Here is a 115,343-nt window from a genome sequence, read left to right on the forward strand (position 1 = left end):
CGGTAACCTTTGGCTCCATCCAAACTATAACTTCTGCCAGGCATTTGCCCACCATAGGCGTAATAATCGTTGGCCTGAATCACTGTTGGGGAGTTCCAGTCATTGGCATCCCTGACATCGTTAATCACCGCCATGGTGTTGCCGAGGTGATTATTTAACTCAAAGAACTTTTTACCGTACACTCCAAAAACTTCTTCGCCTTTGGTGAGTGGTTCCGAAGCGAATTTAATATTCGGTTTCCACATTCCCAAACGGCTGCTGCCATAAAGATGTTGCTCGCGCCACCTAATGCCCGCATCCTCACCCGCTTCAGCCGTACTGTACTCTGCCAGTATGTTACCCTGTGCATCGCGTACATACCAGTCGGTTTTGGAAGTATTAGCTTCACCATTTACATAGGTTTTGCTTACACGGTTTCCGGAAGCATCATAAGTATAGCTGATATTGCCCGATATGGGTAGAGTTGCTCCCCCAAAATCATTCTTTATCACACTTTTGATCTTTCCATATACATTCCAGGTGATCCCATCCTGTTGGTTAGGCCCTTCAATGCCTTCAGTAGAATCTGAAACAAGGTTTCCAATAGCATCGTACCTGTAAGAAGTGGTAGCAGGATCTTTGTAACTTCCGGCACCTTCATTATCTGTTATTCCTGCCAGCCTGTTATTGATTAACCTTCCACTCACATCTTTATTGTAGTTGTAAATTATTTCATCCATCGGATACCCATCCTGGTCTCGCCGGGTCAGAAATTTAATATTACCATTTGCATCAAAACTGAAGGTTTCTTTAAACTTGTTGCTGCTGCCATCATAACTCCAGCCATTGGTGCCAATATTTTCCTGCTGGCGTACCAGTTTGATGCGGTTAAGCTGATCGTAAGCATAGGTATAACCAGTTGGTGCGTTACTGGCAATTTTTGCTATGGCATAAGTGCTGTTGGAGATATTCCCGTTATACAGGCTTTTACCCGATTCATCATTGCTACCAACAGAAGCGTAGGCCGAAAATGCATTCCCGCCGCCTACCGGTTGGTAGTCGCCCTGATAATATCCCAGGCTGTAGCCCAGCACGTCTTTTGCAAATGTACTGTTAAGGCCACCATTGTTGTCGCCTCCAATATCGCTTGCGGGGTTCAGGGCCGATCCATTAACCCCTTTCAACCAGCCCTGCAGGGTATAGGCGTAGTCCAGCCCCTGTACCTGGGCGGTTTGCCGTCCCAGCTCCAAGCGGGCCAGCGGCCCGTGCAGATAATATTCATAGCGGGCATCAAGGCTTTTATCGGGTTCGCTCAGTTGGCTGTCGAAGCCATAACTTTTCAAGATAGCTTTGGTAGCTGTCCAGGCACTGATCAGCCTGTTCTCCGCATCGTACTTATATTCGTAAAAGAATTTATCGCTGCTGCCTTTCTGATAGGACACAAAGTTCACCTTACCGCTCACCAAATCGTACTCATAATCGATACGTTTAAGTCCAAGCCCGTTAATTTGCTGATACAGGGTTTTTACGTTGCCCGATACATCGTAACTATAGTAAGTACCGTTCAAAATATTCGCCGACTGGCTTTCACGGTAAACACTTCCTGTTACCCGTTTCGCCGAATTATCAAGTGCCGGGGAGAGGATTCCTGAACCCGATGGTGTGCTGTCATAATAGGTCTGTGTAATTTCGGTATTGTTGCCTAAGGCGAGCATGCTCTGGTATTTGGCCATCGTGATCATACCTTGATCGGCCAGGTTATCACCACTGCCTACGGTTTTCAGGCCGACCTCGGTAATGCGGTTCAGACTATCGTATTTGGTATAGCTGTAACTGTTATTAGGCTGTTGTCTGGCATTTTGCGAAAATACCAGCCTGCCCAGCGGATCATACCAGAAACGGCTGATCCCTGCATCGGGTGTAACTTGTTTAACCACCTGGTTGTTGCTGTTGTAAACATAAGAAGTAGCCATGCGATGCGTAGGATAATAGCCAACATAAGGGGTTTCTTCGCTCCCGTGGTCGGCAATGGTAGTGGGACCTCCGGCTTGTGGCTTATTGAACCTGAAGGGCATTACATTGGAAGTATTGCTTATTGCAAAACATCCGCTTAATGCGTTGCTAAGTATTTCTGCATCAGTCATTAATCTACCTTTGTAGGTTCGGAGGTATTTAATCGCCGACATATTTTTTGGCATACTGGCGGGCCCCGACATGCTCCAGCCGCACCCTGCAGTTGGGGCACCTGATACAGGCGTAAATGCCCTTCCGTTAACATAAATGGCCAAAGCACCATTAGCCAGGTTTGCGCCCTGTACAACGAGGTGTGCCCAGGGCGCCAGCGGACCATAACTGCCCAAATCGGCTGTAACATGGTTGCTCAAAATGATACTCACGCTCGAGGCGCTGTTTTGCGTAATGGTATAAATATCTACATTAACCCGGTTATCGGCCATACAGGCTTGCAACATGTATTTCATATCGGGTGTAGTAGCCATAAACTGCCTGTTGCCCGAATCAGGTGAGTACATCCAGAATTCGATTGCCGAGCCACCAGGTGCAGCAATGGCATCAGAAATAGCCTGAAAGGCTTCGCTTTCGCTGCTGTTATCATCGGGGCCTACATAGGCACAGTAATCAGATTCCTTTTGATCGCGGCTTTTGGCCACAATTTTCATTTCCGCTTCGCCCAACACCGAAACACCGGCAGGCGGAACTGTCCTGATCAGGTTACCCGCCTGATCGTAATAGTATAACGTATAATGATATATTTCGTCTGTTCCGGTACATTCTACCAGGGTTTTGGCTGCTGCACAGGTATTGATATAGGCTGTTCTGAAATCCTTTTTCAACCCTTCAATATAGCTATTGTAATAGTTTTCGGCTGTACCAAAAGCAGTTTCAATTTTTCCCCTCAAACAGTCCATAGCATCAATCTTCGCTTCGGTAAACGGAACCTCGTTACATAACGTACCTGATGTAAATGCGGCATATTTGCTGTAAGGCAAGGCAAACCCAAAGGTAAAATTCATGTAGTTGGTCACAATTTTTTCGTAATTGCTATAGTTGGCAGCATTAAATGGCTGGCCAAATTTGGCCGACAAATTATTCTTTGCCGTTTCGTACTGCGCATAGCTGATGCATCCTGTGGACGAAACATCTAAAAATACGGGGAGAACAATATTTTCTTTCAGTAGATATTTACATTGGTAGCATCCATCCATCAATATCTGCAGCTCAGCAGCCGTAAGGTTCATGGCATTACCGAACTGGGCTTTTAATACAGGATACAGCGCCTGCGCATTGAGGATGCCCGGGTTAAGCGAGCTGAGTTTATTGCATATATCCTCGCTGGTGGCACTAATTACCTTTTCGGTAAGCTGCGCTTTTGGTTCATGTGGATAAGGCGAATCAATTACCCATGGATTAATCTGGTTGGTAAAGCTAAACTGGCTGCCAAATACCGCTTTAAGAATTGCTTCATAACTCCAGCATGGAATATTGTTTACAAATACGGTGTTGGTTTCGTTGTAATTACCCGATGCAGGCACCGGAATGGTACTGGCACCAAAAAGCCTGTCTTGACTGCCTCCTTTGGTACATAATTCAGCAAGTTTGGCTTTCAAATAGGCATTTGAGGCATCATCTTCCAAACCAAGCTGCCTTAACGCTTCTGTGGCATTGGCGGTACAGGCATCGGCAATCAATGTGGTTAGTTCAGCCTCGTTAGTATTTCCGGCAGTTCCTGCATCAACAGGTACATTGCTTAAATCGCCCGAAGTATTGATAAACCTTGATACTTTACCCTGATAAGCCGGTGCACAGTTAGCTGTATTGGTACAAAGGCTTTGATTGCAGAGTTCGGCCCCGGTGATAGATACCACACACTCAAAGGTACGTTGTTGCAGGTAACATCCGCCAATACCCTGTTTTGGTACATAACTGCTCGAAAGATATTCGAAAGCTACATAAGACTGACCTGCTGGTAAAATAATATTTTCGTAAAGCGTTACCGGAGTACCGCCCTCACCTACTGCAGGGTTAAAGCTATAACGTACCCTTACCGTTACATCATTTGGTGCGGGTGCTCCAACATAGTTTCCATCAGTCATGATCAGATACGATGTATTGGTATGATCAGTACCATTGGCATTGCAGTATGAAGGTGAATTAGATGTTTCGGTATCCGAAAAGATCACACACGATCCACTGTTCATGTTATTAGTAGTCATTGCAGCAGATGAGCGGGCAGCTACTTTTGACTTTTGTGCGGTGGCTGCCCCCATTATTTCACTGAAATACTGGTTTCTCTTGCCATTTACGGTATTGGTATCGGGAATAAATTCAGCAACCCAAACGTTTCTATAAGTGGCAAAAGCTGTACGTTGTACTTCTACCACAAAGCGATCTTTCCATTCGGCAGGTGTAAAACGGTCGGCTGGTAGTTTCGGATTGTTGTCATCAGTTTGTTCAGTTTGCGAAATCCTGTAAATATTTTTGGTATTCACGTCTGCCACATATTTTGCCGGTGTTACAGTAGTTTCGGTACTGGCAGATGCGGTACTGCGGCTCATCCGTGAAATGGTAGACGTGCAGGGCTGTTCGAGATTGGCTTCCATAGCACGGTAGGCCACCGGGGTGTCGCAGGGATCGCCACCACCACCCGGGTTGCCGCCGCCGCCGGTACTGCCATAATAAAAACAGCTGCTTACCCAAACCTGTGAAAACTGCTGCGTGTACCCATTGGAAAGGTTAACATTCACACATTCGTAGTACGTCGTAGGGGCCTGATCCTGGTTTCCGGCACAACTGAATGATGGTTCAGATTCAATAGTATAACCTTCATGAATGGTATAGGTAACTGTAGTTGTACCCGAGTTACGGATAAATACATTGTTGCTCTGCTGGTAGTCGACAATCAGATCAAGAGAAGATGACTGACAGGAACTTTGTATCACTTCAATACATTTCATCAACCACACATTGTTAAATGTATTTGTTGAACCGTTGAGACTGACCGACAGACATGGATAAAATACCGGAGTGTAAGATGCATTTGTACAATAGCTGTAAATATTTGGTACACTCGACGCATTCCCTGCCACGAGGGTATAAGTAGTTTGCTGATTTAATGCATAGTTAAATTCCCTGTACTGGCCAGGGCCTGCGTTAGTGGCAGTATAGTTCAGGTTGAGGCTTTCGCAGTTGCTCGAAACTACACTCAGGGTAGTTGCAGCAACGCAATCTGCCCCACAATTATCTTTACGCAACAGCTCAACATAGATATTTTTCAGGTCGAGATACATATCCCTGTAGGTTTGCCACTCCCTGTCAGCGAGGCGGCAATCCGTTTTAGGGCTACAGGCATCCCAGTTATTATACACATTCCCGGTATTGGTGGTAGCCCCCTCGGTTGAACAGTATAACTGGTAGTCAACCATTTGAGAGATGTTCTTGAGGCTATAACTATAATTTTTAAGAATATTGTGGCTATAGGCATTCAATGAAGCCTGCATATTTGGAAAATAATCTTTTCCCTTGCCATTCGGGGCAAAAAACGGATCACCGGCAAGTAGCCAGATTGGATTAGAATCGCTGTAAGTCTGCCCCGAAACTGCTGCCTGATCAACCGCACTCTGGATATTCCGCAATCTTTCATCCCAGGTTCCTGATATACTGTTTTGCTCGCAGAAAAGGAGTTTACAATATTCGGGATGGTATTCAAGAAATTTTTCTGCCCATTCGGCCTTCCAGTATTTCACCAGATCTGCAGAACTGAAATCGCTGGCATTTACCGAGGTTACCGTACCATCTTCTCGGGTGATTTGATTGGCCTGGTAGGTGGAATGGGTTGAAGCTAAAACCGGAAAAACAGTGCGGTAATACAGGGTAAGCACGTTGATGGAGGGCTCAGTGAGATTTCCTGATTGATCTATCGTGGCATATTGTCCGCCTGGGGTAACATCGGCAAGCATCAGCTGCCGGTAGGCGGCGCAAGGCTGTGCGGTTACCGCCACGCAGGCCCTGTCAAGGCTATCGGCTTTAGTAAATAACCGCTGATAATATTGTTCGATAGCTCCGGTGTAATATCCTAAATTTTCATTTTTTTCTCCCAATTGCAAAAGCTTAGCATTAAATATGGCAATAAAATCGGGTGCCGTGCCTAAGCGGGTTCTCGCCAGTCCACATTCTGTAAAACAATCTTCAAAATTGGTCAAAGCAAATTGTTTTAATGCATACTGGTATAACTTGTCGATCTTATTAACCTGCTGCCCCTGGCTGATGTATTGATCAGCAAAAAAATCGATCACACCTTTATCCATTGAGAGTTCGAAGGTGATGTAATATTCACCTATGTGTTGCAGATTGAGCGAAATCTGAGAACCAGTGTGGGTTCCTGCCCCATTAGGATCGGCTGTTTTCGGACCTACATCTACAAAAGTATCGGGAATTACCGGTGTGGTTAAACACTCATCCTTCACGCTTATTTTAAGTTTATAATGGCAGTTACTGCAAGGAGTAAAATCGCCACCTGGATAGTAACTGATTAGTTTCTCTACATTATAATCAAGTTTGAAGGTACCTGGCACCGCAACTGTTTTTACTGCAGTTGCAGTAAGTGTAAGCGCGGTACTGTTAAAAACAAATTCTTCGGGCTTAATCAGGATCGATTTTTCACTACGCGGGTTGGTTCCCTCTTCAAGTGCCGATAAATTGGCGGGTTTAGCTCCTGTCAATGCAGTGGCAATTGTTTTACCATCGCCGTTTAGGTAACTTACACTTACCTGCCCGTTAGGATCAACCACCATATTTTTAAAATACTGAGCGGCATAACCTACATCGTTACCAAAAATCCTGTCAACCTCCCACTGTTCTGGCTTTGAATAAAAATATTTTGTAGTATGCCCTGATGTTGTGGTTTGGAAAGTTGGCCCTACACCACCCTGCTCACGTATCCTGCCGGTTTGATCGGGGGTGTACCGTGTAACAGATATAGGTTGCGATTGTGCATCAGGAATATAATTATTGTAAGATTTTAACACTCTGAATGGGTTATTAGGCGAATAATATCTTGATGCACCAAATGCATTGTTAAGCGGGGCTGCCACAACTTCGCAAACGCTTGAACTAAGATCGGCAAAACTGTAGGGGGCACCGGCCGTGTTTCGGTTAAATGCGGGAAAGTAGTGCAGGTAATTGGTGGTGGTATCGCGTTTCTCAGGCGCAGGAAGAATACTGGCTGCCGGGCGCCCAAATTCATCGTAAACATTTTCCTGAACTACGGCAACAACATGATCAGCATTATCCGAATTGGCCACCGTTACCGTTTGCCTGGCCCGCAGTGCTCCATCCGAATAGCTTACCACCTCTTTCTTTTTGCCCTGTTCGGCAAAAGCTGCCGAATACTGCCAGTTTAATCCTGCCTGATGGCGGGCAATTGACCAGATAGAAAAATCGTATTGGTTTTGTTGCTGGTAATTCCACGCACCTTCAATCCGTAAGCCATCAGCCTGATAATATACCGGCCTGATCCTCACCATCAGATAGGGAGAATCATAAATCAGTGAAATGGTGTATTCACGCTCCCTGGTAGTTATCCTTGTGGCGTTATTTCTAAAAACACTGTCTTTCTCAATGGTGGAGTAGGTGTCATTATGCGCCAAAAGACTGGCTACCATTGTTTCCCACTCAGACCCGGCATCAACCGGTGTCCACTCCAGGTCGTACTCATCAGGATTATCTTCATTTCCCCAGGTTAGCCTCAATTGTGTCCCGTTGTTCTGAGGCGTCCCGCTGGTAATCCTTCGTGCTAGAGCGCCCGTTGCAGGCAATGTTCCAAGTGTTCCGTTTAATCCCAGAAAAAGTTGTGGTTTAGGTTGGTAAGTCCTTTCTATATTGATGAGATTTGTTAATAAAAGGTAGGGCGGCATATTGCTCCCAAACTCGGGGCTGTTTACACGTAGCACGTATAACTTAACCTCATAACCATTCTGAAAATTAAAAATATCGATTCCTTTATAACTGGCACCTGAAGTTTTATCATAGTTAACATTTAGCGTAGCCGAATCTATTTTTGTGGCGATCTGCTGACCTGGACTGCTAAAATATTCTAAACGGAACTTAACGGCACATGAAAACGATTGACTAATGGGTTGCTCATCAAGAATCTGCAGGCTAATGGCATTGTTTACCGAAATATTGGTAATTTCCGACCAGTTGAATGCAGTATTCCTGAACTTTTCATCCTTAACCAGAATAGAATCGCCGGCCTTAACAGTTCCTTTGATAAAATTCTTATAAGGCTCAATACCTGCATAAGCATTAAGCTGCAACAGCAGCATAATAGGAAACATAATTTTGAGCAGCAGTTTAGACATCGTCATATTTGTCAGTTTAATAAATTACCGATAGTGATACCGGTCTGTTATTTTTGTTTATAAATGAGGGCTTTCAATATGGATAGTTCGGTTTCGAGCTGGGCCATCTTTTGTACAGCACTCTCGAGTTTTCTAACCTGCTTGTCTTTCTCAATGAGGTGCAAGGTCAACTCTTCAATTTTTTTTAGAAGGAGTTTGCTCATTTCACCTATTTCAAGGCCGTTCTTTTCAGCCTCAGCTGCTGTAGGCATTTCGGGCAGGTGTTGATTTAAACGAATGTAGTTTTCAAGCTGGTCGAGTGGCATATTGGGATAATCCGTTTCAAACACGTAATCACCAAGGCCCGATCCATTAACCCTGATTTCACTGGCCTTGATTTTGCCATTTACAGTTAGCTTTTCAACAGCTTCTTTTGTTCCTATTCCCACGTTGGCATTCGTACCGCTTATGAAAAAACCGTCGGAACTAACCGGAGATCCATCTCCACGGTACACCTGTATATGAAAATGTCCATCAGGTCCATTGTTAATTTGAAAGGCATTTCCCTGGGCATTGAATATGCCTCCGGTTGCAGCCTCCCGATTAAAAGAAATAGATCCAAAGTACGGTGCCGTTCCTGGGTCGAGGCTCATTCCCGAATAAGCATTTACTAGCGCAAGTCTGGTATTCGGATTGGCAGTTCCAAGCCCAACATTTCCATTGGCCAGTACAGTAAGCCGGGGCGTTTCAGAAACATCGTTCCCGGTAACTACTTTAAAACTATCGTAGCTTTTCATCAGCAATGAATTACCCGAACGTTTCATTCCGGCAATCATACCACCGGATAAATCGGTATGCTTAAAGAAATAATCATCACCGCTGCTTGCGTACTTCAGGTTTAGGGCTCCCGCAACTTCCAGTTTTGATCCCGGGCTCTCCGATCCGATACCAACATTCCCGTCACTCCTGATGTTCATGGCCAGGAGCTTATCTGATGGAACATCGCTGTTACCGTGCACATAAAAACGCATGCCAACCTTTTTTATTCCCGGATATCCAGTCCCCGGGAAATTGCAACACAACCACTCGGGTACTGCTTCCATCGAAGCCCCAAAATAATTGGGCTGCACATCCCTGAAACCTGTGAAATGTATTCCTCTGATTCCGCTCCCCGACTCGTAATTCCCCATGGTAATCATTTGGTCGCCTGCAATATGCAGTGCAGTCTGGGGTTCGTAAATGCCAATGCCTAAACCTGTATACAGGTAGCCCGTACCATCGGCCCTTACCGAAAATTTCCGGTTCCCGGCCGTGATACCATCAAAAAAAGTATTTTGAGAACCGTCGGGGTTATCCGTTTCGGCCCTGAAAATTCCTGCGCCGAAAGTATAGCCTGCGCCGGCTTGCTTTCCGTAAAAAAAAGATTGCCCGGCACCCGAAGAGATCCATAACCGACCACTGGTTAGATAACCGTCGCGTTCTGAAAGAAAGCGGGACCATTGCGTTTGACCATAATTATTCGTTTTGCGGTAGAATAAATCCTGGTCATAAAAACTACCGGCAATTTGCATGGAAAAGTTATTGGCCGTATTGGAATGCCTTACATCCAGTAAATGCCACCACGACTCGGCCCCGGCAGGATAGTTAACAGGCGCACTGGTCTCAAAAAAGCCTGAATTTTCCCCGTTCCCAAAGCTGCTAGCATCATTTCTCGTGCCTGTTTGTGCACTCAAAAGGTTACCCCAAAAGCCTAAAAGCAGAACAATAGATATACTTCTCATATTAAATCATATTTAAAAAAAACAGCTGACCTTTCTACCGTAAATCCATTAGTTCATACCCCGTATAGGCTGGCATCAGTGAGAATGTTTCCTTTCCTTCCTTTCGAATAATTTTCGAAACCATCAGCAGGCTATCAGGCAGCTTGCCCGAATAATCCATTCTGAAGCTGATCCTTTTATCGAGCAACATGTTATCAGGATCAGCAGGATTGCTTAACCGGCTAAAGAATAAGAGTGGCAAATGTTTATTATTCAAAAACCGGATGTAAAACTCCTTGCAGCGGACGTGATCAGGATTTGACACCACAATTCTGGATTCGGTGTTGGAGAGCTCTTCCAGTTTAACACGATATCCTTCTGTTGAAAGATATTGTGCCAGACTATCTGTTTTTATCGGAAATACTCCGAAACCCGGGGCAATTGCTTTGTAAATCGCGATCTTCTTCAGATTGTGGTCCACACAAACATTCAATCCCTTTTGCTGGATTGTTTCTGTTTGCCCAAGTCTGTAATAGAAGTCATCTCCTCTTCTTATTGAAATACATGGCATAGACTCGTTCGCAGTGCCTTCCTTCCCCTCGCTGTAGCTTACCTCACCAGAGAGCTGGTAGTTTACAGTAGATGGATTGATCTTTTCCGCCAGCTCAAGTAATAATGAAAGTGTTGGAGCATCGACCTGGCCTGTCTTAATTACTTTTGATACAGTTACTCGCTTTATTAATCTGCTGGTAGTTTTTTTTACACTGGCAAAAGCAATTATTCCACCCATCGCAAGTGAAGCAAACAGGATGATATTTTTAATGCGTTTTAACTTCATATTTTTGTATTTAAAGTTGTCTTCTAAGTGCTGAACGGGTTTCCTTCAGCGTAACAATACCCCGTTCGGTTTCTTTTTTTACCCGGATCAACGATCCCTCGTCATCATATTCATAAAGCGTAGAAAAGCCGTTTTCATCCATCTCTGCCATTAGTTTAAATGTTCCCGGATGATATATATAGCTTTTCATCTGCGACTGTTTTGGTTTGATCCGGATGTCATCTATATGTGTTATATTGCCTCCATTACTACCTATTGTTATTTCGAGAGTCTCATTGAGTGTATTATATATTGGTAGTTCAGCTTCAACAAGTTTCCAGCCTTCCACAGTTGCCCTGTAGTTGAAACTTAATGATGAAGCGCCGGAATTCTGCGTTTTTCTGGTACCAAAAAGTTGCAGAGTCTTTAAATCAGGTCGTCCATCTTTGATCCAGAAGCTGATGATATAGGTCTTATTAGGAACCGGTTCGAAGCCATTATTGAACATTCCAATTCCTTTGTTTAAGGTGTACTGACCATTATTATAATTTAGATAGAAATTTGTTTTTGGCTGTACATTGTGTATTGAAGTGGTTAACTTAATGCCGTTTCCGGTTAACAATACACTATTAATACCCGAATGCGCCACTCTTGAGGTGAGTACGCTATTCAGTGAGCTTTTCCCTTGCATAATATCGAATCCAACAGGCATACAAGCTCCAGAATATTTTAACCTGTATTGGGTATCTTCAAAGCTATTAAAATAAATCTCGCGGTTCATGGCATTAGAGGCAACCGCCGATGGGAGCAGACCATTAAAGTCGAAAAGGGCAGCACTACTTTTATCCATAGCATCGCGGGTTTCAAGTTCTTGACCATACCTATCGTAGGCTGTTACCCGACTCGTATTGGTCCACTTGGCACCAGCATCTGCCAGGTTCCATCTTTCATTACTATAACTGAAAAAAGAGGCAAAGTTTTCAAAGGTACCGGCATTTTTAAGGTCTGCTCCTTTTGCCTGACCAAAAATATCGCTGTATCTGCGACTTACCTGATAGGTAAACTGTTGTTGAGGTCTCCAGTTGCCCAATAAGCCCTGAACAAAAGGATTATAGTAACTATCATTGGTAAAATGCCATACCCTGTTGCCATAAACATCTGACCGGAAGCTCTGAAGATCATTACGTCCTACAAGGTCGTGGGTCGTAAAGATAATATTGAGGTTTGCGGCCGAATTCGCAGCCACCAGTTCATTTGCTGTATTATTGTAAATTTCCACGCCAAAACTGCCGGGATTTTCGGCATCAGAATTATTCGCCCTGTTAGTATTATAGCCTTCTATCTCGATGGTATGTTGGCCTGCCGGAATGTTCAACGGTCGCATGGTCCAATATTCAAGCGATTGCCTGTCTGTAGAAATAACCGATCCATCTATAGTTATCCTGATGTCATCATCACCAGAAAACCCGATGTAATAGGTCTTATTGTATTCGGTTTTGAAGGCTGTACGGACACCTACCCACCTGTTGATATTTGTATAGATGTCATTGTTTTCAGCGAGCCATATACCAGCAGTCCAAAGCCTGCGGTTCATAAAAGTATTATTAGGAATGACAAAAGGGTTTCCACAATTAGGAATATACACCTCGTCATCACATGCATTAAATATTCTGGCAGGAGCTTGTCCATGAAGGCTATGATTTGTTGCATCTTTAAAACGAAATATCATGGATTGATTTTCAATTGGTACATCAGATTGCCCGCAGCTATCGCCAGGCCAAAGCTGATCGTATGTTTTTGCTGAAGCACTAAGAACTTTATAGCTTCCCAGTTCCTGTTCAGTAGCCAGTATAATCCGGTTATTATAAACAGGGTACTTGAGTGACACCACGCTTGCTGCAACCTCTTCCAACTGGTTGCGGTAAACAGAACGCACCACCTTAAAGGTATTTTGGCTTTGAGTAATGCCAGCCAATTTTTTACCGCTGCGATCGATAAGACCTTTGGTATATCCCGTATGTTCATTTAACCCGTTCTCAAATACCTGGACGGGGTTTAACTCGAGGGGCCGGCAATTGATCACCCAATAGCGATCACCCGATGACGTATTAATTAGCTCATCTCCCTCTGAAAGAATATCCCAGTATTGTTGATTAATTTCCTTAAAATTATTTAAGGCAACATCTTTAAGTACCATACCTACAGTTTTATATGCTCCGCCCATTTTAGAATAAGGCCAGTAGGCCGGGAGGTTTAGCGTATAGAAATCCTGCTTAAATTCACTTTGGGTTTTAGTAATAACAGCATCACCCGTTAGCCCGTCGTAGGCCATATTTTCAACCGTCGAGCTAGCCCCATCCTGCTTTTTAATTACCTTATAGAGAATACCCGTTGTACTCACAACCTTTACCGCACAGGCGGATCTGAAAATTTTCAGTTCAGTATTTACATTAATAGGAATATGTGGGATTGGTATTTGAAACACCGGGAGAAAGTCAATGCCAATAGTTGCACTTACACCTGCATTTGAAGATTTTTGTTCCCTTAAATCGGTAAAAAGCTCTATATCTCTACCTATAATTTTATCAGAATGGAGGGTACCACTCTGATCGACAATAGTCACCTGATTATTAAGTTCCTTCACCCGATCATTAGCGTTTTTAACCCTATACTGATATTCGGTAGAAGATATTTCAGCACCCGATGCGTTGAATACCCTAGTGGCTTTGGGTCTTCCATGCATGTCGTTCACTTCGATGCAATAGCCCTGGCTCATTGTTAGGGTTTCAAAATAGTTGGTTGTTACAACTGCATAAATTTGTGCCGGGATTGGATTTTCACTTTTAATCGGGGTAACGGTTACCTTGGTTGGAAAGTCGCGGGCGGTATAAAATTCATGAATCGTTAAACCCGTTTTAGGCCATTCCTGCGCTATTCCGTTTGCATCAAGATCTCTTACTGTTACTTTGCTATATCCAACTGAAGGTGCCGGAAAAAACGATTCTCCAAATGGCTCTTCGAGTTCAAAATAGTTATTGATCGCCCCTTTAATTTTCTGCATATAGGGTACTGGCTGCCTGAAAGGGTTTTCATCACTTCCAATTCCAGGTTCATACGCAGCTACCCCACTACTTATTCTTTTTCCACCTTCAAGCATGGTATAATCGTAAGCTTGGCCAAATACACCATTGGCAATCCCTGTCCCTGAAAACCCACCCCAGTTATCATTAATAAACAGGCGTTTCACACGGACTCCACCACCAATTTTAAAACCGCTTCGCTGGGCAATTTTTGCAAAACTCTGTCCGGTCCGGATCTGGGTAGCCAATCCCTTACGTTTAGCTTTCTGATAAAAATTCTCTTTTAATTCAGCTAGATTACCAACTGCATTTCCAATGGCTGCAAATACTGCTTTGGCTCCTGATGAAACATTGTCACCTACCCGGTTCTGAAAACCAGGATAAGCATACCTTGGATATTCATTTTTCAACCTTTGCCATGCCGCGTGCCGGATGGGGTTAATTGATAATCCAGCCTCCTGAATTTGCTCAAACGTAACATTTGCGGTATTCCCATTAATTGATACATTCTGGATTTTACAATACACCGGTACTAAGTCGTAATCATCGGCTTCAGTACCTACCTTTACAAAGGTTTTAGTATAAATGTAAGATGACCCATTTAAATAATTTTCTTTAAACCACTGCAAATCGGTTCCCTGACTTCCACTCTCCCTGCCTGAAGGTAAGTTAATATTTATACCAGTGGCTTCATCATTGAGGGAGCCATCGGCTGAGCCTGCCATACTAAACGGAGCCATCACCATCGCCTGCCGGTTCTGCACATAAGCGTAATCATCAGCTTCGTAATCAACCTTTATTTCTCCACCTGAAGGAAGTATAATAGAAGAAAGATTCCACAGCGCTGCAGCATCGTCGGCTAAAGCTTTATTTTGATCGCTATACGGGAATTCTTCATTACTTAATCCTCCAATATTGCCCAACCCGTCCTTAAAAGTGCCCCAACGGTCCATGCTCATGGCAACATATCCTTTTTCTTGATTATTAATTTTCGCATTATAACCAAATTTGTATTTATGATTAGCCCCTTTGGTAGTTTTGCCATATTCAAACCATACAGCTTTTAACGTAAGTTTACCCTGAACAGCTCCATCGCTTGCCGTAGCATCCGAATTAGGTGTATTAGGACACAAGCCATAATCGTAATCAAACTTAATTACCTTGATCGGTTTTGACATATCCATCCTCGAATACAGCCTGATTTCACGTAATCTTTTTTGACGTACTGTTCCGCGTTCGCCATTTAATCCATTAACGCCAAGGCCATCTTTTCGATCTTCAGTGATAAAATAGGCTACTTTTGTACGGGACACAATGCTGTTGACATAAGCGATTTCTTTTTCTCCGTAAACAATACTTCCTTTATCATCATCAGGATCGGCCAGAAGTCCCCGATTTAAATTCGCCAGATTTTTGACATCAGAAGCATTCGAAAAATGATTATTATAAGGCGTACGCCATTTAAAGTTATTGATTTTAGAATAATTAAACTTTAGTGCACTCCCATTGTCATCTGGAGTGATCCCATCTCCTGTCTTGTCTTGATAATCGGGCGATAGAATTCCCGATAACATGTAAGCATAAGCATAAGCAGGCTGTTTTTCCTTATGGTAATAGTGATCAATTCCTTTTCCTGTTTCGACCCCCGAAGCGGATACCGCAACCAAGCCACGATCGGACAAATATCCTCCAGCCTGTCTGCCTACGTTTTTTCCAACAGCAAAACTGTATTCCTCGTGTGAGATATTATATACCGGAAAACCGTAAACAGCTCGTTGCCCGCCACTTTCATTGACCGTAATTTCCGATATATGATGGTTTTTGCGGGTACCTCCTGTACCTGATACCCTTGGTAGTTTTTCAATAGGTTGTATTAAATCCGGCTCCTCGGGCGGTACGAAACTACCATAGTTGTAAAAAGGATAAACATCAATTGTTTTATTAAGTCCCCCTATCGAGGCTTCTTTAGCTGTAAGATAAGATATGGCTGTTTTTTGAACCTGTCTTTGTGTTTTTAGGATTGGATCGTTTACCGATTGATTTAGATTATTGTAAAAGCCATTCTGAACTACGAATTCATTTGCCGCACCTGATCCACCAATTTTAATTGATACCGGGTTACTTTGTTTAAGTCGACCAGCCAGAGTTTCATCTTCCTGGCTTAACTCGCCAAAGGCTTTGAAAAATACATGTTGATATCTTGGATCCGTACGTGGTTCATCCTGAAAATCACCTTTTTTGATATAAGCATTTTGATCTGTCCACTTTTGAGTGGTGTTATTGCCGAACTGATTGTAGGCGTTAACACCTATGTGTTTACCTAGGCCAAACCCCAGATCAACTCCATAACTTTCTGCCTTGCTTTGTTCATTTACCCGGTTATCAAAATAAGCACCTGTCCCTCCCCGGTAAAGCCTGAACTGGCCAGACCCGGCCTGGCTGTTGTAAGTCCACACATCGGGCGTTGTAACCGGCAATGCCAGGTTGGGCATATCTTTTATCACAGGGTTGTCCTTCTCCCGGATAAAGTCCATTAGAGCATCCGGATTATCTTTTCCACGTTCGGCATAAAGGAAGCCATAGGCAGGATTACTCATATTTTCATTAGCTACCTCCCGGGTATTTATATACCCTGTTGCCCCTGCTCCCCAGTATAAAACTGTAGCCGAAAGTCCGGCGTCAAATGTAACAGAGGTAAACGTTGACCGGTATGGAATCTGAACTTTTGGCATAATTGGTTCGGTATTGAAGGAGTGTGAAGCTTCAGCTCCGCTATACCCCTTGTAAGTTTGACCAAAACTTAATGCTTTCATTCCCGATCGGCTGTTATAACCCAATGAGCTACTTAAATTGGAAAGCGTATTACTGTCGCCGTAAGCGCCCTCCCTAACAGCGAGGCTGATGTTAGGAGAAATATCGGCACCATTGGCAGTACTTGATGTTACCCCTAGACCTAATCCGCCAGTGTAACGCCCACTGTTAACGAAAGAAAATGAAATACCTGCATTTGCCGAAATTTCCGCGCCGTAGCCGGTGTAATTATCATTAAAAACGCCCAGGCTCAGATTACCAGTAATTCCCAATTTACTTTTTGAGTTTGTTTCCTGAAACCGCCCCCTTATTTCCATCTTCGTATGCAGCCTTCCTCCAATGGTAATTTTCTTTTTAATATGGTGGGAGGTTTCCACTTTATCTTCTCCTCCAAAATCATCAGCAACACCTCTTACCTGTCGGTTAATAGCCCCCACATTTAGGTTCCAACCTAGTCCAACCCAACTGGCTTCATCTTCCATACCGGTACCCGATTGATAAATCAGATTAACCGGATAGCCATCAATATCAAGCAGAGGGATGTTGTATTTAAAGTCCCCACTGTTCAAATCTACCATATCACTGAGTCCCACAGGCTGAAATTGCTGTACCTCTGGTTGAGACGGCCCCGTTGTTAAAGCATGGCCTGCAATAGGTAACAACACGTTAACTAACCAGATCATCAACAGCAGCCTTCCTATAGCAACTGTCCTTTGCGTTAATATATTGATCATATTTGTTTTATCCTCAATGTATAAGTCTTTCCGTTAATATATTTGTCGTGATAAATCAGCAAGGGTTCACTTTCCCCTATTGCTTCGTGAGGGCTGAAAAGCAATACATATTCGTAGCAGTTTGCAACTGACGTCGATACAGGTATCACCATGTCAGGATATGTTTCTGATCCATGGTGGGTTAGGTAGAACAAGCTATCTGCATAAAACTGCATTTGTTTGTTTAGAGCTAAGGCAAGTGATTTCTCCTGCTCCTTTTTTGTGAAAATCCTTACCCTATATTCACTTATTGAATCGGGATGGCTAACCTGTTTCATCACCTGAATGTGCAGATCGTTATCGACTTGTTCAGCAGAAGGATTTTTTAATTTACATGAGCCCAAACTCAGCAAAATGATCAGAATGGTAATATTTCTCATTGAATCGCTTTATAGGTAAACCTGATACTTCTTGTTGTTCCATCCGGTAACGTAACCCTCATTACGTAGTGTTCGCCGTCTTTGAAAGCCGCGTTCCCGGTAAAATCTAATTTGATTTTATTTACGCCCTTAGTTAGCTGAATTTTCTTCAATCGTCTGGGCAATAACGCCTTGTTACTAATGCAAATGATAGAGTATCTTAATTGTTGCTCCTGATTGGAATTAATGAGTGAAAAACGTAGAATACCATTAGCTACGTAAAAATTCCCCTTGGCCAGGTCTTCAATGTCCCGATATCCCAGATCACTATCTGGCGCATTTGCCATCGTATCCGGGCAATTCACCTCAAACGACCATACGTCCGAACGGTTGATAATCGTTTGGTCTTTATAGGCACTTACCTGCCAGGCATATTTTTTTCCGGCAACCAGCTCTTTTGCGTTAGGTGGGTAAACCAGCAGGTTCGCCGGAATACCCTTTTGGTTTACGACAGGCAGGTTGTAGTTGAGTGCCTCAACGGCATTTTGCTTATCTTTAATTTCAACCAGCAGGAGCTGATACAGCTGTCCGTCAACTGCAGGTAATGAGGGCTGCCAGGTAAGCAGCGGCCGTTTCTCGCAGATCTCATCCTGATCATAAGGTTCAATTAAATCAAGTGGCGCTGGCGGAGTCACTTCATGGTTAAACGTCTGATCGACGATAACCTCCTCACTAGAGGAAGCCGAGATGATGTTGAAAGCATACTCATAATCACCCTGCGGAAAATATTGATTCCGCCTGATGAAATTGGCTGTGGTGTTCTGTGCGATTGCAATACTGGCCGAACGGGCTACACCAGATGGAATTACATTGCTCCCTGGTCCGATTTGAAACGGTACTGTTTGGATCGTAGCAATTCTGCCCGCACGGGTTTCGCTAACCACAATATTCATCCTCACCGATTTTATGCCGGTGGGATTATAAATGGCTGCCCTGAACAACCCGTTCAATGTAGTGCCCTGTACTTCTGGTACGAAAACAATTGTGGCCTGTCCCCATGCAAAATTTGCGTAGAAAAAAAGGCACATTAAAAATATGTGTTTTAGCTTGATCATTTTCTGTCCAGATAATAGTGAATAGATAACTCGCCCCTGTTGGTGGCAAAAAGGTCGGGGTAGGTCGGACTAATTAGATTCTTTCTCATATCCACGTAAGCAGACACGTCGAAATGTTTAAGCAAAATGAGCTGGATGCTTTGCTTAACCCCTGCCTGGCGGGCAAGATTCTGGTTATCGAGGTAACTTAGGCCGGTAGACATCGATATCGACCGGAATATTTGATATTGAATAGATGCATCTGAATTGAGCATATTACCCAGGATGGTATTGGTATTCAGCTCGCGGTTGTAAAAGAGGTTGCCTGAAAGCGAAAAGTTGTTGAAGTTTACACTTTGTACCATGTTAACCTGCATCAGGCTGGAGTTACCCAGTGATAAAGGATTGGCAATTTCCTGCTGACCGAGACTGAAATGGGTGAAGCTGCGCTGCCCCAACAATTTATAGCTGCTGTTGAGGTCGAGCTGCAGTTTCCGAGCGCCATATACTGGTGTGCTGCCCTGGGTTACCTTATCCACACCATTACTGATGTATTTTACACCCAGTGTAGAGCTCCTGGAAATTTTCATTCTCGAATCGAATTGAATATTCCGGTTGCTCCAATGAGCATTGTCGGAAGCACTGATTGGCATATTTTTGAAGTCGCTTCGCAAGGCAAGCGTAAGTTTATTATGGAAAAGCGTTTTACGGATATTACCTCCAAAACGAAGATTGAGGTTACCGATTGCCTGCTGACCGGGATTTTGGAAGCCTGATCCTGAATAGCTTACAAATACCGAACTTTTGAGTCCGATTTTTTTCGCATCAATTGCATGATTAGCACCCAAAGACATAGTTTGTAATAAATCGTCACGGAAGTAGTTACCATTGGTGTACCGATCAATCATGAGCTGATCGGGGCCAAAGCTGGCCAATTCTTTATATTGGGTAGAAGATTTAGACACATCAAGCGTAACGGTACCTGCAGATTTAAATTTAAAAGCCTGGCTCAGGGTAAATACCATATTATTTCTGGGAAGGGTATTTTGTAAAGGGGCAAAGCCACCAGAAAACTGCCTGTCATAAGTACCCACCCACGAGAGTTTTCCCGAGCCGAATGAAAAATTAGTTGTGGGTACACTCAGGTAGCTGTAAAGCTTTGGGATAGAAAAGCTGGAAGCATCGAAGCCTGCATCTTTTGCACTGTTTAGGTCTTTGGTGGTACTGATTCCCACTTTAACTGGTCCCCTGGCGGTGCGTAGCGAGAGGTTAAATCCATTCAGAAAAAGATCCCGGTTCAGGAAACTACCCGGAAGCTGTGCACCAAAGTTACCGGCCTGCATTTCCCGTAGTTGCGAATAGCTTTTTTGCAGAAAACTACCCTGTTTCGACTTGGAAAGTTCTGCAACAAAAAAATCTTCCATTTCTTTTTGGGAAATTTTACCACTGGCTACTTTTTCCATCAACGCCAGTTTTTCGGCATCAAGTCCACTTTCGTTCACAGCAGCTTGTAGTTCATGGATTTCTTTATATAAAATATCTTTCTTTTCCATATAGAGGTTAGTCAACGAATCTTTTCCTTTATCACTAAGCGCTTTGCCCTGACTTATAATCTGTTGTTTCGCCTCATCTGTAAATTCGTTAAGTTTGGTTTTAAGCTCCAATTCATTCATCTGTAATAAACTGCGCATGCGTTCAGGACTATTGAGGTAGGTTTGTAATTTTGGTACCATGCTCAGGTCAATACTTCTCGCCAGCCGGTCCTGAATTTTTTTTCGCAATACAGATTCAACAGCCTGCCCGCTAAGTACATTTTTCTTTAACTGCCTATACTTATTGATATCAGCACTGAAGAATTCTCCAAAGCTTGGTCGCGGAATATCGAACTTGAATAAATTGCCTTGATCCAGCCTGAAATCCCGCATGCCCGTAAAATTGTTTACAAGGGTTAAATCAATCGGGATTTGTTTCACCTTAAGTTCTCCATTAAAACTCAGGCTATTAAAAAGATTCTTGCTACTATTCGGTGTTTTTACCGGAACGTATTGCGTAGCGTTTTCTACCGAGAAATCCTTAAGTTGAATTGTAGAGCCTTTTTTAACAGAATCTTTTTTGAGCAGCTTAGCAATGTTTGACTGTTTCACACGCTCATTTACCTGACTGGCAATATTTTTTTTAGCTGACTGAAATTTCTGGGCTGCTATCGAATCGACCCCGGCAAATTTCTTTTTGGCGGACTGGAGACTATCTGCAACAGCCTGCTTACTTACAGGCAGCTGTGCAAAAAGCCTGGCCGGGCACAGACAGCAGAAAAACAGTACAATTACTATTTTTAAGACATTGTTCATACAATTCATTTTTAGCATAGCACACTATTGCTCAACTCTTCAAGCGGTCGATAATGGACGTTAAAAGGGGTAAGTTAATGGTGTTTGTTTGGTTTTCCGGAGGAGTTAACTCCACTTCGAATATCATTAAAAAAGTACCGGCGTGAAAGAGCTGAAGGGGTTGTTTGGACGGAACACTCGTGAATGCAGACGAACGCTGGGAAATGTTTGATGAAACCCAAAATTTTGGAAGGACTATTTGCGGCGAAACTGCATAAGTTTCTTTTTATTCTGTCCTTTATGCTCCAACTTATCCACTTTCTTTCCCATTTCAACAAGTTGCAAGGTGAGCTCTTCGATCTTTCTGAGCAGTATTCGGTTCATTTGCCCAAGTTCAATCCCCTTTTCACTTGCCGTTTTCGCAGAAGGCACCTCAGGTAAATGTTTGTGCATTCTAATATAGTTTTCTGTATCATGAAGCGAGCGAAGCGGATAATCCGGCTCAAAAACATAATCTGGCATTCCACTCCCATCTACTTTGATTTCTTTGGCGTGGATCTTCCCGTTTACCGTCAATCTCTCCGCAGTAGCATCAGTGCCAATGCCAACATTTCCATCCAGTACATGGAGGTTACCAATATAGGTGTGACCATTATCTCTGATTTGGTTATAGGTCGTCACAATGGCACCATTATCGGCCAGGTTGGTATCATTTTGCGAGCCTAGTTCCAGGGTTCCGGTCAATATCTTATTGACCCTGAACGTACCGACATCAGCACCCGTAGCGGCCTTCACCCAGATTTGAGATTCAGCTCCAAAATTTAGGAGTGCAAAAGCTGGTTGGAGCCATTGGGCATACCCCATGCTATGATGCTCCTGAATGGCAAAGTTTTGTGCATTGATAAACTGCATCTTGCCCGAAAGCAAGGAGGGTGTATGTGCAGTAGTGTGGAAATAGGTGTAATCTATCTCGCTGTGACGGCCACCAATTCTGGCCACCAGATACCATTTTCCATCTGCAGGCAAATTAAAGTCCTGGGCAGCAACTTTGAAAACAGGTAGCAGCAGAATCAGGAAAAAAAGTTTATTTTTCATTTTCTTTTTTTAATTCTTTTTAGCTCATTGAGCGCCTTGGTTAGTTGTATTTCCTGTAATTCCAGCTGATGTTCATGATTTATCAGGTGGAGTGTCAGTTCTTCAATCTTTTTTAAAAGCAACCTGTTCATTTCACCAAGTTCGATACCGTTCTGATCAGCCTCTACTGCGCTGGGTACTTCAGGCAAATGCTTGTTGAGGTTGATGTATTGCTCAATTTCCCGCAGCGACAAATTTCTATATCCTGTTTTGAATACATAATCAGGCATATTCTGTCCGCTTACTTTAATTTCCTGTGCACCAATCCTACCAGCTACAGTGAGCCTGTTCTCCGAACTGAATGTTCCGATTCCAACATGTCCACCAGACCCAACTACCATTCGTGGCTGTAAGCCATCATGATCGCGCGTATAAATTTTTAGGCCTCCACGATCTACAAACTGCCCACTACCATAAAAACCCTCCAGCCTCACATTCTCGATCCCAAAATCTGAATTGAAAAAACCCAGACGACCGTAGTCTGCATCTGCACCACTGGTATTGGGATTAGGCGTGCTGACATTGCTGAGAGAAATATTAGCATGGGTGTGGTTATCCCTATTAGTGACGCTGGCGAGCGTTTCACCCTGATCCTGAATTCCTAAAAACGTTCGGGGACTTTGCACATCCACATCATGCACCATTCCGTTACCATTCACCCTGGCTACCGACTTATCTACATGATGAAGGTTTTTCGTAAGGCCCTTGATCACGGTATCCCGGGTTCGGACAGGTATGCTTCTACTTGCATACATTGGTAAATATTCCTGCTGGGCCGTAACTGTAAAACCAACGATGCATAGAAATAAGCCAATCCAAATTTTCTTCATAAAAATATATTTAGCGTTTGTTCTTCTTCAACCGATTAATTTCCTTTCCCTGCAGCCTGATTTGTTTGTCTTGTTCGATAACGTGTAGGGTTAGTTCCTCAATCTTCTTAAGGAGCAGTTTACTCATCTCGCCCAATTCTAGTCCATTTTGCTGAAACTCCTGAGCAGATGGTATTCCGGGAAGGTGTTTATTAATTTGCAGGTATTTTTCAAGTTTGGGAAGTGGCATGTTCCAATATTTTTGTTCAAAAACATAATCCGGCATATTGCTGGCATCCACCCTGATTTCGCGTGCTTTAACTTTGCCATTCACCGTGAGGCGTTCGCTTGGGTTGGCGAGGCCAATCCCAACGTTACCATCCCGATCAATACGCATTCGTTCGATGTTGTGGTAAGTACTGAATGTCAAATATCCACCCGTTACACTCCCACCACGATAAAAATTAATCGCACTATTAGTTACTCCATAAAAGTTATGTTCCAGTGCAAAACTCTTATTCTGAAAAGCCTGGTTTTGTGTTTCGAAACCTCTTACACCCAGAAAGGTTCCTTCACCTGCATAATCACCTTCCTGTAAACGAGCCATAACTGTTGCTAAACCGCCGGCGCTGACAAACTTAGCGTTATCAAATGTAGCACGGGGGGTGCTGGTCGCAACTCCAACATTTCCTGCTGGCGAAATAGCTATGCCATTATTCAGGTACTCACTGCCGAAATAACTTATACCTCCTGATGCGCCTAAAACAGCTGTTCCATTATAATCGTCGCCTGTCACAGATAATTTCCCTCCCCATAGGTCCAATTTGTTACGGGGATTTACGGTATTAATTCCAAGGTTACCTTGTCCCCCAATAAATACCCGTGATGAACCTTGAGTAAAAAAATTTATACCAGAAAATGAAGATAAATATGCGTAAGGTGGCCAATTAATATCTTCGTTATACCAACCTAACCCATAAAAGGCAACATCCTTTCCACTATATACAAAGTGGTCAGCTGGATTAATCGCAACTGCAGCAGCATTGGCGCTGGTAAGATGTGTTTGTGCTAATAGCGTGATGCTAAAAGGCATTAATAGTAATGTAAGTCTAATTCTTGATCTCATTTTTCTTTTGGTATCCCTCTAATTCATTCAGCCTTTCTTCGAATCGATTCAACTGCTTATCTTTTTCAATAAGGTGTAAAGTGAGCTCCTCAATCTTTTTCAGGAGTAACTTATTCATTTCTCCCAGCTCCAGGCCATTTTGTTCAGCCTCTGTTGCACTCGGGACTTCAGGAAGATGTTGATGTTTTTTGATATAGGCCTCCGTTTCTGAGAGCGACATGTTCTGATAACCTGCTTTAAAAACGTAATCTGGCATACCCTGTACATCTACCCTGATTTCACGGGCTTTAACTTTGCCATTCACTGTAAGACGTTCGGTAGGATTTTCTAAACCAATGCCAACATTCCCTGAAGCATCCCATATGCCATTTGGAAGTTTAATGTGAGGCCTTCCCCAGCCGCCATCGTAGCCAAGCTCCATAATGCCATTGCCAACACGGATAAAGTCGACGCGTAAACCCGAATCGTGGAATCCGATAGTCGAAAAGTCTTGAGCATTCAATAAAAGTGTACTGGATGAATGCCAATTCTGAGCATGAGGTGATGAATTTTCTAATATGTTACCGATACTCATATAACCATCGGTATTGTTATTATTGACGCTGTTCGTTCCAACCATCATCGATCCGCCTTTTAAATGCAGCTTCACATCCGGGGAAGATGTACCGATGCCAATATTAGCATTGTTTACAGTAAGCCAGTCATTCATCACCGACATTTCTGGTCTGCCAGAAAACGAGGGCGATAATTTCAATACCTGTTCTTCCCGATCAGCATTATCAGTGCATATAATGTCAAGATCAATGGCATTACCCCGATCAGTGGTTCTGAATTTCCATCGGTAAGCATTTTCGTAGTTTGCAGATAATATTAGATTAGTAGAGGATGAATAACCGCCAAAGATGTGCATTTGGTTACCATTGACGGAAATCGTATTTATTCCTAACCCTGGGAATACACCTAAACCGGAGCTATATAATTTGCCGTCAGAAACTTCCATTCTTAACGAATAATCTGAGGTACCATCATTCGTATCATGAAAATCGAAGAATCTACCTACTTCCATTACTCCACTCGGCTCGATGAAAGGCGTTCTGTTAAAATGCTGTGCACTTGCCGGATTGTTACCGGAAAGAATCAACAACGTTAACAACAGCATATTTAAAAGTAAACCTGGTACTTCTGTGGATTTAAAAGGATGCTTACGGAAAACAAAAATAACGGCCAGCCGAAGTAGAAATGTTGCTTGACTGAATCTCATATTGCTTATATCCATCTTAATTCTTTTTTAATTTTTGTATTTCTTTAGCTTGCTGATCCAGGCGCTCGGATTGCACATCCAATTTTTTTGACTGTTGGATCAAATGCAACGTTAGCTCCTCAATCTTCTTCAAAAGTAGCTTATTCATTTCTCCAAGCTCAAGGCCATTTTGTTCGGCATCTTTAGCACTCGGGACTTCAGGAAGATGTTGATGTTTTTTGATATAGGCCTCCGTTTCTGAGAGCGACATGTTCTGATAACCTGCTTTAAAAACGTAATCTGGCATGCCCTGTACATCAACCCTGATTTCGCGCGCTTTAACTTTGCCATTCACTGTAAGGCGTTCGCTTGGGTTGGTAAGGGCGATGCCTACATTCCCCACAACCACATTCAGGTAACTATCACTGTTTCCCGTTAGATTCGAATTGGTAGCACCATTGGCATAAAACAGCTTTACACTTGATCCGAGTCCTGTGCCTCCGGTAAGCACCGTACGGTCTACGCCTCCCTGTGCACCGACTGCGATGTAGTTCGTGACATCCAAATCGTAGGCACGGTTTTCGGTACCCACTCCCACGTGGCCGTTGGATCGGATAATCATAGCTGTCTTTTTATCATTGGCCAGGTCGCCGTTAGGTCCGTGAAGCAGAAAACGCATGCCCATTTGCATAATACCTGGGTACCCAGCGTCAGGATAACCGTTACAGCAATACCAATCAGGATAAGAGTCGATAGATGCTCCAAAATAATTAGGAATAATATCACGAAAGCCAGTGAACTGAATTCCTTTCGGCGCGCCGTTTGCTTCATAATTTCCTATAGTAATAAAACTTGCCTCCGGAAGCTGCAATTGCGTTTTTGGATTGAGTATGCCCAATCCCAACTTACCTTTAATGAAGCTATTTCCTGTACCTCCATCCACCGAAAGAAGCGGGACAAAGCCTGAAGACCAGAATGAAAATTGCTTGTCTTCATTCATGTGTATTCCAAAACCCGGGCGTGCGATACCATTAGTACCAAATCCTGTCTTGATCAAACCTTCATCCCATCCCAAACTAGTGTTGCGGTACCAAACTACATTTGGCCACTCCATCTGATCATTACTATTGAATGTACCAATTACCTGTTGCGCCTTTGATGAAAGATAACTAAAAAGGCTAATCATAATAAGGCTTGTGAAACCCTTGAATGCTATGTTCATAAATATTCTAATGTCTATTCGTTAATTTTCTTGCAAGTGCCTCAATTTTTTGATTCTGCTCCTGTATAACCTTATCACGGTCGTCGTTGCGTTTATGCTCGCTGATCAGGTGCAAGGTCAGTTCTTCGATCTTCTTCAAGAGCAACTTATTCATTTCACCCAGTTCAAGACCGTTCTTTTCAGCTTCTACAGCGCTCGGTATTTCCGGAAGGTGCTTGTTGTCTTGTATAAACTTCTCAAGATCTTTCAAAGGCATATTTTTGTAACCGTTGTCAAAAACGTAATCACCCAACCCGGATCCATTCACCCTTATTTCCAGCGCCTTAATTTTACCATTAACGGTGAGTTTTTCGCTGGGGGTATTGGTTCCGATGCCTACCATACCTGCATGGTACACATTGCCTGATGCATCAAAAGAATGATATAAGTTGCCACTGTAGACACCGCAACCATAACCTCCCTGACAAGAATTTCCGTAAATCCTAAAAGATTCATTCGCATCATCGTTCAACTGAAGTTCAAGCCAGTTTTCGTTAGAGCTGGATTGCACCTTACGCAATCGGTATGGATCACTGTCGTCTCCGCCATCGGCATTTCTGAAAGCAATTTCTGGTACGCTGATGGTGCCCCGTACATCCAGCCGCGTGGTCGGATTATCTGTACCGATGCCAATGTTTCCGTCTCCACGCATAAACATCAGCTGCGTATCAGTTCCGGCATTACTAAAATGATGGAAGCCAAACCCTCCAATAACACCTGCGCCCTGATTGGTAATAAAACTGGTCTCCCCTTTCCCCGCCGAGCGGTTGAGGCCAATCAGCAATTTACCTGTATTTGCCATATAGCCGAGTTGACCGGGGGCTCCTGCCGGATCAAGATTAGCCCCCCCAAATAGTGCAGTCCCTGAAACCTCAAAATTTGCCTGCGGTGTTTGAGTACCCACGCCAAAGCCATTGGACCCGAAAAAAGTGGGGTGATGGCTACCGTTGGATAGTTGTATAGTAGTAGAGCCACTGGCGTTCCCATTGGTCAAATGAAGGCCATAACTGAATCTGTGGGTCGCCCAGCCATCGTTCATGTCTACAATATCGCCATCGTCAGATAATGTAATACCACCTCCGGTTGCATTACTCATTGATACGTATAAATTACCTGTTGCCCGCATCCCACCATTCAGATCGAGTTTAAAGACTGGATTTGGATTTCCAATACCAACCGATCCAGACGGCGACATAAACAGTCCTTCAACGGTATCATTACCTCCACCCGGCTGCAAACCAAAAGTGCTCGAATTGTTTAGCAAACCTAAACCATACACCATTTGTCCGCTTCGAATGAATGACAGGTGGAACTGGTTACCCTGCTCGGGAGGCCGGACTATCTGCAAATAACCATAGCGATGTCCATCATACGAATCTCCCACATCAATAGATGGGATTCGAAGCCCTATGTTCGTGCTATTGCCTCGTTCAGTGACCGTTTGGAATGTTTCTACCTGCGCTTGCGCTTGAAAAGTGCTAAATAAAAATACAACTGCGTAAAGCCACTTGAGCCGGGTCGAGGCTAATCCAGATGTTATATATGTTGCCATACTAAAAAATGTTAATTAGTTTGTTTGTTGACTCTTTTTACTATAACTTAATCAATACCTTTCATCATTGCGCCGTAGTTCTAAACCATAAAAAAACAACCCGTTTTAAACAAAACTAATTTTTGCATAGTACGCCACATACACCCGGTTGCGACAAGGTTTAAAAAAATAATAAAACAGGAGGTTCAGCTTGTTTGGTAGAAAAGAACTTCAGTCCGAAGTTCATCAAAATAATTCTGGTTCAGGCCCCTGCAGAATATGAAATCCACAGAACTTCCTTCCAGGTTGACGAAAGCTAAAAATTGCTTGACGAAACAGGTAATTTGCGCCGATGGAAAAAGTTTTCCACAAAAGTCCGCACTTTCAAACCAGATTATCTTTTTAAGTATTATTTTTTTGACAATATTGTTACAAAATATATCTTTGTAACATAGTCGTTAACCCTCTCTAAAAATGAAGTTAAATTGTATTGCTGTCGATGATGATGCAGCGAACCTCGAAATATTATCTGATTACATTGAGACATTAGGTAATTACACCCTTCTTAAAAGCTTTACAGACCCAATTTCAGCAATGCATTACATCAGAAAAATGGATAATCTGGATATCGTATTTATGGATATCGAAATGCCAAAAATGTCAGGCATAGAGCTTTCAAGAATCATTAGATCGAAAACAAAACACTTAATCCTTACTACAGCACACCCTAAATATGCATTAGATGCGTTTGAAATTGATGCTGATGATTTTCTCCTGAAACCCTTTTCGTTAGGCAAATTTGCTGGTGTTTTAAATAAACTAAACAGCGCTTCAGCTCCTGTAGAACCACCGGCAAAGGCTGAAGATGATGAATTTTTCTTTATTAAAAGTAAAAATGATAAGTCGAGATTGGTGCGAATTCGCTTCGCGGAGATTGTAGCTATTGAAAGTATACAAAATTATGTTTCTATCTACACCACAAATAAAACGATTGTTGCCCACATCACATTAATTAAAATAAAAGAGATTTTAGCAAAGAAAAATTATTTTATACAGATCCACCGTTCATTTGTTATTTCCAAGAACTATCTGGAAGAGATAGAAAACAACATTATTAAAATGGCCAACGATCTTCGGATTTCCGTGGGTGACAGCTATCGTGATGAACTGACAGATTTTGTTAAGGAAAAGACTGTAAAAACCGGGAGAAGTTAAGCTTTTGTAACAAAAATTATAGCGATAATAAAAATTATTGCCCTAAACATATGCGGATGCTATTGAAACCGAAATATCGGTTTAATTTCTTTTTTGTTCCTTTTCGACCATTATGTCCAATTAACTGATTATAATTCTTTTTATTCTTTCTCATTGATGCCTTAAATTTAGGAATAGATAAAATAAATTCAACTCTTTGTTTTAGAGTTATGATTGTTGGATCGTTATATTGATCAGCATCCATCTCAATCTTATAAACCTTAATGTAAAATCGGCCTATTTGCCGATTATTTGTGCACTCATCACCACCAAAGAACCCAAGCTATTCAGAAAAAATCACAAAGAATCATCGCTTGAGATGATGAGTTGATTAACTGCGCTTAACGTAAAATAGATCTTCTAAAATCCTAAGATGATAACCAGAATAGTTCCTTTTTGGTTACGCTAAAGGCATTTACCACCCGAAAAGGGCCTTCAAAGCTATCTGCAAGCGGTTTTCTAGTCATTTATGGCTACTAAACCACTAGCAAACCACTAGCAGACCACTAAGATACCACTAGCTGCATTCCGTTGATGTGCCTTAAAAGGTCAACAGTTGAGGCGTTAAACGTTGGAAAACTTACGCTGGATATCACCCCCAACCTTTGTTTTTCGACATTATCTTTTTTACCTTGCGCACTATCCAGTGTCCAGCGAAAAGAAACGATGAATAAGAATGCGCCCTTCGATTACAACCTTTGCATTGCGGCACTCCTGATCACTGCCAATGATATACAGACCCAGTTTTACAATTTCTGTTTATACCTCACTTTTAAAAAAAGCTTAAAAAACTACGGCTACGACTTAAACAACCTTGATGAAGATAACCTGATTCGGGATGCAGACTTTTTCGAAACGGTCGATGATCCCTTTGTGGTACGCTCCTATGAAACCATGGGCATTTCCTTTCCGATAGCTGATGATATAGAACTGCGGCACGGGTTATTAATTATGGAATGCTATGCCGACCGGGAAGTTCAGCGGGAAGCCACCCGCTATCAGCCCATTATGCGCAACGACCTCATCACCAAAAGTTATGCAAGGGTGCTTTTCTATTACATCAACTTTTACGATTCTGTTTTACTAAGCCTTTATTACTATGCCTGCGCATTGTCGGTAGGTAGTTATAAAATTCCGAAGTTTATGCGAACCCATTTGGATTACTCTCTGGCCGGCAGTTTCAAATATCTTAATCTGGATAATCAGGACGTAGTAACCATATTAGAGGCGATGGAAAGTTTCCTTGAGGAACAGCAAAAGGTAACAGAGTTGGTAAAGCAGTTAAAGCCATATGTAAGCTGCCCTAAAGTTTGAAAGAACAATATATTCTAGATACCTCACAAACCTCATCCATTATTCTATGATGAAAAGAAGTTAGGATTAAATTATTTCTTGACGAATGTCAAATCCAATCTGCCTCTATGTACTGTAAAGGCGGATATTCCTGTAGTGTGAAGATTTTAATTTTTCAAATTCACAATAAATCCGATATTTGTATGATTAGGCATACGTTTTGTACTATGATACAACTATCCCTATGAAAATATTAACTGAAAATAAAGATTTAAACAAGAGTCTGTTAAAACGTTTTAACCGACTCCTAAGTACACTCGATATCAACAGTGACTTCCTGGAAATTTCGACATTCTACAATGGCGCGCAGATTCAGGTGCGGATATGTGGAAGACCGGATGAAGCTAACAATCTCAGTTGGGATGTAGTGAGGGTGATAAATAACAGTATGGTGATACCATCAGAACTACAAACCTCAGCGCTGAACAAATAGTTTTCTGAAGATGACGCTGATAGATAAAAACATTTACGAATGAGAAAAGGAACAATAATATCCCTTGACGAGCTAGATCAGACGGGAATGATCGTAGACGAGAATGAACAGGAAATTCCTTTTCATGCCAACCCAAAAGGCCATAACCTTAAACTGAATGACAATGTAATTTTTGAAATTGCATTAACCATTTCCGGGTTATCTGCAATAATTACTGGCTTATAAACCGTTTATGTGGCGGAAAAATTGGTCCTGATCTGAATTTTTGGTAAATCTGTTTTTTTGCAATAGCATCATTCCTTTGGAACCAGTCTAACCCTGATCAGATTTAAGGGAATAATTTTCCAGCTCCAGTTTCATTTCCATTCCCTTCCTGGTTTGCTGGGTTACATCTGTTGCAATGATCATAATGGCGGAAGTATTACCCCGTGCATTGATCAGCGGCTCATATATAAAATTAAAAAAAACTTCTTCCATTCCGTTTTTAAGCTCAAGCATTACACTGGCCTCCTTCCCTACATATCGGGTGCCGGATGTATAAACCTCATCCAGTATGTCCAGATAAGGCTGTCCGATCAATTCAGGCAATGCAATCGACATGGGTTTGCCGATAACGGATTTATCTTTTCCCCAAAGGTTAAGGATCAGTTTGTTGGCAATTTCAATTTTAAGTTGCCGGTGACGCACAATCCCAAAGGCAATCGGGGCCTGATCCAGAAAGGCCTTTAATTCAACCCGTAACCGGGAAAGATTTCGGTTGAGCAACAAACCAAGATTGTACGACTCACTAAGCTCTTGTTGAGCAACATTCAGATCATCATAAGCCACATCAAGCTCAACCTGAAAAAGGTCAAATTCCTCTTTAATCAGGTCGTAATCATCAGTCATTGATGATGATAGCGCCATTGCACTCAACTGAACGCCCAGCATTCTGGCCATGCCATCCAGCATAAGCTGATCCTGATGTATACGATCGCCGGTATAATGAATAATGATTACACCAAGAACTTCTTGCTGATCTCCGGGGATTTCACTATAAATACAGGAGGCTTTCTGGTTTGAAATACCATCAGGAAGCGCGCCAAGCCTGATTTCCACCTCATCAGTTGAGAATTGCTTTTTGATTAACAGGCTAATCTCGTCGAGAATGGCTTCCCTGGCCTGAGTAAGCCTAACGCGAAAATGTTTAACATCTAAAGTCTCTCTGGACAATAACATACTGGTAGTGTATTTAATACTTAATAGATAGCTGCTCGAACCAATATTGCCAACGTTAACATTTCATTAACAAACGACTGATCATCAAAACTTTGCACGCATTGAAAATACCTATAAATACCCGGCTATTTGCATAAAACCAAAAAATGTGATGAATTTAAGGGGTAAATTCACAAAATCACGTATTTACCACGCGTCAACATGACTATACTTAACGCTTTTCGAAAGATTGCAGGAAGACATCCAGACTTTGTTCCTTTTCCAATCCAAGTTTTTGTTTTAACCTGTACTTGGCCATTCGTATGCTTTTGATTTCTATCCCCAACCTGCTGGCAATTTCCCGGTTATCAAAACCCATTGAAATGTAGGCGCAATATTTCAGATCAAGCCGTGTCAAACCCTCACCTGCCCTTTTTTGCAGCGCACTAAAAAACGCAGGATGAATATCACCTATAGAATGGTATTCTTCATCCTTATCTTTCTCCATCCGTAAACTTTGAGTAATAATGCGTCCCATCGTTTTCGCTGCAGCTTCTGTGTTTGAATCTTTCGATTTATCCTTTAATAATTCCAGTATGGTATTCTTCTCTTCTATTTTCAGGGTTCCTGCAAGTAATTCCCGCTCTAACCATTCCGTTCGGTCCTGAAGCAGGGCCTGCTCTGCGGCAATTCTCTCCCGTTCCTGTTCACCAAGTGACGCCCTGAGTTCGGCCTCTTGTTTTTCCTGAAGCGATAAAAGTATTTTTTGCTGGGAAGCTTTCAGTTTGTAATGATAAAACCCCAGGAGCAGCGCCAGTACCAGAATACTTGCCGCAGCAACACCCACATACAGCCAGTTGATCTGCCTGTTAAGTTTCGCCCGCTCCCGTAATCCGGATATTTCCATATCGCGCTGTTCAGCATGATATTGTTCTTCCAGTTGCTGAACAGTAGCCAGCTTCTGGGCATCAAAAACTTTTTTATAATAATCTGTATACTGCTTATAATAAGCAAGGGCCTTAACTTTGTCGCCACTTTTTTCTGCAAGGTTGGCTAAGCCCATCATCATCCGGGAACGGGTGATGTCTACCCCAGGCGAAGCACGGTTGAGTTCTGATATGCCCGTGAGCAGGTAGTTTTCCGCACCTTTATAATCGTTTCGCCGCATGGCATATTCACTTAATATGCCATAACAATTGGCAATTACTTCCTGTATGTTTGTTTTCCTGGCAATATTTAACGCATCGTTCACATATTTTCTGGCTTGACCTTCAAATCCCGGCGGAAAATATTTAAAATAGATATTGGCCATATTGAGTGCCGTGAGAGATGCATTACTTTGAAGTAAGATTTTTTCCCGGTTGAGCTGATATACCCGCGAAGCCTTGTTATAATGATACATAGCAGAATCAAGAAGATTGCGTTTCGAAGTATTGGCCTCAAAGGCCGAAAAAAAACTATGTGCCACCGTCATATAGGCAATTTGAAAATCATCGGGGTATTTGCTTTGCTGCGCCATCTGCAGTGCTGAAACCGCATACTTATGTTGTTTCAAGGTATCGCTCCCGTAGGCATAAATACTCGAAGCATAGTGATCAATCAACACCCGGTAACTGTAGGATTTGCGATCGCTGCTGGCACCAAGTAACTTGTCTGCCGTAATGAAAGCAGACATGGCTTGCTCATTATCTCCTTTATTCAGCTCAAACCAACCCTTGCGTAGCCATGCGAAACCTTTATAAAGTTTATCGTTAGATTTTTCAGTACTTTTTAAAGCACTGTCAATATAAGCCCCTGCCCGTTTCTGTTGTTCTCTTCTCATCAGCAGATGTCCGGCTGTGGCATAACAAAAAGCAAGGATACCTTGATCTCCGTCCTTCTTTGCCTGCAAAACGGCATTTAAGGAAAGTTGGACTGCCTTTTTAGGATTGGTCTCGTAGGTGGCTCTTGCCAGTTCTGCCATAGCGACTGGTTTTTGTTCGGCTGATGCGTCTTTTATTACGCTTTCCAATGAATCTAACAAAAGTTGCTGTGCCTTAGACTGGAAGGCGAAAGTCATCAGAAAAATAAACAGCAAAGGGGCAATTTTATTCAACATCTGTAAAGCATATATCTGTTTAACAATGGGTAGCTGGATTAAACGAATATACAATAACAAGCTATTCGGAATATTGTTGTAGACATTTTGTAGACGCCTGGATTTTTAAAGGTAGACGCAATGTAGATGCCATTTACTTGGTCATCAGCACAGTTACCAATAATTTTGTTTCAATCAATTTATATCTATCATTTAAAAAAACAAAGTTATGTCGAACAAAACAATGGCCATTTTGGCTTATGTTACCATCATCGGATGGGTGGTAGCTTATCTTCAGTACAAAAAAAGTGCAGACAGAAATCCATTAGTGAATTACCATTTAGGGCAATCTTTAGGTTTAATTATTTTAAGCTTTATCCTGGGAATTGCGTTGTCTGTAGTGGTTAGCATGGTACCTTCCTTATACTTCCTGTCACTTATCGTAAGTGTGGCCACCCTCGTATTTCTGCTTTTAGGCATTGTTGCCGCAAATAATGAGGTGAGGAAACCCCTTCCACTTATCGGAAAATTATTTGAGGGCAAATTCAATTTTGCCAGCTAGTTTACGGAATTAACGTTTCTCCGGTCGCCAGGATGCCTTGATTAAACAAGGTGCATCCTGGCCTGACTGTTAAGCTTAAAAAAAGCGCTTAATAGGCCGCCTTCAGAAAGGCAATAAACAGAAATTGCCCATGATGGCTGATGGAGGCGAGGTGACGGGTCTTTATATCCCCGATAAATATTTCCGGGAGTCCGCTGTTGTCTTTTTGCAATTGCATGCCCTCATTCCCCCGGTTAAAACATAAAGCATAGTCATCCGAATTGTGGCGCTGCAGTACGCAGCACTGGTCAATGCTCAGGTCGGCTTCAACACTCAGTGTATGAACATAATCTGAAGTTATAACACTATGAGTCATGAATTTATCACCACCATAATCAACAGATCCTGTAGCTTGTAAATCATCAAGTTGAACAGCACATCGAAAACTCGTTGGATTGTAAAACCGATGTCTGGTATTTCTGTTGACGATTTTATATGCTGCTTCTTTCATACTCCAGATGAGCCAAACCATCAGGTCAGCACAATCCGAATCGTAAACCAGCTGCTGCTCCTCAGGACTGAATATTTTATTAAGGTAATTTGCCCTTCTAAAGTTATTCTGCTTTGCGGCCAGGTTCAAATCTACCACATCATTTCCCAGCATTTTCAGCAAGTTTGTTTTGGATCACTTCAATGGTGGCTTTCACATTCAGCATTTTCGCCATCGAATCGTTATCTATTGTGATATTGAATTTTTCTTCGATGTCTAAAACAATATCAACAAGATTTGCTGAATTGACTTTTAAATCGGCAATAAAATCTGTTTGCTCACTGATATTATTTAATGCTCCTTTTTCTTCAGTATAAAGTGATATGATATCCGTTAAACCGCTAATTATCTCTTGTTTATCCATTTTTGTATTTTTTAAAAATCAAACAGGCATTCACATCGCCGAAGCCAAAACTTGCTTTTGCTAATATATTAAAGCTTTTTTTCAATCGCTTTTGGGGAATCCGGTCTTCAGCGATCAGTGCTGCAATTTCCGGATGCAAATCTTCGCAGTTCACATTCGGAAAAATGAAACCATGGTGTAACTGGAGAACGGGAGCAACACTTTCAATACTTCCTGAAGCGCTGATGCAATGCCCAATCATCCCTTTAAGCGAATTGATATACGGAAAGTCCGCTTTCGAACAGCCTAGGGCCTCTTTCCAGTTCGCAATTTCAAATGCGTCTTTGCTGGTTGCAGTTAAGTGGCCATTAATCACTTCAATATCTCCAGGCTTAATACACGCATCACTAATGGCTTCGTTGATACATCGTTGCACTGCCGCAGCATTGGGGGCCGTCATGGTGCCACCCCCCCGCTGGCCGCCTGAATTGATATGGCCACCGATGATTTCCCCATAAATTCTGGCCTTCCGGGCGAGGGCACTCTCCAGTGATTCCAGAACCAGTGCGCCTGCCCCGCTCCCCGGAACAAAGCCGCTGGCCGTTGCACTCATGGGCCTGCTTCCCGTTTCCGGAGCCTCATTATGTTTAAATGTACACACCTTCATTGCATCAAAACCGCCCCAGATATAGGGACCGCTATCACTGGTGCTCCCTGCCAGCATCCTTTTCGCTTTACCAGACTTAATGTGCTCATACGCCATCAGGATACTTTCAGTGCCTGTTGCGCAGGCCGCCGAATTCGTACTGACACGGTTTCCTAAACCAAGTTTACCACTAATAAATGCACTGACGCCGCTGGCCATGGTTTGCACCACTACACTGCTTCCCAGCTTTCTGATTTCCAGGGCATCGATTTTGTTGATGGCCCACCTGAACTTATCTATTCCTGAAGTTCCGGTACCGAAAAATGTGCCGGTGTCCCAATCGGGTTCGTTGGCAGCTGCAGTATCAAGACCTGCATCCTGCCAGGCATCAAGTCCGGCAATAACGCCGTAAACGATGCCCGTACTGTCCATGTTTCTCATTTCAAGCGGGCTAAAGTATTGTGCAATGCGCTCGGGACTAAGCTCAGGCATGCCGGCAATCTGACAGGAAAAGCCCAGCCGTTCGAGTTCGGGCTGATGCCGGATCCCGGATACCCCCTTTTCTATGGCCTGCTGAAACTCGGCAAGCGTTGTACCATTGGGTGCACAAACCCCAAGCCCTGTAATCACTACCCTGTTTTCATTCATTTGAACTTCCCGTTAACATACCTGATATTGTACCTTTGCACACCGTCTCTCCGGCCGCATTCTCCATCCTTACTTTACAGGATAATTTATTGAACCTGAAGTAAACTTTCTCGCTGATCACAGTAACCTGCTCTCCCGGATAAACAGGTTTTATAAAATCAATACAGCTCGAGCTCATCGCCAGCCCCGTGCCTTGGCCCATAGTACTTTCCCTGAGCAGATATATCCCTAAACAAACTAATCCAATCTGGGCCATTGTTTCAGTGAGTATAACGGCCGGGGTTACCGGGAAATGCCTGAAGTGAGACTGGTAGAAGGGAAGCGTCTGATCAAAGGTGTAGGTGCCCTTAATACCGTTTTCATCAATATGCAAAAGCTCGCCGACAAACAAAAAGCCGGGACCATAAGGAAGTTTACTTAAAATTTCTGCACTGGTCATATTACCACTTTAAAAGGATTCTCTGTGCCGAAAAACCCGGACCGAAACTCAGCATTAAACCGGTATCACCCGGAGCGGGATGGCTTTCCATATATTGCTCAAGTACATAAAGCACAGTTGCGCTGCTCATGTTGCCATATTGCCTTAATACGGATTTGGTCCGGTCGATATTTTTGCCCAGCTCACCAAAAAGTTCTTCCACCACCTGAATAATCTTCTTTCCTCCCGGGTGAAAAATAAGATGGTTAATATCAGAAATTTCTAATCCGTTTTTTGCGAGAAAAGGATGAATAATCTCAGGAAAATGGCTGGCAATGGTTTCAGGCACTTCCACATCTAGCACCATTTGAAGTCCGCTATCTGTGAGCTTAAAGCCCATCATATCCTCGGCCTCGTAAAAGTGGTACATTTCCTCGTCTACCACCTCCGGTCCCTGCTCTGATTCAGCTGAACTTAACAACACGCATGCCGCCCCATCTCCAAAAATTGCGGCACTCACAATGTTCGCCATCGAGAAATCATTGAGTTGAAATGTTGCCGTTGGTGATTCTACAGCCACTACAGCTGCTCTTTTACCGGGATTAGCCTTCAAAAAGTTTTTAGCATAAATCATTCCCGACACGCCCGCGGCGCAGCCCATTTCCGTTACCGGCAGCCGCACAATATCTTTCTTGAGGCCAAGGGAATTAATCAGGTAGGCATCCAGCGAGGGAATCATGATTCCGGTACAGCTTACCGTGATGATAAAGTCCAGGTCAGTAGCCTTCCAATCTGCCTTTTCGAGCGCGGCAGACAAACATTGTTTGCCGAGCTTAATGGATTCCCTGACATAGATGTCATTCCGCTTTTCAAAACTTAAATCAGAGAACACTTCTTCGGGTGCCATAATTGAGTACCGTTTATCAACGGCAGCACCCTCAAATATCTTTTTTACCTTTCTGATGAAACGCTCATCCTGCCCCGCTAACCACACATCCAGAAAAGGAAGGATTTCGGCAGTTGTTCTCGAGAATTGGGGTAAGGCTTTGCTTACTGTTTTTATTTTTACGCTCATCGTGTTTTTATTACCCATAAATATCTGAATGCCCATCGCCAGCCAATACTCGAATTAAAGTTCAAAGCCGCTGTATAACGCTGTAAATCTGCTCTTTTGAATCCCCTTAGAATGGAAACCAAACCATCCTCCCTCGACATGTGATTCAGCCCGAATACAAAACTCAATGCCGTAAAAAGCCGGTAGGCAATAGCACTCCGCTCCAGGTCATTCACCACAATACCTACGCATACACGCTTGCTTAGGTTTTTCAAAAGTGATAGGATCTCGCGATCAGAAAAGTGATGCAGGGTAAGTGTAAAAAGCAGGATATCGCATTCTTCATCGTTTGCCCTTTCATCAAAAATATCACTGCATTGGTAGTGGATATCCGGGTAATTTAAAGAACAGCTGATGGCATGTTCGATGGTGCATTTATTCGCATCAATCCCTTTCAATTCAAAATTAAGTTGATGTTTCCGGGCATAATCAGCCAGCATCCTGAGCATCGCCCCATTGCCGCAGCCAACATCCGTAATGCGTATTACCGCTGATTTATTCTTCCCCATCAGCATCCTGATCCCTTCCAGCGTGACTTTATTGCCCCCAAGTAGTTTATTGATGGCGGCGATTTTATCAAGCGCATCTGTCAGGATTTCACCTTCCATGGCAAAATCATCCATTATCTCTGGTGCAGTACTCCTGTATTTTGTATCTATTGGCATTTAGTTCGCTATTGATATTGGTTTTCCATGGGTCATTCTGATGGTGCCGGATAGCAAGGCAGGCATTTTAGTTAAAGCTGCTATCGCCAGCCTTTGCGTGGTGGTGTTATTGAAAACAGCAGACAACATTTTACCGGCAAGGAGTCTTCCATGAAAAAGTTTTGTCCATTGCTGGGTATATACTTTTTCAAAACACGCGCGTGAAATCATTTTATCTTGTAAAAATGCCGTGGTAAGCTCAGCGGCAATTTTGGCACCATGCATAGCCATGGCCATACCATTGCCGCATAGCGGGTGGATCAATGCCGCGCTATCACCAATCATAATGATATGCTCAAAAACAGGCTCCTTTTCATCAAAGCAAATCTGACTGATGGTAAGAGGTGCATCAAAGAGCAGTATGGAAGCTTTCAGAATATTTCTAAGCTGCCTGTTTTGATACATCACTTCCTCCTGATAGTCACCAATGTTTTTATAACGCTTACAGGTTTGATAGCTGGCCAGATAACAGATATTCAGTTTATCCTCTTCCACTTTCGACACGCCACAGTAGCCTCCGTTAAAATTATGCAAAGCAACCAGATCGGATGGAAATGTACCTTCGTAATGTGCTTTTACCGCCATATAAGGAGATTTATTCTGAATGAAATCCCGGTTTAAGGTTTTGTCAAGCGAAGATCGTTTACCAAAAGCGCCAAGAACTTGTTTTGCAGTGATATGCTTTCCCTGATTGGTTTCGACAGCAAAATGACTCTCCTGATAGCTTACACGGGTTACGGTATCTGCCAGTACGGAGCCCCCCCGTTTTAACAGTGTCTGATAGAGGAAATGATCCATCGCATAACGGCTTAAACCAAATCCCCCGAGTGGCAGTTTAGCGTTGATACACTTTCCTGTGACCGAAGTCACCTGTAAATTATGGATTGATGTTGGCTGCAGACTCTCAAAGGAAATGCCCAGCCAGGCTAGATATGGCAGTACTTCATTGGAAACATATTCTCCACAAACTTTATGATGGGGATAGCTTTTTTTTTCGATGAGGGTAACCTGGAATCCGTTTTTTTGCAGATGAAGCGCAGCAGTTAAGCCGGCCAGTCCGCCACCGATGACAAGGATTTCTGTTTCAATCTGCATTTGATGAAGTTAACAATTTCTCCCGCTTATTGTTCAATATATAAACTTAAAATCAATGAGGATAAAACTTCCGCATATCGTCCAGATATTTGTTCTGCAGGAGTAAGTTAGGTCGGGAAATCCTGTAAATGTAGAGCCCGTCGAGATGCGAATTTTCATGATGTAGCTGATCTAAACATACCACGTTAATACCGAAATTGCTGACCTTCTGTGGCGACATTCTGGTGAGGTAGAGGACGGTATGCGCCTGAAGGGTTTCGGGCGAATAGAGCAAAAAGCTATTATGTGCAGAAATTACCGGAGGCATAGCTGCTTTACCATAATATTTCAGTGCACCAGCGATAGCATAGTCTTCAGTAAGAATGCTTAGCTCTCCTTTTGCACACGGAAAGCTGTTCGAAATCTCCAGCACCGCTCCGGCGAACTGTTTCCAGCCAGTCATGTCTGCAAAGAATTGAGGGATATCGCCCGTCTTCCCATCTTCATAGCGCAGGGGGCGCGAAAACCTGGTATATTTAACCATATGCTGAATGTAGATTTTGCAAACCTCAACCGGAAACACCGGAATTACAACCGGTAAACTTAACACTGCAAAAAGGTAAAGCATCCCGACAAAAACGATGCCTAAGGGCTTTTTTAAGCGGTTAAGCAGAATTTCCCAGCACTGGCCTCCTGCCGCAAAGAAAATCGGAAATATCCCTAACCCATAGTACAGTTTGCCTTTTAGCAGGGCTAGTAAAACCATCAGCAGCAAAAAGGAAGCGCACCAGATTCTGCCTCTCTCTTCAGTTTTTTTGTTGAACAGTAGCAAAAGAAATCCTGCCGACCATACCGCGACCCCTGCCCCATGGAAAAAGAAAAGCTGAAACAGGTAATCTGGAATATCAAATGAAAGCATGGACGACCCCACGGAATAAACATAGTGGAAAGCCGGAAACCCGTGAATCAGTTGCCAGATCAGGTTTGGCGTAATGAGCAGCATCAACAACAGCAATGGCCGGATCAGTTTTGCAAACACCGCACGGAATTGCCTGAAGGAAATGGTAAAAAAAGTAAAGCTCAGCAATCCCGAATAAAGAAGGATACTGTATTTATTGAGTAGCCCTAGTCCCAGTGCAAAGGCAGCCAGGTACAGGTATTTTTGAAGCTTTGTTTTTTCGTATGCAACAATACTAAATGTTAACAGTGTCCAGAAGAACACATCAAACACCACGGGTTGAAGCAGATAGGATGTAGCCAGATAGGCCGGTGAACAGATAATGGTTGAACAGGCAATAATGATGGCCAGTTTACCACCACCGAGATAATACGTAATGTATCCTGTCAACATTACTGTAAGTGCAGAAATAAAGCAAGGCAGGATCCGAAAGCCATATGTGGATGATCCAAAACAATATTCAGATATTCGCGCCACCCAGGTTACAAAAGGTGATATATCCGGGTAGCCCCACTCAAAGTGTTTCCCAAGTTCGATATAGTAAAGCTCATCAGCATGGAAACCATACTCACCTAACCCTATTATATGGATAAACAACTTTAAAAAACCGAAGATGAGAATGAGGAAAAAAATATTTTCTGCCTTTGTTTGCTTGCCAGTGAATAACATTACCTATGGTAACAGGCTTAAGGCGAAATAGATTTGGGTATTTTTAAATGAGCAGTTAAAATCCTCTGGGACGCATTATCATATTTTCACTGCTAAATTAAAATTTTCCAAAACAAAATGAATCACGCTGCGTTTATAATCTGAACCCGGGGTGGTTTCCGGAATTCATTAGTTTGGTTGGTTAAAATGGGGAACATCTTTGATGGTCCCCATTTCTTTTTTCCCAGCCGTTGCCGGTCAACATGATGATTCCCACCAGCTAAACCTGCGGCAATCTGCCTGCCCTGATATCTTCAGTGGCTACTTTGGCTTTCTCAATATATTCCGGAACCTGCTCTTTGATTTTCTCAAAATTGGAAGTTCCTAATACATCCTTTTTAGTCAGGTACTTAATACCTTCAAATATCGCAATACCGATAATGGCGTTTCTAATAAATCCCATAGCTTTATGTTTTCTAATGTAACCCCTCTTATTCGCGAATGTTTTAGCAATTGTATATTTTTAACGCACCAGCACTATTTTTCCGGTATGCATACTGCTTTCCAGCGTCCGATGTGCTTCAGCAGCATCGTTAAACAAAAAGGTCTCAAAGATGACAGGTTTAAACTTCCCGGCTTCGATTAGTGGCCAGATATGTCGTTTAATCTGTGCGGTAAGTTCTTGTTTGAACGCATATTCCCTGCTCCTGAGTGTACTGCCGGTAATGGTTAAACGCTTTATCATTACTTTCCAGATATCCAGTTCAACATGTCTGCCATTAACGGCATTAATGTGCACCAGTCTGCCTTCCGGTTTCAGGATATTGACATTTTTACTCAGATAATCTCCGCCAACCATATCCAGGATAACATCAACACCCTCCTCTTTCAGTTCAGTTTCAAAATCCTGTGTTTTGTAATTAATATATGAATCAGCGCCTAACTCAATACAATTCTGGCCTTTCTCATCCGAACCTACCGTAACCACCACCGGCGAACCAAGCGCTTTAGCCAGCTGAATAGCTGTGATGCCAATGCCACTACTTCCGCCATGAACCAACAAACGTTCACCAGGCTGTAGTGCAGCTCTTTGAAATACGTTCGACCATACGGTGTAGATGGTTTCTGGCAAACTCGCAGCTTCTGCGAAGCTCAGGCCTGCTGGTATAGGCAAACATTGTCCCTCACCTACGGCTACATATTCTGCATATCCGCCACCGGCCAGAAGCGCACAAACCTCATCGCCTACCTTAAAGTCTTTCACCTCAGGCCCACATGCGGTCACTACACCCGAAACTTCCAGCCCGGGAATTTCAGCAGAAACTCCTGCCGGAGGAGGATAATTTCCTTCCCGCTGGGCTACATCAGAACGGTTTAACCCTGCAGCTTTAACCGCAATCAGCACCTGATCTCCCTGAATAGCCGGTGTGGGTTGTTCCTGTTCCTGCAGCACTTCAGGCCCGCCGTATGCTGTAATCACTATTGCTTTCATTTCTATTTCTTTAATAATGGATGCCTCAGTTCCTTTAATATTCTGCCATTTCATCATCGATATAGCAATACAACCACCTTTCTCCGGGTTCCGATGAAACCACCACAGGATGTTTCACATTCCTGCAATGGTGCGACATGTGTTGCATTGGCGATGAATCGCAACACAAAGTAGTGCCACAGGTTTGGCAGGTGCGCAGGTGCACCCAATCGGTTCCATCTTTCACACACTGTTCGCACACCCTTTCTTTGGCTGTTTTTAATTCTTTGATAGCCAAAATATGGCTGCATACCTGATAATTCTCCATGCTTATAATTTTGATAAATACTGGTGAACCTGAGTAACCGCCATTGCCCCTTCACCAACAGCAGAGGCCACTCTTTTTACGGAATTAAACCGCACATCCCCGGCAGCAAACGAGCCCGGAACACTGGTCTCCAGATGGTAAGGTGGCCGGTCGGCATCCCAGCACATTTTATACTGGTCCAGATTAACAAGATCGTTTCCAGTATAAAGATAGCCATTCTTATCCCTGCAAATCGCCGTCTCCGAAGCCCAATCCGTATTTGGCTTTCCACCTATACAAATAAAAAGCTTTGAAGTGTCGTGCCAGGTTTCAGTTCCATCCTGCCTGTTTACAATTTTGATACGTTGTAAATAATCATCACCTTCCAGTTCAGCTACCTCCGCATGGTACAAAACAAAGATATTACTAATGGCATCGATTCTTTGAATCAAATATTCGGAAATGGTATCTGCCAGGTTGCCTTTTCTGATCACCATAAAAACCCGTTTGGCAAAACCCGAAAAATAAGTAGCAGCCTGCCCGGCAGAGTTTCCGCCACCAACAATATACAGGTCCTTATCCTGACAAAAGAAAGCTTCGCTCGCACCTGCCCCGTAATAAACACCCTTATGAAAAAATCTTTCCTCATCCGGGAGATTCAGCCGTGCATATTCTACCCCTGTAGCGCAAATATTTGCCTTCGCCACCAGTTTCTCCCCCGTGGCAAAGTCAACATGTATCCTGTTGTTATAAAAAGTACCTTTAACACCTTCTTTTAACAGTAAAATCTCCACTCCGAATTTCAATGCCTGCTGCCTGGCCCTCTCGGCTAAGTTTGCTCCGGAAATTCCTTCAGGAAAACCTAAATAATTTTCTATCAGGGAACTGGTACCCGCCTGTCCGCCTATGGCCTCACGCTCAATAAGGATGGTTTTTAATCCTTCAGATGCCGCGTAAACCGCAGCACTTAATCCCGCCGGACCAGCACCATAAATTGATAAATCGTATTCTGTATATTTAGGTTCGGTGATCCAGCCCAGATTACAGGCAATTTCTTCAAGGCTTGGGTTTACAATTATTCTGCCATCCGGAAATTCTATCACCGGATGTTTATCAGGATTATTGAAAGAGGTTATGCCTTGTCCCCAGCCTAAATCATCGTGAGAAATATCGAACCATTCAAAATCTACAACGCTCCTTTTTAAAAAATCCCTGATCGGATAAATTTCAGGAGATTCTGGTGTACCGTAAAGCTTTAATTTATTCATACCAGTTAATTACTTATTTTAAACTTTTAAGATATCCTTCTGCCTCTTTAACTGCCCCCTTACAAATCATTTCAAGTGCTGAAATTAGGGGTTCAAAATGCCTTTTATCATTCTCCGGAAATTCCAGCTGATCTAAAACATGAACGGTCCGTTCCAACAATCCCATAATGGCAAGAGTAGTACGCAAACTGTGGGCTATTTGTTTGATTTTTTCATAATCTTCTGCCTTAAGTGCCTGCTGCAAACTGATCATATCTTGCGGAATCCTGCTTACGAAATGTCCGGTAACTTTCCTCTCATAGAATACGTTTCCTTTACCGATGTCTTTCAGGTAATCCAAATCCAGATAAACAAACTCTTGTTCAATGCCTTCATCAGCATTAGCTTTCACCGTTACTTTTTCAATCAGCGCCAGTAGCTCCTGCTCATTAACAGGCTTCGAAATATAATCATTCATACCCAGATTGATACACTTTTCACGCTCACCCGACATGGCATGAGCGGTCATCGCAATAATAGGTATCTCAGATTTCAGTTCCGTACGCAGGTGTATCGTTGCCGAATATCCATCCATTTCCGGCATTTGAATATCCATCAATATCAGGTCGAAGGTACCAGCCTTTACCTGTTCTATCGCCTCGATACCGTTAGAAGCAATGGCAAACGAAAAACCCCAGTAGCCCAGTATGTTGACCATCAGGTCCTGATTCATTACATTATCGTCAACAATCAGAATATGTACGGTGCTCCCGATCCATTCAGGTTCAACCACTTTATATCTCACTACATCCACGCCTGATGTATCATCAGCGATGAGATAAGGAATTTCAAAAGTAAAGGTCGTCCCTTTACCCAGGCTGCTATCCACTTCAATGGTACCCTTTTGAATATCCAGTAAATCTTTAACAATAGATAAACCCAATCCCGTTCCCCCGTAGTTCCTGGTGATGGAATCATCTGCCTGATTAAACCGCTCGAAAATCCGCTCCAGTTTTTCCGACTCAATGCCAATACCCTCATCTGAAACCCTGAATTTAAGGGTAATGGAGTTATGGGCAGCCGATGAAATGGAAACAGCAGTATTCAATGCCCCTTTTTCGCTGAACTTGAGTGCATTTCCCAGCAAATTAACCATAATCTGTGTCAAACGGGTAGCATCGCCGGTTAAAATATCCGGAACGTTTTCATCTATCTGTGTGGAGTAACGAAGTCCTTTTGATTTTACACGCTCAGAAAAAAGCACCTCAACTGAATGCAAAAGGCCGCGAATGCTGAATGATTTGTTTACAATACGCATCATTCCGGCCTCAATTTTGGAAATATCCAGAATATCATTAATAATAGCCAACAGGTTTTCTCCAGCCTGTTGTATAGAGGTAATGTAGTGCTGAGATGGTTGACTAACATTTTGCCGCCGCAACAACGTAGTAAAACCAAGGATGGAATTGAGCGGTGTTCGGATTTCATGGCTCATATTAGCCAGAAAGTTCTCCTTAATGCTTAAAGCCTGCCGGGATGTTCTTTCCGATTCGTTAAGCTGATTGATGAGCAAAGTTCTGTTTCTAAACTGACGGGTAATAAACCAGCAAAGGGTGGCTCCGCTCAAAAGCAGCAGCACAATTAAGGCAGTACCATAGGCCTTTGCTTTTTGTCCGCTTTCGTTAATTTTCCTGGTCAGCGCCTGCATGCGCTCTTGCCGGCTGTTGTAAATCTTGTGGGTGGTTCCGGTAATCTCATCAGAAGTGATGCGGGCTTGCGGATTTCCGATGGAGGTGGTGTCATTCATTCTCCCCGTCCTCCGGTAAAGATCCATTAAATGATGTTTGGTATTTACCTTTTCCTGGGCAAGAAAAGCCAAACGCTCCAGATATCGTTTAATTGCGGGCTCTTCACTCCCATTATCAAGAGAATCCAGATACATACTCACCGCCTGAATTTTACTTTCCACCCCTTCCAGGTGTGTCGTGTCATCCGTAGCAATGGCAGCCCTGATCCTGCTTTCTACACCTAAAATATCCCGGTCAATTTCCCGTAAATGATTACTCGTGCGCAATTCATCTAAAAGCTCCTTGTTGCCCTCAATTAATGTATTCATATTTCTGGAGGAACTGTACTGCACCAGCACCAGCAAGCCCATAGCAACCAAAAAAGCAGAGAAAATCAAGTAGTTGAAACTGCTGTCCGGCATCAGTGATTTATTCTTTTCCATATCGCTAAATAATGTTCATCGTCCGGTTCAGGTTTTTTCTGTAGCGCTCCGCAATTGGCAAAAAGCGACCTTTAATAACCAGTCCTCCCTCCTGCAAGGTGTCAATATGCTGAAGTGATACAATGTACGACCGGTGAATGCGAATGAATTTGTTTTTGGAAAGCCGTTCTTCAACAGATTTCAACCGCGTATGAATAGCGTAGAGTTTATCAGTGGTGTGAAATTTTACATAATCACCCATCGCCTCTGCATACAGAATATCGTCAACACCCACACGGCGCACAACGTTACTGTCGCGGACAAAAATGAATTCGTCGTTGGCCAGCTCTACATGTTCCGATCTGCTGCTCAATATAGCTCTGGCCTTATCAATGGCTTGTAAAAAGCGTTGCGAAGAAAATGGCTTTACCAGGTAATCGGCAATATTAAGATCAAAAGCCTCAAGGGCATAATCTCTGTTCGAAGTGGTAAAAATAATCAGGTTTCCCTTATTGCTGAGGTTTTTGGTGAGCTCAATGCCGGTCATTCCGGGCATTTCGATGTCGAGCAGAATCAGGTCAACCGGATTGTTTTGAAGGTAGTTGTAAGCCTGAAGGGCGTCTTCACAGTCATTGAGGACTGCTAAATCGTCCACCTGACTGGCGAGCATGATCAGGATTTCCCGTGCAATGGGATTATCATCAACAATGATGCATGTTATTTTCTGTCCGTTTGATATCATTGAGGTGGCGGTAAATTTGATTGGTTACGATCTGAGCGAAGCATAAAGCAAGAATAATACCCCGCAACAACCACCTAATAAACAGTATCTTAAACTTTTACGCCAACAAAATCAATTACGCTATTTCGTTAATTTACGCTCGCAGAATCCGGATATCGTGATCAATCAGATCACGTGCTTTTTCGACAAACCCAGTCGCTTGATTTTAGAATTCAGCGTAGTGGCAGGTACCCCCAGCAGCTTCGCTGCTCCGTTCTGTCCGGATATTTTTCCACCACACAATTCCAGAACGGCAAAAATATGGTCACGTTCATTCTCGAAGATCGTTTTTACGCCGGCAACAGCGGGCACAGATTGATCTGTAACACCCGGTATCGTTACTTTCCGGATCATCGCACCCTGAGCCATCACCGCTTCCCGTTCTATTACATGCTCCAACTCCCGTACATTTCCGGGCCAGCTGTATGCCATCAGCGTAGACATGGCTTTCTTTGAAAAACCAGCAAAGGGACGGTGTGATTTTTCGCTAAATCTTTCCAGAAAAAAGTTCGCAAGTAGAGCAATATCCTCTTTTCTGCTTCGCAATGGTGGCAATGAAAGCGGAAAAACATTCAGTCTGTAATATAAATCTCTTCTGAAATTCCCGGCTTCTACCTCTGCTAACAGATTTCGGTTGGTAGCAGAAATGATCCGCACATCAACGGGAATCGTGGCTTTGCCGCCAACCCGCTCTATTTCTCTTTCCTGTAGTACCCGAAGCAGTTTCACTTGTAGATCAAGCGGTAGCTCACCCACCTCATCCAAAAAAATAGTCCCCTTATCCGCCTGTTCGAATTTGCCGATCCGCCGCTCAGTAGCGCCGGTAAAACTGCCCTTTTCGTGCCCGAAAAGTTCCGATTCAATTAAATTTGGCGGAATGGCAGCACAATTTACCTTAATTAAAGGTTTTTGGCTCCTGCCAGATTCATCATGTATCGCTTTCGCGAACAGCTCTTTGCCTGTACCTGTTTCACCTAAAATCAAAACGGTGGTTTCTGATCCGGATATGCGATGGAGCAATCGGTAAACTACCTGCATCTCAGCGCTTACGCCCACTATTTTAGGATGCTTGTAAACTTCAGTCTCTTCACTCAGGGAATACAACAGATAGCCAGCAAGCGTTTCGTTTAATTGCTCAACTTTCCGCTCCAGATGCCTGATTTTTTCTTCATACTGTAGGCTTGCCCGGTGCTGATCAGCTTCATTAGAAATGCTTGTGGCGGTACCCGCTAACTGCTGACCTGTTCTACCGGTCACAGCAAGTAATCCGGCAATGAAATCGGCAATATTGCAACAAAAAGTCAACCCCTCCCTGCTCAATTCCCGGTTATGGTTATGTAGCTCGAAAGTCCCCAGCATTTTTCCTTCATGTTCTAAAGGAATGTAACAGTGAAAATGGTATTCGGTATGATGATTGCTTAAACAATGATTCTCTCCGAAATCATCTATCCAGTCCTGACGGGATTTAAGAACCGGAAAGTCGAAACCGGCAATCTCCCGGGTGATTAAAGATAAGCTAACCGGGTTGGAAATACTTTCTATACAGGATATTTCACCCGAAACTGCTTCTGTAAGGTATGCACGCGTGATGTGATCGGTTTCCTCATTGTAAAGGATTAATGCCCCGCAATCGATAGAAAATAATGGATGTAATTTTGAAAAAATGCCCAGAAGTAAATCCTGTAAACGGAAATGCTTCTCCGGCGCCGCCAGCGAACCCGCCAGTGCCTCAAAATAAGCCGAAGAGCGGTTCGGAACCTCGTTTTCACTTAGCTGTGTGGAATTAAAATCTGTCTCTCTTTTCATCATCCTGGTTTGTTTGTGCAAACGCCGGAATTCAAAGAACATGCCAGAGCTTATAAACTGGCCTCAGGCCATCGCAAGGCAAACATTATCCAAAAATCAATCACGATATTTCGCCAAAAGACGATTTTTAAAACGAAATATGGTAGGTAAAAACCCTGGTCACAGAAATTATACTGGATCGGAAAAAGCAGTAAAGTTAATTTTCTTTGAGGAAGCTGCCCAGAAAATCCACAATAAAACACAGATGGCTAAAGCCAGGTCCGGATAAAAGAAGGAAACGATAAAAGCAAACAGATACGTTGGGAAACCATACCGGTAATTGTTGCGGAGTTTGGCTATGGCTGCATCACTGATTCCCGGACGCAGAAGCGAATGATCGCTGCTGGCCTGCTGCCATAATAAGTTAAAAGCAATATTAATGGCCACAAACAATCCCGTGTAAATGGTTACCGAAAGCTGTTTGGAATCAGTTAAGTAAAATTTTGCCAGCAATGCACTGGGATAAGACACAAGCGAAACCAGGAACAAAATCAGCCCGTTGGCAAACATAAGCCCTGTGTTTCGCTTGTAAATCTGTTTAAAAATTTTGTGATGATTCACCCAGATGATGAAAATACTGAAAAAGGAAATGATAAACGCAATATAGCCCGGCCACTGCAGTTTTAGGGCTTCCAGCAGTTGTACAGCATGGTTCCCTCCCTGCAAATCCGGGATATGTAAATCCAGGACCAGCAGCGTAACGGCTATTGAAAACACCCCGTCACTAAACGCCTCTATCCTGCCAGTTTCCTTTTCCATATCAATCACTGTTTGAAAATCAATTTATTCACCTGTGCAATTTCTGCCTTGCTGATGGTATGGCCCATGTTTTCATAAATAATCTCTGTTACATGTGCACCCATATCCTCTAATACGATGGTCGTTTCTTTAACCCTTGATACCGGAACGTGCATATCCGGATCACTGCTTCCAATGAAAACCGGCGTGCCGTCGAAATTGCCATGATAATTGCGATGATCTACCTGCGCTCCAATCAAGCCTCCTGTAAACGCAGCAACACCGCCATAACGGGCAGCATTGGATGCTACAAAATCAAGGGTTAAACAAGCACCCTGAGAAAAACCAAGGAAATATAACTGATCTTTGGAAAAACCCTCGCCTTCCAGATACGTTACAGTATCTTTTATTGTCTTCAATGCCAGAGATAGCGCAGGTTCATTAGCTCCCCTGTTGGCTAAAAATGATTGCGGATACCAGCTGTTGCCATCCGCCTGAGGAGCAATCAATGCATAACCAGATACATTTAAATGCGCTGCAACCGTTAGGATGTCCTCCGCCCTTCCGCCACGGCCGTGAATCATAATTAATACTTTATCTGCCTCAGCCAGGCTTTTTCCTGCTTTTATCATATTTTTCATGAGCTATTCTTCGTTTACTTTGTTCCAGATATCCCTGTATAAATCTTCATGCCTTTTGAATTGCATATGAACATAAGGACACATCGGGATGACCATTAACTGATTATTGCGGACATATTCAACCATTGCATCAAGCAACAGTTTGGCATAGCCCTTGCCTTCTTTAGAAACATCTACTTCGGTGTGATATACGGTAAGGTTGGTGCCCTCGATGTCGAAAATCATTTCACCAACTTTTCCATCTTCATCGTAAACGTCAAATGAACTCGGTTCACCTTCCTGAATATTTAATTTGATCTCTGCCATTGTTTCTTAGATTAATTTTGGAAGTAATTTATCTAAATCTTCGCGTAAATGCTCATGCTGATGCGGAAGTTTTAAATGCGTGCCCAGTTCATTCAACGGCTCATCTACAGTAAAACCCGGATTTTCGGTCGCAATTTCAAATAGGACGCCGCCTGGCTCACGGAAATACAAGGAGTAGAAGTAATCGCGGTCTATCTTTGGCGTAATCTGCAGGTTTTTACTTAAAATCTGCTCCCGAAGCTCCATTTGGATGTCTTCATTTTTAACACGAAAAGCAACATGGTGATTGGTACCGGCGGCATTTCTGCCACGAACACCAGACGGAACCTCCAGCAAATCGACAATCGCGGCGTTCTCTACCGTATCCGTAATAAAACGATAGCGGTTTCCTTCCTGCGCAAGCAACCGGTAACCAAATAAATCTGTCAGCAATTTAGCTGTTTCATCAATACTTTGTAAAGTAAGGGTGGTACTGTGAAATCCCCTCGTGGCGGTATCCTGTTTAATATCGTTCGTTTCCCATGGCATTCTGCTGTCTGCTTTGGTTGGTACAATCAAACTTAGCGACAGTCCGTCCGGATCTTTAAAGGCCAGTACCTGTTCTCCAAAACGCTCTGTAATTTCTTTGGTTTTAACATTTGCATTACCAAACCTCGATAACCAAAAGTCGTGGCTTCCCGTTGGAACTGAATAACCAATTTCCGTGGCCATACCAACGCCTTCAGTACCCGCACCAATACCATCCCACGGAAAAAAAGTAAGAATGGTTCCTGCCGATCCTGTTTCATCACCATAATACAGGTGATAAGTTCCCGGATCATCGAAGTTGACCGTTTTTTTAACCAGCCTCAAGCCCATTGTTTTAGTGTAAAAATCGAAGTTCTGCTGTGCATTCCCTGCAATCGCAGTAATGTGGTGCAATCCTAAAATATTATTGTTCATCTATTCAAAAATTTATTGTTAACTATTTTCGTTGTCTATTTTTCCAAAGCACTGTCAACCGCCTCAAATGCCATTTCATTTTGCCTGGTGAAACTGATCTCCAGCCTAAGCCCGTCATCACGCTTCATTTCAAATGATCCATTGAGCTGAAGGCTCAGTCCGTTCATTAAACTCATGCCCAGTGATTCTGTATCTTCAGGATCAAAGTCAACCGGCAGGCCTATTCCGTTATCTGCAATGATGAGTTTACAACATTTGTTTTCCATGGCCACAAACTGAATCATCACTTTTCCTGTTCTTCCATCCGGAAAAGCATATTTAATGGCGTTAGTGATGGCCTCATTAAGGATCAATCCAAGGGGCACCGCTTGTGCAACATCCAGCTTCAGCTCATCAGTAACCAGCTCAAACCTGATTTTCTTTTCCGTACCAAAACATTCAATCATGTATTCCACCAGTTCTTTGATATACCACTTCATATCAATTTCAGCCAAATTATCCGATTGATAAAGCTTCTGGTGAATGAGCGACATGGCATGCATCCGGTTCTGACTGTTTCTGATGGCCACCAGCGCATCTTCATTGTCTAAATAGGCCGACTGGGTGTTCAGCAGGCTGATTACAATTTGAAGATTGTTCTTCACCCGGTGGTGTATTTCCCGGAGCAGCCATTCTTTTTCGCCGAGTATTTTTCTGAGTAGCTCATTCTGTGCGTTTATTTCCCTTTGTTTTTGTTCTAAAACCTGATTGCTGCGCTTCTTTAAACGGTAACGATTGTAAAGTAAACCCACAAATAAGGCGGCAATAAATAAACCGGCGGTAAAAAGATAACGCACCCGCTCGTCGTTCACTATTCTCACCCGCTGCAATTGATTTTTTTGATGCAGCAAAGCGATATCTTTATCCTTTTTCTCGGTTTGATATTCGATTTCCAGACCAGAAATCTGCTTGTTCTTTTCGTTGTTCCAGATCGAATCCGTAAGTCGCTTGTAGGTTTTATAATGTGCAATGGCACTCCAGGGTTTGTTTAAAGCCGAATCCACATTGAACCACAGCCGGTGTAACTGCGCCAGCGCCAGTAAATTTTTCTGTTCCAGGCTCTGTTTTTCATGTGCTTTTAAATATTTTTCTGCATCTGCAAAATTCTTATCATGAATCAGCTTCCGGATAATACTACGGTAAAGAAAAATCTGGTTAGGGTCATTCGCAGCTAAATCGTGATGAAAATGAAGCAGGGTATTGAAATAAGGGGCGGCCTCATCATACTTCTCAACATCATAATAGGTGTTAAACAACAGATAAGGAATTCTCACCTTCATCTGTATATCTGTTGGAGGGTATTTCCGCTCCATTTCCTTTAATGCACTAATCCCCTCTTCAAAACGCTTCATTCTTACCAGCAGGCTCGCCAGATTAGCGATTACAGTTTGCATATATCCGGCATCCTGGTAGCTCGCTGCTATCGCCCGGGCTTTAGTCCAGTATTCAAGCGTCTTCTCATCGTTGCGCAAATAGTAATAGGTTAAGCCCAGATGATTGGCAATCGAACTTCTTTGTAAACTGGTGTCCGCCACCTGGTCAGCAGTCTTTTCGGCCAGCAAGCCGTATTTAAGCGCGCTGGAGTAATTACCCAAACCGACATTGATGATACACATATTGTTATAAACACCCTGCAACTCGGCATAACCGAATGATTTATACACCACCAGTGCCGAATCCATCAGCTTAATGGCATGATCGGGCTGTCCTTTAATATTGTAATAATCACCAAGGTTTTTAAGAGAATTGCCTACCTCAAGTTGGTTTCCTGTCTCACGGTACAGGGCCAGGGCTTTTTCGTTATAGGCAATTTTAGTTTCCAGGCCCTGCCCTTCATTACTGTACAAATCCCCTATGGCGCCATATATCCCGGCCAGTTGATCATTCAAATGCTCAGCCTTGGCCAAAACAATAGCTAATTCAAATTCCTTCCTGCTGGCAGCCCTATTCCCCATTTCCCGAAGAATATTCCCCCTCAAAATCATACTTTTTGCTACACCTTTCGGGTACTCAATCTTGGCTGCCAGATGATTTGCCTGTTGCTGCAGCTCCATAGCATGAAACAAATCAGCTTTGATCTCTCCCGGAAGATTAAGATAATAACTACCCAGATCTATCGATAGGTCAACCTTCTTTTCAGTCTGCCCCAGCCGCCGGAGCTGAATTTCCGCAGCATCAGCGGCTGTTTTTGTCCTGATGCCCTGTCCGCTCACCAGAACAGGGCTGATCAGGATAAAATGTACAAACAGCAGACTGACCTTCATCGTGAACATTACTTTTCTGATTTTCCGCATATCAGGACTTAATATCTTCAGCAGAAGATCGGGTACTGTAATAGCAAATGATCATGGCAATACCAGGTACCAATATACCTGGCAGTCCGAAAAGCTGTCCTGTCCACGCACCCAGTAAACAACCCAGTAAAAAACCACCAAGTGTAATCAGCCCTTTGTTGATGCCCGAAAGAAAAGCAGCATCTTTAAATCCTGAATTGCAAAATGACCTGATGTCCAGTGCAAACTGGGTCACGTTTCCGGTCATCATGGTAGTCGGGCCAAAAGTTTCCTTTGCGTAAAGCTTTCCAAATGCATTTTGCAGCCCCATGGCAAATACCACAATCATCGTAACCAGATACATCGGCCAGGTGATATCGCCATTGTCGATATAACCAAGGAAATAGGCAATAATCCCAGCAAGCAATAAGATCGTACCTTCACATAGCAGGAGAAAATGCCGGTTTGCAAACCTCGCCGATATCCACCCACCAGCCATTACCGAAAGCATGTAAACAGGAAAAGTAAGCAGCTTGATCCAGGCATCGCCATCCGTGGTTTTGATCATCTGATAAGCAAATACAATAAAGTTTCCTGTAACATGCGCAGAGAAAATTTTATCTGCCGCAACAAATGTTAACGCATCGCAATAGCCAGCTATAATCGTTAATACAAAGGTTACAAACCAGATATTATGCTGTTTTTCTTCCATTTTCTTTTTTGTTTATGATAAATGTGCCCTTAACATCCACGCCATGGTTTCATGCGTTTCCATTAGGCCGGTAATGTAATCGCTTGTTCCGGCATCTTTCAATGCACCAGCGTAATTATTGATGTTATCTCTCAGATGAATGAGAATACTTTCGTGATCAGCAAGTAAGATTTTGATGTAGGTTGCTGAATCATTTTTACCGCGATCATCTTCAGTTAAGTGTGTTAACTCCAGAAATTGTTTAAGCGATGCAGGAGCATAGTGGCCCAGCTTGCGGATACGTTCCGCTACCTCGTCAACAATCTGTCCAAGCTGTGTGTACTGCGCTTCAAAGAATTTGTGTTTGTTGTAAAAGTCCGGTCCTTCTACATTCCAGTGTGCTTTTCTTGTTTTAGTATATAAAACGTATTCGTCCGCAAGGATTTTGCTTAATGAATGGGCAACCTCAGCAAGGTGGGCTGCACTGATACCAATTTTAGCTTCCATAATTTTTGTGATTTAATATTAAAGTGTTAATTAAAAAATGTGTTGAATAAATAATGATCTATAGCGTGTGTACCGGGACCAATAGCCCATAAAAAGAGCATAGCCAGGGTGTACATATAAGGCACGTCCCTTACCTCAACTGAATCTTTCCGGTGCACCACGAAATAACCTATTGCGGTTACGCCAATTGAAGGCAACAAAAACAGCCTGGTTCCGAAGCCTAAAATAACCAGGAACGGCACCACAGTATCAGAAAAGGTAGCCACTAAACCATTCAGCTTATCGGGTAAACCCAAAGGGTTCGGAACATGCTCCTTTTCGCCGTTTTGAACACGAAACTTCTTCATTCCATGCACCCTGAACAGTTCGAGCATCAGCAGCACCCTGAAACAAAGTACGGCCCAGTTATTAATATCTGATCCTAAATCAGAAAAAAGCAGGTATTTGATGATATTTTCCATAATCTAAAAAGCAAAACATGAACATCCCAGTGCACCCCAGAAAGCGGTGTAATTATTTACCGGCAGGTTGCTCGTTCTAACGGCATCGTGACGGTGCTGGTGAACATTGCAGCTACCCACACACGAATGTACCTTGGCTAAAACCGATGCACCGCTTGCACCTGTGGCTTTGCCCTGCAGATTGCCTTTATGCGTTGCAGGGGAATAGTATCCGTTATAGTTGTTGGTAGGCGACCAGTCTGGAAGGATTGGGATTTTTGGCGGCGAAAATGAAGAAAAATCTCCCTTGGCATAAACGATCTTCCCATCAACAATGGTCAAATCAGATTCTATACTTTTAATCTCCTCTTCGGCAACTTCAAAATAGTCTTGATTTAAAACCGCAAGGTCAGCCAGCATTCCTGCTTCAATATCGCCCTTCTTTTGTTGCTCGTTAGAAAACCAGGCACTACCTCTGGTGTAAAGTTCCAGGGCAGTTGCCCTGCTCAGCACGGTTTCTTCATTGTAGATTTTTAATCCGCCAACAGTCTTACCCGCCGTTAACCAGAATATCGAAACCCATGGATTGTAGCTGCTTACCCTGGTGGCATCAGAACCACCACCCACAGGTACTTCCATTTCCAGCATCTTTTTAACCGGTGGGGTTTCCAGCGCCGCTTTAGCTCCGTAACGATCTGTAAAGTACTCACCCTGATAGGCCATTCTGCTTTGAATAGCGATACCGCCTCCCAGCGCTTTCACACGCTCAATATTGCGTTCATCAATCGTTTCTGCATGGTCAAAAATCCAGGGTAGTCCTGCAAAAGGAATATCCTGATTTACTTTTTCAAAAACATTTAAAAACCGGCTAATACTTTCATTGTAAGTGGCATGCAGTCTGAAAGGCCATCTTTTTTCCACCAGCAAACGCACCACGCGCTCCAGTTCGGGCTCCATGTTGTCTCCAAGATCTGGCCGGGGCTGAAGAAAATCTTCGAAATCAGCAGCCGAAAATACCAGCATTTCGCCTGCCCCGTTGTGGCGGTACATATCATCGCCCTGATAAAGCTGCACGGTATTGGTCCAGTGATCAAAATCTTCAAACTCCTGTTTTGGCCTTTGCGTAAACAAATTGTAGGCAATGCGGACTGTAAGCTGTTTTTGCGCATTTAACTCATCAACAACTTTATAGTCATCCGGAAAGTTCTGGAAACCTCCACCCGCATCAATCACGCTGGTAATTCCAAAACGGTTTAATTCTGTCATGAAATGACGGGTAGAATTCACCTGGTGTTCATGCGAAAGTTTTGGTCCTTTAGCCAGCGTTGAGTATAAAATCATCGCATTCGGACTCGCAATAATCAATCCTGTAGGTTCGCCCTTCGAATCCCGCTGAATTTCCCCACCCGGAGGCGCCGGCGTATCTTTGGTATAACCAACTGCTTTTAGTGCAGCACGGTTCATAAATGCACGATCATATAAATGGAGAATGAAAACAGGGGTATCTGGTGCAATCGCATTGATTTCTTCCAGTGTAGGCATCCGCCTTTCAGCAAACTGAAATTCCGACCAGCCCCCTACCACACGTACCCATTGTGGCGATGGGGTAATATCAACCTGCTCCTTCAACATCCGCAACGCATCAGCCAGTGAAGGCACGCCATCCCAGCGCAACTCCAGGTTAAAGTTCAATCCCCCGCGAATCAGGTGGATATGCGAGTCATTAATCCCCGGAACCACCCTCCTTTTATTCAGGTCTACCAGTTTCGTATTGGAGTCTGAAAAAGCCATTACATCCGCATCATTGCCAATAGCAAGGAATTTTCCGTCCTTTATCGCAACAGCGGTTATTTCTTCTTTGTGTTTAGCAATGGTATGTATTTTACCATTGAACAAAATCATATCTGCACCCATCGTATATTGGTTTTGATTCATTAATTTTTTAGGGCCGAGATAGCCTCTTGTATGCCTTCGCCTGCTGTAGTGAAAAAGGCAGGACCTGCCAGAAGAATCACCTTCGAAACGGGCGTTACCTTTACCAATTGTTTTTCTTTAAGCCAAAGTTGTGCGCGGTAAGCTTCGAAAATTCCTTTTACCACGTTTCCGGCAACGAGGGCCGTTGGGGAGTCAATTCCCGCATCTTTAAGGTCGCTGGCGAAAGAAAAATTGCTTATGCCAAGTTTCAATGCTTCCCTCATCGCCACACTCCCGATGCCCGTCATCAGTTCAGGAGTAAATTTATTTCTGTCGCCCAGGCCAATTAACAGCAGGTGTTTACTGCCAATGCTACCTTTTGGTGGGGTAATCAACAGGGTTTCGTTGGGATGCCCGGCAAACTTACCGCCCTTGCGGATAGCCGTCAGCAAACCCTTCATATCCTGATCCAGGTGGAGCAGCCCGTTTAATGCCGGCGGAAGTGCTGGCGGGGAATTGAAGATATCCCCTTCCGTATATTCAAACACGCAGGCAACCTGCAAATCGCTTACCTGTGCCGATGGTCCCTGAACCACACCTTCAATGGCAACCCCGTCAACCGTGCCCCAAACTTTTGCGGTTCCTATAGCGGTTGTTGCCTGTGCAAATGCCGATAATCCCGAAACGGAAATAAAAAATATAATTACCGAAATCCTGAGCTGTTGAATAAGCGATGCTGACGGTAAAGTGAACTTGTTTTTCATATTCTTAATGATTAAAATTTGTATGATACCTGAGCGTTGAAAAATTTAGAGTTGTCCCACATGGGAACAGTATCTTTGATGAAATCACCAACCCTGAAATATTGTCCTCCAATACTAAAAGAAAGGTGATCATTGTACTTATAATCTGCACTGAGCAGATAGGTGTTACCGATAAAACGATGACCCGAAGGTGAGCCAGCAGTATTAAAATTTCCACCCGGGCGGTAAATGCCGTCGTTTAACGAATATCTCCAGTTGAAAACCACGTCTGCCTGAACGGTTAATCTTTCCGTTGGATTGAGGGTAACGTAAGGATGTAAGTCAATCAGATTAGACGGTCCGATCAGCGGATTGAAGCCAAAATAACCGCCTTTTGGATAGAGTGGATTAAAGGTTTGCAACTTGCCGTCCCCTGCTTTTCTATCGCCCGAGATATAGTCGTTCCGCAGGTTAATTGTTGGTTTAAGCCTGCTTTTGTCAAAAATATAGCCGAGTTCTATGGCCATTGTCCAGGCATTGATCGGCCCATTCCCGAAACGCCCGAGCTGATAAGCCGCCTCCAGGTTATAGATAAATCCACTACCACTTTTCCAGTAACGTGTGGCAAAGGTATGCCTCAGCTCTTTTTCAATACCCTCTTCAAACTCGCTATCATCACGCCTGATACCTAAATAATAGAAGTCGAAGTTTCCACCTTTCTGGATATTGAGGTTGGAATAAGCACCCCAGAGATTGGCCTGATGGCTTGGGCGATTGTCAAATACACCAAAATTAACTTCATCAGCTTCCAGCACGAAGGCATCTACTGTAAAGCGCGGCCGTGCGTACATCAGTTTCGCCCCGGTAAAATACTGCCTCACTGTTGTTCCCTCCCTAACAGATATCAACCTGCCTGATCCATAGTTAATCTCCTGTCTCCCGATTTTTACGGATAACTGATTCAGCGAATCCCTGATCAGCCTGTACTCAGCAAAAAGGTTTTGCACAGCCAGCTGGTCTTCATCTACCGGAGATGGCCCATACTTGCTTCCATGCTCAAGCGCACTGTTAACCTGGGCGAAAAACCGAAGCCGTTCTCCGATATTCAGATCTGCATAAAGCGAATAGCGTTGTAAGAAAGAATAATTAAAGCCCTGATCCTTAATCCAGTCTTCGTTGATCCTGCCGCCAATCTCCTCCCGGATCTCTCCACCAAAAGTGAAATAAACTTTTTTGCTGGCTGAAAGTGGCAGAAACTTTAGTGTGTTGTATAAGTTTCTGCCTGAATCTTTCAGATTGCTATAATCCTCATCGTAGCGCATCAGCCTGATACCCTGGCCAGATGCTGTTGCTACAAAAAAGCAACAACACACAGCCACAACTATTGCCAAATAAGGATTCCTCTTGCTCATCTTTATACCGCCTGAGGATTAGTGTTTGATCATTTGGTGTGCGTACTGAATTCCAATTCCATAACCGGCACCATATTTTTTCATCAGATTGGTTACCGGAACATAAGTTTCAGTTCTCGCCCAGTCTCTTTGTAGCTCAAGTATATACTGAACTGAAGTAACTGGTTTTACACCCGCATGCACCATACGTTGTACTGCTCTTTCATGAGCTTCGTTACTCACGTCGCCGCACGCATCAGTGATTACAAATACATCATAACCTTCAGCCATCGCAGATAAAGCCGGACCAACGATGCATACACCTGTCCACAAACCTGCCAGCACTAACTTTTTCTTGCCTGTACCGGTTATTGCTTTGTAAGCAGGTCCGTCTTCCCAGGTATTCATTGAAGTTCTGTCGATATAACCTGAAGTAGCCTTAGGATAAAATTCTTCAATTTCAGGAAATACAGGGCCTGCAAACGACTCTTCAGCTACCGTTGTCACAATAGTAGGCACATTGAAAATTTTAGATGCCCCACAAATAATAGCCACATTGGTACGTAATTCCGTAATAGAAATACTTTTTGTAGCAAAAGCCATTTGACCTTCAAAATCGATTAATACTAATGCGTGATTTTCTGGGGATAATAAATCTGGTGATGGTTTCATAATTAAATTATTTTTTGTTTATCTCCAGTTTCCAAGAAACATACCAGCACGTAAATCACTATACAACAATTACTTGCAAAAATATTTTAGAATTTTATCTGACTATATATCGTTGATTTACGAATCCGATGTTTTTTGTTATCCTGCCGGATAGCAGGAAAAGGCCACTTACATCACTGTTGATAAAAAGCGGATTAACGAAATGAAAAGAACAGAAACATCAACCTGAAAAACACAACAAAACACTTATAGTCAGCACATAACATAAATACCTGGCGAAATTTCGTTAGCATTTTTTTACGAATCACAAACCAATATCCGGCTGATAAAGCTTACTTTAGCCGGATGGAAAGAATTAGCAATTTAACTGAGCTTGAAAATCTGGAGAATGCTAACATCCCCAACCACGCAGAACAAAACCTCCGGCCTGCACTGCTCCTTAAAAAACTTCAGCAAAAAGAACGGGAAAATGAAGTGCTATTGTCATTAAGCAATTCAATTGCATCCATCAGAAATAAACTTGACCTCTTCGAGGTCATCGACAAAAAGCTCAAAAAGCTGTTTGACTTTGATGATTTTGTCATCTGTTTAATCAACGATGATCTGGAAACACACAGTGCCTTTGTGTATAATCAGAAAGAAGATTTCCTTAAAACTGCCGGCATTCCGCCCGAATCATCAAAAAAATATACACTGGATGATGGTATGTGCAGGGCTATGATTGCAGCAGAACAACCCATTGTTTTCGACGTTGAAGAAGCACTTACCTGGAAGGATGCACCTGCCTGGCTTCCTTTCTGGCATAATAAAGGGATCCGGGAAATGATCGGACTTAAAATGATTGATGCCAATGGCTGCATTGGTTTCTTTTATTTATACTCCAGAAACGTTAATTCCATCTCCAATATATATTTCGATCTGCTCTACGGAATTTCGCTGCAAATTTCAATCGCCATATCCAATATCATCGCTAATGAAAAAATTGAACGGCAGCTTTCTGAAATCAATGAATACAAACAAAAACTGGAAGATGAAAAAAGCTTCCTGCAGGAAGAAATAAAGCATAAATATCATTACGATGAAATCATCGGTCAAAGCCAGTCGCTAAAGGGAATCTTCCACCTGATTGAACATGTGGCGCCATCCGACAGTACTGTACTGATTTCCGGTGAAACCGGCACAGGAAAGGAACTGATTGCCCGGGCCATTCACCAGTCCTCTCCTCGCCAGCAAGAATTAATGGTAAAAATCAACTGCGCCGCACTCCCCCCCAGCCTTGCAGAAAGCGAGCTTTTTGGTCATGAGAAAGGAAGTTTTACAGGCGCTACCGAGCGCCGCGTTGGTAAATTTGAACTGGCACACAACGGAACACTCTTTCTAGATGAAATTGGCGAATTCCCACTCGAACTTCAGGTAAAACTGCTCAGGGCATTACAGGAAAAGGAAATAGAACGAATCGGTGGCAAAGGGGTAATTAAAACCAATGTACGGATTGTTGCGGCAACCAACAGAAATCTGCTGAAAGAAGTAGAAAAAGGCAACTTCAGGGCCGACTTATACTACCGGCTCAACGTATTTCCAATTTCCCTCCCGCCCTTGAGAGAAAGGCCGGATGATATTCCATATCTGGCTACACACTTTATTGAGCGCATTGCCAGGAAAACCGGAAGGCAGGTCAACGCGATTTCGAAAAGTGCATTGAATAAATTAATGATCTATCCCTGGCCAGGTAATATCCGCGAACTGGAACACCTGCTCGAACGCAGCATCCTCTTGTCGTCAGGTAATATTCTAAAAGAAATCCATCTCCCAAAAGTAGACAGGAATGAAACAGCCGCTAATGGAGCTGAACAAAAAATCAAAACCATTCACGAGAATGAGCGCGACCACATACTATCAATATTGAAACACTGCAAGGGTAAGATTTCTGGCATGGGTGGGGCTGCAGAAGTACTAAACATCCCGGCCACAACCCTTAATTCCAAGATCAAGAAATTCAAAATAAAAAGGGAACATATCCTGAACAAGTAATCGCCGATGCTAAAATTCAACCTTTTTTCAGGAAAAATCCGGATCATACAGGCCCTCAGGATCAAAACTTTCTGCCTTTTACTGTGCAATTTGATTCTGCTGAACAGCCATGCGCTTGCTGTCCAAACCCGATTCACTAATCCTAACCCGGAAGACTCCCTGCAGAAATTAAATTCACGACTTAAAGCATCACAACCAGATTCCAATCGGGTGAAATGCTTACTCAGGCTGGCCGGTTACTTTATTAAGCAAGAATCCAACAGGCCTGAAAATCTGGCTAGCGCATCAAAACACCTGAAAGATGCAATGCACTTAAGCAAACAGATTAACTCCGCCGAAAGTGAATACCATACCTTAATGGCTTATGCACGCTTTTATAACGCACAGCACCTGAGAAAACAACAAGCCATTATTTATGAGCAGGCCATAAAACTGGCAAAAAAAATAGGCAACAAACACTACGAGGCAAATAGCTGGTACGCTTATTATGTAAATATTCCCGATACCGTATCAGATTACAGAAACAAATCTTTCTATAACCGGGCAGTTATGGCCTACCAGTTATACAAAGCAGTTGGATCTGGTTTTAAAGAAAAATACCTGGAAGCAACACTACTGCGTGCAATGGCCGATTTCCATCTCGAGGAAGAAAAATTCGACCTGGCAATCACCGAACTTTTTGAAGTGATTAACCTTGATAAGAAACATAAACTGCCCGACCTGCCAATGGCCTATGATTTAATGTCGGCCGTTTACGAAAGAAAAGGCGAACTGAGCAAAGCACTGAACTATGCCCTCTTGAGCGTAAAAACCGCTCAGGCTAATCACGAGGAAGTACTGGGTACCTACCTCAACAGAGTAGGCTCTGCCTACGAATCCATGGGCAAAGCGAAAGAAAGTATTTGGTGGTATAGCAAAACGCTTAATATACCCGATAAAAAGGATCCATTTCGTTTCGTTACTGCATGGGCAATTTCCAACCAGATGATTAAACTGGGCCAGGCAAAACAGGCACTATCCCTGCTTCAAAAAACCTGGAATGAGGTGAATAACGCCACAACAGGACATGAATCTTTTATGTATCTGGGTTTTGGAGAATGTTATACCGCATTAAAAAAGTACGATTTAGCTAAACAATACTTCGATAAACTGCTTGCAAAAAGCGAACAAAATGACTACTTCAATACCTTTCAAACTTCTTTGTTTTTCTCCTTAAGCGAATTTTACTTCGCCCAGAAAAAGTACCACCTTGCCCTGAAATTTGCCGGAATGGCAAAAGAAAATCAGATCAGCATGGCCCTGCCACGCCAGATCCGTTTGAATGAGCTTCTTTATAAAATCAACATCTCCATCAATAACCCGGCAGAAGCAATCCTCCGCCTGCAAACTTTCCACAAACTAAGGGATTCTATGCTGAGCCAGGAGAACCTGAATACCATCGAAAGATTGCAGATCGAGTTTCAGGCTTCGCAAAAGGAAAATGAAAACGAAATCCTCAGGAAAAAATCGCAGTTACAAAGTCAGGAACTGAATCGCATCCAACTGATAAAAAATGTAACCATTGCCGGGCTCGCTTTTTTAACCCTTGTATTGATATTGATATATGGCCGGTTCAGGTTAAAAAAGAAACTTCATGATACCCTTGTAAAGAAAAAAGACGAGATAGACCTTGCCTACGGGCAACTGGAAATGCTCGTGCAACAAAAAAATAAACTGATAGAGGAGAAAGAAGGCCTGCTAAAAGAGGTGCATCACCGCGTGAAGAATAACCTGCAACTCACCATGAGCCTCCTGAACAGCCAGAGTTATTACCTGGAGGATCTGGCAGCAATCGAAGCCATAAAAGAAAGTCAGCACCGATTAAAAAGTATTGCGTTGATCCATCAGAAACTTTATCAGACAGATACGGTAGCAACGATAAATATAAGGCCTTACGTGGTTGAACTGGTCGAATATTTGCAAGAAAGCCTAACCGGTAATAAAAAAATAAATTTCGAAATAGAGATGGTCAACCTTGAACTGGATATCTCTAAAGCTGTACCATTAGGTTTGATTATTAATGAGGCCATCACTAATATTTTCAAATACGCCTTCCCCTTTGTGCAGTTCGGCAAAATTGAAATCAGCCTGAAGGAGATCGAACCCAACCGCTATCACCTGCTGATAAAAGATAACGGCATTGGCTTGCCGCCGGATTTCGATCCTGAACGAAGCCATACCCTCGGACTGACCTTAATGATGGGCCTGGCCACGCAAATTGACGGCCTGTTCAGGATGGAAAATGAAAATGGTGTTTTAATCAGTTTAACTTTCGAACATACTTCCAAAGATTTAAGCGCATTGAATGATGAATAAATTGAAAGAAAAGATCCTAATCGTTGAAGATGAGTTCATTGTAGCGCACGATTTGCAGATGATTTTGCAACACGCAGGTTACGAGGTGGCGGGGGTAGCCAATGCGGTGAAGCATGCACGGGAGATACTGGATAAACAGGAAGTTGATATGGTATTGCTGGACATTTACCTGAAAGGCCGACTCACTGGAATTGACCTGGCGCACGATCTGATGGAAAGGGAAATTCCTTTTATCTACATCTCTGCAAATTCCAATGAAAAAGTGATGGAAGCAGCAAAATCCACCAGTCCTTATGGCTTTATCGTTAAGCCCTACCGCGAGCGCGATGTTTTACTAAGCATCGACATTGCCAGATATCGTAAACAACACAGCACTCAAATGAAGCAGAGTGCCAGCGAACTTCAGCAACCTGATCACCACAAACAAAATGACAAGCCCCCTGTTGCCACCCGGGAGTTCGAAAATATCATTGGAAAAAGCCCTGCGCTGCTGAATGTATTAAATAAAATAAAGATTGTGGCGCCAACGGACACTTCGGTATTGATTACCGGAGAAAGCGGAACAGGAAAAGAAGAAGTAGCCAGAAGTCTGCACCGCTTATCCACCAGAAACAGGAAACCTATGGTGGCCGTCAATTGTGCCGCATTACCGGGGGACCTGATTGAATCCATTCTGTTCGGGCATGAAAAAGGTGCATTTACGGGAGCCATCAGCACCCGGATCGGGAAATTCGAGGAGGCAAATGGTGGAACTATTTTTCTGGATGAAGTTGGAGAGATGCCCTTCGACCTTCAGGCAAAATTACTTAGGGTACTGCAGGAGAAAGAAATTGAGCGGATCGGTGGCAAAGCACCTGTTGCTGTCGATTTAAGAATAATTGCAGCTACCAACCTCCATCTGGAGAAGGAAATTGCAAAAGGCAGGTTCAGACTGGACCTCTTCTACCGCCTGAATGTTTTCCCCATTCATATTCCTTCTCTGGCCGAACGAAAATCAGATATCCCCCTACTCACTGCATATTTCGTGCAAAAGCATGCAAAAGCAACCGGCAGAAACATCACCGAAATTCCTGCCGGTTTTATCAGTCATCTCCTGCAATACAACTGGCCGGGAAACATCAGGGAGCTGGAACACCTCATCCTCAGGTGTATGCTCCTGTCTACAGATGGTAAACTGGATTCGATGCACCTGGAACCGGGTTTAATAACTGAGCTGCCTCCGGTTTCCAACACCATAAAATCCATTAGCGAAAACGAAAGAGACCACATCATCAGGGTGCTGGAATTATGTAAAGGAAAAGTGGCAGGCACCGGAGGCGCAGCCGAACTCCTGGGAATTCCCGCCACGACATTAAATTCAAAAATTAAAAAACTGGAGATTAAACGGTCCTGACATTTAGTAAATTGACGATATATCATGAATGACATAAACAAACAAAAACAATAAAATACTCAACAACAACAACTTAACGATTGGTATTTTTATTGTACTTACCCTGATACATCATAGCGCTCAACCAGTTTTGATTTTTACTGGTTTAAATTACGCTCGCCTAAAATAAAAAATGGAACAGAAGATTTTAATTGTAGAGGATGAATTTATTGTAGCAAACGATCTTCGGATTATGCTCGAAAAAGCCGGTTACAAAGTTTGTGGAATCGCCCCTTCAGTGGTTAAAGCCTTGGAATTAATTGCCTCCAAGCAACCAGACTGGATTTTACTCGACATTTTCCTGCAAGGCGATAAAACAGGGATCGATCTGGCAGGACAACTCACAGAAATGGGCGTTCCCTTCATTTATATTTCTGCAAATACCAATCAGGGAATTCTCGAAGCAGCAAAAGCAACCCTTCCCTACGGGTTTTTAGTCAAACCCTTTCGTGAAAAAGACCTGATGGTAATGCTCGACATTGCCCGTTACCGGCACGAACAAAACCTGAAGTACGATCAGCATAATGAGCCGTCGCTTCACAAGCAAATCGAACACATCGCCGAAAAACAGGAATCAATTGCCGAACGACTGAAACAGGTTAGCACCGCAATATATCCCGTTGTACCTTTCGATTTTCTTTGGATAACGAAAGTAACGCCAAGAACATCAGCCAAAGACGTGAATATTGCCCGACTGAGTGATGGAAAATTCAATGTACTCAACAATGAATCCTTGCTCAAAGAAACCAGTGTTTCAACGCGCGACTTTAAACTATGGAACGCATCCGCCGTAATACACAACGGGAAAGCCATTTACAATGGATATGATTTCCGCAAACTCAGAATGGAAAGCCCATGGACGCAAGCCCTTTCCAATCATTTCAGACTCGAATCTGCCCTGATTACCGAAGTAGAAAGAGCAGGTGAAACATTTCAGTTTATTTTTTTTAACCACCTGTCAGACCTGTACACTAAAGTTCATACCGGAATTTTAAATCAGTTCAAAAAAAGCCTTGAGCTGGTAGTTGATAAAATTATATACAGCAGGGAGATCCCGGGAGCATCTCCAGCTCCGAAAATAGTGAACATGGAAAAGGCGGTGGTCAGGAAAACGCAGAGCGAAGCAACACAAAATTTTAATGGCATCATCGGGAACAGCCCATTGTTGCACTCGGCATTTAGAAAACTGGAACTGGTAGCACCCGACGATACCTCCGTGCTGATTTTGGGTGAGAGCGGAACAGGGAAAGAAAAGATTGCGCACACTATCCATCAGTTATCTCCCCGGAAAAATAAACCCTTAGTCACAGTCAACTGCGCGGCGCTGCCATTAACATTGATAGAATCCGAACTTTTCGGACATGAAAAGGGTTCATTTACTGGTGCAAACGAAAAACGGATCGGCAAATTCGAGCAGGCCGACGGAGGATCAATATTTCTGGATGAGATCGGTGAACTGCCCCTGGAAGCACAGGTGAAATTATTAAGAGTGCTTCAGGAAAAGGAAATTGAACGTTTGGGTGGTAACTACACGAAAAAAATAAATGTCAGAATCATTACAGCCACCAACCGTAACCTGGAAAAGGAAGTTGCTGAAGGCCGGTTCCGTCTTGACTTATATTACCGGTTAAACGTTTTCCCAATAGAACTTCCGGCTTTAAGGCAAAGAAAAGAAGACATTCCGGCATTGGTGGCCTATTTTATTAACAAGTTCAGCAAAAGTGGTTCATCCACTGTCAATAAAGTTTCGGAAGAGGTTTTACAGGAATTACAGGACTACGACTGGCCGGGAAATATCCGCGAACTGGAACACTTAATCGAAAGGACCATGCTTTTAACCGAAGGAGAAACCATCACTAAAATTGATCTTCCCGATGCTGCATCCGGTATCGGATTTTCTGGCGAAGAGCTCTCCAAAATCCGAACAATGGAAGAAGTGGAAAGGGCGCATATATTAGCCATTCTAAAAATGTGCAAAGGTAAAATCTTTGGCCCCGGCGGTGCTGCTGAAATCCTGAACATTCCGTCGACTACCTTAAACTCGAAAATAAAAAAACTGGGTATCAAGTATGAGTTTGTAAAGTAAGCAGGTTATTAAAAGCGTAAATTAACGATATTTAGCTACAAAGCCAACAACACAAAATACTCAAAGCATTAATTTTAAGCAACTTACATAAGTGGCTCACAAATTGAATTAAACCTGACGTTAAAATATACGAAGCTCAGGTCTGGGGTAAATAAAATAAACCCTGATGAACAGCATTCTATAAATATTTATTATTTAATCTAACAACAAAAGCTATGAGTATTATTAAAGTAAAAGACGGAACCGAAATTTATTACAAAGACTGGGGAACAGGACAACCAATTGTTTTTCATCACGGATGGCCCTTGTCGGGAGATGACTGGGACACACAAATGATGTTTTTCCTTCAGCAGGGATACCGGGTTATCGCGCACGATCGTCGCGGACATGGCCGCTCGGGACAGAGTGCTAATGGCAATGACATGGATACTTATGTAGCCGATATTGCAGAATTAACAGCTGCACTTGATTTAAAGGATGCCATTCACATCGGTCACTCTACTGGTGGTGGTGAAGTGATTCGTTATGTTGCAAAGCATGGTAAAGGCCGTGTGGCAAAAGCAGTGTTAATCAGTGCCGTAACTCCGATCATGGTACAAAATGAAAGCAATCCGGAAGGTGTTCCAATGTCAATTTTCGATGAGATTCGCCAGGGAACCGGTTTCACCAGAGCACAATATTTTTATGATTTCCCCGTAGCCTTTTACGGATGGAACCGTGAAGGAAAAACAGTGCAGGAAGGTATAAAACACAACTGGTGGCGTCAGGGCATGATGGGCTCTGTATTGGCACATTATGCCGGAATTAAAGCCTTTTCAGAGTCTGACTTTACTGAAGATTTAAAAAGTGTAGAGATTCCGGTTCTGGTATTGCATGGAGAGGACGACCAGATCGTTCCATTTAACCAGGCACCACGCGCAGCTAAACTATTGCCAAACGGTAAGCTGATCTCTTACCCTGGCTTCCCACATGGAATGCCAACAACTGAAGCAGAAACGATTAATAAAGATATTCTTGAATTTATTAAATCGTAATCAGCCATATTAAACAAAACAGGCCCGGCTCCGCTCCGGGCCTGTTTTGTTTTACGAATTTTACAGCAAACTAAACTTATCCTGTCTTTTAATCCCCTGATAAAACTTATCGCTGATTTTTAATGTTAGCAATATAACAAGGCACAACTAACAAGCCATTTTATGCTAACAGAAACGCAGGACCTACAGCAAAAGTCAGCCGACAGCCATACCATTGGCTTAACAATAAACGGCAAAAACACCACCCTATCCATCCAGCCATGGGTAAGCCTTTTGGATTGCCTCCGCGATCACCTCAACTTAACCGGAACTAAAAAAGGATGCGACCACGGCCAGTGCGGCGCGTGCACAGTATTATGCGACGGTAAAAGGATCCTGAGCTGCCTTACCCTGGCGGTAATGAAAGACGGTGCCGACATTACCAGCGTGGAAGGCATTGCGGATGGGGATGAACTCCATCCCATTCAACAGGCCTTTATCGATCATGATGCCTTTCAATGCGGCTACTGTACACCGGGACAGATTTGTAGCGCAATAGGTTTATTGAAAGAAGGAAAGGCAAACTCCAGAGCAGAAGTAAAAGAACTGATGAGCGGAAACCTTTGCCGGTGTGGCGCAAACGTGGGAATCATTGATGCCATTATGCAGGTTAAAGATGGGGGCAGCTATGAATAACTTCGAATATAAACAAGCTTCAAACATTAAAGATGCCGTTAGCCAGGTAGCCGCCAGTGAGCACACCACTTTTATTGCTGGTGGAACGAACCTGATCGACTTGTGGAAATACAACATTACCCACCCTGCCGAACTGATAGACATTAATCACCTCATTGAACTTTCCGGAATTCTGGAAATGGAGGGTGGCGGACTTCGTCTTGGTGCCGCAGTGAAAAATGCAGACACCGCCTATCACCCCGTTGTTGAGCAGAAATACCCTCTGCTCTCAAAAGCAATTCTTGCGGGTGCATCCGCCCAGATCAGAAATATGGCTACCAATGGGGGGAACCTCTTGCAGCGCACGCGCTGTTATTATTTTTACGATCCTGAAGTGCCATGCAACAAACGAAACCCGGGTTCCGGCTGTCCGGCAAAAGACGGATATAACCGCATGCATGCCATCCTTGGAACCAGTGAGCAATGCATCGCCGTGTTCCCTTCCGATATGTGTGTGGCACTCGCTGCACTCAATGCAATGGTAAATGTTAGCGGACCAGAAGGTACCCGCGCCATACCGTTTAAGGAATTTCACCGCCTGCCGGGAGACAGACCCGATCTGGATAATAACCTGAAAGAAAATGAGCTAATTACTTCGGTCGACCTGCCCGAAAAAGGTTTCAATAAAAATTACTCCTACTTAAAACTCCGCGACCGCCACTCCTATGCGTTTGCATTGGTTTCGGTAGCCACCGCACTGGAACTGGATGGAACAATCATCCGTGAAGCCAGAATTGCACTGGGTGGCGTAGCACATCAACCCTGGAGATCAGTTGAAGCCGAAAAATTTCTGGAAGGTAAAACAGCTACCGCTGAAAATTTCTCTATGGCTGCAGATTTAATCCTGCAGGGGGCAAAAGGCTTCGGTGATAATGACTTTAAAATACAACTCGCTAAAAAAGCGATTATACGAAACTGCCTGATGGCGCTTCGTCCTGAAACACAACTTCCGGGTGCACAACCCGCTGCATAATTAAAAAAATATAAAACACTGGAATGGACTCGAATAAAACTGTTGGTAAACCAATAAGCCGCCTGGAAGGAAAGTTAAAAGTAACGGGAGCAGCAAAGTATGCAGCAGAATATCAGGTTGATCAGCTGCTGCACGGCTATGTAGTGAGCAGCCCCATTACCAAGGGGAAAATTGTTAGTATCGACATATCCCGGGCTATGGCCATTCCGGGGGTTATTCAGGTACTTTCACACAAAAACCGCCCTAAACTCGCCTGGTTTGATTTACAGTATACCGACATGGACGCCCCTCCCGGCACCGTTTTCAAACCGCTACATGATGAAAATATCCTTTACAACGGTCAGCCGATTGCACTGGTGGTAGCCGAAGATTTCGAAACCGCAAGATATGCATCTACCCAGATCCGGTTTGAGTTTGAAAGGCAGGACTTTCAAACCAGTCTCGACCAAAATGTTAATCAGGCCAGGGCTCCAAAAAAAGGCTTTGCAACTGCGTTGAAACCACCGCCGCCGCCGCCAACAGGTGATTTTGAGAAGGCTTTCACTAACGCTGCAGTTAAAGTAGAGGCCGAATTTCACCATGGTACCGAACATCATAACCCCATCGAACTCTTCGCTACGACAACCGTGTTCGAAGGCCCCGGAAAACTTACCATATACGATAAAACCCAAGGCACCATAAACAATCAGCTTTATGTAGCCAACATATTCGGACTCCGTTACAAAAACGTAAGGGTATTGGCACCATTTGTTGGGGGCGCCTTTGGCTCCGGCCTTCGCCCGCAATATCAGTTATTTCTTTGCGTAATGGCTGCATTGCATCTGGAACGTAATGTACGCGTGGTGCTGGATAGGAAGCAGATGTTTTCTTTTAGCCACCGTCCACCTGCTATACAAAAGCTCCGCTTTGGCAGCGATATCAATGGCCGCCTAACCGCACTTGGTCACCGGGTATTCGCTGAAACATCTAATTTTGAAGATTATACAGAACCTACAGCTTCGTGGAGCCACCGGTTATATCCGGCTCCAAATACCTCATTTGAACAAAAAGTCGTGCCGCTGGATGTTTACACGCCAATGGATATGCGCGCACCCGGCGGCAGCACTGCGCTCCACGCCATAGAGTGCACCATGGATGAACTATCCTATAAGCTGAAAATCGATCCGCTGGACCTTCGGCTGATCAACTATTCGGACATAGACCCATCCAGTAAAAAGCCATATACCAGTAAGGCTTTAAGGACATGTTACCTCGAAGCAGCCGAAAGATTTGGATGGGACAACCGGTCTCCTGAACCGGGAAGCATGTCCCGTGGCAATAAATTAATAGGCTACGGGATGGCTACCGGAATCTGGGATGCCTTCCAGTTTCCGGCACGCGTGGAAGCGATGATCACGGGCGATGGTAAACTCGTGCTAAATAACGCGACCACAGATATTGGAACAGGAACGCTTACCGTAATGACACAGATTGCCGCCGATGAACTCGGACTATCTATCGAAGAAGTGGATTTTCAGTATGGCGACAGCAAAAAGCCTTTCTCCATGTTTCAGGGTGGTTCAGCCATCACCTCATCCACCGGAGTTGCCATCGTTATTGCGGCAAAAGCACTGCGCAAAAAACTCCTGAAAAAAGCGGGGGAAATTCCCCACTCTCCTTTTCATAAAATTGCAGAGGAAGAGGTATTTTTCAACGCTGGACAGCTATGCCTGAAGAGTGACCCGGCCATATTCATCACCTTAAAAGATATTATTGCTTTCAATAACGGTCGCCCGATCAAAACCACCAACATGGGTAAACCGCATATGCTCAAACTTCGAAAATATAGTCTCGCCACCCACAGTGCTTCGTTTGTGGAAGTGGAAGTCGACAAAGATCTGGGCGTAGTTACTGTAACCCGCGCAGTGACCGCGGTCGCCGCTGGAAAAATCATCAACCCCAAAACAGCAAAAAGCCAGATTTTAGGCTCAATGGTTTGGGGAATCAGCAAAGCATTGCATGAAGAGACCATTATGGATACCAACCTGGGTAAATACATCAATACCAATCTCGGCGAGTACCACATCCCTGTTCATGCAGATATTGGCGAAATGGATGTGATTTTTGCTGAAGAGCAGGATGAGTTGATTAATGAGATTGGTACTAAGGGCGTTGGAGAAATTGGCCTGGTAGGCATGCCCGCAGCCATTTCCAATGCAATTTTCCATGCCACAGGGAAACGTATTTATAAATTGCCCATCCATTTTGACGAGTTGATCAGTTAAATTAGCCGGTTTACTCAGTGGTATTCAGCTGAAATACATCGCTTTCATCATCAAATGCTGTATCCTGATGGCTCACCAAAATCACGGTAGTTTGCTGTACTGAAAACAAAGTTTTTAACCGCTCAATCAGCCTGGTTTTAAGCGCAGCATCAAGGGCAGTAAATGGCTCATCCATCAGGAGCAGTCCAGGCCTGCTAGCGAGGGCCCTGAGGATGGCTAAACGTTGCTGTTGCCCTCCCGAAAGTGCCCTCGGATATCTGCCGCGCAATGCTTCCATCTCTCCGAGCTGGAGTAATTCATTTACGTAGGTCAGGTCATCTGTTCCATAAAGCAGGTGCTGTTCAACAGTCATATTCGGAAACAATGCATAGTCCTGAAAGACAAAACCAACACGCCGCTCCTGAATCTTTTTAGAATGCTTCTTTTCCCCGTCGAACCAAACCTCATCACCAGAGCTGATCCTTCCCTGGTCGGGATGAATAAAACCGGCAATTATCTTCAGTAAAGTGGTTTTGCCCACACCCGAAGGTCCGGATATTCGCGTTACCGCATTCAGGCGAAAGCTGGTGTCAACCTTCAGCCCGAAACTTCCAGGCGGCCCTGTTCTTTTCTCAATGTCGATGCGGATCATTCGAAAGGGCTTTTAACCGCGTTTCTGTTAATTACAAAAACACTGATGACAATTATAAAAGTGATCGCAAATAAAATGAGTGCATAGCTATTTGCCGAATGGTAGTCCATCATTTCAACCGCGTCATAAATGGCTATCGATGCCACCTTTGTTTCACCTGGTATGTTTCCGCCAATCATCAGCACCACGCCAAATTCGCCAAGTGTGTGGGCAAAAGTCAGTACCGCAGCCGTAAAAACCGAAGCTTTGATATTGGGCAGCAACACCCTGTAAAAAGTTTGTGTTTTCGATTTACCCATCATGTACGAAGCTTCAGCCATCGACCGGGGTAAGTGAGAAAAAGCCGCCTTAACCGGACTGATCATAAAGGGCAGGCTGTAGATTATGGAGGCCAGTATCAATCCGGGAAAGGAGAAGACCAGCTGCAGGCTGAAATGCTGGTGCAGCCATTTCCCAAAACCATTGTTCGGACTAAATGCAAGCAGCAGGTAGAATCCAAGTACAGAAGGAGGCAGCACCAGTGGCATGGTAATAATGGCTTCTGCAACAAGTTTTAAAATACTTTGCTTACGGGAAAGCCAGTAAGCCACAGGTATACCAACAAACAACAGAATCACTGTTGTAATCATTGCCAGTTTGATGCTAAGCCATATTGGTTCCAGATCCATCTATTTTTCTTTAGTCGGGCAAATGATAGCCATTGGCAGAGATAATCTTTTTTGCAGGGGCTGATGACAAATATTCATAAAACTTTAAAGCATTCTTTCCGCCCCTTTGTTTCGAATATTTGAGCAAAATAACACCCTGTTCAATTCGGGAATAGCTTTTCGGGTCCACCCTCGCCCACTTCAACTTCGACTGATCAACATTTTCATATAAAAAGGCCTCTGTAGTAAAGCCCATATCCACCACACCGGTTTGCAGGTAGGTATTCACCTGTGAAATGCTTTCCCCAAACACCAGCTTCGGACTTACCTGTTCGTGCAGTTTAAAGAAACTTAGACTTTCCTGAGCGGCCCTGCCATAAGGTGCCGTTTTAGGATTGGCGATGGCTATCTTCTTAACGCGTTCGTTTACCAGTAAAGACTGCCAGTTTTTGAGATCACCCGAAACTGATCCGCAAATGATTAAGCTTCCCAGGGCATACAACTTAGGTTTTTGAAGTCCGTACCCCCCGGCATAAAGTTTATCCGGAAATTCAGTATCCGCCGAAAGAAAAACTTCATAGGGCGCTCCGTTCATAATCTGAGTAGTAAGTTTTCCGGAGGCGCCAATAATGGCTTCTGTTTCAATACCCGTGCGCTTTTTAAAATCAAGCTGCAACTTTTTAATCAGTCCTTGTGCATTCGCCGCCACAGCAATACGTACCTTTTGTGCATGCAAATGCACCTGTAACGCCACAACAAAGAAAAGCATAAGGCTTAAAGCCCTGAATATTTTGATCATCTTTAATTGATTACGATTTAGCAAAGCCAATTTTGATACTATTCACCTGCTTGATACATCTGGCCGGCCGCTTGTCATCCTGAACAATGATTCTGAATGGTCCGTCAGCCGCAGCCAGTGGAGCTCCGTCAATCGTATCGGCAACAATGATTTTGTTATCTGAAAAGGCGGCATCAAGTTCCGCAAGGGCAAAGATCACCTGATAACCGTCACTCGCTTCCACAATCACATATTTGGTTAGGTTTTCACCACGTAATTCATTGCCCATGGTTGCACCGCCCTGAACCAGCAATTGCGACAATAAAACACCTCTATACTGATGTGCTTTATTATCGCGGTCATTTCGGGTTACGGTTATCCTGGGCATTTTTTGCAGCCCGGAAGATGAAATGGAAAACGGGCGACTCAGCTCACCACCAATCTTTAGTCCTGCTTCCGTCTTAGTCTGCGCATTGCTGATCGAAAAGCATCCAAAAACAAATAATAAAGGAAGGATTATGCTGGAAAAATACTTGTGCATTCTAGTGTTTGATAAAGGGATTTGAAAATTGTAGATTGGTAACAAAGGTAGAATCTGTAAGCGTATTTAAAAAAGCAATGAGGTCTTTCTTTTCCTGTGGCTTCAAATTTACAGCTATCTTGCCCTGATCGTTTGAAGCATTTTGAAGAAAAGCACTTAAAGCCCCTGAATGTTGAACATGCTCGCTATAATGTTCTACCACTTCCTCCAATGTGGCAAATCTTCCGTCGTGCATGTAGGGGGCCGTAAGGGCAATATTGCGTAAGGTTGGCACTTTAAACCGTCCCTGATCTGCTTCAAGTCCGGTAAAGGCTCCAATTCCGGCATCCTCATAAACTTTGTCCAAACCATTGTTATGAAACAATTCCAGGTAGTTCTTCGGTCCTCCGTGGCAATGTGAACAGTTGGCACCTCTGATCGAACGGGCGGGGTTTGGAGTGGTATTAAACAGCACCATGCCACGCATTTCAGCGTCAGTAAGCTGAACGGTATGATTCAGATAACCATCATATTTCGAATCCGCTGAGATTAACGATCGCTCAAACTGGGCAAGCGCCTTTACAATACGTTCACTGGTGATCTTTTCATCGCCAAAAACCACCCGGAATAACGCCGGGTAATAGGTAGTCGATTGCAGCTTCCTTACCGATACGGCCAGCGATTGCCCCATTTCGTGCGGATTAACCATCGGAAAACCGGCCTGCTCTTCAAGGGAACCGGAACGGGCATCCCAGAAGAATTTCCTGTTCCACAGCAAGTTCACCAGGGCCATCGTATTCCTGTCGGTATGGCTACCGTCTACCCCATCACTCAGTTTCCTGCCATCAGTAAAGGCTTTAGATTGCATATGGCAGCTGCCGCACGACATGGAATTGTTAGCCGAAAGCCGGACTTCATAAAAAAGCCTCCGCCCCAGGTATACCCCTTGCTTGGTGGTTGGGTTATCCGGAACAGTATTGATTCTGTTACCAAAATACGATGGATATTTAAATACATAATCACCCTGTTCTAAATTATCGTCTTCCTTTTTCAGGGAACACAAAGCAAAAAGTAAAGCAAACAGCAAAGGAATACCAGTCATCAACCGGCAGTTCCTTTTGTTAAACATCACTTTCCAAATTTCCATATCAATAATTTAAACTGTCTTTCCCAGAGCTAAAAATAGTGTTTTCAAGCTACAGATTCACAAATATCACACGATTTCCCCGATGAGCGCTGATATAAATTACGGATATTTCTATCAAAATTACCGATTCCATAAGTAATTGATTTTATTTCACACCGGTTTCGTAGTTTAGCTGTTATATTCCCTATATGAAAGAGATTGTTGATATACTGGACGCCTATCAAAAAGCGGTAGCCGCAAACAAAAAATGTGCGTTGGCAACCGTAGTTAAAGTGGAGGGATCTTCCTACAGAAGGCCTGGTGCAAGAATGCTGGTTACCGACGATGGCATGCTTACGGGTGCCATCAGTGGTGGATGCCTGGAAGGCGATGCATTACGCAAAGCGCTTTCGGCCATTCATCAGGCTGAAAATAAGCTCGTTACCTACGATACTACAGATGAAGATGACGCTAAGTTTGGCGTGCAGCTGGGCTGCAACGGCATTGTGCATATTCTTTTCGAGCCAGTTTTTGCCACAGATCAACTCAATCCCATTGAAATTTTAAAGGAAGCAAACAGATTAAGAGAAAATTGCGTAATTGCCACACTGTTTTCATTAAACAGCAAAGTGCAGCCTGGCTCGGTCATGTTGTTCAGGGAAAAACGCATACTGGATAAAATGCCTGAGGAAATATCGGGCACTATTAAAAATGATGCTTTCGATGTATTAAAACTTAAACTATCGCGGTTCGAGACTTATCCTATCGGAACAGAGGACTTCGATGCTTTTCTGGAGTTCATCCCGCCTCCTGTTCAACTCATCATTGCAGGCGCCGGAAACGATGCGCAACCCCTGGCGCTGATGGCTGACATCTTAGGATGGGAAATCATTGTCGCTGATGGCCGGCCAACACATGCTACCACACAAAGATTCCCCTCGGCGAAGCGCGTTCTGGTGGTCAAACCGGAGCAGCTGATTCCCCTCATAGAAATAGACGGACAAACAGCATTTGTACTAATGACACATAACTACAATTACGATACCGCATTATTGAACCTGCTCCTCGGAACTAATGCGCCTTACATTGGCACCTTAGGACCAAAGAAGAAACTAATCAGAATGCTGGAGGAAATTGGAAAATCTGCACAGGAAGCCCGGATAAACGGCCCCATTGGCCTGGATATCGGCGCCGAAACTGCTGAAGAAATTGCCGTATCTGTAATTGCAGAAATAAAGGCAATATTTGCAGGTGCATCAGCAGGCATGCTTAAAGAGAAAAAACAACCCATACACGTATACGATTCAAAAAGCAATTAATGGATACTGGTATCATTATCCTGGCAGCAGGTAATTCAAGCAGAATGGGAAAACCAAAGCAATTGCTCCTTTACAAAGGACAAACGTTATTGGATATTGCGGTTACAGCGGCTTTAAATACAGCATTCCGCCCTGTTGTTGTGGTACTCGGTGCCTATTCAAAAGAAATCCTCGATCAACCAAAACATCCGGAGGTGCGCTACGCAGTCAACCAGAATTGGGAACAAGGCATGTCATCCAGTATTGCCTTTGGATTGCAAACCGCACTGACAGAAAATCCACGGATAGAAAATGTCATATTAACTGTTGCCGACCAGGTACATATTTCCGGATCAATACTGGAAGATCTACATAAAATGCACCAATCTGCTCAACAAAACATCATTACATGTTCCTATGGGCAAACAACTGGTACACCTGCACTGTTCAACAAAAAACACTTCGGAGAATTATTAACTTTAAACGGCACAAATGGTGCGAAAAGTTTAATAAATCAGTATATTGAGGATGTGGCTGTCATTCCGTTTGAGATGGGAGAAATTGATGTCGATACCGTGGATGATTATAATAATTTAATAAACAGTAAATGATAGAAGATTCGTTTGGGAGGGTGCATGATTATTTGCGGATATCGTTAACTGATAATTGCAATTTTCGCTGCTTTTATTGTATGCCGGAAGAGGATTACGATTTTACTCCGGCCTCACGCCTGATGCAACCTCATGAAGTGTTGGCACTTGCAAAAACTTTTGTGGAGCAGGGTGTAAAAAAAATCCGCCTTACAGGTGGAGAACCTCTTGTACGTAAAGATGCTGCCGAAATTATCAGCGGCCTCGGCAAACTGCCTGTAGAACTGGTGATTACCACAAACGGTACAAGGATTGCAGAAATGCTGCCTGTACTCATTGAAGCAGGCATCAAAACCGTAAACATCAGTCTGGATACCCTGCAACCCGAAAAATTCTTTATGATTACCCGACGGGATGTTTTCCATCAGGTGCGGAGTAATATTGAGTTGTTGTTACAACACAAAATCGCCGTAAAAATCAATATGGTGGTGATGAAAGACTTAAATGATGGTGAAATAAAAGATTTTATCCTCTGGACGAAACATAATCCCATTCAAATCAGGTTTATCGAATTTATGCCCTTCACCGGTAACAAGTGGACGAGCAATAAAATGTTCTCTTACCAGGAAATCCTGAACCTCATTGAAAAGGATTTTGTCGTATTACCTGTAAAATCCGCCCCTCACGATACCGCAAAGGCATTCATGATTCCCGGACACGAAGGATCTTTCGCGGTGATCAGTACCATGACCGCTCCCTTCTGCAGCACTTGTAACCGGATGCGCCTCACCGCCGACGGGAAACTGAAAAACTGTTTGTTTTCCGACGGGGAAACCGATCTGCTGAATGCATTGCGAAAGAATGAAGATGTCCTGCCCCTGATCAAAGCTTCCATCTGGAGCAAGAAAAAGGAACTCGGCGGACAGCTCCTCACTAATTTTGAAAACATCGATGCAGACGCCATCAAGAACCGGAGCATGATAACCATTGGAGGATAAGACATGATCAGTGTAAGTGAAGCGAAACAGCTGATCAGTGAAAATACAGCTGCCCTGCAACCAGAGATAAAACCGCTCTTGCAAGCCGCAGGACACATTTTAGCAAAAGATATCCCAGGTGCCTTCGATATCCCGGCATTTCGCCAGTCGTCTATGGATGGTTATGCCATGATATTTGAAGATAAGGGAAAGGAATTGCTGCTGGTTGGTGAAATGGCTGCAGGTACCGCACATGAACTGACAATACAATCCGGTGAAACCGTAAGAATTTTTACCGGGGCACCACTCCCTAAAGGGGCAGATACAGTTGTGATGCAGGAGAAGGTAACCAGAAACGGGAACCAAATTAGCTTTGACGATGGGAAACTCCTGCCAGGCGCTAATGTCCGACAAATTGGATCAGAAATCACTGCGGGCCAACTGGCCATGCAAAAAGGCGACCTGCTTAGCCCGGCGGCACTGGCCTTCCTGGCCGGAATTGGAATCGATGAAGTGGAAGTTTACCCCATGCCTAAAATTGCCATCATCCTCACAGGAAATGAATTGCAGCAGCCGGGCTTAGCGCTCAGTTTCGGACAGGTTTATGAATCCAATTCTTATTCGCTCACTGCTGCATTACAGCAGGAAGGCATCTCAAATGTAGAAGTATTAACCGCAGCGGACACACTCGAAGCGCTGTCAACGGTTTTAAAATCAGTTTTGGAAAATAATGATGTGGTATTACTCACCGGCGGAGTGAGTGTTGGCGACTACGACTTCGTTCTTCAGGCATCAGCCGGCTGTGGTGTTCAGCAGGTTTTCCATAAAGTGAAACAGAAACCCGGAAAACCTTTATATTTTGGAAAAAAAGGAGATAAAGTTATTTTTGGTCTTCCGGGAAATCCCTCATCCGTACTGAATTGTTACTATAATTATGTGCTGCCGGCAATAAAAAGATTATCCAATAAGGAAAGCAGTGTACATGCAGTTAAGGGGGTGCTGACCCACAATTATCGAAAACCAATAGGTCTGACTCATTTTCTGAAAGGAAATTTCAAAAACGGGAAAGCCACGCCCCTTGGAGCCCAGGAGTCGTATCGTTTGAGTTCTTTTGCACAGGCAAACTGCCTGATTCAGCTGGATGAGGAGCGTGACCAATTTAGTGCAGGAGAAAGCGTAGGGGTATTATTGATCCCTCAGACGTGATCATCAGGATATAAAAGAATGGAAATAGAAGTGATCACTTTTGGCAGAATTTCGGAATTTATTCCAAACCAGAAAATAGAAATTGACGGCATTGAAACCACTGGCGGTTTGCAAAACTATCTGGAGAAAACCTTTCCTCAGCTTGCCGGAATGAAATATAAACTCGCTTTAAACAAAAACCTGGTTCAACAGGAAAGTCAAATCAGAAACGGGGATAACATTGCCATTATGCCCCCTTTTTCAGGAGGATAAAATGGATACCGAACGCTATCAAAGGCAACTGATTTTAAGCGGCTTCGGCCCCGAAGCACAGCAACTGCTCTTGAAGGCAAGGGTGTTGGTAATCGGTGCAGGTGGCTTAGGCTGCCCTGCCCTGCAATACCTCGCAGCAGCAGGTGTGGGCTATATCGGCATTGCCGACGATGACACAATAGAATTATCTAACCTCCACAGGCAGGTATTGTATGGAACCGCAGATATCGGGCTTTTCAAGGCTGAGATAGCGGGAAAAAGGCTTCAGGAGATGAACCCCGATCCTCAATACACAATCCACCTGCTTCGCATCAGTGCCCAAAACATTGCAGAAGTTTTCAGGGATTACGATATTATTTTCGACGGAACAGATAATTTCGACAGCAGATACCTCATCAATGATACCTGTGTGCAGCTCCATAAATCTCTGGTTTTCGCTGCAGTTTCTGGTTTCGAAGGGCAACTTGCCGTTTTTAACGTGCCGGATGCGAATGGAATAAAGACCAGTTACAGGGACATATTTCCAGTTCCGCCTGCTTATGGGGAAATTCCAAATTGCGCGGAAAACGGTATATTAGGCGTTTTACCCGGTATTATGGGCACCATGGCGGCCGGGGAAATCATTAAACTGATTACCGGAAGGGGGAAGCCCCTGATCAACAAGTTATTACATTATAACCTCCTTAGCCAGGAGCAATACGAAATGAATATCAGCCCCTCACAGGATCATCCTTCCCTGGAGAAAGGAGCAAATTTTATGGATACATTACCTTTAAACAATAGTTATATTGAAATTGATGTGGAACGTATGATGAGCCTCCACGAAGAACAATCTACCCTGATCATCGATGTGCGTGAAAAACATGAGTTTCCCCGATTGAACACTGAAACTTATAAACAGATACCCATGTCGGCATTCGACGACTTTTTATCATCAGAAATAACACAAAATAATATTGTGATTCTTTGCCAGCACGGCATCAGAAGTGTGGCCGCGGCTGAAGCACTGCATCAGAAGTACGGCGATACAAAAACAATATATAGCCTTAAAGGAGGCATAGCAAAGTGGAGAAAACACTTTTTAACAACTTAGCATGAGCGAAAAGAAAATCAAAAATATATTCGTAGAAGGCCCGATTGCCCCCGGCTTTATTTCCACCAGTATCAGCAAGCATAGCGCCAAAACCAATATTGGCGGCCACAGTATATTTCTGGGGCAAGTCAGAGCAGATGAGATTGAAGGTAAACTGGTAGCGGCAATTGATTATACCGCTTTCGAAGAAGTGGCCTTAAAACAGATGGATGAAATCAGGGAAGCAGTTTTTGCAAAATACCCGCTCACCTGCATGCATGTTTACCAATCGCTGGGTTTAGTTAAAGCAGGCGAAATCTGCCTTTTTGTTTTTACTTCCTCCGCACACCGGAAACCGGCCATTGACGCCTGCGAAGAAGTAGTTGAACGCCTGAAAGCGGAACTGCCCATCTGGGGAAAAGAAGTTTTTGAAGACGGTACACATCAGTGGAAAGAAAATAAATAGTATGGTTAACATTACGCATAAATCAGATACCCTTCGCATTGCGATTGCCACCGCAACACTCAAAGTTTCCCGAAAAGAAACCGTTGAAGCCATAGAACAGCGAAAAGTGCCTAAAGGAGATGTATTTGAATTCGCCCGGGCAGCCGGTTTATTAGGAGTAAAGAAAACCAGCGATGTCATTCCTGATTGCCATCCCCTGCCTGTCGAATTTACTTCGATCAGCTACGAAATAAAAGACCTCACCATTGTCATCACCGTAGAGGTGCATACCATTTACAAAACGGGCGTGGAAGTGGAAGCCATGCACGGCGCCACAGTCACCGCGCTGACCATGTACGATATGCTTAAACCGATTGACAAAGGAGTGGAAATTGAAAATATCAGGCTGCTTAAAAAATCAGGAGGCAAAACCGGTTTCAATAAACTGGATTATGCAGATTTAACAGCAGCAGTACTAGTTTGTTCCGACACCATTTCCTCCGGTACCGGAGTGGACACGTCCGGCAAGCTTATCATCGAAAAACTTGCATCATTCGGAATAGAAACGGCTACCTATGAAGTAATTGCAGATGATTTCAACCTCATTCAGGAAAAAGTAAAAACACTCGCCAGTCAGGCAGACCTGTTAATTTTCACGGGCGGAACCGGACTATCACCCCGGGATGTAACCACTGATGCCGTTGCACCGTTAATCGAAAAACCCATTGATGGCATTATGGAAACAGCCAGGCGCTACGGACAGGAGCGCATGCCCTACGCCATGTTATCCAGAAGTGTTGCCGGATTAATTGGTGACACCCTTGTATTAACCTTCCCCGGATCGGTAAAAGGGGCGCAGGAAAGCATGGATGCTCTTTTCCCTCAGGTTTTACACGTTTTTAAAGTGATACAAGGCAACAGGCATTAGAGCAGATTTACAAAACTTTCTTTCAGTTCTTTGATGGCTTTGCTATCTTTAAGCCATGAACAGGTTTCAGCTTTCAGCAATATACATTTACCCCATAAAATCATTGGGAGGCATCAGACTACATGAATCCGCCATCGTGGAAACGGGACTTTTGCACGACCGGAAATGGGTTTTAATTGATGAAAACGGGACCTTCATTACGCAAAGAAAGTATCCGCTGTTATCCCTCCTGGAGGTATCCATTACTGCTGAAAACCTTAAGGTAGCACATAAGGAAAATCCCGGCTTCCAAATTACCTTCCCGATTGGTAAAACTACAGGAAACCCGATTCCGGTTACGATCTGGGATGACTTAACTGAAGGGCTTGAGGTAGACAAAAATGTGAGCGACTGGTTTTCTGCTTTCATGAAGATGACGGTGCGACTGGTGAGCATGCCGGAACAAGCCCGGAGAATCGTGGATCCCAGATATGCAGCAGGGCAGGAAATTGTAAGCTTTGCAGATGGCTATCCCTGCCTGATTATTGGTCAGTCTTCCCTGGATCAGCTGAACGACAAACTGGAAACGCCGGTGCTGATGGACCGGTTTCGCCCTAATTTTGTATTTACAGGAGGAGAACCACATGCAGAAGACGCGTTTGAATCTTTTGAAATCGGTAACGTCACCTTCTCTGCGGTTAAACCCTGTGCCAGGTGTGTCCTGATTACAGTGAATCAGCAAACTGCGGCCAAAGGTGCCGAACCACTTAAAACACTGGCAAAATACCGCAGCCTCAATAATAAGATCATGTTCGGTCAAAACCTCCTTCACAAAGGTTTCGGAATCATTGAAGCAGGTATGGAAATCAGGATAAAATCGTTTAAAGAAAAGATTTTGAGCTAATCCATATTCTTCCCCGCCTTCTAGCCACGTCATACCCGCCTTTTCGCCACATCACGCCTACCGCAGCCTGTCTTTAACAAAACAGGAAAGCCGGCACCGACTACCCGCTACCTCCATCCCAGGGCAGGAGCAACGTGCTCCAGTATCGACGACAATACATGAATATTATAGTCAACCCCCAATGTATTCGGAATGGTTAATAATACCGTATCTGCTTCCTGTATCGCCTCATCTTTGCTTAATTCCTCAATAAGCACATCAGGTTCTGCTACATAGCTCTTACCAAAAACCGCTCGCTGATCAGCTTCAATATAACCAAAGCTATCGCCTGCCTTACCCTGGTTGCCGAAATAATACCTGTCTTGCTCATTCACAAGGGCAAAAATAGACCGGCTTACCGATACCTTCGGTTCGCGACTGTGTCCCGCTTTTTTCCAGGCCTCTTTATACAACCTGATTTGCTCAGCCTGCTGAATATGGAACGGTTTGCCATTCTCGTCAAACTTCAAGGTAGAACTTTGCAGGTTCATCGCATTTTCAGCCGCCCAAATCGCTGTCGCATTCGATGCAGCACCCCACCAGATCCGCTCACGCAGTCCGGCCGAATAAGGTTCCAGGCGCAGTAATCCCGGTGGATTCGGAAACATTGGATTAGGATTTGGCTGGGCAAAGCCCTTTCCTGATAATTTATCCAGAAACTCCAGTACCTTCCGCCTTCCCATATCTGCATCTGTCTCCCCCTCCAGAGGTGCATATCCAAAGTGTCTCCAGCCTTCAATTACCTGCTCTGGCGAACCCCGGCTTACACCCAGCTGCAATCGGCCTCCTGAAATCAGATCGGCAGCACCCGCATCTTCTACCATGTAGAGAGGGTTCTCGTAACGCATATCAATTACACCCGTGCCAATCTCAATCTTACTGGTCTTCGCCCCTATTGCCGAAAGCAACGGAAATGGCGACGCCAGCTGCCTGGCAAAATGGTGAACCCGGAAATAAGCTCCATCCAAACCAATTTCCTCCGCTGCAACAGCCAGGTCAATAGCCTGCAGCAAAGTATCGCCCGCAGTGCGGGTAAGGTACGAAGGATGATCAGACCAATGCCCGAATGATAAAAATCCTATATTCTTCATTAGTTAACGGTTTAAAACCAAATGTAACTATAGCTACCCGCCGCTCAGGTCACGGCTCAGTCAAAAGGAAATATACTGTCCACATAAACCACTGAACGCTTGACCGGCAAACTAAGGAAGCATCGAACAAATGCCTGCAATTACCGGAAAAATACATACTTTTATCTCGAACGTCAATCCAAGTGCTGTTAACCCATCAGGAATGAGAAAATTCATGTGGGAAGATCAGATGCTACATTTACTTATGGAAGATCAAAAAAATTACGATGCCGAATTCTGCGGAAACCTGGCGATACACCAAACCAACTCCATTCAGGATTATGGTTATTTACTGGTTGCTGACCACCAGACTTTAAACATTGTTCAGGGTAGCGAAAATATAGAAGAACTGACCGGGCGCAGCATCCGCGACCTGATCAATACAAATATTGCAGAACTCTTTCCTGAGCTCGACATTCAAGCCCTTCAAAACGAAATCAGCAGAGGACCCAGAAACAGGGTGCCCATGCGGTGTGCCTTTCATAATCACGCCGGCGGGCAAATACTGAACATACTGCTCCATGTAAAAACCGGACAACTCATATTCGAGATCGAAATAGATGATGAAATCCCTGAACGCAGCTTTTCAGCAGTATTTCAGGAAGTCAGGTCATTCATTTCTGTGCTGGAAAGCACGGAAAATCTCAACGAAATCTGCCAGGCCAGTATTCAGGAAATCAGAAGGATTGCTGGATTTGATGGAATACGCATGTACCAGTTCGACCACCAATGGAACGGTACAGTGGTTGCAGAGGAAATTACCGGCGAACTCGAAAGCTATCTCGGACAAACCTTTCCTGCTTCAGATGTGCCAAAACAGGCACGGGCACTATACATCAAAAACCCTTACCGCCTAATTCCTAATAGAAATTATAAGGCTTCCCGGCTTTTCCCGGTTATCAACCCCATTATCCATGGATTTTTGGACTTGTCAGACTGCAACCTGCGAAGCATAGCAGCAGTACACCTGGAATATATGGCAAATATGAATGTCGCCGCCTCTATGTCGATCCGGGTAATGGTAGAGGGCCAGCTATGGGGCCTCATATCCTGCCATCATGTGACAGAGAAATACCTTGGACTTGAAATACGATCCATTTTCGAATGGCTAAGCATGGAAATTTCTTACCGCATTTCAGCTGTGATCAAACAGGAAGAATTAGGCCGCAGTGCAGAAATGCTGAAAATACAGGGCGCAGTGGTAGAAACCATATTTAACAACGAAAGCATCGAAAAAGGGCTTACAACCGATCAAAACAAATACGTCCTTTCACTGTTTAATTCAACTGGATTTGCCCTGAAAATAAATGGTAGCATATCCACTGTTGGGTCTACACCACAACAGGAAGAGCTGGAAAATTTATTTTTGTGGGCATCGCGAAAAGCTGCTGACACCGTATATACCACACAGTGGTTGGGTAATGTATATGACGAGGCCGGGCCTTATACAGAAGTGGCAAGTGGAATTTTAGCAATTCCATTCGGTACACAAAACTCGGATATGCTGATTTTTTTCAGACCCGAACTCATCAGAGAGATTAAATGGGGCGGAAATCCTAACGAAGCAATCAGTTTCGATAATGATGGTGTAAACTATCACCCAAGGAACTCTTTTAAACTGTGGCAACAAACTGTTCGCGGGCAGTCGGCGAAATGGACAGCTGCCGAAATGGAGGCAGCAGAATCCTTCAGAAGTTTTCTTCTGGGATTCAGGAATGAAAAAACCGTTTAATAAAAAAGGAGTAAGCATTATAATGGCTGCAGAAAGCACAAGGAGATTTGATAAGTATATCGTGGCAATCGGGGCATCGGCTGGTGGCCTGGAAGCCATCCACGAATTTTTTGACAACATGCCGGCAAACGCCAGCTTTTCATTTATTGTCATACAGCACCTCTCTTCTGATTATAAAAGTTTACTGGTTGAACTGGTAGCCAAACATACCCATATGAAGGTATTCGAAGCGGCACACAACATGGCCATTCAGCAAGATTGCGTTTACATTATCCCCAATAATAAACTGATGACTGTGAATAACGGTCGTTTAAAACTTGCCGATAAATCCCTGGTTAAGGCACCCAATACCGCCATCGATCATTTCCTTTATACGCTGGCAGAAGACAAAAAAGAAAAAGCCATTGCCGTCATTCTTTCGGGAACAGGAACAGATGGGACCAAAGGGATACAGGCCATAAAAGATTGTGGCGGTATGGTAATTGTCCAGGAACCCACATCTGCCAAGTTCGATGGAATGCCCAATAGCGCCATTGCCTCTGGAAATGCCGATTTCGTGCTCCTTCCTGCGGATATCAGCCGTGAACTTTTTAACTATGTGAATGAGGAACCTGTAAAAGTACTGGAAAAAGGAAAAATCGATGAGAAACTGCTCGATGAAATCTTCACCCTGGTATATGAGCAAAGCGGCAACGATTTCAACCTGTATAAAACACCAACCATCATTCGCCGCATCGGACGACGGATGAATGAGAATGGCATGCGCACGCTTGATGAATATGTGGCATTCCTACGGAAGAACGATACCGAAGCAGGCATACTGGGTCAGGATTTTCTGATCGGCGTAACCAAATTCTTCAGAGACAGCGCGGCATTCGACGCCTTCTCAAAACAACTCACTGAACTCATCAGCAGGAAAAAAGCCGTCGACTCCTTAAAAATATGGGTGTGCGCCTGTAGCACCGGACAAGAGGCTTATACGATAGCCATGATTGCCAATGAATGTGTCGAAAAGTCGAAGAAAAAAATAGACATCAAGATCTTCGCTACAGATATAGACGACAAGAGCATTGAGATCGCTGCCCGGAATCAATACCCCCTGAACATTAAAAAAGAAATTCCGGCCCGACTCTTTAAAAAGTACGTGGTACAGGATGGTAAATATTACAGCGTCACCTCCACCTTGCGTAAACAGGTGGTTTTTGCTAAACACGATGTAACCAAATCCCCTCCATTCATCAAAAACGATGTGGTTACCTGCCGGAATATGCTCATCTATGTAAACAGCATTCTTCAGGAAAAAATATTGTCAATATTCCACTTTTCGCTCAACAACGGTGGGTATCTTTTTCTGGGTTCCAGTGAAACGGCATCATCTCTAAAAAACGGACTCACTGAAATCTCCGGAAAATGGAAGATTTATCAAAAAACCGGCGTAATCAATTATGCCGGCTACAATACCTACAACACCGGCTCCAGGTCCGCACTCGATCAGGAAAAAAAGAAATCCGGAATAACCGAGGCTCCTGTCACCCAGATTGAACGTAACTTCAATGATTTCATCACTAAAGGTCTGGGCTTTATTGGTATTTACATCGACAAATCATACATCATCCAGGATGCTATCGGAGATTACCGGAAATACCTTTCTCTCCCTGATGGTAAAATAGAACTAAACATCCTTAAAATGGTGTCGAAGGAGTTGTCCATCACACTGAACACCGCCATCAGAAAGGCCTGGAAAGGGAATGAAGAAATACACCTGCGCAGGATTCGTTTCGAGCGCGGAGACAAAGAAACTTACCTCAACGTATCGGTACAACCTCCCGATGCTACACAGGGAAGCGGATTTACCCTGATTGTTTTTGGCGAAAGTGTTGCCGAAAATATTCCTGAAAAAGATAGTGCAGGGCTGTTCGACTTCCAGGATGGCAATCAGAATGAATATATATTCGAACTGGAGGCCGAACTGAATGAAACCCGCAGCCATTTGCAAACCGCGGTGGAGGAAATGGAGACCACTAATGAGGAACTCCAGTCAACCAATGAAGAACTCCTGTCAGCAAACGAAGAGCTGCAATCCAGCAATGAGGAACTACAGTCGCTGAATGAAGAATTACACACCCTCAACACAGAACATCAGCTTAAAATAAAGGAGCTGATCGACCTCAACGACGATCTGGACAATTATTTCCGCAGCACCGATATCGGGCAGATATTTGTAGATGCCGATATGTACATCCGAAAGTTCAATGTGGCAGCCATTAAAATGGTTAACCTCATTGAAGCAGATATCGGCCGTTCCATTGAACAGATTTCGCATAACATTATAGCCGAAAATCTTACCGGTGACATTCAGCAGGTGCTGTCAACCGGAAAAGTAATCGAAAAGGAAATACTGCTTAAAAACGGAGCCAGCAGTCTTCTCCGGATATTACCTTACATCAGAAAGGATAAAAAAACGGATGGCGTAGTGATCACTTTTGTTGATATATCCAAACTCACTGAACTGAGCAATATCATCTCAGGGGTATTCAACGCAAGTCCGAACGGTATCCTGGCATTTAAGGCGATAAGGAATAAACAGCACTTTATTACCGACTTCACCTGTATCTCTTTAAACGACGAAGCCACCAGAATCCTCAAGCGCAGGCAGCATGAACTGCTTAATGCAAGTTTCTCCGAGAATCTTGCAGAGCTTAGCGATGGCGCACTGATGCAAAAATATATCAGCGTGGTGGAGAAAGGTATAAATCTGCAGCTCGAACTACAACTTAGTAACCGCACCTGGATACAGGTAGTGGCCGTGAAAATGTCTGATGGCTTTGTGGCTACCCTAACCGATATCTCGAAACAGAAGCTGGCCGACGAAAAAATCAGGAACAATTACAATGACCTACTGCAGGCCCGTGAAAGTCTTAAGCAGCTAAATGCACAGCTTGAACTTAAAGTAAACGAGCGAACGCAGAAATTATCGGAAAGTGAAACCAGGTTCAATCTGGTTTCGCAGGCCACCAACGATACCATCTGGGATTGGAATCTGGCGGATAATACCATGTGGCGAAGCAGCAACTTCAACACCATGTTTGGCTATCCTGAAGAAATCACCAACCAGAATATTGCCTTCTATTTTGACATTATTCATGCCGATGACCGCGAAAGGGTAAAAGAAAGCGTTTATTCTGCCATTAACAATGGTGATGAACACTGGTCGGCGCAATACCGTTTAAAGAAAGCCAATGGCAGTTATGCTACCATACTCGACCGGGGTAGCATCATTAAAGATTCCAACCAGATGCCATATCGGATGGTGGGGTCGATTCTTGATATCTCGACACTTGCCGATACCGAAACCAGGCTCAATTTAACTGAACGCAAGTTCAGGAAGATATTTGATTCCAATGTGATCGGAATGATCTTCTCCAACATTGAAACCGGCAGAATTGATAACGCCAATCATATCTTCCTGGATATGCTGGGTTACACCATTGAAGATTTTGAGCAGGGTAACATCAACTGGATGAACCTCACGCCTGAGGAATTTATGCCCATCAGCAAAATATCGGCAGACCTCCTTAAAACAGAGGGCTTCTGCCCTCCTTTTGAAAAGCAATACCGGTCTAAAAGTGGTAAACTGATTGATGTGATGGTAGGCTCTGCTGTACTCGATGAAGATAACCGGCTCGACGCTGTTACCTATGTGATCGATATCACCAAACAGAAACACAATGAAAAACGCCGTAATGAACTGCAGCAGCTGATTAAAAAGCAACAGGATGAGTTCCACAGCATATTTAAAAAAGCGCCTGCACTAATCAGCATTCGCCGTGGTGCAGCACTCACCTACGAATTTGTGAATGAGGCTTATGCCGCATTCGACGGGCAAAAAGAATACATCGGCAAAACGCTGGCGAAAGACTCACAGTTCGGCACACCGCAACTGCTTGAGATTGAAAAGCAGGTGATGGAAACCGGACAAACCTATGTCGCTAATTCCTACCAGCTTCAGCAAAAAGACCCGGCTTCAGGCAAGCAAACCGATAGCTGGTTCGATCTCATTATCAATCCGGTATATGCTTCCAACGGAAAAATAGATGGCATCTCTTTTTTTGGTTTTGAAGTTACTGACCTTATTATTGCCCAGCGCACAACCAGGGATCAGATGAATAAAAAAGATGAATTCATGAGCATTGCCAGCCATGAACTCAAAACACCCATTACCAGTATTAAAGGATATATGCAATTCGCCATGAAAATGGCGAGAGATAAAAAGTTCGATAATATTTTTGCCTTTATTGACAAAGCCGACAGGCAGGTAGGTAAACTGACGAGGCTGGTAGATGATCTGCTTGATGTAACGAAAATTCAGGCGGGTAAAATGACTTTCAGTTTTTCTGAATTCATGGTCTCGGAAGTGGTTAATGAAGCGATAGATGGTATACAGGGGAACCTCGGGGATCAGCGTGTGATCTGTGAAGTAGAAAATATTGCCATATATGCTGACAAGAACCGGATTGAGCAGGTGATATCAAACTTCCTGTCCAATGCGATTAAATATTCACCCAAAGGAAAAGAGATCTACATCAAGGCAAAAGCCGACGGTAAAACATTAAAATTATCAGTTAAAGATCAGGGCATTGGAATTCCGGAAGACAAGTCTGAATTCATTTTCGATCGCTTCTTCAGAGTAGAAGAATCCTCCAGTAATTTCTCGGGCCTGGGCTTAGGTCTCTACATATCATCTCAAATTATTCACCGCCATGGCGGTAAAATCGGAGTAGATAGTGAAATCAACCATGGCTCTGAATTCTGGTTCGAAATCCCGGTAAAAACTACCGAAAAATAGTTTTCTTCATCGTTCATTTGTTTACCTGGTTGTTTAAAGCACAGTTAACAAATGAACGACGGGACACTAAATCATTACCTTCGTCCATATAATTCAGCACGCATGCTCCATTCCCGCGCGAGCTCATCAGTGAGAACTCCCTTATTTAAACGCCAGCCCCAGTTGCCGGTCTGTGTACCCGGGGTATTCATCCTGCTGCGCTCATCCAATCCCAGCATATCCTGAACGGGTAAGATAACGGTTCGTGCAATGGAAGAATAGATCAGTGTAGTGATGACTTTATTAACATTTTTCCGGTCAACAGCGCGTCCTGCATAGGCACTAAGCCGCCTTTTGCTTTCACTGTCTGCTTCGCTTTTAAACCAGCCCTTAATCGTATTGTTGTCGTGGGTGCCCGAGTAGGCAATCAGTTCAGGAGACTCAAAATTATGTGGGATATGAGCGGAAACCGATACATCTCCACCAAATCCAAACTGAACTACCCGCATGCCTGGTAGCTTGAATGCCCTCAGCAGCTGCTTTACCCCCTCACTTTCTTCGCCAAGATCTTCTGCAATAAGGCGCACCAGTAATTCCTGCTCAGTACGGTTGAAAAAATCCTCAGCCGGACCATCAACCCATTTCCCCGCAATCGCCGTAGTTTCACCTGCAGGTACCGACCAGTAGGCGGAGAAAGCCCTGAAATGATCCAGCCGGAGCAAATCAAAATGCTCAAGGTTCGCTTTAATCCGGCTCATCCACCACTCATAACCATCCTTTTTCATGGCTGCCCAGTTGAATATGGGCATGCCCCAAAGCTGTCCCTCTTCGTTAAAATAATCAGGTGGAACCCCAGCCAGTGCGGTGGGTTTTAAATTCCCATCAAGCATAAACAGCGAAGGATTTGCCCAAACCTCATGCGCGCCATAATCGATATAGAAAGGTAAATCTCCAATGAAAGATACTCCACGCTGATTTGCATACTGTTTCAGGTCGGCCCACTGTTCAAAAAAGATAAACTGCTGCCACATAACAGCTTCAATCTCCTCCGCATGCTGTTGCCTAAAATCGTTGAGCGTTTTTGCATCCCTGCATTTGTATGCCTCAGGCCAGTGATACCATTCCGGGGATTCCAGTCGCACCTGCAGAACCTTATACAAAGCAAATTCTGCTAACCAGCGCTCGTTGTGGCTGATGAACTGGCGGAAATCCATGTTAATGTCCTCAAATTTACCACTGCGAAAACGTGCATAAGCTTTTGCAAGCAACACGCTTTTCTGCTGCTCCGCAACTTCAAATTCAACCTGATCTCCCGACGGCTTTTCGAACGCTGCTAAATCCTTTTCATCTAATAATCCATTTTCATAAAGCAAGTCCGGACTGATAAATAGAATATTACCAGCGCTGGAAGAATTGCTTGAATAGGGAGAATAGCCGTTACCCTTGCCGATTGGTGTAATGGGAAGGATCTGCCAGTATTTTTGTCCCGCTTTCTGAAGAAAATCAATAAAACGATAGGCTTCTGGTCCAATATCGCCGATGCCAAAAGCGGAGGGTAAGGCACTGATATGCATCAGTATTCCGGCATTTCTCTCTGCAGGCCTGCCTACAAGCTTAATTACGGCAAAAGGCATATGATCAAACAGTTCAGCCACAGCTAAACCTCTGCGGAGTACATCTTTGTGTCCATCTCTTTTCGAAAGCAAATCCTCCCAACCTAAAGGAGCGCCTTTCGGCAATATGATTTCAGTATCCTTCCATTCTACTTGAGTTACATGAGCATCACTGCCATCACATAATCTGGCAAGCCCAATTGGCAAGACTACAATAAGCCACTCGTTCTGGTATTTTCGGGCAAACGACAGGATATGTTTTGCATGCCTGCCCTTTACTTTAAGCGGTATATATTCACCTTCTTGCAGAATATCCGATTGTGATTTTCGCAAACCCAGCAGCTGATGCATCAGTTGTAATTTGATTGCGCCGGATAAACGGCTTTCCCAGAGTTCTTGCAGCGTTTTGCCGGAAGAAACTTTCAAAAGACTGCTTCGTTCAGAAAAATCAACTGCTCTCCGGTTATCAGGATCCACCATACTAAGGTCCCACAGCTCGGTACCCTGATAAATATCAGGAACGCCCGGACAAGTAAACTTTAAAATTAACTGTACAAGGCTATTTATAATGGCAAAGTCGGCAATGCTTTTAATGAAAGCGCTGAGCTGTTCAGCACTTGTGTTTTTGTCATCGGCAAGCGCAGTAGCAAAGGCTGAAAGTGCAGATTCATATGCTTCATTGGGCTCTGCCCAGTCTGACCTCTTTTTGGCCTCCCGAAGCGCTTTCTGTACAAACTGCTCCAGCCGCTCTTTTAGGTCCTCCTGGTTCTGACCAACAAAGGGCAATACACCAATCAGGGTTTGCACGAGCATATACATATCATTCCGGTGCATGTCCCGCAAGTCAGCAAATTTGCCTTCCAATGCGGTAGTCGAATCTCCCAGCCTGGCAATCAGTTTTTTCCATTCTTCCGGAAGATCAGTAAGTACATTCAGTCTGGCCCTCACATCTTCCCCCCTCTTGGTATCATGAGTAGAACTCGCATTCATACTGTATGGCCAGTGTCGCTGCTGCTTCTCCATCCATTTGTGAAAAGCATTGATCCCAATGCCAAACGCATCAGCCGCATCGCCCACCTCATTATGCCCGATAAAGCGATTGTAGGTAAACATCAGCGTATCCTCAACCCCTTTCGCCATCAGCGGACCGGTAAATTGCATACACCGTTGAAAAAATTGTCCCAAACGCTTTTGATAATCTTCATCACGGGTATCCGGAATTTCCAGCAGCAGTCGCCTCAATAAAGCTGGCGCCTTACTTTTCCTGAATCTTCGGCCAATAGATGAAATCAGCGCTTCCAATTTGTCTTTATACTGCTCATTCAGGGGAAATTTATATTCATAATAACGATAAACGGGCATCTCCAGCAGGAGACAGCCAATGGCATCCTGCAAATCCTTTCGTGGAAATTCAGTTTCGGTTCCCAGTTCATTCTGATAGAACAGGTCACTCAGATTTTCCAGTTCTCCTGCCATGTGTTCCGTTAAAATAGCTTGCTTTTTCTCATATAACAAAGCCTCGTGATCCAGCTTTTTTCCTGTAACCCTTTTATACAATTTGTTAAAAGGCTTTTCTGCCTTTTTATTGGTCAGGATGTTGTTCGTCACCGCCAGGAAGTCATAACCTGTATTACCCTCTACCGGCCATTCAGACGGCATTTCCTCTCCCCGCTCCAGAATCTTTTCAACCACAATGTAAACCTCCTTACCTACGGCCTTTCGCAAACGCTCAAAGTATCCCTTCGGATCGTATAGCCCATCGACGTGGTCAATCCTTAATCCCTGGAAAATTCCTTTCTCAACAAGTGTTAAAATATAGCTATGGTACAAATCAAAAGCCTGCTGATTCTGTACATTCAGGCAAATCAGGCTGTTTACCGTAAAAAAACGACGGTAGTTGATGTGGCTTTTGGTCTCCTGCCAGTTGCACAAACGATAAAACTGTTCAGCAGCAACAGTGGTGATAAGTGTTTTATCCGGGAGCCGGGTTGCATCATCCAGTTGCGCCAGCTTTTGCGAACTGTTGTCACTCAAAGGCCAGTCGGCATCGCCGGTGCTCAGAAAATAGGCCGACTCCTTTTCTTTGAGCACCACTGCTCCGTTCTCAATGGCGTCACTAAGGTCTTCACCCAGAAAAGGCACCATCAGCTTTCCGTCTTCCTTTCGGAGATCGATATCAAAAAAACCTGCAAAATCAGAATCTGCACCCTTTTTTAATACATCCATCAACCAGTTATTCTGCGGATGGAATGCCATGTGGTTAGGCACAATATCCTGTAGCCAGCTGATGCCGGCCTCCTTGAGCTGCCTGGATATGGCAATAAGTTCGGCTTCGGTTCCAATCTCCGGATTGATCCTCAATGGATTTACCGTGTCGTAACCGTGGGTACTTCCAGGCACGGCTTCAAAAATTGGTGAGGCATAGAGGGTGTCAATGCCCAGGTCAGTCAGATAAGGTATAACCTTCCTGAAATCTTTAAAATTAAATTCTTTATGAAACTGGATACGGTAGGTTGATTTCGGCTTAAACATCGTTGCTGGTTAAAATGATAATAGATTCTGCTGAGATTCTTAGGGTATTGTTTGCTGATATAGTCTTAACGGTTGTGCATTCTCCACCCCACTTTTCCATTGCGGAATCCAGCAGGGTGTACCAGCTTACCGCCCAGTCCGGAAGCTGTAATTCCTGGTTAGTCTTTGAAAAATTAAGGAAGCAGAGCACCCTTTCGGCATAGTTCCACCTGGTCAGCAATAAACAGCTTTGTTCGGGGAATGCGTCCGCCGCAACATGACGGCGATCCAGATCAGCCAGTACCGGATTATTTTTCCTGATGGAAATTAACTCACGATAAAAACTCAGCATCGTATGGTGAAGCCCTGTGTTAGCCTTGCCCCAGTCGGGCTTGGAAACCCTAAAGGTATTAAGATCCTGAGGATCCGGCGCTTCACCGCCGGCATGAAAAGAAGCAAACTCGGCTTTTCTTCCTTTCCTTACTGCTTCAATCAGGTCGGGGTCGCTGTGGCTTGTAAAAAACTGAAAAGGATTACTTTCTGCCCACTCCTCGCCCATAAAAATCAAAGGGATAAAGGGGCTGCAGAATACGGCTCCTGCCATTAGTTTGATCATCTCAAAACTGAACAGCTGGCTGCTTCGCTCGCCGAGCATACGGTTACCTACCTGATCATGATTCTGAGAGAATACGGTAAATTGCGAACCTGCATGTCCGTACGCCGGCCGTCCGAATGTTTTCTGCCTGTGCGCAGAATATTGCCCGTCGTATACATAAGCATCCCGGTACGATTTGGCCAGATGCTCCACCCCGTTAAAATCAGCGTAATAGCCATCCTTTTCGCCACCGGCCGAAACCCGGAGTGCATGATGAAACTCATCTATCCACTGCGCATGCATGCCATATCCAAAACTTCCGCCATCACTGATGTAGCGGGGATCGTTAAGGTCGAGTTCGGCAATCAGGAAAAGAGGCTTGTTCAAAGCCTTGGAAAGCTGATCTGTATAATGCCTCAGTTCCGACAGTAAGTGTACCGCGCCGAAGTCTTTAATGGCATGTACGGCATCCAGGCGCAACGCATCAATATGAAAATCCCTGAACCACATCAGGCAGTTCTCAATGAAAAAAGCCCTCACCGCATCGCTTTCTGCATCATCGAAATTAATGGCCTTTCCCCATGGCGTCTGGTATTTATCTGTAAAATACGGACCAAAATCTTCGAAGTGATTGCCTTCAGGGCCAAAGTGATTGTACACCACATCCAATATTACCGCAATACCTTTGGAATGGCATAGGTCAACCAGCTTTTGCAAAGCCTTAGGCCCGCCATAGCTATGCTGAACGGCGAAAGGATGCACGCCATCGTAGCCCCAGTTGCGATCTCCCGAAAATTGCCCAACGGGCATAATTTCAATAGCTGTGATCCCAAGGGAAATGAGGTGATCCAGTTTTTCAGCTATTCCATCAAAATTTCCCAGGTCGGTGAAGGTTCCGGTGTGCAATTCATAAATAATAAACTGATCCAGAGCCGGACAACTCCAGTGGTGATCACTCCATGGGTATTCCAAATTTACCGCCCGAGATGCTGCGCTTACGCCATGAGGCTGAAAGAGTGATGCAGGGTCAGGCCGGTCCACCAGGCTGGTACCGCCTCGTTTCGGGTCTGCTTCTATTCTAAATTGATAATCATCCCCTATACTGATTTCACCTGTGCTTACAAACCAGTATCCCATATCCTCCTTCAGCATCCTGATTTCCGAATCCGGTAGTATCACCGAAACCGCCAACGCATACGGGGCCCAAACCCGGATTTCTGCCTGTCCGTTTTTAAAAACCAGGCCGATCTGTCTTTCCTGTATATTTATTTCCATTTCAACTTATCTCTGTTGACAACACAAAGAAAACGCAACAGTTTTAGGTGTTTTTAATTTACATGTGGAAGGCACCTGTACTGGAAAGTGGATTCAAAAATCCTCTTTTATTTAAATCAGAAACCTAAATAAGTGGTTATACCACCTAAACTTCATTGATTTGAGGTTTATTCACGTAAAAATACCTTACTTATCCTTATAAATAAACTTTGGTACTTAAATTGCTTTGTTCATGGTGTCTATTTAAATTTAGAAACCTATGACTACAGATCAATTCAACCTCCAAGTTTACGCACATGCATCAGCCCTAAAAATCTACGCATACAAATTCACAAATAATCTAGATGATGCTGACGATTTGGTACAGGATACAATGATGAAGGCCATTCGTTACTACGACAAATTCGAGCAAGGAACTAACTTTAAGGGATGGTTGTTTGTGATTATGAAAAATACATTCATCAACAACTATCGCAAAACAGTTAAGGTGCAGGCTGTAGTATCACAAGAGGAGGAAATTTCTTCCAGTCAGTTAATGAGCAGTTCAACACGTAATCAGGCAGAAGGCGCTTTTGCAATGGCCGATATTAAGAAAGCCCTGGATAAATTGCCTACAGCTTATTCTGTACCTTTCGTCAGATATGTCGAAGGTTATAAATATGAAGAAATAGCTGCTGAATTAAATATCCCGCTTGGAACGGTGAAAACCAGAATTCACCAGGCGAGAGAATTGTTGAAAAAACAGTTACAGGTTTACAAACAGAAGTTCAACTAATTGTATTCACAATACAATATAGGTAATTGAGAAAGACGAGCACACCTCGTCTTTTTTTGTATTCAAACTTTAGTGCCATTTCTGAGAATAGAGGGATCGGATGCAGTTATCTTCTTTGGCCTTTACAATAAATCAACAAACTATATAATAAGTGTATATATTTGCAACACTATAATTTACAGCATAAAAGCTTAATGAACTCGGAGTATCGCCCTTGTACATGAGGGGGAACACGAGAACATGAAAACAAAAACAAAATTTCCTTCGCCAAAGGCGGAGAATTTCTATGCTGAGCTACGAAAGCGCGTAAACCTTGATTTTGCCGAAAGAGCAATAAGTATTCACGCGAACCGGCAAATGTGGCTCAAAGGAACCCTTTTTATCTCGCTTTTCTTCGCGATCTATTTCGCTGTCATCTTTTCTGGTGCCAACCTCCTTACTTTGGCTTTACTGGCTATCCTGCTGGGAATTGTATGTGCTTTTATTGGTTTCAATATCTGTCACGACGCCATTCACGGTTCTTTCTCTTCCAGCAAAAAAGTAAACTCGGCTTTAAGTATGATCTTTCATCTGGTCGGTGCCAATCCTTATGTATGGAATATCACACACAATATCGTACATCATACCTATACCAATATTTCCGGTCACGATGAAGACATTGATATCGCCCCGGGACTGATTCGGATTTGTAATGAAGAAGCCCTTCACCCCCATCAGCGTTTCCAGCAATGGTATGCTTTTCCACTGTATGGCCTCGCTTCATTATCATGGGTATTCAGAAAAGATTATAAAAAGTTTTTCCAAAAACGAATTGGAGCCCGTGAGAATATCCATCCCGGGATAGAATATTTTAATTTGTTTTTCTTCAAGGCGTTATATTATTTTCTATTTATTGCGCTCCCTATCATACTTATGGACATAGCCCGGTGGCAGGTCGTAATCGGTTTTATCTTACTTCACTTGGGGCAGGGTATTACCATGGGTTTGGTTTTTCAACTTGCACATGTGGTGGAGCTGACTGCATTCCCACTGCCGGATGCTACGGGCAACATGGAAGAGGCATGGGCAGAACACCAGATGCGTACAACTGCCAACTTCTCCACCAACAGTTCAGTGGCATCATTCTTTCTTGGCGGACTCAATATGCAGATCGAGCATCATTTGTTTCCAAAAATATCACATGTACACTACCGGCATATTTCGCAAATTGTTCGTCAGACTGCAAAGGATTACAATATTGCGTATAATGAAAATCAAACTTTTATGTCAGCTCTTCAGTCGCATTTCCGGATGCTGAAGACCATGGGGGCACCTGTAAATAGCTCAATGGTAAACAAAATAGCTTTGGTGCCGCTAAAGTAAAGCAAATTCGATCAGGTAAATGCAAAAGAAATCACCAGCGATAGCCTGGCAACATCCGGAAAGGCATGGCAATAAAGGGCTATACATTTAGTTTAATCTTTAAATTACCTTGGTAGTCTTCATTAACACGGGGACAATAGCACACCACTTTTCGGATGAGAAGTGGTGTTTTTATTAGGGGACTTCTGCAGCACATGCGATGTTAATCGACAGGGGCTTGACAGTGGTTTGACAGTAGGTTGGCAGGGAATTGCCCCTACTAACCCCCTATCAATCCCCTGTCAAGCCCGCATCAAGCCCCTACTAATCTGACAGTCTGACAGTTATGATTTTTTATAGTCCTATACTGTAATTAGACTGTTTATCATTAACAACAAGATTCAACAAAGCGAAAAACATTTGAGTAAATTCAACGAATTAAATGAAAAAGCAGGCATGAGCGTACATATCGGACTGATGATTTGGAAAGAAATGAAACAGAAAGGAATGACCATCGTCACCCTATCAGAGCAACTAGCCATCAGCAAATCAAAAATACAAGACATCATCAACAGTAAAAGCTTGGACATAGAGTTGCTGGTGAATATTAGTGAGGCACTGAAGCATAACTTTTTGGCTTATTATCAAACAGGTGCGGTATTCCGTGATCTCTCTCACGAAGAAAAAAGAAAATCTTCCGAGGAGATCAGGCGACTGAAAGTGTTGCTCACTGAAAAAAACAAAGCACTCGATTTAAAAGATAAGACCATTCAGAATCTATCCAATACCATTTCCATTCTGGAAAAGGGACAACTTTACTAAGTGCCGGCACTTCTCCAAACTAAAGGTTAGCAGTGTACTCAATAACTAACCTGGCAGCAAACAATTTCCCGATTTCCGTGTATTGTTAACATGAGAAAAAAAATGCGGTAATATGGCCATAGAAAAAGAGAACAATAACAATGTGCCTAAACCCATAGGTGCATTTGGTCGCTGGTTTATCACATTATATGAGGTATTTGGTTTTATTGGCCGGTTTTTTAAAGAAGTTTTTATTCCACCATATGAGTTCAAGGAGCTCATGCGTCAGTGTTATGAAATTGGTTATCGTTCTGCGCTATTAATATCAACCACTGGTTTCATTACAGGTTTGGTTTTCACCAAACAATCACGTCCCTCCCTATCTGAATTCGGTGCTACCTCCTGGCTGCCCTCTTTGGTGGGAATTGCTTTGCTTCGTACCCTTGCTCCCTTATTAACAGGGCTAATAGCCGCCGGTAAGGTAGGCTCCAGTATTGGTGCTGAACTGGGGTCAATGAAGGTAAGTGAACAGATTGACGCCATGGAGGTGAGTGCAACCAACCCTTTTAAATTTCTGGTGGTTACGCGTGTATTAGCGGCAACCATCACCATGCCCATACTTACCTTTTATACCGCCATGATTGGTATGCTTGGCGCCTTGTTAAATGTTTCAGTTAATGAAGGAACAAGTGCAACAACCTTTTTTCAAAGCGCACTGGAAAACATCACCTTTCTTGATATTATCGCATCAACCATTAAGGCTATTATTTTCGGTTTTACAATTGCCATTGTAGGTTGTTATCAGGGATATCATTCCTCAAAAGGAACTGAAGGCGTGGGTAAAGCGGCAAATTCGGCCGTGGTTACGGCCATGTTTCTTATTTTTATAGAAGAGGTAGTTTGCGTGCAGTTTTTCAGTTTATTTAACACGTAATCAGCATGATATCAAAACCAATAACTGATCTGCATACTGAAAAGGTAATTGAGATCAACAACCTATGCAAAGCTTTCGGAGATTATAAAGTGCTGGAAAATGCATCTCTTGATTTGTACAAAGGTGAAAACCTGGTGGTGCTGGGAAAAAGCGGTACAGGTAAATCAGTACTGATTAAGATCATCGTCGGATTGCTGCTGCCTGAAAGCGGCACGGTAAGCGTACTTGGTCAGCACATCGATGAAATCTCTTATCAGGAACTGCTTGAGCTAAGGCTGCGCATTGGGTTCTCCTTTCAAAACAGCGCGCTTTACGACAGCATGACCGTGAGGGAAAATCTGGAGTTTCCTTTGGTGAGAAACCAACGGAATATGACCAGGGCTGCAGTAAACGACCTGGTAGAGGAAATGCTCGACGCTGTGGGTTTATCGCAAACCATTAACCAGATGCCTTCAGAGCTTTCTGGCGGACAGCGTAAAAGAATTGGTATTGCCCGTACATTAATCCTGAAGCCCGAAATTATGCTGTACGACGAGCCTACTGCTGGTCTTGATCCGATTACCTCTAAAGAAATTAACAAACTGATTAATGACGTGCAGGAACGCTACCATACCAGTGCCATTATCATTACCCACGATTTAACCTGCGCCAAGGAAGTGGGAAACCGCGTAGCCATGCTGGTAGAAAGGCGTTTCGACAGGCAAGGTAGTTTCGATGATATTTTTAACGCCGGTGATCAGCAGGCTCAACCATTTTATGATTACAATTTTATACGATAACCATGAACGATAACAGAAAAAAAATTACAGTAGGCATATTCATTTCCATAGGTATCCTCATCTTCCTGGTGGCCATATTTACCTTGGGTGGACAAAAGAAAACTTTTGTAAAGAGTTTTAACCTTAGTGTGGTTTTCAATGATATACAAGGATTGAAAAAAGGAAATAACGTGTGGTTTTCGGGTGTGAAAATCGGAACGATCAAAAAAATCGATTTTTACGGTACCTCTCAGGTAAAAGTATTGCTGAGCATTGAGGAGGATGTACATAAATACATCCATAAAGATGCCGGCGCGAGTATTGGTGCCGACGGCTTAATCGGGAATAAAATTGTTGTGCTAACAGGGGGAACTCCAAAATTCCCTTTTGTTGAAGATGGAGATATGCTTAAGGTAAACACCTCCCTCTCTACAGACGATATTATGAAAACTTTGCAGGTGAACAATAAAAATCTCGTAGATGTTACATCAGACTTCAAAGTGCTTTCGCGCAACCTGATCGATGGTAAAGGAGCTGCTGGTGCGCTTTTAAGTGATGAACAACTGGCCCAGAATTTTAAATCTATGGTGGCCAACCTGAATAAAACTGCCGCCATTACCTCGCAGGCTGCTGTGCAGTTAGGCACCTTCAGTAAAACGGTGAATACTAGAAACGGACTGATGGATAAATTGCTTACTGATACAGCCGTATTTGCTCGCCTGGAGCGTTCAGTTGCCAGCTTGCAGCAAACCACCCAGTCGGCAAGCGCTATGGCGGCCAATCTCGAAGCTGCTTCTGCAAAACTCAAAACCAGCGACAATGCGGCCGGTTTATTACTAAACGACGAGGCTACAGCTAAACAGGTTCGATCCATTATGCTCAACCTGGATAAAAGCAGTAAAAAACTGGATGAGGATTTAGAAGCATTACAAAGCAACTTTTTACTCCGTGGGTTCTTCAAAAAAAGAGCGAAGGATTCGTTAAAAGTTAAAGGGCAGTAAAATCAGATTGATGAACCATGCCCATTAACGTCGTCATATTGGCATGGGCACTGCCCATGGTATTATTGAAATAAACATATACTTTCTTTCCCTCTCCGACCCACTCGGTAATATAGCAGGCATATTCAGATAAAAAATCTTCAGTATAACTATCCCTGTAGTTACCCTGAGGCCCATGAAACCGAAGGTACACCGCTGGGCTGGTATTCCAGTCCAGCGGACTGTTCAGGCCCCTGCGGTCGTGCACGACCATAGTTACCTTTAAATCCTCCAGTAAATCTTTAAGCTGATCATCATAAAGTGAGGCATTTCGACATTCTAATGCCAGTTCCCAGCCTATAGACGTTTTGCTGGATTTGATGCCTGAAAGTAAATGTGCTATAGCAGGGAGTTGGTTAATGGTGATACTGGGTGGTAACTGTATGAGCAAACAGCCCTTTTTAGCCCCTACTGCGTTTATATTTTCAAGAAATAATTCTAACTCATCGCCGCTGAAGGATAGATCAGCGTTGTGGGTGATTCCTTTGAATAACTTAAATGTAAAGACAAAATCATCCGGGACTTCTGATGCCCACTTCTGTAGCGTTACGGCTCTCGGGATTTTATAGAAGCTGCTGTTGATTTCTATGCTGTTACTTAATGACGAATAGTAAGTCAGTCTGGTTTTATCCTGATAAGCCTCCGGATAGTGGCTTTTATTGGGAACCGGTAGAATCAATCCACTGGTTCCTGTGTAGTAGTTTTTTAAGGTTTTGAGCATCACGGTTTAGCTGTGGATGCAGGAGGCAGGTTTTTACTTGCTGCGAAAAGCATCGTCTTTATAATTCTTTAATTGCTTTTTTAATAACTGCCTGGCTTGATGGATATGGGTTTTTACAGTTCCCAGGGGGATATTCAGCTCTGTTGCAATTTCTTCGTATTTGAAACCTTCAAAATACCGGATAAAAGGTACACGATACGCGTCCGGAAGTTTTGATAGAGCCAATTGAATATCACGCATTAAAAACTGGTGTTCGCCCGTATTTCTTGTAGCACTTTGCATTAAGTGGTTTGAACTAATGGTGTCTTCAGTTGTAATGATGCTTGCCCTTTTAGTTTTTTTACGGTAATCGTTAATGAAAGTATTTTTCATAATCACGAAAAGCCATGCCCTCAAATCGGAACCCTTTTCGAATTGATGAGAAAAACGCAACGCCTTGATCAGTGTATCCTGAATCAGGTCGTTTGCATCATCACTATCGGCGGTAAAACGCATGGCATGGCGATGCAGCGCATCGGTATTGTTGTAAATTAGTGCAGTAAATTCCTGTGTTTTCATAGGTAACATTCGTTTATAGGTTAATATAACTACATTCGGGTACCTCTATTGGTTTGTCATTTTAATCTTTTCCGGATAAACACGGGTAAATAACGGCAGATTATTCAATGTGAAAATTTGAAAAACAATGAATCCATTTATATGTTGTTAATTCGGTTATGGACATCATTCTTTTTCCATCGACCAAATATTTTTCGAAAGTAACCAAGTATTTTGAACTTTATTGAGCCGCTATTTAATTTTTTTTATCGGAAATCCATGAAAATACTTTTAAGTTATTTAAAAAAACACCGCTATATGGTGATGCTGGCGTTGCTGATGACGGCCATCAATCAGGGTTTTTCTTTGGTAGAACCATTGATAGCGGGTAAGCTGGTCGACGATTTTATCAACAAGCGTGAACTTCTTTCGAGATCAGAATACTTTTCCGGAATACTCACCCTGGCCGGTATCGGTGTTGGGGCGGCACTTATCTCGCGCATCGCAAATAATTTTCAGGATTTTTTTACCATCAACATTGCACAGCGCACTGGCGCCGAAATGTATGCTGACGGTATGAAACGTTCACTCGCCATGCCTTTTTACGTATTTGAAGACCAAAGAAGCGGCGCCAAACTGGATATGCTCGGAAGAGTGAGAAGTGATTCTGAGAACTTTATAAAATCCTCCATCAACGTAAGCTTCATGGCTTTTTTTGGGATCATTTTCGTCTCCGTATATTCCATCATGATCAGCTATAAGGTCACATTAGTATTTATCGCTTCTGTTCCGATCATCACCTATCTGAGCTGGAAACTTTCAGAACGGGTAAAGGTAGTACACCGGGCAATCATATCTAAAACTTCGGTATTGGCCGGGCGGTCCACAGAATCCCTGCGCAATATTGAACTGGTTAAAAGTCATGGACTGGGCGACCAGGAAATTGAGCGTCTCAACACGGCTACTTATAAAATTCTGAATTTAGAAATTGTAAAAACTAAAATTTTGAGGATGCTAAGCTTCGTTCAGGGTACAACAGTAAATATTGTGCGGAGTTTAATGATCGTTGTGATGCTGATGTTAATTTTCGACAGGGAGCTTTCCGCCGGCCAGTATTTCAGCTTTCTGCTTTACTCCTATTTTCTTTTCGGACCACTGCAGGAATTCGGACACATGGCACTGACCTGGCGTGAGGCACAGATCTCATTCGGTAATTTCAAACGCATCATGGACATGCCTGTGGAAGCTTCGCCTGAGGTTCCAACACCACTGGAACGCATTAATCATATTGAGTTTAAAAATGTCTTTTTCAAATATAAGAACAGTAGCAATAATGCCCTTGATGGTATCTCTTTTCATGCCGAAGAAGGAGAAACTGTTGCATTTGTCGGGCCTTCAGGCTCGGGAAAAACAACCCTCATTAAATTGCTTGTGGGTTTATATAAGCCCTTTGATGGCGATGTATTTTACAACCGGACCCACACTGAGCAAATTGAACTTGATGAACTGCGAAGGAAAATAGGATTTGTAACCCAGGACACACAACTTTTTTCGGGAAACATACGCGACAACCTGAGGTTTGTAAGACCGCATGCCACGGATGAGGAATGCCTGGAGGCACTTAACAAAGCGGCATGTCAAGCCTTGCTTGCCAGGGCTGAAGACGGACTAGACACCTTGATTGGGGAAAGTGGTGTGAAGGTTTCCGGCGGAGAGAAACAGCGGTTATCAATTGCCAGAGCCTTGCTAAGAAAACCGAATATTTTGCTCTTTGATGAAGCCACATCAGCGTTAGACTCGTTAACTGAAGAGGAAATCAGTAAAACGGTAAATAGGCTGGCACAGCTGAAAGACCACATTACGCTCATTATCGCACATCGCTTATCAACGATTATGCATGCCGACAGAATTTACGTAATGGAAAACGGGCAGATTGTAGAGAGTGGCTCTCACGAAATGTTGCTTGATCAAAAAGGATTATATTATGCCATGTGGCGTCAACAGGTGGGCAAACGTAAGCTGGTAGAAGAGCTCAATAAACTTGATGAGCTGGCATTAAATTAACTTGAGCATGGATTTATTTTTAATTATTACTTCCCTTTTCACCATATCTGCTATTTTCAGTTTTGTCAATGCACGTTTCATTAAACTTCCCGGAGTGATTGGGGTAATGATCATGGCCATTGCCACGGCCCTGATCACCATTTTTACGGGACGGATTTTTCCAGGCATCACAGCATTTGTAAAAGACCTGACGCATTCCATGGATTTTTCGAAAACCCTGCTTGATATCATGCTTGGATTTCTGTTGTTTGCCAGTGCACTGCATTTTGACATCAAAAAATTGCGCGAAAATATCAGGGGTATATTGGTTATCAGTACTGTGGGCGTAATCATATCTACACTCTTGTTTGCCGGGGGACTATTCTATTTGCTGGAACTTTTCAAAATAGAAATACCTTTTATTTATTGTCTGGTTTTTGGAGCCTTGATTGCCCCTACCGATGCTGTAGCGGTGGCAGCCCTGCTCAAAAAATCAAAAATGCCACCCAGGCTAGAAACTATTATTTCCGGAGAATCGCTATTTAATGATGGCATCGGACTGGTACTTTTTGTAAGTTTTCTGGAAGTAGGTTCAACACCTGACAAAAACTTCGAGTTTTCAGAGGCAGCAGTTTTGTTTGCTCAGGAAGTATTTGGTGGCCTTGCGTTGGGTTTGGTATTGGGCTGGGTGGCTTTTCAAATGATGCGCCGAATAGCCGACTTTCAAACCGTATTGCTGATTACCATCACCCTGGTGATGGTGATTTCAGTAGTTGCGGGTATGTTACACGTATCTATTCCACTTGCGGTGGTTGCTGCAGGATTATTCCTGAGTAGCAGTTCGCTTGAAAAACACGGCACAACAGATTATAACGTTTATCTTGAGAAAATATGGGGCCTGATGGACGAGCTCCTGAATACCATTCTGTTCGTGATGATCGGACTTCAAATGGTCGTCATGAAATTCGATCTGATTTTCCTTTGGGTAGGCCTTGCTGCCATTCTTATCCTTTTAACTGCGAGGGCACTTAGCATCGTTTTTCCCGTAATAATTGTAAGGCGATCTTTAAAACTTGATTATAACAGCATTACCATCCTCACCTGGGGTGGCTTAAGGGGTGGCATTTCTGTGGCCATGGCCTTATCTCTACCTGCCTCGCCATACCGGGATATGATTTTAACGGGTTGTTTCTGTATTGTGGTATTCTCTATTGTGGTGCAGGGCTTAAGCCTCAATCGTGTAGTGAACAAGCTGGTGACAAGCCCAGCATAAACTCAGCCGCTTCAGCTTACGGACGAGCAACACAATTTTTAAAACTTTTAAAGAAAAGCAGGGTTCTAATAATCATGGAAAACATCAACTTACTCCTCATTCCTGCTGCGCGCAAGGGAGAAATAGCAGTATTACAGGAACTTGTCCGTAGAAATGCAGATTTAAATTTTCGGGATGAGAAAGGTTACACGCCACTCATCATTGCCTGCTACAATAATCAGATTGAAGCTGCAAGGCTTCTAATTAAGGCAGGAGCCGATATCGATGCTGCAGATGATGGCGGAAATACTGCGCTAATGGGGGTTGCCTTTAAAGGTTATGCTGATATAGCAGCTTTACTGATTGAAAGTGGTGCGAACCTGAATTTAAAACATGGTAATGGCGGTACTGCTTTGATGTTCGCAGCGATGTTCGGGCGTAACGACGTACTTGAATTATTATTAACAAGCGGTGCCGACATCAATTTACAGGACCAGCGCGGACAAACTGCACTCGACTATGCCGCCATGCAGGGGAATGAGACCGGCCTTGCGCGACTAGAAGCGGCAGGCAGGCAATCGGTCATTTAAAAAACCTGTCAGATTTTTAAATAAGATATAAAAAAAGAGGGACAATTCGTCCCCCTTTTTCATAGGTATTATGTAGGGATTTTTCTTGGGTTCTCCCGTTCCCAAAAACGGTGATTTGCAATCATATCTTTGAAAGTACGCGCCATCTTAGCGGTATCGCTAGAAACGATAATACCTTCACTCATCGCTGTTTCCACCGTATATTCTGCCGGGAGTTTTTTATAAAAGTAGGTTGATTCCAGAACCTGCAGGGCTTCTTCATCGGCCGCAATGGCTTTGCAGTGCTTAAATGCTTCATTAAGAAAATGCACTGCATTTGGTTCGGCTTCCATTGTTGCTACCGAGTTTGTTCCCCCGGGTACATACACAGCATCGTACAATACCGATGCAGCTGTTAAAAAACTTTCGTCTGGAACGATCTCCTGATCTCCTTTTGAAATAATCTGTCCAAGTTTTGGTGCAATAACGTGTACCACAGCACCTTCTTTAACCAGAAAATCTTTCACTTTTGAGAGTGAAACTTCATCTACGCCATCAGCTGCAAGGATTGCAATTTTTCGCGTGGCAATCGTGTCTTTGATTGTTCCAGCCATGCTTAATGCCTCCGATTTTGCTAAACTACCCTGAGGATTCGCCGAAGCATAATCCGCGCGTTCGCCATCTGCCGGAATACTATTATTAAGATCTTCAAGGGCGATTTTGGGGATATGCAGTCCGAGTGCTAGAGCAACTTCACCTGCCAACCCTTTGTCGATCTGTACCAATACGGCTAACATGCGTTCGCGGATAGCAACCGTTTTTACTTTACCAAGTTCAAAGCTCAGCGCATCTATGATATGATTTTTTTCAGGATCGCTCTGTGAGTTGAAAAACAAACGGGCCTGAGAAAAATGGTCGAAAAAACTTCTGCTACGAGCCCTGATTTTACGGGCATCGATACGTTCATTATAACTCACAAACCCACCGTCTGCAGCACTAACCTGCTGAGGGTCGTTCGCAGCAATTGCATTTGGACCGTAGCTGGTTTTGCCTCTGTTGATGGTTTGGCGCATATACCCGTCGCGCTGGTTATTGTGTACCGGAACTACCGGGCGGTTGATCGGAATTTCATGAAAGTTAGGCCCTCCCAAACGGATCAGCTGTGTATCGGTATAAGAAAATAACCTTCCCTGTAAAAGTGGGTCGTTGGTAAAATCAATTCCCGGTACCACATGTCCAACATGAAAAGCTACCTGCTCCGTTTCGGCAAAAAAGTTGTCAGGATTTCGGTTAAGGGTCATTTTGCCTACACGCTGTACAGGCACAAGCTCTTCAGGAATCAGTTTGGTTGGATCAAGGATATCGAAATCATATTTGAACTCATCCGCTTCAGGGATAATCTGAACACCAAGCTCCCATTCGGGAAATGCACCGGCCTCAATCGCATCCCATAAGTCGCGACGGTGAAAATCAGGATCTTTCCCTGAAATATTTTGTGCCTCATCCCAGGCTACGGAGTGTACACCCAGAAGTGGCTTCCAGTGGAACTTTACAAAGTTCGATACCCCTTCCGCATTTACGAAACGAAAGGTATGTACTCCAAAACCTTCCATCATCCGGTAACTTCTGGGCAAGGCACGGTCGCTCATGGCCCACATAATCATATGTGCCGATTCGGGCAACTGGGAGATGAAGTCCCAAAAGGTATCATGCGCCGAGGCGGCCTGAGGCATTTCGTTATCGGGCTCGGGTTTAACGGCATGGATCAGATCAGGAAACTTGACGGCGTCCTGAATAAAAAATACGGGAACGTTGTTTCCAACCAGATCAAAATTACCCTCCTGGGTATAAAACTTCACGGCAAAACCCCTTACATCACGGGCAAGGTCGGTAGAGCCTCTCGATCCGGCAACGGTAGAGAAACGCACAAATACAGGGGTTTCGGCTCCCGGATCACACAGAAAAGCTGCACGGGTTAATGTTGATAAATCCTCATATACTTTGAAAACGCCATGTGCGGCAGAACCACGGGCGTGAACAATACGCTCAGGAATTCGTTCATGATCGAAATGTGTGATTTTCTCCCGCAGAATAAAATCTTCAAGTAATGTTGCACCACGCTCCCCTGCTTTGAGTGAATTCTGGTCGTCATTTATTTTGACACCATGATTGGTAGTCATAGACTGACCACTGGAATCGGCCACAAAACTCTCCAGCTTTGCAGTCTTGTCATTTTCCTGCTGTGCAGGACTTGTATTTTTCTGAGCACTTTTTTTTGCCATGATATGTTTTGTAGGTTTCTAATCATACAACCCTCTGTCACGGAGATAAGTTTTGTTTATTTTATATATCTTTCTCTGATAATCTGTCTCTCTTAATAACTGATCTCGGCAAATAAGCTGTGCTCAAACACTTTAGAGACAAAGGGTTTAATGTCTTCAAATCACTCGAGAACAAACGGCCTTCAGGCTTGTTCAGATAAGATAGCCGTTAAAAAATGTTAAAACAACACGTAATAAAAGATCTGGCAGTCATCAGCGACAGACGAAGCTGTGCCCTGATGGATAAAGAGGGTACTATCTGCTGGTATTGCCCAAACCGCTTCGATGCCGAAGCAGTAATGTCTTCACTACTTGACCTCGAAAAAGGAGGCTACTGGACGATTAATGCGGAGGGTAAAAATTTTCTGCAGAGGCAGTATCAGGACCGGAGTAGTGTACTCAAAACGCACTATGCAATTAATGGAAAGGGCTTTACGCTGACCGATTTCATGCCGTTGAATACTAAAGTTAGCGGAATATGCAGGAGTTTCTCAAAAGCACCTTGTGATGTGGAAAGCAATCTTAGAATAGCACCCAATTATGGCAGCAAAAAAGCTGCATACCAAAAGATTAGGCATAATGTAATCCGTATTTCCGACATCGGGCTTTATTTACATTGCAGTCACCCGCTAAATATCCAGGATGATATGATTTCCTTTATAATCCCCAGGGGGGAAAGCGGATGGGCATATCTTGGCAGCGCTGAAATTTTTGCGGGTGAAGAGCTGCCAGCTTATCTGGAAGATACGTTAAAACACTGGGAAGAGGTCGAAGCACTGGTCAACTATCACGGCCCTTATGAAAACGAGGTGCGTTATTCGCTTCGTGCTTTACAGCAAATGGTTTACGAACCTACAGGTGGCATAATTGCTGCAGCTACTACTTCGCTTCCGGAGGTGATTGGTGGGGCCCGGAATTACGATTACCGTTACGTATGGATGCGGGATGCTGCATTAATTACCTCATCGCTTACGCAGATTATCACTACAGGAGAGCTTGAAGAGAAGTTCATTAATTTCATATCGGGAGCAATGGAAAAAAATGAGGAGGATCACATCTCCTGCTTTTACAGTATTGATCAGCAAAAGCTTACCGCTGAAACCATCATATTGCCACTGAAAGGGTATTTCGATAGTCAGCCGGTACAAATTGGCAATAGTGCAGCCACACAATACCAGCTGGATGCGGAGGCCAACGTATTGATTGCCTGTGGACTGATTTACAAAAAATTTAATCAGGTGACGCATTGGGACACTGTAAGCAAAATTGCTGACTTTATCTGCAAAAACTGGCAGCGGAAAGATAATGGTATATGGGAAGAGGAACAGGTACAACATTATACCTCAAGTAAGGCCTTTGCCGCACGCGGACTTGAACTGATTGCACCCTACCAAACCGATCCGGTTAAAGCTGCCGAATGGCTCCGTAATGCAGCTTTGATCCGCACCTTTATAGAAGAACACTGCAAAACAGCAGACGGAGCATATGCCGTACATGCCGGGTCAGAAGATGTTGACGTTACAGCCGCCTTATTTGCGCCTTTTGGAATCTATGAGGCAAAAAGTGTCGCTATGGTGGCCACTATCACACGTATAGAACGTGATTACTGTGAGCGCAACCTTTATCGCCGCCACCTTCTGGAATTCGATTCATCAAAGGAAGGTGCTTTTCTGGCGGGCAGTTGCTGGATAGCACACCATTATGCTTTGGCAGGAAATCTGGAAAAGTCAAAGCAGATTTTAGATGCCGTACTTGGTTTCAGCAATGACCTGGGCTTCTTTGCGGAAGAAGCTGATTTGAACACTACACAACTCCTGGGCAATTTTCCGCAGACCTTTGTGCATTCGTCTTTCATTTGCGCGGCAAATGGCTATAAACAAGCATTAAGCGGTTTTAAAAGTATGGTATAAATGATTTCAGACTACCCATCAGTTTACCCGTAAATAAAAAACGCCCCTTCAAATGAAGGGGCGTTTTTATAGCTGGCGACTATGGATGTCCGCTACCTCCGGCCGAACCATAAATCTGTCCGGTGGCATAACTGGCATTGCTGTCGGCCAGCTGCACATATATAGACGCGAGCTCGGCGGGCTGCCCCGGGCGACCAAGCGGCGTTTGTGCACCAAACTTCTCTATGGCATCCTGAGGTTGTCCGCCACTGGTTTGCAGAGGTGTCCACACTGGCCCTGGGGCTACCCCATTCACTCTGATACCTTTAGGTCCGAGCTGTTTAGCCAGCGACTTCACGAAAGCCACATTTGCCGCCTTGGTTTGGGCGTAATCAAATAAATTTTCAGACGGATCATAAGCCTGTACTGAGCTGGTTGCAATGATTACCGCACCTTCAGGTAGTAAAGGCAAGGCAGCTTTGGTAATCCAGAACGGTGCATAGACATTGGTTTTTAATGTCGTATCAAAATCTTCAGTAGTGATATCCAGCAGGGATTCAACCGCCTGCTGATGGCCGGCATTATTGACCAGAATGTCAATACCGCCAAGTTTTTCGGCCGCCTGTTCTACCAGCAATGTACAAAATGATTCGATGGTAATGTCGCCGGGAATGCCATATCCTTTTCTTCCTGCAGCCTCAATTAAGGCCAGCACTTCGTCGGCGTCTGATTGTTCCTGGGGCAGATAGTTGATTACCACGTCTGCACCTTCCCTTGCATAAGCTATTGCTGCGGCTCTTCCTATTCCGGAGTCCCCTCCGGTTATT

At 43.7% G+C, this 115,343-nt stretch carries 88 protein-coding genes (2 of these 88 running past the window's edge); 34 read left to right on the forward strand and 54 right to left on the reverse strand.

Annotated features, from left to right (window positions below):
* The 13 genes from R2Q80_RS15350 to R2Q80_RS15410 form a co-directional block, all read right to left on the reverse strand.
* Nucleotides 1–8,357, reverse strand: partial view of an RHS repeat-associated core domain-containing protein gene (locus R2Q80_RS15350; RefSeq protein ID WP_316800438.1) — the 5' portion only. The gene continues 991 nt to the left of window position 1, outside the view; only the first 8,357 of its 9,348 coding nucleotides appear in the window; it begins with the start codon at nucleotides 8,355–8,357; the stop codon falls past the left edge of the window.
* 47 nt (nucleotides 8,358–8,404) lie between these two features.
* Nucleotides 8,405–10,117 (reverse strand): hypothetical protein, encoded by a 1,713-nt coding sequence (locus R2Q80_RS15355; protein ID WP_316800439.1) that lies wholly within the window; start codon nucleotides 10,115–10,117, stop codon nucleotides 8,405–8,407.
* 34 nt (nucleotides 10,118–10,151) lie between these two features.
* The gene (locus tag R2Q80_RS15360) at nucleotides 10,152–10,934 is read right to left on the reverse strand and encodes a hypothetical protein (protein WP_316800440.1); all 783 of its coding nucleotides are present in this window, start codon (nucleotides 10,932–10,934) and stop codon (nucleotides 10,152–10,154) included.
* A 10-nt stretch (nucleotides 10,935–10,944) separates the two neighbouring features.
* Complete coding sequence (locus tag R2Q80_RS15365; protein ID WP_316800441.1) at nucleotides 10,945–17,538, reverse strand: hypothetical protein; 6,594 nt, start codon at nucleotides 17,536–17,538, stop codon at nucleotides 10,945–10,947.
* Nucleotides 17,535–17,957 carry a hypothetical protein gene (locus R2Q80_RS15370; RefSeq protein ID WP_316800442.1) on the reverse strand — a complete coding sequence of 141 codons (423 nt, stop codon included), beginning with the start codon at nucleotides 17,955–17,957 and terminating at the stop codon, nucleotides 17,535–17,537. The genes R2Q80_RS15365 and R2Q80_RS15370 overlap by 4 nt, the downstream gene beginning before the upstream one ends.
* The gene (locus tag R2Q80_RS15375; protein WP_316800443.1) at nucleotides 17,954–19,024 is read right to left on the reverse strand and encodes a DUF928 domain-containing protein; all 1,071 of its coding nucleotides are present in this window, start codon (nucleotides 19,022–19,024) and stop codon (nucleotides 17,954–17,956) included. Before R2Q80_RS15375 ends, R2Q80_RS15370 begins: the two co-directional genes overlap by 4 nt.
* A gap of 23 nt (nucleotides 19,025–19,047) precedes the next feature.
* Nucleotides 19,048–21,378: a hypothetical protein gene (locus R2Q80_RS15380; RefSeq protein ID WP_316800444.1), complete on the reverse strand. Its 2,331-nt coding sequence runs from the start codon at nucleotides 21,376–21,378 to the stop codon at nucleotides 19,048–19,050.
* Nucleotides 21,379–21,612: 234 nt separating this feature from the next.
* Nucleotides 21,613–22,452, reverse strand: a complete 840-nt coding sequence (locus tag R2Q80_RS15385) for a hypothetical protein (RefSeq protein ID WP_316800445.1) — start codon at nucleotides 22,450–22,452, stop codon at nucleotides 21,613–21,615.
* Nucleotides 22,449–23,321: a hypothetical protein gene (locus R2Q80_RS15390; RefSeq protein WP_316800446.1), complete on the reverse strand. Its 873-nt coding sequence runs from the start codon at nucleotides 23,319–23,321 to the stop codon at nucleotides 22,449–22,451. Before R2Q80_RS15390 ends, R2Q80_RS15385 begins: the two co-directional genes overlap by 4 nt.
* Nucleotides 23,322–23,331: 10 nt before the next feature.
* Nucleotides 23,332–24,426, reverse strand: a complete 1,095-nt coding sequence (locus tag R2Q80_RS15395; protein WP_316800447.1) for a hypothetical protein — start codon at nucleotides 24,424–24,426, stop codon at nucleotides 23,332–23,334.
* Nucleotides 24,410–25,687, reverse strand: a complete 1,278-nt coding sequence (locus tag R2Q80_RS15400; RefSeq protein WP_316800448.1) for a hypothetical protein — start codon at nucleotides 25,685–25,687, stop codon at nucleotides 24,410–24,412. The genes R2Q80_RS15395 and R2Q80_RS15400 overlap by 17 nt, the downstream gene beginning before the upstream one ends.
* 16 nt (nucleotides 25,688–25,703) lie before the next feature.
* Nucleotides 25,704–26,852, reverse strand: coding sequence for a hypothetical protein (locus tag R2Q80_RS15405; RefSeq protein ID WP_316800449.1), 1,149 nt, complete (start codon nucleotides 26,850–26,852; stop codon nucleotides 25,704–25,706).
* Nucleotides 26,853–26,895: 43 nt separating this feature from the next.
* Nucleotides 26,896–28,479: a tail fiber protein gene (locus R2Q80_RS15410; protein WP_316800450.1), complete on the reverse strand. Its 1,584-nt coding sequence runs from the start codon at nucleotides 28,477–28,479 to the stop codon at nucleotides 26,896–26,898.
* 453 nt (nucleotides 28,480–28,932) lie between these two features.
* Between R2Q80_RS15410 and R2Q80_RS15415 the strand changes: the two genes are divergently transcribed.
* The 4 genes from R2Q80_RS15415 to R2Q80_RS15430 all read left to right on the forward strand — a co-directional run bounded on the left by R2Q80_RS15415 (nucleotide 28,933) and on the right by R2Q80_RS15430 (nucleotide 31,723).
* The gene (locus R2Q80_RS15415) at nucleotides 28,933–29,673 is read left to right on the forward strand and encodes a LytTR family DNA-binding domain-containing protein (RefSeq protein ID WP_316800451.1); all 741 of its coding nucleotides are present in this window, start codon (nucleotides 28,933–28,935) and stop codon (nucleotides 29,671–29,673) included.
* 705 nt (nucleotides 29,674–30,378) lie between these two features.
* On the forward strand, nucleotides 30,379–31,026 hold the full coding sequence (locus tag R2Q80_RS15420) for a hypothetical protein (RefSeq protein ID WP_316800452.1): 648 nt from the start codon (nucleotides 30,379–30,381) through the stop codon (nucleotides 31,024–31,026).
* 223 nt (nucleotides 31,027–31,249) lie between these two features.
* Nucleotides 31,250–31,498, forward strand: a complete 249-nt coding sequence (locus R2Q80_RS15425) for a hypothetical protein (protein ID WP_316800453.1) — start codon at nucleotides 31,250–31,252, stop codon at nucleotides 31,496–31,498.
* 39 nt (nucleotides 31,499–31,537) lie between these two features.
* A complete protein-coding gene (locus R2Q80_RS15430) occupies nucleotides 31,538–31,723 on the forward strand; it encodes a hypothetical protein (RefSeq protein ID WP_316800454.1) in 186 nt (61 codons plus the stop codon).
* Nucleotides 31,724–31,810: 87 nt separating this feature from the next.
* On the opposite strand, the gene R2Q80_RS15435 is transcribed toward R2Q80_RS15430, so the two are convergent.
* Together R2Q80_RS15435 and R2Q80_RS15440 are read right to left on the reverse strand one after the other, a co-directional pair.
* The gene (locus R2Q80_RS15435) at nucleotides 31,811–32,716 is read right to left on the reverse strand and encodes a PAS domain-containing protein (RefSeq protein ID WP_316800455.1); all 906 of its coding nucleotides are present in this window, start codon (nucleotides 32,714–32,716) and stop codon (nucleotides 31,811–31,813) included.
* Nucleotides 32,717–32,927: 211 nt separating this feature from the next.
* Nucleotides 32,928–34,793 carry a hypothetical protein gene (locus R2Q80_RS15440; protein WP_316800456.1) on the reverse strand — a complete coding sequence of 622 codons (1,866 nt, stop codon included), beginning with the start codon at nucleotides 34,791–34,793 and terminating at the stop codon, nucleotides 32,928–32,930.
* A gap of 208 nt (nucleotides 34,794–35,001) precedes the next feature.
* Between R2Q80_RS15440 and R2Q80_RS15445 the strand changes: the two genes are divergently transcribed.
* The gene (locus tag R2Q80_RS15445) at nucleotides 35,002–35,334 is read left to right on the forward strand and encodes a DUF4870 domain-containing protein (RefSeq protein ID WP_316800457.1); all 333 of its coding nucleotides are present in this window, start codon (nucleotides 35,002–35,004) and stop codon (nucleotides 35,332–35,334) included.
* Between the two features lie 88 nt (nucleotides 35,335–35,422).
* On the opposite strand, the gene R2Q80_RS15450 is transcribed toward R2Q80_RS15445, so the two are convergent.
* The 27 genes from R2Q80_RS15450 to R2Q80_RS15580 all read right to left on the reverse strand — a co-directional run bounded on the left by R2Q80_RS15450 (nucleotide 35,423) and on the right by R2Q80_RS15580 (nucleotide 61,573).
* The gene (locus tag R2Q80_RS15450; protein WP_316800458.1) at nucleotides 35,423–35,977 is read right to left on the reverse strand and encodes a 4'-phosphopantetheinyl transferase superfamily protein; all 555 of its coding nucleotides are present in this window, start codon (nucleotides 35,975–35,977) and stop codon (nucleotides 35,423–35,425) included.
* A complete protein-coding gene (locus R2Q80_RS15455; protein ID WP_316800459.1) occupies nucleotides 35,964–36,227 on the reverse strand; it encodes an acyl carrier protein in 264 nt (87 codons plus the stop codon). Before R2Q80_RS15455 ends, R2Q80_RS15450 begins: the two co-directional genes overlap by 14 nt.
* Complete coding sequence (locus R2Q80_RS15460; RefSeq protein ID WP_316800460.1) at nucleotides 36,220–37,500, reverse strand: beta-ketoacyl-[acyl-carrier-protein] synthase family protein; 1,281 nt, start codon at nucleotides 37,498–37,500, stop codon at nucleotides 36,220–36,222. The genes R2Q80_RS15455 and R2Q80_RS15460 overlap by 8 nt, the downstream gene beginning before the upstream one ends.
* Entirely contained in the window at nucleotides 37,493–37,939 is a 447-nt protein-coding gene (locus tag R2Q80_RS15465) for a hydroxymyristoyl-ACP dehydratase (RefSeq protein WP_316800461.1), read from the reverse strand. Before R2Q80_RS15465 ends, R2Q80_RS15460 begins: the two co-directional genes overlap by 8 nt.
* Nucleotide 37,940: 1 nt before the next feature.
* The gene (locus tag R2Q80_RS15470) at nucleotides 37,941–38,993 is read right to left on the reverse strand and encodes a type III polyketide synthase (protein ID WP_316800462.1); all 1,053 of its coding nucleotides are present in this window, start codon (nucleotides 38,991–38,993) and stop codon (nucleotides 37,941–37,943) included.
* Nucleotides 38,990–39,697: a methyltransferase domain-containing protein gene (locus R2Q80_RS15475; RefSeq protein WP_316800463.1), complete on the reverse strand. Its 708-nt coding sequence runs from the start codon at nucleotides 39,695–39,697 to the stop codon at nucleotides 38,990–38,992. Before R2Q80_RS15475 ends, R2Q80_RS15470 begins: the two co-directional genes overlap by 4 nt.
* A complete protein-coding gene (locus R2Q80_RS15480; protein WP_316800464.1) occupies nucleotides 39,698–40,831 on the reverse strand; it encodes an NAD(P)/FAD-dependent oxidoreductase in 1,134 nt (377 codons plus the stop codon).
* 52 nt (nucleotides 40,832–40,883) lie between these two features.
* Nucleotides 40,884–42,365 (reverse strand): ArnT family glycosyltransferase, encoded by a 1,482-nt coding sequence (locus R2Q80_RS15485; protein WP_316800465.1) that lies wholly within the window; start codon nucleotides 42,363–42,365, stop codon nucleotides 40,884–40,886.
* A 331-nt stretch (nucleotides 42,366–42,696) separates the two neighbouring features.
* Nucleotides 42,697–42,879: a YtxH domain-containing protein gene (locus tag R2Q80_RS15490; protein ID WP_316800466.1), complete on the reverse strand. Its 183-nt coding sequence runs from the start codon at nucleotides 42,877–42,879 to the stop codon at nucleotides 42,697–42,699.
* Nucleotides 42,880–42,939: 60 nt separating this feature from the next.
* The gene (locus tag R2Q80_RS15495) at nucleotides 42,940–43,965 is read right to left on the reverse strand and encodes an NAD(P)H-quinone oxidoreductase (protein ID WP_316800467.1); all 1,026 of its coding nucleotides are present in this window, start codon (nucleotides 43,963–43,965) and stop codon (nucleotides 42,940–42,942) included.
* A complete protein-coding gene (locus tag R2Q80_RS15500; protein WP_316800468.1) occupies nucleotides 43,943–44,215 on the reverse strand; it encodes a UBP-type zinc finger domain-containing protein in 273 nt (90 codons plus the stop codon). Before R2Q80_RS15500 ends, R2Q80_RS15495 begins: the two co-directional genes overlap by 23 nt.
* Before the next feature lie 2 nt (nucleotides 44,216–44,217).
* A complete protein-coding gene (locus R2Q80_RS15505; RefSeq protein WP_316800469.1) occupies nucleotides 44,218–45,462 on the reverse strand; it encodes an NAD(P)/FAD-dependent oxidoreductase in 1,245 nt (414 codons plus the stop codon).
* A gap of 13 nt (nucleotides 45,463–45,475) precedes the next feature.
* On the reverse strand, nucleotides 45,476–47,671 hold the full coding sequence (locus tag R2Q80_RS15510; protein WP_316800470.1) for a response regulator: 2,196 nt from the start codon (nucleotides 47,669–47,671) through the stop codon (nucleotides 45,476–45,478).
* A 4-nt stretch (nucleotides 47,672–47,675) separates the two neighbouring features.
* Nucleotides 47,676–48,392, reverse strand: coding sequence for a LytTR family DNA-binding domain-containing protein (locus R2Q80_RS15515; RefSeq protein ID WP_316800471.1), 717 nt, complete (start codon nucleotides 48,390–48,392; stop codon nucleotides 47,676–47,678).
* 165 nt (nucleotides 48,393–48,557) lie between these two features.
* Nucleotides 48,558–50,240 (reverse strand): sigma-54 dependent transcriptional regulator, encoded by a 1,683-nt coding sequence (locus R2Q80_RS15520; protein WP_316800472.1) that lies wholly within the window; start codon nucleotides 50,238–50,240, stop codon nucleotides 48,558–48,560.
* Between the two features lie 165 nt (nucleotides 50,241–50,405).
* Nucleotides 50,406–51,035, reverse strand: a complete 630-nt coding sequence (locus R2Q80_RS15525; RefSeq protein ID WP_316800473.1) for a TMEM175 family protein — start codon at nucleotides 51,033–51,035, stop codon at nucleotides 50,406–50,408.
* 5 nt (nucleotides 51,036–51,040) lie between these two features.
* Nucleotides 51,041–51,655, reverse strand: coding sequence for an alpha/beta hydrolase (locus R2Q80_RS15530; protein ID WP_316800474.1), 615 nt, complete (start codon nucleotides 51,653–51,655; stop codon nucleotides 51,041–51,043).
* Nucleotides 51,656–51,658: 3 nt separating this feature from the next.
* Nucleotides 51,659–51,961: a GNAT family N-acetyltransferase gene (locus R2Q80_RS15535; RefSeq protein WP_316800475.1), complete on the reverse strand. Its 303-nt coding sequence runs from the start codon at nucleotides 51,959–51,961 to the stop codon at nucleotides 51,659–51,661.
* A 6-nt stretch (nucleotides 51,962–51,967) separates the two neighbouring features.
* On the reverse strand, nucleotides 51,968–52,903 hold the full coding sequence (locus tag R2Q80_RS15540; RefSeq protein ID WP_316800476.1) for a ring-cleaving dioxygenase: 936 nt from the start codon (nucleotides 52,901–52,903) through the stop codon (nucleotides 51,968–51,970).
* Between the two features lie 35 nt (nucleotides 52,904–52,938).
* Entirely contained in the window at nucleotides 52,939–55,236 is a 2,298-nt protein-coding gene (locus tag R2Q80_RS15545) for a histidine kinase dimerization/phosphoacceptor domain -containing protein (RefSeq protein ID WP_316800477.1), read from the reverse strand.
* 1 nt (nucleotide 55,237) lies between these two features.
* Nucleotides 55,238–55,927 (reverse strand): YoaK family protein, encoded by a 690-nt coding sequence (locus tag R2Q80_RS15550; protein ID WP_316800478.1) that lies wholly within the window; start codon nucleotides 55,925–55,927, stop codon nucleotides 55,238–55,240.
* Nucleotides 55,928–55,939: 12 nt separating this feature from the next.
* Nucleotides 55,940–56,413 carry a DNA starvation/stationary phase protection protein gene (locus R2Q80_RS15555; protein WP_316800479.1) on the reverse strand — a complete coding sequence of 158 codons (474 nt, stop codon included), beginning with the start codon at nucleotides 56,411–56,413 and terminating at the stop codon, nucleotides 55,940–55,942.
* Between the two features lie 26 nt (nucleotides 56,414–56,439).
* Nucleotides 56,440–56,874, reverse strand: coding sequence for a DoxX family protein (locus tag R2Q80_RS15560; protein WP_316800480.1), 435 nt, complete (start codon nucleotides 56,872–56,874; stop codon nucleotides 56,440–56,442).
* A gap of 3 nt (nucleotides 56,875–56,877) precedes the next feature.
* Entirely contained in the window at nucleotides 56,878–58,788 is a 1,911-nt protein-coding gene (locus R2Q80_RS15565; RefSeq protein WP_316800481.1) for an amidohydrolase, read from the reverse strand.
* Nucleotides 58,788–59,531, reverse strand: coding sequence for a M17 family peptidase N-terminal domain-containing protein (locus R2Q80_RS15570; RefSeq protein WP_316800482.1), 744 nt, complete (start codon nucleotides 59,529–59,531; stop codon nucleotides 58,788–58,790). Before R2Q80_RS15570 ends, R2Q80_RS15565 begins: the two co-directional genes overlap by 1 nt.
* Before the next feature lie 11 nt (nucleotides 59,532–59,542).
* Entirely contained in the window at nucleotides 59,543–60,922 is a 1,380-nt protein-coding gene (locus R2Q80_RS15575; RefSeq protein WP_316800483.1) for an alginate export family protein, read from the reverse strand.
* 18 nt (nucleotides 60,923–60,940) lie between these two features.
* Nucleotides 60,941–61,573, reverse strand: a complete 633-nt coding sequence (locus tag R2Q80_RS15580) for a hydrolase (RefSeq protein WP_316800484.1) — start codon at nucleotides 61,571–61,573, stop codon at nucleotides 60,941–60,943.
* A gap of 345 nt (nucleotides 61,574–61,918) precedes the next feature.
* Here R2Q80_RS15580 and R2Q80_RS15585 point away from each other — a divergent pair, with 345 nt between their 5' ends.
* The 8 genes from R2Q80_RS15585 (at nucleotide 61,919) to R2Q80_RS15620 (ending at nucleotide 74,462) form a co-directional block, all read left to right on the forward strand.
* Entirely contained in the window at nucleotides 61,919–63,604 is a 1,686-nt protein-coding gene (locus R2Q80_RS15585; RefSeq protein ID WP_316800485.1) for a sigma-54 interaction domain-containing protein, read from the forward strand.
* 6 nt (nucleotides 63,605–63,610) lie between these two features.
* A complete protein-coding gene (locus R2Q80_RS15590) occupies nucleotides 63,611–65,959 on the forward strand; it encodes a sensor histidine kinase (RefSeq protein WP_316800486.1) in 2,349 nt (782 codons plus the stop codon).
* Nucleotides 65,949–67,352 (forward strand): sigma-54 dependent transcriptional regulator, encoded by a 1,404-nt coding sequence (locus R2Q80_RS15595; RefSeq protein WP_316800487.1) that lies wholly within the window; start codon nucleotides 65,949–65,951, stop codon nucleotides 67,350–67,352. The genes R2Q80_RS15590 and R2Q80_RS15595 overlap by 11 nt, the downstream gene beginning before the upstream one ends.
* Nucleotides 67,353–67,524: 172 nt before the next feature.
* Nucleotides 67,525–69,477 carry a sigma 54-interacting response regulator gene (locus R2Q80_RS15600; protein WP_316800488.1) on the forward strand — a complete coding sequence of 651 codons (1,953 nt, stop codon included), beginning with the start codon at nucleotides 67,525–67,527 and terminating at the stop codon, nucleotides 69,475–69,477.
* A 215-nt stretch (nucleotides 69,478–69,692) separates the two neighbouring features.
* Complete coding sequence (locus tag R2Q80_RS15605; protein WP_316800489.1) at nucleotides 69,693–70,511, forward strand: alpha/beta hydrolase; 819 nt, start codon at nucleotides 69,693–69,695, stop codon at nucleotides 70,509–70,511.
* 162 nt (nucleotides 70,512–70,673) lie between these two features.
* The gene (locus R2Q80_RS15610; RefSeq protein WP_316800490.1) at nucleotides 70,674–71,186 is read left to right on the forward strand and encodes a (2Fe-2S)-binding protein; all 513 of its coding nucleotides are present in this window, start codon (nucleotides 70,674–70,676) and stop codon (nucleotides 71,184–71,186) included.
* The gene (locus R2Q80_RS15615) at nucleotides 71,179–72,198 is read left to right on the forward strand and encodes a xanthine dehydrogenase family protein subunit M (RefSeq protein ID WP_316800491.1); all 1,020 of its coding nucleotides are present in this window, start codon (nucleotides 71,179–71,181) and stop codon (nucleotides 72,196–72,198) included. Before R2Q80_RS15610 ends, R2Q80_RS15615 begins: the two co-directional genes overlap by 8 nt.
* Nucleotides 72,199–72,221: 23 nt before the next feature.
* Nucleotides 72,222–74,462 carry a xanthine dehydrogenase family protein molybdopterin-binding subunit gene (locus R2Q80_RS15620; RefSeq protein WP_316800492.1) on the forward strand — a complete coding sequence of 747 codons (2,241 nt, stop codon included), beginning with the start codon at nucleotides 72,222–72,224 and terminating at the stop codon, nucleotides 74,460–74,462.
* 10 nt (nucleotides 74,463–74,472) lie between these two features.
* Here the strand turns inward: R2Q80_RS15620 and R2Q80_RS15625 are convergent, their stop codons facing one another.
* From R2Q80_RS15625 to R2Q80_RS15645, 5 genes are read right to left on the reverse strand one after another with little or no spacing between them, the layout of a single operon-like run.
* Nucleotides 74,473–75,093, reverse strand: coding sequence for an ATP-binding cassette domain-containing protein (locus R2Q80_RS15625; protein WP_316800493.1), 621 nt, complete (start codon nucleotides 75,091–75,093; stop codon nucleotides 74,473–74,475).
* Nucleotides 75,090–75,761, reverse strand: a complete 672-nt coding sequence (modB, locus tag R2Q80_RS15630; protein ID WP_316800494.1) for a molybdate ABC transporter permease subunit — start codon at nucleotides 75,759–75,761, stop codon at nucleotides 75,090–75,092. The genes R2Q80_RS15625 and modB overlap by 4 nt, the downstream gene beginning before the upstream one ends.
* Nucleotides 75,762–75,771: 10 nt before the next feature.
* Nucleotides 75,772–76,539 carry a molybdate ABC transporter substrate-binding protein gene (modA, locus tag R2Q80_RS15635; protein WP_316800495.1) on the reverse strand — a complete coding sequence of 256 codons (768 nt, stop codon included), beginning with the start codon at nucleotides 76,537–76,539 and terminating at the stop codon, nucleotides 75,772–75,774.
* 10 nt (nucleotides 76,540–76,549) lie between these two features.
* Nucleotides 76,550–77,059 carry a molybdopterin-binding protein gene (locus R2Q80_RS15640; RefSeq protein ID WP_316800496.1) on the reverse strand — a complete coding sequence of 170 codons (510 nt, stop codon included), beginning with the start codon at nucleotides 77,057–77,059 and terminating at the stop codon, nucleotides 76,550–76,552.
* A 1-nt stretch (nucleotide 77,060) separates the two neighbouring features.
* Nucleotides 77,061–78,185, reverse strand: a complete 1,125-nt coding sequence (locus tag R2Q80_RS15645; RefSeq protein WP_316800497.1) for a cytochrome-c peroxidase — start codon at nucleotides 78,183–78,185, stop codon at nucleotides 77,061–77,063.
* A 188-nt stretch (nucleotides 78,186–78,373) separates the two neighbouring features.
* Here R2Q80_RS15645 and R2Q80_RS15650 point away from each other — a divergent pair, with 188 nt between their 5' ends.
* From R2Q80_RS15650 to R2Q80_RS15690, 9 genes are read left to right on the forward strand one after another with little or no spacing between them, the layout of a single operon-like run.
* A complete protein-coding gene (locus R2Q80_RS15650) occupies nucleotides 78,374–79,483 on the forward strand; it encodes an XdhC/CoxI family protein (protein WP_316800498.1) in 1,110 nt (369 codons plus the stop codon).
* Nucleotides 79,483–80,073 (forward strand): nucleotidyltransferase family protein, encoded by a 591-nt coding sequence (locus R2Q80_RS15655; RefSeq protein ID WP_316800499.1) that lies wholly within the window; start codon nucleotides 79,483–79,485, stop codon nucleotides 80,071–80,073. Before R2Q80_RS15650 ends, R2Q80_RS15655 begins: the two co-directional genes overlap by 1 nt.
* Nucleotides 80,070–81,050, forward strand: coding sequence for a GTP 3',8-cyclase MoaA (gene moaA / locus R2Q80_RS15660; RefSeq protein ID WP_316800500.1), 981 nt, complete (start codon nucleotides 80,070–80,072; stop codon nucleotides 81,048–81,050). Before R2Q80_RS15655 ends, moaA begins: the two co-directional genes overlap by 4 nt.
* 3 nt (nucleotides 81,051–81,053) lie before the next feature.
* Complete coding sequence (glp, locus tag R2Q80_RS15665) at nucleotides 81,054–82,235, forward strand: gephyrin-like molybdotransferase Glp (RefSeq protein WP_316800501.1); 1,182 nt, start codon at nucleotides 81,054–81,056, stop codon at nucleotides 82,233–82,235.
* Between the two features lie 18 nt (nucleotides 82,236–82,253).
* Nucleotides 82,254–82,487, forward strand: coding sequence for a MoaD/ThiS family protein (locus tag R2Q80_RS15670; protein WP_316800502.1), 234 nt, complete (start codon nucleotides 82,254–82,256; stop codon nucleotides 82,485–82,487).
* A 1-nt stretch (nucleotide 82,488) separates the two neighbouring features.
* Nucleotides 82,489–83,580, forward strand: a complete 1,092-nt coding sequence (locus R2Q80_RS15675) for a HesA/MoeB/ThiF family protein (protein ID WP_316800503.1) — start codon at nucleotides 82,489–82,491, stop codon at nucleotides 83,578–83,580.
* A gap of 1 nt (nucleotide 83,581) precedes the next feature.
* Nucleotides 83,582–84,025 carry a molybdenum cofactor biosynthesis protein MoaE gene (locus tag R2Q80_RS15680; protein ID WP_316800504.1) on the forward strand — a complete coding sequence of 148 codons (444 nt, stop codon included), beginning with the start codon at nucleotides 83,582–83,584 and terminating at the stop codon, nucleotides 84,023–84,025.
* Between the two features lies 1 nt (nucleotide 84,026).
* Nucleotides 84,027–84,932 carry a bifunctional molybdenum cofactor biosynthesis protein MoaC/MoaB gene (gene moaCB, locus R2Q80_RS15685; RefSeq protein ID WP_316800505.1) on the forward strand — a complete coding sequence of 302 codons (906 nt, stop codon included), beginning with the start codon at nucleotides 84,027–84,029 and terminating at the stop codon, nucleotides 84,930–84,932.
* Nucleotides 84,933–84,987: 55 nt separating this feature from the next.
* On the forward strand, nucleotides 84,988–85,815 hold the full coding sequence (locus R2Q80_RS15690; protein ID WP_316800506.1) for an MOSC domain-containing protein: 828 nt from the start codon (nucleotides 84,988–84,990) through the stop codon (nucleotides 85,813–85,815).
* Between the two features lie 107 nt (nucleotides 85,816–85,922).
* Here R2Q80_RS15690 and R2Q80_RS15695 read toward each other — a convergent pair whose 3' ends face one another.
* The gene (locus R2Q80_RS15695) at nucleotides 85,923–86,945 is read right to left on the reverse strand and encodes an LLM class flavin-dependent oxidoreductase (protein WP_316800507.1); all 1,023 of its coding nucleotides are present in this window, start codon (nucleotides 86,943–86,945) and stop codon (nucleotides 85,923–85,925) included.
* Nucleotides 86,946–87,075: 130 nt separating this feature from the next.
* On the opposite strand from R2Q80_RS15695, the gene R2Q80_RS15700 reads away from it, so the two are divergent.
* Complete coding sequence (locus R2Q80_RS15700; protein ID WP_316800508.1) at nucleotides 87,076–88,716, forward strand: GAF domain-containing protein; 1,641 nt, start codon at nucleotides 87,076–87,078, stop codon at nucleotides 88,714–88,716.
* The gene (locus R2Q80_RS15705; RefSeq protein ID WP_316800509.1) at nucleotides 88,700–93,562 is read left to right on the forward strand and encodes a chemotaxis protein CheB; all 4,863 of its coding nucleotides are present in this window, start codon (nucleotides 88,700–88,702) and stop codon (nucleotides 93,560–93,562) included. The genes R2Q80_RS15700 and R2Q80_RS15705 overlap by 17 nt, the downstream gene beginning before the upstream one ends.
* A gap of 74 nt (nucleotides 93,563–93,636) precedes the next feature.
* On the opposite strand, the gene treY is transcribed toward R2Q80_RS15705, so the two are convergent.
* A complete protein-coding gene (gene treY / locus R2Q80_RS15710) occupies nucleotides 93,637–97,686 on the reverse strand; it encodes a malto-oligosyltrehalose synthase (RefSeq protein WP_316800510.1) in 4,050 nt (1,349 codons plus the stop codon).
* A complete protein-coding gene (gene treZ, locus R2Q80_RS15715) occupies nucleotides 97,679–99,535 on the reverse strand; it encodes a malto-oligosyltrehalose trehalohydrolase (RefSeq protein ID WP_316800511.1) in 1,857 nt (618 codons plus the stop codon). Before treZ ends, treY begins: the two co-directional genes overlap by 8 nt.
* A gap of 259 nt (nucleotides 99,536–99,794) precedes the next feature.
* On the opposite strand from treZ, the gene R2Q80_RS15720 reads away from it, so the two are divergent.
* From R2Q80_RS15720 to R2Q80_RS15745, 6 genes are all read left to right on the forward strand, one after another.
* On the forward strand, nucleotides 99,795–100,310 hold the full coding sequence (locus R2Q80_RS15720; protein WP_316800512.1) for an RNA polymerase sigma factor: 516 nt from the start codon (nucleotides 99,795–99,797) through the stop codon (nucleotides 100,308–100,310).
* A 240-nt stretch (nucleotides 100,311–100,550) separates the two neighbouring features.
* On the forward strand, nucleotides 100,551–101,672 hold the full coding sequence (locus tag R2Q80_RS15725) for an acyl-CoA desaturase (RefSeq protein ID WP_316800513.1): 1,122 nt from the start codon (nucleotides 100,551–100,553) through the stop codon (nucleotides 101,670–101,672).
* 399 nt (nucleotides 101,673–102,071) lie between these two features.
* On the forward strand, nucleotides 102,072–102,473 hold the full coding sequence (locus tag R2Q80_RS15730) for a helix-turn-helix domain-containing protein (RefSeq protein ID WP_316800514.1): 402 nt from the start codon (nucleotides 102,072–102,074) through the stop codon (nucleotides 102,471–102,473).
* Nucleotides 102,474–102,585: 112 nt separating this feature from the next.
* Nucleotides 102,586–103,386 (forward strand): ABC transporter permease, encoded by an 801-nt coding sequence (locus R2Q80_RS15735; RefSeq protein ID WP_316800515.1) that lies wholly within the window; start codon nucleotides 102,586–102,588, stop codon nucleotides 103,384–103,386.
* A 5-nt stretch (nucleotides 103,387–103,391) separates the two neighbouring features.
* Nucleotides 103,392–104,165: an ABC transporter ATP-binding protein gene (locus R2Q80_RS15740; protein WP_316800516.1), complete on the forward strand. Its 774-nt coding sequence runs from the start codon at nucleotides 103,392–103,394 to the stop codon at nucleotides 104,163–104,165.
* A 2-nt stretch (nucleotides 104,166–104,167) separates the two neighbouring features.
* Nucleotides 104,168–105,145 (forward strand): MlaD family protein, encoded by a 978-nt coding sequence (locus R2Q80_RS15745; protein WP_316800517.1) that lies wholly within the window; start codon nucleotides 104,168–104,170, stop codon nucleotides 105,143–105,145.
* Here R2Q80_RS15745 and R2Q80_RS15750 read toward each other — a convergent pair.
* A complete protein-coding gene (locus R2Q80_RS15750) occupies nucleotides 105,132–105,905 on the reverse strand; it encodes a DUF72 domain-containing protein (RefSeq protein ID WP_316800518.1) in 774 nt (257 codons plus the stop codon). The two genes, R2Q80_RS15745 and R2Q80_RS15750, sit on opposite strands and share 14 nt — an antisense overlap.
* Before the next feature lie 33 nt (nucleotides 105,906–105,938).
* Nucleotides 105,939–106,463, reverse strand: a complete 525-nt coding sequence (locus R2Q80_RS15755; RefSeq protein WP_316800519.1) for an RNA polymerase sigma factor — start codon at nucleotides 106,461–106,463, stop codon at nucleotides 105,939–105,941.
* Nucleotides 106,464–106,721: 258 nt separating this feature from the next.
* Here R2Q80_RS15755 and R2Q80_RS15760 point away from each other — a divergent pair, with 258 nt between their 5' ends.
* The 3 genes from R2Q80_RS15760 (at nucleotide 106,722) to R2Q80_RS15770 (ending at nucleotide 110,327) form a co-directional block, all read left to right on the forward strand.
* Nucleotides 106,722–108,506 (forward strand): ABC transporter ATP-binding protein, encoded by a 1,785-nt coding sequence (locus R2Q80_RS15760; protein WP_316800520.1) that lies wholly within the window; start codon nucleotides 106,722–106,724, stop codon nucleotides 108,504–108,506.
* Between the two features lie 7 nt (nucleotides 108,507–108,513).
* Nucleotides 108,514–109,758: a sodium:proton antiporter gene (locus R2Q80_RS15765; RefSeq protein ID WP_316800521.1), complete on the forward strand. Its 1,245-nt coding sequence runs from the start codon at nucleotides 108,514–108,516 to the stop codon at nucleotides 109,756–109,758.
* A gap of 74 nt (nucleotides 109,759–109,832) precedes the next feature.
* Nucleotides 109,833–110,327 (forward strand): ankyrin repeat domain-containing protein, encoded by a 495-nt coding sequence (locus tag R2Q80_RS15770; protein ID WP_410478749.1) that lies wholly within the window; start codon nucleotides 109,833–109,835, stop codon nucleotides 110,325–110,327.
* A gap of 68 nt (nucleotides 110,328–110,395) precedes the next feature.
* On the opposite strand, the gene R2Q80_RS15775 is transcribed toward R2Q80_RS15770, so the two are convergent.
* Entirely contained in the window at nucleotides 110,396–112,588 is a 2,193-nt protein-coding gene (locus R2Q80_RS15775; protein WP_316800523.1) for a catalase, read from the reverse strand.
* A 215-nt stretch (nucleotides 112,589–112,803) separates the two neighbouring features.
* On the opposite strand from R2Q80_RS15775, the gene R2Q80_RS15780 reads away from it, so the two are divergent.
* Nucleotides 112,804–114,537, forward strand: a complete 1,734-nt coding sequence (locus tag R2Q80_RS15780) for a glycoside hydrolase family 15 protein (protein WP_316800524.1) — start codon at nucleotides 112,804–112,806, stop codon at nucleotides 114,535–114,537.
* Nucleotides 114,538–114,616: 79 nt separating this feature from the next.
* Here the strand turns inward: R2Q80_RS15780 and R2Q80_RS15785 are convergent, their stop codons facing one another.
* Nucleotides 114,617–115,343: the 3' portion of an SDR family oxidoreductase gene (locus R2Q80_RS15785; RefSeq protein WP_047800640.1), read on the reverse strand. Its footprint extends 173 nt past the window's final position; the window shows 727 of its 900 coding nt (coding positions 174–900); its start codon lies off the right edge, out of view; its stop codon occupies nucleotides 114,617–114,619.

Source organism: Pedobacter frigidisoli (genome assembly GCF_032678525.1).
Classification (GTDB): domain Bacteria; phylum Bacteroidota; class Bacteroidia; order Sphingobacteriales; family Sphingobacteriaceae; genus Pedobacter; species Pedobacter frigidisoli_A.

Bases quoted from the DNA above. Each gene is read 5' to 3' on its own strand.
- R2Q80_RS15370 (WP_316800442.1), bottom strand. From the start codon at position 17,957: ATGAGAAATATTACCATTCTGATCATTTTGCTGAGTTTGGGCTCATGT.
- R2Q80_RS15695 (WP_316800507.1), bottom strand. From the start codon at position 86,945: ATGAAGAATATAGGATTTTTATCATTCGGGCATTGGTCTGATCATCCT.
- R2Q80_RS15385 (WP_316800445.1), bottom strand. From the start codon at position 22,452: ATGAAAAATAAACTTTTTTTCCTGATTCTGCTGCTACCTGTTTTCAAA.
- R2Q80_RS15545 (WP_316800477.1), bottom strand. From the start codon at position 55,236: ATGCGGAAAATCAGAAAAGTAATGTTCACGATGAAGGTCAGTCTGCTG.
- R2Q80_RS15600 (WP_316800488.1), top strand. From the start codon at position 67,525: ATGGAACAGAAGATTTTAATTGTAGAGGATGAATTTATTGTAGCAAAC.
- modA (WP_316800495.1), bottom strand. From the start codon at position 76,539: ATGATCAAAATATTCAGGGCTTTAAGCCTTATGCTTTTCTTTGTTGTG.
- R2Q80_RS15670 (WP_316800502.1), top strand. From the start codon at position 82,254: ATGGAAATAGAAGTGATCACTTTTGGCAGAATTTCGGAATTTATTCCA.
- R2Q80_RS15705 (WP_316800509.1), top strand. From the start codon at position 88,700: ATGAAAAAACCGTTTAATAAAAAAGGAGTAAGCATTATAATGGCTGCA.
- R2Q80_RS15740 (WP_316800516.1), top strand. From the start codon at position 103,392: ATGATATCAAAACCAATAACTGATCTGCATACTGAAAAGGTAATTGAG.
- R2Q80_RS15400 (WP_316800448.1), bottom strand. From the start codon at position 25,687: ATGAGATTCAGTCAAGCAACATTTCTACTTCGGCTGGCCGTTATTTTT.
- R2Q80_RS15425 (WP_316800453.1), top strand. From the start codon at position 31,250: ATGAAAATATTAACTGAAAATAAAGATTTAAACAAGAGTCTGTTAAAA.
- treZ (WP_316800511.1), bottom strand. From the start codon at position 99,535: ATGGAAATAAATATACAGGAAAGACAGATCGGCCTGGTTTTTAAAAAC.
- R2Q80_RS15560 (WP_316800480.1), bottom strand. From the start codon at position 56,874: ATGGAAAATATCATCAAATACCTGCTTTTTTCTGATTTAGGATCAGAT.
- R2Q80_RS15520 (WP_316800472.1), bottom strand. From the start codon at position 50,240: ATGATGAAAAGAGAGACAGATTTTAATTCCACACAGCTAAGTGAAAAC.
- R2Q80_RS15430 (WP_316800454.1), top strand. From the start codon at position 31,538: ATGAGAAAAGGAACAATAATATCCCTTGACGAGCTAGATCAGACGGGA.
- R2Q80_RS15405 (WP_316800449.1), bottom strand. From the start codon at position 26,852: ATGATTAGCCTTTTTAGTTATCTTTCATCAAAGGCGCAACAGGTAATT.
- R2Q80_RS15615 (WP_316800491.1), top strand. From the start codon at position 71,179: ATGAATAACTTCGAATATAAACAAGCTTCAAACATTAAAGATGCCGTT.
- R2Q80_RS15745 (WP_316800517.1), top strand. From the start codon at position 104,168: ATGAACGATAACAGAAAAAAAATTACAGTAGGCATATTCATTTCCATA.
- R2Q80_RS15500 (WP_316800468.1), bottom strand. From the start codon at position 44,215: ATGGAGAATTATCAGGTATGCAGCCATATTTTGGCTATCAAAGAATTA.
- R2Q80_RS15565 (WP_316800481.1), bottom strand. From the start codon at position 58,788: ATGAATCAAAACCAATATACGATGGGTGCAGATATGATTTTGTTCAAT.
- R2Q80_RS15480 (WP_316800464.1), bottom strand. From the start codon at position 40,831: ATGCAGATTGAAACAGAAATCCTTGTCATCGGTGGCGGACTGGCCGGC.
- R2Q80_RS15365 (WP_316800441.1), bottom strand. From the start codon at position 17,538: ATGATCAATATATTAACGCAAAGGACAGTTGCTATAGGAAGGCTGCTG.
- R2Q80_RS15575 (WP_316800483.1), bottom strand. From the start codon at position 60,922: ATGAGCAAGAGGAATCCTTATTTGGCAATAGTTGTGGCTGTGTGTTGT.
- R2Q80_RS15380 (WP_316800444.1), bottom strand. From the start codon at position 21,378: ATGAACAATGTCTTAAAAATAGTAATTGTACTGTTTTTCTGCTGTCTG.
- R2Q80_RS15395 (WP_316800447.1), bottom strand. From the start codon at position 24,426: ATGAGATCAAGAATTAGACTTACATTACTATTAATGCCTTTTAGCATC.
- R2Q80_RS15495 (WP_316800467.1), bottom strand. From the start codon at position 43,965: ATGATGAAATGGCAGAATATTAAAGGAACTGAGGCATCCATTATTAAA.
- R2Q80_RS15605 (WP_316800489.1), top strand. From the start codon at position 69,693: ATGAGTATTATTAAAGTAAAAGACGGAACCGAAATTTATTACAAAGAC.
- R2Q80_RS15470 (WP_316800462.1), bottom strand. From the start codon at position 38,993: ATGAGCGTAAAAATAAAAACAGTAAGCAAAGCCTTACCCCAATTCTCG.
- R2Q80_RS15465 (WP_316800461.1), bottom strand. From the start codon at position 37,939: ATGACCAGTGCAGAAATTTTAAGTAAACTTCCTTATGGTCCCGGCTTT.
- R2Q80_RS15770 (WP_410478749.1), top strand. From the start codon at position 109,833: ATGGAAAACATCAACTTACTCCTCATTCCTGCTGCGCGCAAGGGAGAA.
- R2Q80_RS15735 (WP_316800515.1), top strand. From the start codon at position 102,586: ATGGCCATAGAAAAAGAGAACAATAACAATGTGCCTAAACCCATAGGT.
- moaCB (WP_316800505.1), top strand. From the start codon at position 84,027: ATGGTTAACATTACGCATAAATCAGATACCCTTCGCATTGCGATTGCC.
- glp (WP_316800501.1), top strand. From the start codon at position 81,054: ATGATCAGTGTAAGTGAAGCGAAACAGCTGATCAGTGAAAATACAGCT.
- R2Q80_RS15720 (WP_316800512.1), top strand. From the start codon at position 99,795: ATGACTACAGATCAATTCAACCTCCAAGTTTACGCACATGCATCAGCC.
- R2Q80_RS15390 (WP_316800446.1), bottom strand. From the start codon at position 23,321: ATGAAGAAAATTTGGATTGGCTTATTTCTATGCATCGTTGGTTTTACA.
- R2Q80_RS15580 (WP_316800484.1), bottom strand. From the start codon at position 61,573: ATGAAACCATCACCAGATTTATTATCCCCAGAAAATCACGCATTAGTA.
- R2Q80_RS15625 (WP_316800493.1), bottom strand. From the start codon at position 75,093: ATGATCCGCATCGACATTGAGAAAAGAACAGGGCCGCCTGGAAGTTTC.
- R2Q80_RS15620 (WP_316800492.1), top strand. From the start codon at position 72,222: ATGGACTCGAATAAAACTGTTGGTAAACCAATAAGCCGCCTGGAAGGA.
- R2Q80_RS15515 (WP_316800471.1), bottom strand. From the start codon at position 48,392: ATGATATCAAACGGACAGAAAATAACATGCATCATTGTTGATGATAAT.
- R2Q80_RS15550 (WP_316800478.1), bottom strand. From the start codon at position 55,927: ATGGAAGAAAAACAGCATAATATCTGGTTTGTAACCTTTGTATTAACG.
- R2Q80_RS15680 (WP_316800504.1), top strand. From the start codon at position 83,582: ATGAGCGAAAAGAAAATCAAAAATATATTCGTAGAAGGCCCGATTGCC.
- R2Q80_RS15690 (WP_316800506.1), top strand. From the start codon at position 84,988: ATGAACAGGTTTCAGCTTTCAGCAATATACATTTACCCCATAAAATCA.
- R2Q80_RS15650 (WP_316800498.1), top strand. From the start codon at position 78,374: ATGAAAGAGATTGTTGATATACTGGACGCCTATCAAAAAGCGGTAGCC.
- R2Q80_RS15475 (WP_316800463.1), bottom strand. From the start codon at position 39,697: ATGCCAATAGATACAAAATACAGGAGTACTGCACCAGAGATAATGGAT.
- R2Q80_RS15755 (WP_316800519.1), bottom strand. From the start codon at position 106,463: ATGAAAACACAGGAATTTACTGCACTAATTTACAACAATACCGATGCG.
- R2Q80_RS15505 (WP_316800469.1), bottom strand. From the start codon at position 45,462: ATGAATAAATTAAAGCTTTACGGTACACCAGAATCTCCTGAAATTTAT.
- R2Q80_RS15540 (WP_316800476.1), bottom strand. From the start codon at position 52,903: ATGAACAATAATATTTTAGGATTGCACCACATTACTGCGATTGCAGGG.
- R2Q80_RS15655 (WP_316800499.1), top strand. From the start codon at position 79,483: ATGGATACTGGTATCATTATCCTGGCAGCAGGTAATTCAAGCAGAATG.
- R2Q80_RS15525 (WP_316800473.1), bottom strand. From the start codon at position 51,035: ATGGAAAAGGAAACTGGCAGGATAGAGGCGTTTAGTGACGGGGTGTTT.
- moaA (WP_316800500.1), top strand. From the start codon at position 80,070: ATGATAGAAGATTCGTTTGGGAGGGTGCATGATTATTTGCGGATATCG.
- R2Q80_RS15780 (WP_316800524.1), top strand. From the start codon at position 112,804: ATGTTAAAACAACACGTAATAAAAGATCTGGCAGTCATCAGCGACAGA.
- R2Q80_RS15775 (WP_316800523.1), bottom strand. From the start codon at position 112,588: ATGGCAAAAAAAAGTGCTCAGAAAAATACAAGTCCTGCACAGCAGGAA.
- R2Q80_RS15750 (WP_316800518.1), bottom strand. From the start codon at position 105,905: ATGCTCAAAACCTTAAAAAACTACTACACAGGAACCAGTGGATTGATT.
- R2Q80_RS15450 (WP_316800458.1), bottom strand. From the start codon at position 35,977: ATGCTGGGAAATGATGTGGTAGATTTGAACCTGGCCGCAAAGCAGAAT.
- R2Q80_RS15445 (WP_316800457.1), top strand. From the start codon at position 35,002: ATGTCGAACAAAACAATGGCCATTTTGGCTTATGTTACCATCATCGGA.
- R2Q80_RS15490 (WP_316800466.1), bottom strand. From the start codon at position 42,879: ATGGGATTTATTAGAAACGCCATTATCGGTATTGCGATATTTGAAGGT.
- R2Q80_RS15460 (WP_316800460.1), bottom strand. From the start codon at position 37,500: ATGAATGAAAACAGGGTAGTGATTACAGGGCTTGGGGTTTGTGCACCC.
- R2Q80_RS15455 (WP_316800459.1), bottom strand. From the start codon at position 36,227: ATGGATAAACAAGAGATAATTAGCGGTTTAACGGATATCATATCACTT.
- R2Q80_RS15360 (WP_316800440.1), bottom strand. From the start codon at position 10,934: ATGAAGTTAAAACGCATTAAAAATATCATCCTGTTTGCTTCACTTGCG.
- R2Q80_RS15510 (WP_316800470.1), bottom strand. From the start codon at position 47,671: ATGGAAAAGAATAAATCACTGATGCCGGACAGCAGTTTCAACTACTTG.
- R2Q80_RS15535 (WP_316800475.1), bottom strand. From the start codon at position 51,961: ATGGCAGAGATCAAATTAAATATTCAGGAAGGTGAACCGAGTTCATTT.
- R2Q80_RS15440 (WP_316800456.1), bottom strand. From the start codon at position 34,793: ATGTTGAATAAAATTGCCCCTTTGCTGTTTATTTTTCTGATGACTTTC.
- R2Q80_RS15420 (WP_316800452.1), top strand. From the start codon at position 30,379: ATGAATAAGAATGCGCCCTTCGATTACAACCTTTGCATTGCGGCACTC.
- R2Q80_RS15435 (WP_316800455.1), bottom strand. From the start codon at position 32,716: ATGTTATTGTCCAGAGAGACTTTAGATGTTAAACATTTTCGCGTTAGG.
- R2Q80_RS15645 (WP_316800497.1), bottom strand. From the start codon at position 78,185: ATGGAAATTTGGAAAGTGATGTTTAACAAAAGGAACTGCCGGTTGATG.
- R2Q80_RS15595 (WP_316800487.1), top strand. From the start codon at position 65,949: ATGATGAATAAATTGAAAGAAAAGATCCTAATCGTTGAAGATGAGTTC.
- R2Q80_RS15375 (WP_316800443.1), bottom strand. From the start codon at position 19,024: ATGTGCCTTTTTTTCTACGCAAATTTTGCATGGGGACAGGCCACAATT.
- R2Q80_RS15570 (WP_316800482.1), bottom strand. From the start codon at position 59,531: ATGAAAAACAAGTTCACTTTACCGTCAGCATCGCTTATTCAACAGCTC.
- modB (WP_316800494.1), bottom strand. From the start codon at position 75,761: ATGGATCTGGAACCAATATGGCTTAGCATCAAACTGGCAATGATTACA.
- R2Q80_RS15530 (WP_316800474.1), bottom strand. From the start codon at position 51,655: ATGAAAAATATGATAAAAGCAGGAAAAAGCCTGGCTGAGGCAGATAAA.
- R2Q80_RS15355 (WP_316800439.1), bottom strand. From the start codon at position 10,117: ATGAGAAGTATATCTATTGTTCTGCTTTTAGGCTTTTGGGGTAACCTT.
- R2Q80_RS15555 (WP_316800479.1), bottom strand. From the start codon at position 56,413: ATGGAAGCTAAAATTGGTATCAGTGCAGCCCACCTTGCTGAGGTTGCC.
- R2Q80_RS15700 (WP_316800508.1), top strand. From the start codon at position 87,076: ATGCCTGCAATTACCGGAAAAATACATACTTTTATCTCGAACGTCAAT.
- R2Q80_RS15765 (WP_316800521.1), top strand. From the start codon at position 108,514: ATGGATTTATTTTTAATTATTACTTCCCTTTTCACCATATCTGCTATT.
- R2Q80_RS15415 (WP_316800451.1), top strand. From the start codon at position 28,933: ATGAAGTTAAATTGTATTGCTGTCGATGATGATGCAGCGAACCTCGAA.
- R2Q80_RS15675 (WP_316800503.1), top strand. From the start codon at position 82,489: ATGGATACCGAACGCTATCAAAGGCAACTGATTTTAAGCGGCTTCGGC.
- R2Q80_RS15760 (WP_316800520.1), top strand. From the start codon at position 106,722: ATGAAAATACTTTTAAGTTATTTAAAAAAACACCGCTATATGGTGATG.
- R2Q80_RS15585 (WP_316800485.1), top strand. From the start codon at position 61,919: ATGGAAAGAATTAGCAATTTAACTGAGCTTGAAAATCTGGAGAATGCT.
- R2Q80_RS15610 (WP_316800490.1), top strand. From the start codon at position 70,674: ATGCTAACAGAAACGCAGGACCTACAGCAAAAGTCAGCCGACAGCCAT.
- R2Q80_RS15590 (WP_316800486.1), top strand. From the start codon at position 63,611: ATGCTAAAATTCAACCTTTTTTCAGGAAAAATCCGGATCATACAGGCC.
- R2Q80_RS15640 (WP_316800496.1), bottom strand. From the start codon at position 77,059: ATGCACAAGTATTTTTCCAGCATAATCCTTCCTTTATTATTTGTTTTT.
- R2Q80_RS15410 (WP_316800450.1), bottom strand. From the start codon at position 28,479: ATGGCAACATATATAACATCTGGATTAGCCTCGACCCGGCTCAAGTGG.
- treY (WP_316800510.1), bottom strand. From the start codon at position 97,686: ATGTTTAAGCCGAAATCAACCTACCGTATCCAGTTTCATAAAGAATTT.
- R2Q80_RS15725 (WP_316800513.1), top strand. From the start codon at position 100,551: ATGAAAACAAAAACAAAATTTCCTTCGCCAAAGGCGGAGAATTTCTAT.